General features: G+C 68.9%; 86 protein-coding genes and 3 pseudogenes. 35 read left to right on the plus strand and 54 right to left on the minus strand.

Annotated elements, in window-relative coordinates:
* Nucleotides 1-91: 91 nt before the first annotated feature.
* From D9599_RS20615 to D9599_RS20630, 3 genes and pseudogenes are all read right to left on the minus strand, one after another.
* Nucleotides 92-1,072, minus strand: coding sequence for a tripartite tricarboxylate transporter substrate binding protein (locus tag D9599_RS20615; protein ID WP_198383181.1), 981 nt, complete (start codon nucleotides 1,070-1,072; stop codon nucleotides 92-94).
* A gap of 11 nt (nucleotides 1,073-1,083) precedes the next feature.
* Nucleotides 1,084-2,055: pseudogene (locus D9599_RS31475) on the minus strand (tripartite tricarboxylate transporter substrate-binding protein).
* Nucleotides 2,056-2,170: 115 nt separating this feature from the next.
* On the minus strand, nucleotides 2,171-3,064 hold the full coding sequence (locus tag D9599_RS20630; protein WP_198383184.1) for a LysR family transcriptional regulator: 894 nt from the start codon (nucleotides 3,062-3,064) through the stop codon (nucleotides 2,171-2,173).
* A gap of 122 nt (nucleotides 3,065-3,186) precedes the next feature.
* Between D9599_RS20630 and D9599_RS20635 the strand changes: the two genes are divergently transcribed.
* From D9599_RS20635 to D9599_RS20655, 5 genes are read left to right on the plus strand one after another with little or no spacing between them, the layout of a single operon-like run.
* Nucleotides 3,187-4,119 (plus strand): amidohydrolase family protein, encoded by a 933-nt coding sequence (locus tag D9599_RS20635; RefSeq protein WP_198383185.1) that lies wholly within the window; start codon nucleotides 3,187-3,189, stop codon nucleotides 4,117-4,119.
* Nucleotides 4,120-4,175: 56 nt separating this feature from the next.
* Entirely contained in the window at nucleotides 4,176-5,270 is a 1,095-nt protein-coding gene (locus D9599_RS20640; RefSeq protein WP_198383186.1) for an isocitrate/isopropylmalate dehydrogenase family protein, read from the plus strand.
* A 33-nt stretch (nucleotides 5,271-5,303) separates the two neighbouring features.
* The gene (locus D9599_RS20645; RefSeq protein ID WP_198383187.1) at nucleotides 5,304-6,284 is read left to right on the plus strand and encodes a tripartite tricarboxylate transporter substrate binding protein; all 981 of its coding nucleotides are present in this window, start codon (nucleotides 5,304-5,306) and stop codon (nucleotides 6,282-6,284) included.
* A gap of 47 nt (nucleotides 6,285-6,331) precedes the next feature.
* Nucleotides 6,332-7,675 carry an SRPBCC family protein gene (locus D9599_RS20650; RefSeq protein ID WP_198383188.1) on the plus strand — a complete coding sequence of 448 codons (1,344 nt, stop codon included), beginning with the start codon at nucleotides 6,332-6,334 and terminating at the stop codon, nucleotides 7,673-7,675.
* Nucleotides 7,672-8,175, plus strand: a complete 504-nt coding sequence (locus tag D9599_RS20655) for an aromatic-ring-hydroxylating dioxygenase subunit beta (protein ID WP_198383189.1) — start codon at nucleotides 7,672-7,674, stop codon at nucleotides 8,173-8,175. The genes D9599_RS20650 and D9599_RS20655 overlap by 4 nt, the downstream gene beginning before the upstream one ends.
* 4 nt (nucleotides 8,176-8,179) lie before the next feature.
* On the opposite strand, the gene D9599_RS20660 is transcribed toward D9599_RS20655, so the two are convergent.
* From D9599_RS20660 to D9599_RS20675, 4 genes are all read right to left on the minus strand, one after another.
* Nucleotides 8,180-9,124: a DUF6282 family protein gene (locus D9599_RS20660; RefSeq protein ID WP_198383190.1), complete on the minus strand. Its 945-nt coding sequence runs from the start codon at nucleotides 9,122-9,124 to the stop codon at nucleotides 8,180-8,182.
* A 76-nt stretch (nucleotides 9,125-9,200) separates the two neighbouring features.
* On the minus strand, nucleotides 9,201-10,100 hold the full coding sequence (locus tag D9599_RS20665; protein WP_198383191.1) for a hypothetical protein: 900 nt from the start codon (nucleotides 10,098-10,100) through the stop codon (nucleotides 9,201-9,203).
* A 12-nt stretch (nucleotides 10,101-10,112) separates the two neighbouring features.
* Nucleotides 10,113-11,087, minus strand: coding sequence for a tripartite tricarboxylate transporter substrate binding protein (locus D9599_RS20670; RefSeq protein ID WP_198383192.1), 975 nt, complete (start codon nucleotides 11,085-11,087; stop codon nucleotides 10,113-10,115).
* A gap of 37 nt (nucleotides 11,088-11,124) precedes the next feature.
* On the minus strand, nucleotides 11,125-12,183 hold the full coding sequence (locus D9599_RS20675; RefSeq protein ID WP_309228673.1) for a dihydroorotate dehydrogenase: 1,059 nt from the start codon (nucleotides 12,181-12,183) through the stop codon (nucleotides 11,125-11,127).
* Nucleotides 12,184-12,405: 222 nt separating this feature from the next.
* Here D9599_RS20675 and D9599_RS20680 point away from each other — a divergent pair, with 222 nt between their 5' ends.
* Nucleotides 12,406-13,221, plus strand: a complete 816-nt coding sequence (locus D9599_RS20680; protein WP_198383194.1) for an IclR family transcriptional regulator — start codon at nucleotides 12,406-12,408, stop codon at nucleotides 13,219-13,221.
* A gap of 137 nt (nucleotides 13,222-13,358) precedes the next feature.
* On the opposite strand, the gene D9599_RS20685 is transcribed toward D9599_RS20680, so the two are convergent.
* The 13 genes from D9599_RS20685 to D9599_RS20745 form a co-directional block, all read right to left on the minus strand.
* Nucleotides 13,359-14,210: a fumarylacetoacetate hydrolase family protein gene (locus tag D9599_RS20685; protein WP_198383195.1), complete on the minus strand. Its 852-nt coding sequence runs from the start codon at nucleotides 14,208-14,210 to the stop codon at nucleotides 13,359-13,361.
* Between the two features lie 72 nt (nucleotides 14,211-14,282).
* Nucleotides 14,283-15,722: an amidohydrolase family protein gene (locus tag D9599_RS20690; RefSeq protein WP_198383196.1), complete on the minus strand. Its 1,440-nt coding sequence runs from the start codon at nucleotides 15,720-15,722 to the stop codon at nucleotides 14,283-14,285.
* Nucleotides 15,719-17,224 (minus strand): amidohydrolase family protein, encoded by a 1,506-nt coding sequence (locus D9599_RS20695; RefSeq protein WP_198383197.1) that lies wholly within the window; start codon nucleotides 17,222-17,224, stop codon nucleotides 15,719-15,721. Before D9599_RS20695 ends, D9599_RS20690 begins: the two co-directional genes overlap by 4 nt.
* Nucleotides 17,221-17,709, minus strand: coding sequence for a (2Fe-2S)-binding protein (locus tag D9599_RS20700; protein ID WP_198383198.1), 489 nt, complete (start codon nucleotides 17,707-17,709; stop codon nucleotides 17,221-17,223). The genes D9599_RS20695 and D9599_RS20700 overlap by 4 nt, the downstream gene beginning before the upstream one ends.
* Before the next feature lie 3 nt (nucleotides 17,710-17,712).
* Nucleotides 17,713-18,540 carry a xanthine dehydrogenase family protein subunit M gene (locus D9599_RS20705; protein WP_198383199.1) on the minus strand — a complete coding sequence of 276 codons (828 nt, stop codon included), beginning with the start codon at nucleotides 18,538-18,540 and terminating at the stop codon, nucleotides 17,713-17,715.
* Complete coding sequence (locus D9599_RS20710) at nucleotides 18,537-20,903, minus strand: xanthine dehydrogenase family protein molybdopterin-binding subunit (protein ID WP_198383200.1); 2,367 nt, start codon at nucleotides 20,901-20,903, stop codon at nucleotides 18,537-18,539. The genes D9599_RS20705 and D9599_RS20710 overlap by 4 nt, the downstream gene beginning before the upstream one ends.
* Entirely contained in the window at nucleotides 20,900-22,186 is a 1,287-nt protein-coding gene (locus D9599_RS20715) for a TRAP transporter large permease (protein ID WP_198383201.1), read from the minus strand. The genes D9599_RS20710 and D9599_RS20715 overlap by 4 nt, the downstream gene beginning before the upstream one ends.
* Entirely contained in the window at nucleotides 22,183-22,695 is a 513-nt protein-coding gene (locus D9599_RS20720; protein ID WP_198383202.1) for a TRAP transporter small permease, read from the minus strand. Before D9599_RS20720 ends, D9599_RS20715 begins: the two co-directional genes overlap by 4 nt.
* 4 nt (nucleotides 22,696-22,699) lie before the next feature.
* On the minus strand, nucleotides 22,700-23,686 hold the full coding sequence (locus D9599_RS20725) for a TRAP transporter substrate-binding protein (protein WP_198383203.1): 987 nt from the start codon (nucleotides 23,684-23,686) through the stop codon (nucleotides 22,700-22,702).
* 171 nt (nucleotides 23,687-23,857) lie between these two features.
* Nucleotides 23,858-24,838 (minus strand): MBL fold metallo-hydrolase, encoded by a 981-nt coding sequence (locus D9599_RS20730; protein ID WP_198383204.1) that lies wholly within the window; start codon nucleotides 24,836-24,838, stop codon nucleotides 23,858-23,860.
* A 51-nt stretch (nucleotides 24,839-24,889) separates the two neighbouring features.
* Nucleotides 24,890-26,167, minus strand: coding sequence for a class I SAM-dependent RNA methyltransferase (locus D9599_RS32160; protein WP_198383205.1), 1,278 nt, complete (start codon nucleotides 26,165-26,167; stop codon nucleotides 24,890-24,892).
* Between the two features lie 69 nt (nucleotides 26,168-26,236).
* Nucleotides 26,237-27,442 (minus strand): acyl-CoA dehydrogenase, encoded by a 1,206-nt coding sequence (locus D9599_RS20740; RefSeq protein WP_198383258.1) that lies wholly within the window; start codon nucleotides 27,440-27,442, stop codon nucleotides 26,237-26,239.
* A gap of 138 nt (nucleotides 27,443-27,580) precedes the next feature.
* The gene (locus tag D9599_RS20745; protein ID WP_198383259.1) at nucleotides 27,581-29,365 is read right to left on the minus strand and encodes a DEAD/DEAH box helicase; all 1,785 of its coding nucleotides are present in this window, start codon (nucleotides 29,363-29,365) and stop codon (nucleotides 27,581-27,583) included.
* Nucleotides 29,366-29,915: 550 nt separating this feature from the next.
* On the opposite strand from D9599_RS20745, the gene D9599_RS20750 reads away from it, so the two are divergent.
* The 3 genes from D9599_RS20750 to D9599_RS20760 all read left to right on the plus strand — a co-directional run bounded on the left by D9599_RS20750 (nucleotide 29,916) and on the right by D9599_RS20760 (nucleotide 32,335).
* A complete protein-coding gene (locus D9599_RS20750) occupies nucleotides 29,916-30,638 on the plus strand; it encodes an alpha/beta fold hydrolase (protein ID WP_198383206.1) in 723 nt (240 codons plus the stop codon).
* Between the two features lie 9 nt (nucleotides 30,639-30,647).
* Entirely contained in the window at nucleotides 30,648-31,007 is a 360-nt protein-coding gene (locus D9599_RS20755; protein ID WP_198383207.1) for a hypothetical protein, read from the plus strand.
* Between the two features lie 185 nt (nucleotides 31,008-31,192).
* Nucleotides 31,193-32,335, plus strand: a complete 1,143-nt coding sequence (locus tag D9599_RS20760) for a DNA topoisomerase IB (protein WP_198383208.1) — start codon at nucleotides 31,193-31,195, stop codon at nucleotides 32,333-32,335.
* Nucleotides 32,336-32,606: 271 nt separating this feature from the next.
* Here D9599_RS20760 and D9599_RS20765 read toward each other — a convergent pair whose 3' ends face one another.
* Entirely contained in the window at nucleotides 32,607-33,608 is a 1,002-nt protein-coding gene (locus D9599_RS20765; RefSeq protein WP_198383209.1) for an aldo/keto reductase, read from the minus strand.
* Nucleotides 33,609-33,706: 98 nt separating this feature from the next.
* Between D9599_RS20765 and D9599_RS20770 the strand changes: the two genes are divergently transcribed.
* The gene (locus D9599_RS20770) at nucleotides 33,707-34,597 is read left to right on the plus strand and encodes a LysR family transcriptional regulator (protein ID WP_198383210.1); all 891 of its coding nucleotides are present in this window, start codon (nucleotides 33,707-33,709) and stop codon (nucleotides 34,595-34,597) included.
* 6 nt (nucleotides 34,598-34,603) lie between these two features.
* Here D9599_RS20770 and parE read toward each other — a convergent pair whose 3' ends face one another.
* Together parE and dps are read right to left on the minus strand one after the other, a co-directional pair.
* Complete coding sequence (gene parE, locus D9599_RS20775; RefSeq protein WP_198383211.1) at nucleotides 34,604-36,574, minus strand: DNA topoisomerase IV subunit B; 1,971 nt, start codon at nucleotides 36,572-36,574, stop codon at nucleotides 34,604-34,606.
* A gap of 113 nt (nucleotides 36,575-36,687) precedes the next feature.
* Nucleotides 36,688-37,197, minus strand: a complete 510-nt coding sequence (gene dps / locus D9599_RS20780) for a DNA starvation/stationary phase protection protein Dps (protein WP_198383212.1) — start codon at nucleotides 37,195-37,197, stop codon at nucleotides 36,688-36,690.
* A 257-nt stretch (nucleotides 37,198-37,454) separates the two neighbouring features.
* Here dps and D9599_RS20785 point away from each other — a divergent pair, with 257 nt between their 5' ends.
* From D9599_RS20785 to D9599_RS20795, 3 genes are all read left to right on the plus strand, one after another.
* Complete coding sequence (locus D9599_RS20785) at nucleotides 37,455-38,264, plus strand: fumarylacetoacetate hydrolase family protein (protein WP_232480730.1); 810 nt, start codon at nucleotides 37,455-37,457, stop codon at nucleotides 38,262-38,264.
* Between the two features lie 242 nt (nucleotides 38,265-38,506).
* Complete coding sequence (locus tag D9599_RS20790; protein ID WP_198383213.1) at nucleotides 38,507-39,592, plus strand: glycosyltransferase; 1,086 nt, start codon at nucleotides 38,507-38,509, stop codon at nucleotides 39,590-39,592.
* A complete protein-coding gene (locus D9599_RS20795) occupies nucleotides 39,592-40,575 on the plus strand; it encodes a glycosyltransferase family 2 protein (protein ID WP_198383214.1) in 984 nt (327 codons plus the stop codon). Before D9599_RS20790 ends, D9599_RS20795 begins: the two co-directional genes overlap by 1 nt.
* A 105-nt stretch (nucleotides 40,576-40,680) precedes the next feature.
* Here D9599_RS20795 and D9599_RS20800 read toward each other — a convergent pair whose 3' ends face one another.
* Complete coding sequence (locus D9599_RS20800) at nucleotides 40,681-42,036, minus strand: amidase (RefSeq protein WP_198383215.1); 1,356 nt, start codon at nucleotides 42,034-42,036, stop codon at nucleotides 40,681-40,683.
* 238 nt (nucleotides 42,037-42,274) lie between these two features.
* Between D9599_RS20800 and D9599_RS20805 the strand changes: the two genes are divergently transcribed.
* A complete protein-coding gene (locus D9599_RS20805; protein ID WP_198383216.1) occupies nucleotides 42,275-42,523 on the plus strand; it encodes a hypothetical protein in 249 nt (82 codons plus the stop codon).
* Nucleotides 42,524-42,723: 200 nt separating this feature from the next.
* Nucleotides 42,724-43,194, plus strand: coding sequence for a RidA family protein (locus D9599_RS20810; protein ID WP_198383217.1), 471 nt, complete (start codon nucleotides 42,724-42,726; stop codon nucleotides 43,192-43,194).
* Between the two features lie 72 nt (nucleotides 43,195-43,266).
* Here the strand turns inward: D9599_RS20810 and D9599_RS20815 are convergent, their stop codons facing one another.
* From D9599_RS20815 to D9599_RS20830, 4 genes are read right to left on the minus strand one after another with little or no spacing between them, the layout of a single operon-like run.
* A complete protein-coding gene (locus D9599_RS20815; protein ID WP_309228674.1) occupies nucleotides 43,267-44,295 on the minus strand; it encodes an NAD(P)H-quinone oxidoreductase in 1,029 nt (342 codons plus the stop codon).
* Between the two features lie 10 nt (nucleotides 44,296-44,305).
* Nucleotides 44,306-45,286, minus strand: a complete 981-nt coding sequence (locus D9599_RS20820) for a tripartite tricarboxylate transporter substrate binding protein (protein WP_198383218.1) — start codon at nucleotides 45,284-45,286, stop codon at nucleotides 44,306-44,308.
* A 43-nt stretch (nucleotides 45,287-45,329) separates the two neighbouring features.
* On the minus strand, nucleotides 45,330-46,277 hold the full coding sequence (locus tag D9599_RS20825) for a DUF6282 family protein (RefSeq protein WP_198383219.1): 948 nt from the start codon (nucleotides 46,275-46,277) through the stop codon (nucleotides 45,330-45,332).
* A 23-nt stretch (nucleotides 46,278-46,300) separates the two neighbouring features.
* Nucleotides 46,301-47,110, minus strand: a complete 810-nt coding sequence (locus tag D9599_RS20830) for an HpcH/HpaI aldolase/citrate lyase family protein (protein WP_198383220.1) — start codon at nucleotides 47,108-47,110, stop codon at nucleotides 46,301-46,303.
* A 131-nt stretch (nucleotides 47,111-47,241) separates the two neighbouring features.
* Between D9599_RS20830 and D9599_RS20835 the strand changes: the two genes are divergently transcribed.
* From D9599_RS20835 to D9599_RS20845, 3 genes are all read left to right on the plus strand, one after another.
* Nucleotides 47,242-48,042, plus strand: a complete 801-nt coding sequence (locus tag D9599_RS20835) for an IclR family transcriptional regulator (protein ID WP_198383221.1) — start codon at nucleotides 47,242-47,244, stop codon at nucleotides 48,040-48,042.
* An 85-nt stretch (nucleotides 48,043-48,127) separates the two neighbouring features.
* Nucleotides 48,128-49,030 (plus strand): hypothetical protein, encoded by a 903-nt coding sequence (locus D9599_RS20840; RefSeq protein WP_198383222.1) that lies wholly within the window; start codon nucleotides 48,128-48,130, stop codon nucleotides 49,028-49,030.
* Nucleotides 49,031-49,139: 109 nt separating this feature from the next.
* The gene (locus D9599_RS20845; RefSeq protein ID WP_198383223.1) at nucleotides 49,140-49,913 is read left to right on the plus strand and encodes an SDR family NAD(P)-dependent oxidoreductase; all 774 of its coding nucleotides are present in this window, start codon (nucleotides 49,140-49,142) and stop codon (nucleotides 49,911-49,913) included.
* 98 nt (nucleotides 49,914-50,011) lie between these two features.
* Here D9599_RS20845 and D9599_RS20850 read toward each other — a convergent pair whose 3' ends face one another.
* The 7 genes from D9599_RS20850 to D9599_RS20880 form a co-directional block, all read right to left on the minus strand.
* Nucleotides 50,012-50,311: an antibiotic biosynthesis monooxygenase gene (locus tag D9599_RS20850; protein WP_198383224.1), complete on the minus strand. Its 300-nt coding sequence runs from the start codon at nucleotides 50,309-50,311 to the stop codon at nucleotides 50,012-50,014.
* A gap of 402 nt (nucleotides 50,312-50,713) precedes the next feature.
* On the minus strand, nucleotides 50,714-51,619 hold the full coding sequence (locus D9599_RS20855) for a cupin domain-containing protein (RefSeq protein ID WP_198383225.1): 906 nt from the start codon (nucleotides 51,617-51,619) through the stop codon (nucleotides 50,714-50,716).
* Nucleotides 51,616-52,848 (minus strand): Zn-dependent hydrolase, encoded by a 1,233-nt coding sequence (locus tag D9599_RS20860; RefSeq protein ID WP_309228675.1) that lies wholly within the window; start codon nucleotides 52,846-52,848, stop codon nucleotides 51,616-51,618. Before D9599_RS20860 ends, D9599_RS20855 begins: the two co-directional genes overlap by 4 nt.
* Nucleotides 52,845-53,726: an alpha/beta fold hydrolase gene (locus D9599_RS20865; protein ID WP_198383226.1), complete on the minus strand. Its 882-nt coding sequence runs from the start codon at nucleotides 53,724-53,726 to the stop codon at nucleotides 52,845-52,847. Before D9599_RS20865 ends, D9599_RS20860 begins: the two co-directional genes overlap by 4 nt.
* A gap of 10 nt (nucleotides 53,727-53,736) precedes the next feature.
* Complete coding sequence (locus tag D9599_RS20870; RefSeq protein ID WP_198383227.1) at nucleotides 53,737-54,882, minus strand: pyridoxal phosphate-dependent aminotransferase; 1,146 nt, start codon at nucleotides 54,880-54,882, stop codon at nucleotides 53,737-53,739.
* A gap of 1 nt (nucleotide 54,883) precedes the next feature.
* Nucleotides 54,884-55,666, minus strand: coding sequence for an SDR family oxidoreductase (locus D9599_RS20875; RefSeq protein ID WP_198383228.1), 783 nt, complete (start codon nucleotides 55,664-55,666; stop codon nucleotides 54,884-54,886).
* Nucleotides 55,667-55,719: 53 nt separating this feature from the next.
* Nucleotides 55,720-56,430: a GntR family transcriptional regulator gene (locus D9599_RS20880; protein WP_198383229.1), complete on the minus strand. Its 711-nt coding sequence runs from the start codon at nucleotides 56,428-56,430 to the stop codon at nucleotides 55,720-55,722.
* 155 nt (nucleotides 56,431-56,585) lie between these two features.
* Here D9599_RS20880 and D9599_RS20885 point away from each other — a divergent pair, with 155 nt between their 5' ends.
* The 11 genes from D9599_RS20885 (at nucleotide 56,586) to D9599_RS20930 (ending at nucleotide 68,511) form a co-directional block, all read left to right on the plus strand.
* Nucleotides 56,586-57,401 (plus strand): ABC transporter ATP-binding protein, encoded by an 816-nt coding sequence (locus D9599_RS20885; protein ID WP_232480731.1) that lies wholly within the window; start codon nucleotides 56,586-56,588, stop codon nucleotides 57,399-57,401.
* Between the two features lie 2 nt (nucleotides 57,402-57,403).
* A complete protein-coding gene (locus tag D9599_RS20890; RefSeq protein ID WP_198383264.1) occupies nucleotides 57,404-58,150 on the plus strand; it encodes a class II aldolase/adducin family protein in 747 nt (248 codons plus the stop codon).
* Between the two features lie 23 nt (nucleotides 58,151-58,173).
* Nucleotides 58,174-59,178 carry an ABC transporter substrate-binding protein gene (locus D9599_RS20895; protein WP_198383230.1) on the plus strand — a complete coding sequence of 335 codons (1,005 nt, stop codon included), beginning with the start codon at nucleotides 58,174-58,176 and terminating at the stop codon, nucleotides 59,176-59,178.
* Nucleotides 59,179-59,228: 50 nt separating this feature from the next.
* Complete coding sequence (locus tag D9599_RS31990) at nucleotides 59,229-59,816, plus strand: ABC transporter permease (RefSeq protein ID WP_198383231.1); 588 nt, start codon at nucleotides 59,229-59,231, stop codon at nucleotides 59,814-59,816.
* A gap of 42 nt (nucleotides 59,817-59,858) precedes the next feature.
* Nucleotides 59,859-59,984, plus strand: coding sequence for a hypothetical protein (locus D9599_RS31995; protein ID WP_255531625.1), 126 nt, complete (start codon nucleotides 59,859-59,861; stop codon nucleotides 59,982-59,984).
* On the plus strand, nucleotides 59,981-60,718 hold the full coding sequence (locus D9599_RS20905) for an ABC transporter permease (protein ID WP_198383232.1): 738 nt from the start codon (nucleotides 59,981-59,983) through the stop codon (nucleotides 60,716-60,718). Before D9599_RS31995 ends, D9599_RS20905 begins: the two co-directional genes overlap by 4 nt.
* Nucleotides 60,715-62,007 (plus strand): LLM class flavin-dependent oxidoreductase, encoded by a 1,293-nt coding sequence (locus D9599_RS20910; protein WP_198383233.1) that lies wholly within the window; start codon nucleotides 60,715-60,717, stop codon nucleotides 62,005-62,007. Before D9599_RS20905 ends, D9599_RS20910 begins: the two co-directional genes overlap by 4 nt.
* A gap of 206 nt (nucleotides 62,008-62,213) precedes the next feature.
* Nucleotides 62,214-64,196: a DEAD/DEAH box helicase gene (locus D9599_RS20915; protein WP_232480732.1), complete on the plus strand. Its 1,983-nt coding sequence runs from the start codon at nucleotides 62,214-62,216 to the stop codon at nucleotides 64,194-64,196.
* Nucleotides 64,197-64,576: 380 nt separating this feature from the next.
* The gene (locus tag D9599_RS20920) at nucleotides 64,577-66,001 is read left to right on the plus strand and encodes a c-type cytochrome (protein ID WP_198383234.1); all 1,425 of its coding nucleotides are present in this window, start codon (nucleotides 64,577-64,579) and stop codon (nucleotides 65,999-66,001) included.
* Between the two features lie 11 nt (nucleotides 66,002-66,012).
* Nucleotides 66,013-66,735, plus strand: coding sequence for a gluconate 2-dehydrogenase subunit 3 family protein (locus D9599_RS20925; RefSeq protein WP_198383235.1), 723 nt, complete (start codon nucleotides 66,013-66,015; stop codon nucleotides 66,733-66,735).
* 21 nt (nucleotides 66,736-66,756) lie between these two features.
* Nucleotides 66,757-68,511 (plus strand): GMC family oxidoreductase, encoded by a 1,755-nt coding sequence (locus tag D9599_RS20930; protein WP_198383266.1) that lies wholly within the window; start codon nucleotides 66,757-66,759, stop codon nucleotides 68,509-68,511.
* A 51-nt stretch (nucleotides 68,512-68,562) separates the two neighbouring features.
* Here D9599_RS20930 and D9599_RS20935 read toward each other — a convergent pair whose 3' ends face one another.
* From D9599_RS20935 to D9599_RS20955, 5 genes are all read right to left on the minus strand, one after another.
* A complete protein-coding gene (locus tag D9599_RS20935; RefSeq protein WP_198383236.1) occupies nucleotides 68,563-69,537 on the minus strand; it encodes a tripartite tricarboxylate transporter substrate binding protein in 975 nt (324 codons plus the stop codon).
* 49 nt (nucleotides 69,538-69,586) lie between these two features.
* The gene (locus D9599_RS20940) at nucleotides 69,587-70,480 is read right to left on the minus strand and encodes a dihydrodipicolinate synthase family protein (protein ID WP_232480733.1); all 894 of its coding nucleotides are present in this window, start codon (nucleotides 70,478-70,480) and stop codon (nucleotides 69,587-69,589) included.
* On the minus strand, nucleotides 70,477-71,652 hold the full coding sequence (locus D9599_RS20945; RefSeq protein WP_198383238.1) for an exo-alpha-sialidase: 1,176 nt from the start codon (nucleotides 71,650-71,652) through the stop codon (nucleotides 70,477-70,479). The genes D9599_RS20940 and D9599_RS20945 overlap by 4 nt, the downstream gene beginning before the upstream one ends.
* Nucleotides 71,653-71,672: 20 nt before the next feature.
* Nucleotides 71,673-72,803: an iron-containing alcohol dehydrogenase gene (locus D9599_RS20950; protein ID WP_198383239.1), complete on the minus strand. Its 1,131-nt coding sequence runs from the start codon at nucleotides 72,801-72,803 to the stop codon at nucleotides 71,673-71,675.
* 187 nt (nucleotides 72,804-72,990) lie between these two features.
* Nucleotides 72,991-73,842 carry an IclR family transcriptional regulator gene (locus tag D9599_RS20955; RefSeq protein ID WP_198383240.1) on the minus strand — a complete coding sequence of 284 codons (852 nt, stop codon included), beginning with the start codon at nucleotides 73,840-73,842 and terminating at the stop codon, nucleotides 72,991-72,993.
* A 143-nt stretch (nucleotides 73,843-73,985) separates the two neighbouring features.
* On the opposite strand from D9599_RS20955, the gene D9599_RS20960 reads away from it, so the two are divergent.
* Complete coding sequence (locus D9599_RS20960) at nucleotides 73,986-74,678, plus strand: SDR family NAD(P)-dependent oxidoreductase (protein ID WP_198383241.1); 693 nt, start codon at nucleotides 73,986-73,988, stop codon at nucleotides 74,676-74,678.
* 103 nt (nucleotides 74,679-74,781) lie between these two features.
* Complete coding sequence (locus D9599_RS20965) at nucleotides 74,782-75,543, plus strand: short-chain dehydrogenase/reductase (protein ID WP_198383242.1); 762 nt, start codon at nucleotides 74,782-74,784, stop codon at nucleotides 75,541-75,543.
* Between the two features lie 25 nt (nucleotides 75,544-75,568).
* Here the strand turns inward: D9599_RS20965 and D9599_RS20970 are convergent, their stop codons facing one another.
* The 13 genes from D9599_RS20970 to D9599_RS21030 all read right to left on the minus strand — a co-directional run bounded on the left by D9599_RS20970 (nucleotide 75,569) and on the right by D9599_RS21030 (nucleotide 86,207).
* A complete protein-coding gene (locus D9599_RS20970; protein WP_198383243.1) occupies nucleotides 75,569-76,957 on the minus strand; it encodes an amidase in 1,389 nt (462 codons plus the stop codon).
* Nucleotides 76,954-77,169: a hypothetical protein gene (locus D9599_RS20975; protein WP_198383244.1), complete on the minus strand. Its 216-nt coding sequence runs from the start codon at nucleotides 77,167-77,169 to the stop codon at nucleotides 76,954-76,956. Before D9599_RS20975 ends, D9599_RS20970 begins: the two co-directional genes overlap by 4 nt.
* A 123-nt stretch (nucleotides 77,170-77,292) precedes the next feature.
* The gene (locus D9599_RS20980) at nucleotides 77,293-78,081 is read right to left on the minus strand and encodes an enoyl-CoA hydratase/isomerase family protein (protein WP_198383245.1); all 789 of its coding nucleotides are present in this window, start codon (nucleotides 78,079-78,081) and stop codon (nucleotides 77,293-77,295) included.
* A gap of 25 nt (nucleotides 78,082-78,106) precedes the next feature.
* The gene (locus D9599_RS20985; protein ID WP_198383246.1) at nucleotides 78,107-78,712 is read right to left on the minus strand and encodes a carboxymuconolactone decarboxylase family protein; all 606 of its coding nucleotides are present in this window, start codon (nucleotides 78,710-78,712) and stop codon (nucleotides 78,107-78,109) included.
* Nucleotides 78,713-78,723: 11 nt separating this feature from the next.
* Nucleotides 78,724-79,962, minus strand: a complete 1,239-nt coding sequence (locus tag D9599_RS20990; protein ID WP_375373061.1) for a CaiB/BaiF CoA transferase family protein — start codon at nucleotides 79,960-79,962, stop codon at nucleotides 78,724-78,726.
* Nucleotides 79,955-80,566: a glutathione S-transferase family protein gene (locus tag D9599_RS20995; RefSeq protein WP_198383247.1), complete on the minus strand. Its 612-nt coding sequence runs from the start codon at nucleotides 80,564-80,566 to the stop codon at nucleotides 79,955-79,957. The genes D9599_RS20990 and D9599_RS20995 overlap by 8 nt, the downstream gene beginning before the upstream one ends.
* 84 nt (nucleotides 80,567-80,650) lie before the next feature.
* Nucleotides 80,651-81,391, minus strand: a complete 741-nt coding sequence (locus tag D9599_RS21000) for a GntR family transcriptional regulator (protein ID WP_198383248.1) — start codon at nucleotides 81,389-81,391, stop codon at nucleotides 80,651-80,653.
* 36 nt (nucleotides 81,392-81,427) lie between these two features.
* Nucleotides 81,428-82,342, minus strand: a complete 915-nt coding sequence (locus D9599_RS21005) for a 2-hydroxyacid dehydrogenase (RefSeq protein ID WP_198383249.1) — start codon at nucleotides 82,340-82,342, stop codon at nucleotides 81,428-81,430.
* Nucleotides 82,339-82,989: a fumarate hydratase C-terminal domain-containing protein gene (locus tag D9599_RS21010; protein ID WP_198383250.1), complete on the minus strand. Its 651-nt coding sequence runs from the start codon at nucleotides 82,987-82,989 to the stop codon at nucleotides 82,339-82,341. Before D9599_RS21010 ends, D9599_RS21005 begins: the two co-directional genes overlap by 4 nt.
* Complete coding sequence (locus D9599_RS21015) at nucleotides 82,986-83,855, minus strand: fumarate hydratase (protein ID WP_198383251.1); 870 nt, start codon at nucleotides 83,853-83,855, stop codon at nucleotides 82,986-82,988. Before D9599_RS21015 ends, D9599_RS21010 begins: the two co-directional genes overlap by 4 nt.
* A gap of 32 nt (nucleotides 83,856-83,887) precedes the next feature.
* Complete coding sequence (gene pcaG, locus D9599_RS21020; RefSeq protein ID WP_198383252.1) at nucleotides 83,888-84,493, minus strand: protocatechuate 3,4-dioxygenase subunit alpha; 606 nt, start codon at nucleotides 84,491-84,493, stop codon at nucleotides 83,888-83,890.
* On the minus strand, nucleotides 84,493-85,221 hold the full coding sequence (locus tag D9599_RS21025; protein ID WP_198383253.1) for a protocatechuate 3,4-dioxygenase subunit beta: 729 nt from the start codon (nucleotides 85,219-85,221) through the stop codon (nucleotides 84,493-84,495). Before D9599_RS21025 ends, pcaG begins: the two co-directional genes overlap by 1 nt.
* Nucleotides 85,222-85,229: 8 nt before the next feature.
* On the minus strand, nucleotides 85,230-86,207 hold the full coding sequence (locus D9599_RS21030; protein ID WP_198383254.1) for a tripartite tricarboxylate transporter substrate binding protein: 978 nt from the start codon (nucleotides 86,205-86,207) through the stop codon (nucleotides 85,230-85,232).
* A gap of 260 nt (nucleotides 86,208-86,467) precedes the next feature.
* Here D9599_RS21030 and D9599_RS21035 point away from each other — a divergent pair, with 260 nt between their 5' ends.
* The 4 genes and pseudogenes from D9599_RS21035 to D9599_RS21050 all read left to right on the plus strand — a co-directional run.
* Nucleotides 86,468-87,247: an alpha/beta fold hydrolase gene (locus D9599_RS21035; RefSeq protein WP_232480734.1), complete on the plus strand. Its 780-nt coding sequence runs from the start codon at nucleotides 86,468-86,470 to the stop codon at nucleotides 87,245-87,247.
* Nucleotides 87,244-88,215 carry a tripartite tricarboxylate transporter substrate binding protein gene (locus D9599_RS21040; protein ID WP_198383256.1) on the plus strand — a complete coding sequence of 324 codons (972 nt, stop codon included), beginning with the start codon at nucleotides 87,244-87,246 and terminating at the stop codon, nucleotides 88,213-88,215. Before D9599_RS21035 ends, D9599_RS21040 begins: the two co-directional genes overlap by 4 nt.
* A 9-nt stretch (nucleotides 88,216-88,224) precedes the next feature.
* Nucleotides 88,225-89,028, plus strand: coding sequence for an alpha/beta fold hydrolase (locus tag D9599_RS21045; protein ID WP_198383257.1), 804 nt, complete (start codon nucleotides 88,225-88,227; stop codon nucleotides 89,026-89,028).
* A 216-nt stretch (nucleotides 89,029-89,244) separates the two neighbouring features.
* Nucleotides 89,245-89,842: pseudogene (locus D9599_RS21050) on the plus strand (transposase); the annotation flags it as partial.
* A 248-nt stretch (nucleotides 89,843-90,090) separates the two neighbouring features.
* On the opposite strand, the pseudogene D9599_RS21055 reads toward D9599_RS21050, so the two are convergent.
* Nucleotides 90,091-90,289 (minus strand): annotated as a pseudogene (locus D9599_RS21055) (IS110 family transposase); the annotation flags it as partial.

Genomic DNA, 90,289 nt, shown 5'->3' on the forward strand with positions numbered 1-90,289 from the left:
AAGGCGGGTTCGCCGTCGTTCAGGCGCGTCTTGACTGGGTTCGCGAGCGGCGCCGGGGGTGGTGCGGGCATGCTGGTCCTGGGGTAAGGGGTCACTCCGGCTTGATCCCCGCGAGCTCGATCGCGCGGCGGGAGCGGGTGATCTCGTTGCGGAGGAACTCGGTGGTGCCGGCCGGGGTCTGTTGCTGCGGGCTGGCGGCCTCCGCGCCGAGGGCGGCGAGGCGCTCGGTGACGGCCGGGTCGTTGGTGGCGGCGGCGAGCGCGGCCTGGAGGCGGCCGACCACCTCCTCCGGCGTCCCGGCGGGCGCCCAGAGACCCGAGAAGGTGTAGAAGACGAAGTCCGGCAGGCCGAACTCGACGAAGGTCTGCGCTTCCGGCACGAGTGGGGCGCGGTGCGCTGAGGTGATGGCGAGGATGCGCGCCTGGCCATCCCGGTGCAGGTCGAGGACGGTGGAGAACTCGGTGAGCAGCCCGTCCACATTGCCGGCGACAAGGTCCGGCGCGGCCGCCCCGCCACCGCGATAGGGGACATGGACAAGGTTGGCGCCGGTCGCCGCCTTGAACAGCTCCAGCGGCACGTGGTTGGCGCCGCCGACGCCGGATGTGCCAACCGTGATGCCGGGCCCCTTTTTCGAGAGCTCCACCAGCTCTGCGAGATTTCTGACAGGCAGGTTAGCGCGCACGACGAGCACCATCGGCATGAGGCTCATCAGCCCGATTGAGGCAAAGTCGCGCAAGGGGTCGTAGCGCGGGTTGAGCATCAGCAGCGGGCTGTTCACCATCGGCCCGCCGGCGCCCCAGAGAAGGTTGTAGCCGTCGGGCCTGGAGCGGGCGACGACCTCCGCCCCCGCGCTGCCGCCGGCGCCCGCGCGGTTCTCCACCACCACGGGCTGGCCCAGGCGCTCGGACATGCGGGGCCCGGCGAGGCGGGCCATGAGGTCACCGTTACCGCCGGCGGCGAAGGGCACGATGATCCGGATGGGGCGGTCGGGGAAGGCTGCGAGGGCCGGCCGGGCCAGGGCGAGCGCGGGCAGGGCGGGGGCGAGGCGCAGCAGATGGCGTCTGGTCGGCATGGGCATCCCCTTCAGTCCGGCCGGATGCCGGCATCGGCCACAACCTTGCGCCATTTCGGCACCTCCTCGGCCAAGCGGGCGGCGAGCGGGCCGGGGCCGTCCAGCCGGGCCGTCGCCGCGCCCTCGGCCATGCGCGCCTGGAGGTCGGGCGCGTCGCGGATCGCCGCCATCTCCGCGTTGAGGCGGTTCAGCAGCCGCTCCGGCAGGCCCTTGGGAGCCATGAGGCAGAACCAGTTCGGCGCGGCGTAGCCCGGCACCTGCTCCGCGATGGCGGGCACCTCGGGCAGGGCGGGAACGCGCTCGGGCATGGTCACCCCGAGAATGCGCGCCTGCCCCTGGCGCACATGCTGGAGGAGTTCGAGCGTGGAACCGAAGATGAGCGACACGTCGCCGGCATAGACGGCGTTCACGGCCTGACTGACGCCGCGATAGGGCACATGGGTCATCTACACCCCCGCCAGGGCGGCGAAGAGCGCGCCGGCGAGGTGGTTGGCCGAGCCGACGCCGCCAGAGGCGTAGGTGAGGTCCCCCGGACGGGCCCGTGCATGAGCGAGTAGCGCCGCCAGGGAGGCGAAGGGCGAGGCGTTGCGGACGAGCAGCCCCGAGGGCACGTCGCACATAAGGCTGACGGGATCGAGGTCGCGGATCGGGTCGAAGTTCAGGGCGGGCTGCAGCGTGGGCACGATGGCGATTCCCGCACTAGTGGCAAGGAAGACGGATCCGTCCGCCGGCTGCTGCGCGACGTGCTGCGAGCCGATGCCGCCGCCCGCGCCGGGCCGATTGTCGATAATGAAACTGGCGCCGAGGCTGCGGCTGAGCCGGTCGCCGATGATGCGGGTGGGGATCTCGATGGGGCTGCCGGGCGCCTGCGGCACGACAAGGCGGACGACACGGACGGGCCAGGGTTCCTGAGCGCGGGCCGTGTTGATCGCCGCGCCAAGCCCACCGGCGGCGAGCGCGAGCGCGAGGCTCCTGCGACGCATTGTTCCTCCCCTTGCCCGCGCGGTGCCGCGGTGTTCGGGAAAGACTGCGCCCCCTCCCCATTACCGTCCAATAGGAAAAGGGGCGAAATCCATTGAATGAGGCAATGGGAAGGCCCTAACCGCCGTACTGCGCCGCAACGGTCGCCTTCAGTTGCTGAACAAAATGGCCCATCGCGGCCGAGCGTGGGGCGGAGCGGGCGCGCACCAGCAGGGCTGAGACCTCTATCCGTGGGCGGAGGGGGCGGGCGACCAGCCCCGGCAGGGGCATGGAGGCGAGGAGGAAGGGCTCGACCAGCGCAACGCCCACCCCGTGATACGCCATCATGATGCCGGTCAGCGAGAGGCTGACCTGCACGGCGATGCGGGGCACCACCCCGGCCTCGCTCAGCGCGCGGTCCACGGGGCCGCGCAGCAGGGTCTGGGGCAGGTAGGTGATGATGGCGTAGGGCTCGAGGTCGCGCACCTCGATCTCGGCTCGGGCGGCCAGCGGGTGATTCTCCCGCAGGACACAGGCGACGCCGGAGCGGACGAGCACCTCCGTCTCGATCTCTGGGTTCACCACGGGCTCGTAGGCGATGCCCAGTTCCACCTCGCGGCTGACCACACGGTCCACCACCTGTGGGGAGGTAAGGGATTGGAGCGCGACGCGCATTCCCGGCCGCGATTCCATGAAATCGGCGACGGCCTTGGCAAGGTAACCGTTCGCGATGGGAAAGGCCGCGGCGACGGAAAGGGTGCCGAGCCTTCCGCCCGCCAGATCCTGGGTGAGGCGCCCGATGGCGTCCAGCCGACCAAAGATAGCGGCCACGTCGGGAAAGATGGCCTCCGCCTCGGGCGTCGGGCGCAGCCGGCCGGCGACGCGCTCGAAGAGGCGGATTCTGAGGCTCGCCTCGCAGTGCTTGAGCACCGTGCTGACCGAGGGCTGGGTGACGCCGAGTAGCCGGGCCGCGGCCGTGACCGAGCCGGTGCGCATGATGGCGTAGAAGACCTCCATCTGTCTCAGGTTCATTATCCAGCTGCTCTCGCTATACGCGCCAGGACCATAGAATCCGTTTATGGGCGCTGGCGGTCAAACGACTGGACTTGGCAGGCGGCCTGACAGACCCTCCGCGCCCGCTGGAGGAACGAACCATGGATGCAGACCGGGCCTCGCCCTCGACCGGGGCCAGCCGCCAGGCGACGGTGCTCCGCGTCACCCATGCGGCGCCGGGCTTCGAGGTGCCGGCGGGTGCCTGCGACTGTCATGTCCACGTCTTCGGTCCGGCCGCGCGCTACCCCTTCGATCCCGGCCGCGCCTATACGCCCGGCGATGCCTCGGTGGAGGAGCTTCTGGCGCTGCATGACGCGTTGGGGCTGAAACGGGTGGTGATCGTCCACCCCAGCCCTTACGGCACGGACAACAGCTGCACGCTGGATGCCTCGCGCCGGTTGGGTGAGCGAGCGCGGGCGGTCGCAGTCATCGATCCAGGCTTCGGGACAGAGGAATTGCGGGAGATGCACGCGGCCGGGGTGCGCGGGGTGCGCGTGAACCTCGAGACAGCCGGGCAGCACGACCCCGCGGCCGCGGGCGCGCTGCTGGAAGCCGCTGCCCGCCAGGTGGCGCCGCTCGGCTGGCACGTGCAGACTTATACTAACATGGCGGTGATCGGGGCGCTGCACGAGACGCTGATGCGGCTGCCGGTGCCGCTGGTGGTGGATCATTTCGGCCGGGCGCGCGCCGAAGCGGGCACCGGGCAGGCGGGATTTCCCGAGCTGCTCACGCTGGTGCGGGCCGGGCGCGCCTATGTGAAGATCTCGGCGCCACATCGCATCTCCGACCGTCCGGACTGCGCCGATGCGGGGCCGCTGGCGCGCGCCCTTTTCGAGGCGAATCCGGAGCACGTGGTCTGGGGCAGCGACTGGCCGCATCCGGGCGGTGCGCGGACCGACATCGCGGCCATCGAGCCCTTCAACCCCATCGACGATGGGGCCGCGCTGAACCGGCTGGCCGAGTGGTTCCCGAACGCGGAGGCGCGCCGCCTCATCCTGGTCGAGAACCCGGCGCGGCTCTATGGCTTCAGTTGAGCGGCTGCCGACCGGAGAGCCGGCACAACATCGTATTCAGCAGCGGATGTGAACCAATGGCTCAGCGCAACGCCATGCACCTTATCGTCCTTCCCGGGGACGGGATCGGCCCCGAGATCACGGCCGCGACGGTGGAGGTGCTGGAGGCAGCGTCGGAGCGCTTCGGGCTCGGGCTGCAACTTGAGTCCGATATCGCCGGCCATGAGAGCCTACAGCAGCACGGCATCACCGTACGGCCGGAGCTGCTGGAGAAGGTGAGGGCGGCTGATGGGCTAGTACTCGGCCCGATGTCCACCTTCGACTACACGGACGAGAGCAAGGGCGGGATCAACCCATCCATGTTCTTCCGGAAGCGGCTCGATCTGTTCGCCAACATCCGGCCGGCGCGCACCTATCCGGGTGTGCAGCACCACGCGGTTTCCGAGTTCGACCTGATCGTGGTGCGAGAGAATACCGAGGGCTTCTACGCCGACCGTAATATGGAATCCGGCGGAAGTGAGATGCTGGTGACGCCCGATGTCTGCATCTCCCTTCGCCGCATCACGCGCGGTTGCTGCGAGCGGATCGCCCGCGCCGCCTTCCGCCTGGCGATGACCCGCCGCAAGCGAGTGAGCGCCGTGCACAAGGCGAATGTCTTGAAAATCGGAGACGGCATGTTCCTCGAGGAGTGCCGCAAGGTGGCGGCGGAGTTCCCTGAAGTGGCGCTGGACGAGTACATCATCGACGCCATGTGCGCCCATGTCGTCCGCGACCCCGCGAAGTTCGACGTGATCGTGACCACCAACATGTTCGGTGACATCCTCTCGGACCTGACGGCGGAGCTTTCGGGTAGCATCGGCCTCGGCGGCTCCGTCAATGCGGGCACGAGCCACGCGATGGCCCAGGCGGCGCACGGCTCGGCGCCGGACATCGCGGGGCAGGACCGGGCGAACCCGCTCTCGCTCATCCTCTCCGCCGCGCAGTTGCTCGACTGGCACGCGGACCGGCTGGGCAGCCAAGCCTTCGCCGGCGCGAGCCGCGCGATTGAGGCAGCGGTGGCGGAGGCCGTGGCGGCCGGTGAAGCCACGCAGGACGTGGGCGGAAGGCTGGGCACGGCCGCGACAGGTGCGGGTATCGCCGCGCGGCTGCGCGCTATGCCTGTACCCGCCTGACTCTGCAAAGAAGGAATGATTGGGGAGGAGTTCATGGGGCGTGTGTTAACCAGGCGGGCAGTGTCGATCGCCGGCGTAGGCGCCGCCGCCTTTGCAGCGAGTGCCATGGCGCAGGATACCGCCTTTCCGACGCGGCCCGTGCGCATCATCGTCCCCTTCGCGGCGGGTGGCCCGACGGACGTCATCGTGCGGATCATCGCGGAGGCGCTGTCTGAGCGGTGGAAGCAGCCCGTCGTCGTGGAGAACCGCGGTGGCGGCGGCACAATCGTCGGTACGAACGCGCTCGCCCAGGCGGCGGGGGATGGCTACACCATCGGCGTCGCCACCAATTCCTTCGTGATCAATCCCGCGATCCGGCCGCGCCTGCCCTATGACACGGCGCGGGCCTTCACGGCGGTCGGTATGCTCGTCACCTCGCCCTTCGTGCTGGTTGCCTGGCCGGACTTCGCGTCGAAGAACCTCGCAGAGCTGATTGCCTTCGCGAAGCGGGAGAGCAGCCCGATCGCCTATGCCTCGCCCGGACCGGGGACGGGCGGGCAGATGGCGGGTGAGTTGCTGCAGTTGAAGGCGGGCATCCGGATGGAGCACGTGCCTTACAACGGCAGCGCCCCGGCACTGACGGACGTGCTGGCCGGCCGCGTTCCGCTGATGTTCGACCTGTGGAGTTCCGTGCGGCCCTATGTGGAGGCGGGGCGGCTGAAGGTGCTGGCCGTGGCGACGGACGCGCCACTGCCCGACGCGCCGCAATACCCGACAATTGCCACCACCTTCCCCGGCTTCTCGGTGAGCGCCTTTCAGGCGATGGTGGCGCCCGCCGGCACACCGCCCGCGGCGATCAGGCGCATAGCTGCCGACCTGCGGGAGGTCGTCGCCTCTGAGCGCTTCGCGACGCAGGTCCGCCCGCTAGGCGTGGAGCCGGCGCCCTCGACGGCGGCGGAGCTGGAGACCTTCCTGCAGGGCGAGATGGCGAAGTGGCGCGAGGTCGCGCGCAGCTCGAACATCGTCCTCGAATGACCATTCAACGCAGCGGGCAGCCCTTGGCCCGATCCGGAGCGTCGATCATGACCAATCAACCGCGAGGTGCCGCCGACCTCGTCGAGGACCGCCCCGCGGAGGGCGTGTTCCGCGTGCATCGCGACGTGTTCCGCGATCCTCAGGTGTTCGAGCTGGAGATGGCGCGCATCTTCGAGGGAACATGGGTCTTCGTGGCGCTGGAAAGCCAGGTCGCGCGGCCGAACGACTTCCTCACGACCTATATCGGGCGCCAGCCGGTACTGCTGACCCGTGATTCGGAGGGGCAGCTTCACCTCTTCCTCAACAGCTGCCGCCATCGCGGCGCGGTGGTCTGCCCCCTCCGCAAGGGGCGGCAGAAGTATCATGTCTGTCGTTATCACGGCTGGGCCTACGACAGCGCCGGGCGGAACACCCTCGTGACGGACCGGGAGGACGGGCAGTACCCGGAGTCCTTCGACCGCGAGAGCCACGACCTCATCCGCGTTCCCCGCTTCGGCAACTACCGCGGGCTGCTCTTCGCCAGCCTTTCGGAAGACGTGCCGCCGCTGGAGGAGTATCTTGGCGAAGCGCGCGGCATGCTGGATCTCGTGCTCGACCAGAGCTCCACGGGCTGGGAGTTCGTGCCGGGGCCGGTGACATACACCTACGATGCCAACTGGAAGCTGCAGCTGGAGAACGGGCTGGACTTCTACCACTTCACCTCCACGCACAGCTCCTACGTGGATGTGCTGCAGCAGCGGGCAAAGCGGAACCCTCCCAGCATCAAGCCGCCGCCGGAGACGGATCCGGAGGCGCAGGGAAGCTTCAGCTTCGCCCATGGCCATTCCGTCATGTGGTCCATCCGCAATCCGCCGAGGGGCCTCCGTCCACTGGCGGTGGACACGGAGCGGCTGGAGGAGGTCCGCGGGCGCGTGGGCCAGGCGCGCGCCAAGTGGATGCTGCGCCAGCGCAACCTGACGATCTTCCCCAACCTGCAGATCATCGACATCGTCTCGCTGCAGCTACGCACCTGGCGCCCGTTGGCGGCAGACCGCACGGAAATGACCTCCCACTGCCTCGCGCCGATTGGCGAGAACGCGGAGGCGCGGCGGCTGCGCATCCGGCAGTACGAGGATTTCTTCAACCCGACGGGCCTCGCGACCTCCGACGACAATGTAATGTACGAGTACTGCCAGTCCGGCTACGCGGCCGATACGGATGGGTGGACGCAGGGCTACGCACGTGGCCTGGGCGGCGGCAGCGGCGCCAGCTCGCTCGCCTCGGAGATCGGGATCACACCGTTGGCGGAGGCTGTGGGCACGCTCGGCTTCGGCGACGAGACCTGTTTCCACGCCGCTTATCGCGAATGGCGGCGGCTGGTCTCGGGCGGCGAAGGGACGGCGGCGCGATGATGGATCCTGCTGCGGCGGTAATCTGCGCCGATCTTCTGTACCGCGAGGGGCTGCACCTCGACCGGCAGGAATGGGATGCCTGGCTGGCCCTTTATGCCGAGGACGCCGTGTTCTGGATCCCCGCCTGGCTCGACGAGCACCGCACGACGAGCGATCCGGACCGCGAGGTCTCGCTCATCTATCACGACTCGCGCTTCGGCCTTGAGGAACGGATCATGCGGATCCGGACACGGAAGTCGGTGACGGCGCTGCCGTTGCCGCGAACCGTGCACATGATCACCAACATCCTGCCCATGCAGGCCACGGCGGACATGATCGAGGTGACGTCGAGCTGGATCGTGCACGACTTCGACCCCCGCGTGTCGCGGCAGCACATGCTCTTTGGGCGATACGAGCATGGGCTGCGCCGGGGGGAAGACGGGACATGGCGGATCGCGCGCAAGAAGGTGCTGCTGACCAACGATGTGATCCCGACAGCACTGGACTTCTACAGCGTGTGACGCCTCAAGCCGGGATCGGCGCCGGGAGGTCCGCCTCGATGCCGAGCGCGCGGGCGGCGTTCTGCGAGACCATCTTACGGATCTCCTCGTCGCAGTAGCCAAGCTTGATGCAGAGCTTGATGCCCCGGCGGAAGCCCTCGATCGGGCTGAACACGCCGGTCTGCCCGAGATCGGAGCAGAGGATGGTCTGGCCTACGCCGGCCGCATCAATGTGCTTGCGCAGATCCTCCTCCTCGCAGGTCTTGAACTTGGACCCTTCGAGGAACATGCAGAGGGAGTGCTCGACGAAGGCACCCATGGCGGCGATGCCGCTCACGTCGTTCATCGAGGCGTCCACGATGTCCTCCGGATGCGTCAGGACGAGGCGGTTCACGCCGCGCCGGCGGGCTTCCTCGAAGATGAGCCATGTCTCGCTGATGTGCAGGTGGCCGCTGGCGAGGGCGATGTCGTTCCGCGCGATGATGTCGAGAACCTCCTTCACCTCGTCCCGCACGGCTTTGCTGCCGTCGAGAACCGGGATTTCCGCCGCCGGCCGGATCTTCTGGGTGGAGGCCGGGTGGACCCAGCCCGCGGTCTTCTCCCAACGCAGGTGGTTCTCGGCCGCGAGGGTCGGCATCCAGACGACCTTCCCGCCCATGGCCGCCATGTGCTCGACGGCATAGGGATTGAAGCCGCCGACCACGTTGTTGAGCACGATGCTCGAATAGACTTTCGTCTTCAGTTCGGGATGGTGTCTGGCGATGAGGGCCGCCGTCATGACGCCGCTGTAGTCGTGGTCCTTGGTGACGACTGCCGCGAAGCCCGCCTCGGATGCCTCGACCGCGAGCTGGAGATGGTCGATGGCGCGCTCGGCGATGGAGGGGCCGCTATGGACATGCGGGTCGATCGCGCCTTGCAGCAGGGCGTCCACGCGCTGCTCCACCGCGTCCTTGCTGCCTACTTCTGTCATGCTGTCCTCATGGGCTGGTCGGCTGTCGGGGCCGGGGCGGATCCCTGGGTCGGATCGGATGTCGTGGAAGGCGGCCTCACGACGGCATCGGGTAGTCGGCCGCGTTGAGCACCCAACCCGGCTTGTTCGAAAAGTCCTCGCGCGGTGGGCAGAAGAGGTCGACCATCTGCCCGGCCTCCTTCGCTTCCGAGGTGTGGATGGAGGGCGGCGGGATGACGGTGAGGGAGGGGCCGCGGCAGTACTCGTGCTCGTCGGGCCGCCAGATCGTCATGTCGGTGGTCCAGGGCCAGCGGAGATGGTGCGTGTAGGCGCCATCGAGCACGAGCGAGCCCTGCTCGAAGTCGTCGTGGTGGTGTGGGGACATCTTGCGCGGGTCGCGCGGGCCGTCGGCGGGGTCGAGCACGTTCACCATCAGCGTGGTGCAACGCCAGATGCGGCCGAAACGCTTCGGGTCCGGCGGCACGTCCAGGCTGTAGGCGCGGAAGACCAGCCCGCCCGGCGGCTCCGGCCAGGGGCGTAGCGGCGGGATGTTCGGGTCATGCGCAGCATAGGCCGCGGCGTTGGAGCATTTCGCGACGAGGTCTTCCGCCCGCGTCGTGAGGATGCGCACCACGCGGCCAGGTCGCAGCACCTCGATGCGGCTGTTTCCGGGCGGGATGAAGGCGAGGCTGTTGCCGGAGAGGCTATGGCGGGTGCCGGACACCTCGACCGCGATTTCGATGCCGGCATCGGGCAGCAGCACGGCGTACTCGTCGGGCTGGGCGTCGCGCGAGAGCACAGCCCCGGCCTCGGCTTCCGTATAGGCGACCAGGAAGTTCTGCGCCCGCGCGTACCAGTGCCGTGCGGCCGCGTCCTGCTCCACTGGCGGGGTTTCGTAGAAGCGCTCGTAATGCGCGGGGCTGAAGGTGGTCGGCACGGGCGCGGGGCCGGCGGGAGGCGCGGCGAGGGCGGCGCGCGGGTCGGTCTGGTCGTACATAATCAGTGTCCGCTACTGCTTGGGGATGTTCGCTTCCTCGACGATACGGGACCAACGCTCGCCTTCCGTGCGAATGAAGGCTCCGAAATCCTCGGGGGAGGTGAAGGCGGGGGTGACGCCGAGTTCGAGCAGCTTCTCGCGGATCTCGGGCAGGGCGAGGACACGGCCGATCTCGCTGTTCATGCGCTCCACCACGGCGCGCGGCATTCCGGCAGGGCCGGCGACGCCGTTCCAGGAGCCGACGACGTAGCCTGGAAGGTCGCGTTCCGTGGCCGTAGGAACGTCGGGCAGCAGCGGGTAGCGCTCGGCGGAGGCCATGGCGAGCGCGCGGAGCCGCCCGCCCTGGATCTGGCCGAGCACAGGAGCGAGGATCTCGCTGGCGACATGGACGTCGCCGGTGGTGGTGGCGTTGATGAGATCCGGCGTGGAGCGGTAGGGCACGACGGTCATTTCCACGCCCGCCATGCTGCGAAGCAGCTCCGCGCCGAGGTGCTGCGCGTTGCCGACGGCGATGGAGCCGAGATTGATGCTGCCAGGCTTCGCGCGGGCGGCCTCGATCACGTCCTTCAACGTGCGGTAGGGGCTGTTGGCTGCCGTCAGCAGCACGTGGTCGAAGGTGGCGACACGGGCGACGGGGGCGAAATCACGCTTCGTGTCGTAGGGAAGGCTGCGATAGGTCGCGTCCGCGGTGCTGTTCGTCGTGGTGAGCAGCAGCATCGTGTAGCCGTCGGGCGTGGCGCGGGCCACGGGCTCGGCCGCGACGATCCCCGCGGCACCGGGCCGGTTGTCGATGATGATCGGCTGCCCCAGTCCTTCCGAGATCTTCGGCGCAATCATGCGTGCCGTGAGGTCACCCACGCCGCCCGGCGCGAAGCCGAGCACGAGGCGGATCGGGCGGTTCGGCCAGGCGCGCTGTGCCAGGGCGGGCTGGGCGAGTGCCGTGCCGGCGAGAGCAGTGCCGAGCAGGGCGCGGCGGGCGATGGTCATCTGTCTTCCTCCCTGGTGACGTTTCTTTTCTGGCCGTTCAGCCCTGCTGTTCCGCCGTGACGTAGCGGCGCCAGTTCTCGTTGAGCGGTGGCATCTGCGCGAAGGTCCTGCGCGTGTCGGCGGCGCGGCCTACGAGTGTTTTTGCGGTCAGTCCCTTGGCGGCCAGGTATGCATCCAGCGACGAGACTGCGTCGCGCAGGACCCCGGCGCCGCGCAGCATGACCGGCGAGGCGATGCCGACGGCGCTCGCCCCTGCCAGCATCATGCGCGCCACGTCGCGCCCGTCCCGCGCGCCGTTGATGCCGATGAGCGCCGCCTCGGGTCCCAGCCTCGCGCGGGTGAGCGCGAGCCAGTGGCAGGTGAGCGGCAGATTCCAGTAGCCGCCGATGCCCAGACTGGTGCCGAGCATGGGCGTCATGCTGTCGAGGTCGGGCACCATGCCAAGCAGCCGTCCCGCCATCACCACGGCGTCAGCCCCGGCCTCGAAGGCGGCCTCGGCCAGTTCGGGAACGCGCTCGGACTGGCCGGTAAGCTTCACCCACAGGGGGAGCGAAACGGCGCCGCGCATGGCTGCGACGAGCTCTCCGACGCGGCTCGGCTGCAGCTCCGTCGTGACCACGCCCTTCGCGGCCTGGCTGGCATAGGGCGTGCCGATGTTGAACTCGAGCGCGCGGAGCCCGGCCTTCTCGATCTCGCGTGCCAGCTCCAACGAGGCCGAGAGATCGGCCATGACGAGGCTCGCAACGAGGAGGCAGTCGCGGTCGCGGGCGAACCGGTCCATCGCGACGTTCTGGGCAAGCCATTCCTCGAAGCCAAGCGGCGACATGCCGGAGCGGCTGGCCAGCGTCACCTCCGGCGGAGCACTGGCATTCCAGGGAACTGGGTTCCAGCCAGCATCCAGCGCCACGTATTCGGCCCGGCCGAGCTGATCCTTGCCGGCCATCGTCTCGTTCGTGGACTTCACGACGACGGCGCCGGCGCCGGCTTCGATGGCGGCGCGGATCCCCTCCGCCTCGATCAGGTGCTCGGCCGCCGCAGCGATCACGGGATTCTTAATGAGGGTTCGGCCGAAACCGGCCTGCAGGCGGGAGGTCACCGGCAGCGTGGCTCCGACGGCTGGCTGGGGAGTGCGACCGCCGGTCGCCGCGAATTGCGCGACATGTTTCTCTCCCATCGGGTTCAGGGTTCGCGCACAAAGAACGCTGTTCCAAAATTGGTAGGTGGTGGGTCGGCGATGGTCAAGCCTGTTTTGCGCGGCTGGACATTCCTAGTTGTATTCCTCATATGATGTTCTTTTCTCGCGAACAGCAGGGTGGCCATGCCAGCACCGCGAAATCTCGATCCACCCGGTGTGCGGGCTGCTGACACGGTGCTTTCCGTGCTCGAGACCGTCGCCTGGGCGGGAGAACCGATCGGCGTCACGCAGATCGCGCAGTCGCTGAATGCGACGAAGAGCGCGATCTTTCGCCATCTCCAGACGCTCGTGGACCGCGTCTACGTGATCCAGGACGCCGATACGAACCGCTACCGGCTTGGGCCGCGCGCCTTCCTGCTCGGTTATCTGGCGCCACGGTCATGGGACCTAGCGCAGACTCTGGATGGTCCGATGCGGGAGCTGCGGGACGCGGTGGGATCGGCCGTGGTCCTGAGCACGCCGACGCCGCAGGGCGCGCTCGTCGTCTCCACCCATCCGGGAACCCATCCGATCGAGATTGGCGTACGCCCGGGCAGCGAGCTCCCGCTGCACGCCTCCGCGCAGGGAAAGGTATTCCTCGCCTTTGGATCCAAGGCCGCATCGGATCGCGTGCTGCGGGGGCCGCTCGCCCCACTCACGGACCGCACGATCACGGACCCGGACAGCCTGGCGGCGGAACTCGCCCGCATCCGGGAGCAGGGCTACGCGACCGCGCCGGAGGAGACGCTGCTGGGCTGCAACGCGCTGGCGGTGCCGATCCACGATCACGAGGATCGGCTCGTGGCCTCCATCGCCCTGGTGGGCTCGATCCAGCACATCACGACGGTGCCGGGCCCGCCGCTGATCAGCGCCATTCGCCTCGTGGCGGAGAAGGCTTCACGGCTGTTGGGGCAGGGGCTCGGAACGCGCGTGCCGACGCCCGCGGAGCGCCGGCGCTGACCCTCTGCCGGTGAGGCAGTGGCTCAGGAGGCAGCACAGCTCCGCGCGCTGCAGCAGGTCCCGCGACGCCCCAAGTGTCCATTCTTGTCCAGTGATGGCCTCAAAAGGGGCATGGATGTGCGCCCGGCGACCGCTTCTCAACCCACTTGGACGGTCATGGTGCCGATTCCACCGATGGCCGCCTGCATCACGTCGCCCGGGCGGATCGGCCCCACGCCTTCCGGCGTGCCGGTGAGGATAATGTCGCCCGGCTCCAGCGTGTAGAAGCGAGAGGCGAAGACAATCAGCTCGGGGATGTCGAGGAGGAGGTCGCGCGTGTTGGCGCGCTGCCGTGCCTCTCCGTTCACGTCGAGGGAGAGGTCGAGAGCGGCGGGGTCGGCGATCTCGTCGGCCGTCACCATCCAGGGGCCGAGGACGGTGTAGCCATCGGGGGACTTGCGCATGCTCCGCTCCTCCGGGCCGCGGATGGTGATGTCGAGACCGATGGCATAGGCCGCGACGTGGCTCATCGCGGTCTCGCGCGTCGCGTTCTTGCAGGGGGTGCCGATGATGGCGGCAAGCTCCACCTCGTGGTCTGTGCGACGCTCGGGCTGGACGAGGCGGAGCGTGTCGGAAGCGCCGGCGAGGGAGGAGGTCGCCTTCAGGAAGAGGCCCGTCTCCTCGATCTTGCGGACATGGGCGGCGTGGAAGGTCGCGGGGTCCGCTTCGGCTTCCTCAAGGTGCTTGCGGTAGTTCACGGGCGCCGCGACGATCTTGCCGGGATTGGCAACGGGCGGGCGCAGCCGGACCGAGGCGACCGGCACACCGGGCATCCCGTCCACAAGTGCCAGGATGGGCGCGCGCAGTTTTGGCAGGGCGGCGACGAGCAGGTCGTGGCGTGGCAACGGGTAGCGGCCGGCGGGCAGCGCGTCGAGCACGGCGGAGACGTCGTGCACCAGCTCCCCCTGGACAAGGCCAAGCCGGTTGTCGTCGAAAATACAGAGGCGCATCGGGAGGGCTCCGGTAACAGCGGCAAGGTTTGGTAGAGGAAAGCGCCGCCCGCCGTCGATGGGGCGCCTTCCTCAGCCGCAGCGGTGCAGGCCGGCCGCGTAGAAACCCCGCAGCGCCTCCCGCAGAGGAGCCGTGGCCTCGCGCCAGTTGCGTGCGCCCTCGGCGCCGCGCCGCGCCTGGGCATCCAGTTCCGCCTGAAGGGCGGAAAGGTCGAGGCCCGTGAGGGCGCCGTCGCGCACCACTTCCCGCCCGGCCACCACCATCCGGCGCAGGGCGCCGCGCGTGGCGCGCTGGGCGACGAGGGCGGCGTCGGGGCTCTCGAGCACGAGGTCGGCGGAGAGGGCGGCGCGGTCCAGCACCATGATGTCGGCGGGGGCGCCCTCCGCCATCGGTTCCGCAGGCGCCTGGCCAGTGACTGCCTGCCGGCCTCCGGCGCAGGCGGCGCTGAACAGGGCGTCCAGCGGCAGACCTTCGTCCAGCGAGGTGCCGCGGTGGAGCAGGGCGTTCAGGCGCAGCTCCCGGAAGGCGTCGTCGTCATCATCCACGGTGAAGCCGTCGAGCCCGGTCGCGAGGGGGACGCCGCGGCGGTGCATCTCGGCCATGGGCGGGATACCGTTCCGCAGGTGCAGGTTGGAGCTCGTGTTGACCGAGACCGTCACGCCGCGCTCGGCCAGCAGCTCCATCTCCTCCGGCCGCAGCCAGGTGCAGTGCGCGAGGGAGAGGCGCGGCGAGAGGAGGCCGAGGCGGTCCAGATGGCGGACCGGCCCATCCGGGTGCTCGGCATCCAGGTACTCGCGTTGGAGACGTGATTCGAGCAGGTGCATGTGGATGTGCCGGCCGGTGGTGGCGGAGCGCTCGGCGATGGCCGAGAGAAGGGTGTCCGAGCACCATTCAAGGCCGTAGGGACCGTATTGCACCGTGACCAGCGGGTCGTCGCAGCTTTCGGCGAGGGCGTCGGCGAGACGCAGTTGCTCGGTCGGCGAGCGGGGCGGGGCGACGAGGCGCGCCTCCACCAGCGCGCGGGTTTCGGGCGGCAGGCGGGTGAGGATCGCTTCATCGGGGGCGTAGGCGAGGGCGTTGCGGTCGCGCATGGAGACCGCGATCGCCACGCGCACCCCGACGGCGCGGGCGGCGCGCACCACGTCCCGCAGCTCATCCTCCAATCGCGCCGGGTTCTGGGGGCGGGTGTAGTGGATCATGATGGCGCCGCAGCCGCCGAGAGCTTGACGGCCAAGGGCGGCGGCAACCACCAGCCAGGGGTCGCAGACCGGTGCGCCAGTCATGGTGGCGAGCCAGATTTCCAGTGGTAGGTCGAAAGCGGCCAGCGCGGTGGGGCGGATGCCGCGCGCGTGGTCGTGCGCGTTGGCGAAGGGCGGCATGAGGATGTTGGCTGCCGCCTCAGGGCCTGCGGGCTCGGTGGCGGCGACGTGGTCCGCGCGCAGGGTGAGGCGCAGGGGGGTGCAAGCCGGGCAGGCCGCCCCGAAGCGGAGCGGGCGTCCCTCGAGGATCAATGCCGTGCCCCTTGGTCGAGGAGGAGACTGTCGATTTCCAGCGGATGCCGGCGAGCGCGGGCGTCAAGGGCAAGAAGTGCGCTGACCAGCGGGGCGCGGCGGGTGCGGAGGGCGGCGTACTCGGCGGCTATTGCGACCTGCGCTTCCTCCGCCTCGGCAGCGAGCGCGGTGGGGTCGAAGCGCGTCGGGCGGCCGTCCCGGAGAAGTAGCTCGCCCTCCACGAGCACGTGGCGGAGGGAACGGGCGGGCTCGGCGTGGACGAGCTGGCGGACGGCGCTGTTGAGTGGCACCCAGGCGGGATCCGAGAGGTCGAAGAGCGCAAGGTCGGCGCGGTGGCCGGGCCGCAGCCCGCCGACGACGCCGGTGAGGCCGAGCGCGCGGGCGCCGCCGAGCGTCGCGGCGCGGAAGGCCTCGGCCGACGCTTCCTCGGGCCTAGTGGATTGGAGGGAAAGGTACAGCGCGGCGAAGCGCATCGCGGAAAGAAGGCTCTGCGCGTCGCCCGCGCTGCTGTTATCGCAGCCGAGCGCGATGCCGGTGCCGGCGCTCGCGTAGTGTCGCAGCGGGGCCGCGCCGTTCAGCAGCCGGAGGTTGGCGACGGGGTTATGCGCGAGGTGGCCGCCGGCCTCCGCAAGACGACCGATCTCCTCCGGCGTGATCCAGACGCCATGGGCGATGACCAGCCGCTCGTTCAACAGGCCGTGACGGGCGAGATGGCTGAGCAGGGAGCCGCCATCCTCGCCATAGGCAGTGCGCGCTAGGACGGCCTGGGCGCGGGTCTCATAGAGATGGGTGCAGACTGGCAGCCCGCGCTCCCGTGAGAGGTTGGCCGCCCATCGGATTAGCGTGGGTGAGCAGCGCTGGGGCGCGGAGGGGGCGAGGACGCTGCCAAGCAGGCGGCCGCTCACGGCGTCGAGCAGGGACTCGACAAGGCGCATGCTCGGCGTGGGGTCGCTCGCGCGTGGAAGGGAGGAGAGGATGTCGGGCGGCAGGACCTCGGCGGCAAAGGGCAGGGTTTCCGCCATGCCGCGATCGGCCAGCTGCCAGCCGAGCAGGGCGCGCAGGCCGATGGCTCGGTGGCCGTCGATCACCGCCTCCGCCTGGCCGCGGTCGGCGCCCTGGAGCGTCACCATGTCCTGCACCGTGGTGATGCCGTGCATGAGGCATTCTGCCGCGTGGAGGCGGGTACGGAGATGAACCTCGGCGTCCGGGCGCCGCTGCCAAGCGGAGGGGAAGGAGAGGGCGCCCCAGGCGTCCAGCGGCAACCCCTCGAAGAGGCCGCGCAGGAGCGTGTCGTGCGAGTGCGAATGCGCGTTGACGAGGCCGGGGGTGAGGAGCAGGCCCTTCGCTTCCAGTCGAGGCGCGCCGGCGCCGCGCGCGGTGGCTTCTGCACCAAGCGCGGCGATGCGTCCGTCCTCGACCAGGAGGTCGGCGGCGGGCGGGCGATGGAGGTCGTCGCTCTCGGGGTCCAGCAGCCGCGCGCCGGCGATGAGGAGGCGCGTCATGCGCGCAGCGCGGCGGCCGCGGCCTCAACGGCATCCACGATGGCGTGGTAGCCGGTGCAGCGGCAGTAGTTGCCCGACAGCGCCTCGCGGATCTCGGCGCGGGAGGGGGCGGGGTTCGCGGCCAGCAACTCGGCGGCCTGGAGGAGCATCCCCGGCGTGCAGAAGCCGCATTGCAGGGCGGCACGGTTGAAGAAGGCGTCCTGCAGGGCGCGGATGCGGCCGGTTTCGGTGGCGCCCTCGATCGTCTCGACGCGGGTGCCGTCGGCCTGCACGGCGAGCATGAGGCAACCGCGCACCACGCGCCCGTCCACCTGCACATGGCAGGCGCCGCAGACGCCGTGCTCGCAGCCGACATGGCTGCCGGTAAGGCCCTGCCCGTGGCGGAGCCAGTCCACGAGGCTCTGGCGCAGCGGCACGCGGGCGCGGGTCGGCTCCCCATTCAGGGTGAGCGCGATCTCAGCGGTGGGTTCGTCCGGGTGGTCCATGGTTCAGTTCGCGAGGGCCCGGCGCAGCAGCACGCGGGCGAGATGGAGGCGGTGAGCGGCGGTGACCTCTGCACCGGCCATGGCGTCCGGGGCGGAAAGGGCGTCGCAGGCAGCCTCTGCACCAGATGCGACCAGCACCGCCTCGGCGGCGTGCTGGCGGCGTGGGGCGGGCTCGAGGCCGCAGAGGGCAATGCGCGCATCTGCGACGCGGCCCGCTTCCCGGCGAAGGGCGAGGGCGAGGCCGGCCATGGCGTAGTCGCCATGGCGGCGTGAGACCTCGGTGAAGCCATGGGTCCAGCCGGGAGCGATGGCGGGGATTTCGATGCGGAGGAGAAGTTCGTCGGGCTTGAGGGCCGTGGCGTAGACGCCGCGGAAAAAGCCTTCCGCCGGGATGCGGCGCTCGCCGCGCGCGGAGGCGGCGATGAGGGTGGCGCCGAGGGCAACCATGCAGGCCGGCATTTCGGCCGCCGGATCGGCCAGGGAGATGCTGCCGCCGATCGTGCCGCGGTTGCGGATCGCCGGGTGGGCCACATGGTGCAGCGCCTCGGTCAGCATCGGTGCCGCCTGCCGCACGAGGGGCGAGATCAGCACATCGGCGTGGCGGGTGCGCGCGCCGATCATCAGCAACCCCGCTTCGAGCGAGATGCCATCGAGGCCGGGAATGCGGTTGATGTCGAGCAGCAGGCCCGGCCGTGCCATGCGGAGGTTGAGCATGGGGATGAGACTCTGTCCTCCCGCGAGCACCGAAGCCTCCGCCCCGTGCTCGGCGAGCGCGGCGAGGGCGGCGTCCAGCGTTTCGGGGCGGGCGTAGTCGAAGCGGGCGGGCTTCACGGCAGGGTTCCGAGGGCGCGGAGGATGACGGCGGGCGTGATGGGCATCTCCGTCACCGCCGCCCCGCGCGCGGCCAGAGCGTCGTTCACGGCGCAGAGCACGGCGGCGGGCGCGCCGCAGGTGCCGGCCTCGCCCGCGCCCTTGGCGCCGAGGGCGGAGCCGGAATAGGGCGTCTCGACATGGCCGACGGTGATGTCGGGCGCGTTGTCGGCCATGGGCAGGAGGTAGTCGGCGAGCGTGCCGGTCAGGAGCTGGCCATTCTCAGGATCGTAGCGGCAGGCCTCCAGCAGCGCCTCGCCGATGCCCTGTACGACGCCGCCGCGCACCTGCTCGTCCACGAGCAGCGGGTTGAGGCGCCGACCGCAATCGCCGACCACCCAGTGGCGCAGCGGGGTCACGAGGCCGGTGTCGGGATCGACCTCCACGAGGCTCGCCTGCAGGCCGTTGGTGGTGAGGAAGACGTCCTCCTCGCGCCGGAACTGGTGGGTGGCGGTGAATTGCGGCTGGAGGCCGCCCGGCAGCTCGTGGCCGCGGAAAAAGACGGTGGCGGCGAGGTCGGAAAGCGTCATGCGCGTAGCGCCCGTCTTGTCCACGACCTGACCATCGCGGAGGTCCAGCGCCTCGGGCGTCGTTTGAAGCAGGGAGGCGGCGGCACCCAGGATCTCGGCGCGCAGCTTGCGGCCGGCGCCCCAGGCGGCCTCGCCGCCGATGCCGGCGCCGCGCGAGGCCCAGGCGCCGCCGCCGTGCGGGGCATTGCCGGTGTCGCCGGTGTGGAGAGTGACGCGGGACGGGGAGACGCCCACAGCATCGGCCACCACCTGCACGATGCCTTGCTGGATGCCTTGGCCGATCTCGGCCACCGAGGCGCGGGCGATCACGTCGCCGCCGGGCTCGAGCTGCACCACCACCGTGTCCACCGCGGAGACGGGGATGCCGGCCGGGCCGTAGGCGCCGGGGCCCGAGGCCGTGTACTCGACCACTGCGGCGAAGCCGAGGCCGACCAGCCGGCCCTCTCCGCGCATCGCCGCGATTTCAGCGCGCAGGCTGGGCAGGTCGAGCAGGCGCTCGAACTCCGCAAGCGTGGCGGTGTGGGACAGCTCGGCCATGCGGCCGCCGGCCGGGTTGGTCCAGGGCAGCTCCGCCTCCCGAAGCAGGTTGCGGCGGCGGAACTCGAGCGGGTCCTCCCGGCGCGCGGCGGCGGCGAGATCCACCAGGCGCTCGGTGGTCGCGCAGCCGATCGGGTGGCCGACCGAGCGGTACTGGCCGGTGGGGACCTTGTTCTGCAACACCGAGCGGAGGCGCGCGCGATAGGCTTCGAAGCGATAGGGGGCACCCACCGTCCGCAAGGCGCTGATCGCCTCGACCGTGGAGGAGCGGGGATAGATGGAATAGGCGCCGAGGCCCTGGATGTCGTCCACGTCGAAGGCGAGAATGCGGCCCTCGGCGTCCACGGCCATTCGGGCGCGCATGACGTGCTCGCGCGCGTGGATGTCGGCCATCAGTGCCTCGATGCGATCCGAGACCCAGCGCACGGGGCGGCGCAGCAGGCGGGAGGCGGCGCAGATCGCGACCTCGTCGGGATAGACGTGCATCTTGATGCCGAAGCCGCCGCCGATATCACCGGCTATGACGCGCACGCGGCCCATGGGCAGGTCCAGCAGCTCCGCGAGATGCACCTGCATCTGGTGGGGAATCTGGTGGGAGAGGCGGACCTCCAGCGCCTCGGCGGCGGGGTCGTAGTTGGCCAGGACGCCGCGGGATTCGAGAGGCACGCCGGTGTGGCGGGTGAAGACCAGCCGGTCCTCCACCACCAGGGCGGCGCGCGCGAAGGCGGCCTCCACGTCGCCGTCGCCGAACTCGGTGCGCCAGGCAAGATTGGAGGGGAGACCCTGATGCACGGCGGGCGCATCGGGCTTCAGCGCGGCCACGGGATCGGTGGCGGCGGGCAACTCGTCCCAGTCGGTGCCGACCAGCTCCAGCGCGTCCTCCGCGATCGCGCGGGAGGCGGCGAGGACGAGGGCGACGGGCTCACCCTGGTAGACTGTGTGCTCCCGGGCTAGCGGACCCTGCTCGGGCGAGACGAGGCCGGGGAAGGCGAGCGACTGGGTGCGCCAGGAGCGGCAGGCGGGGGCGAGGTCCTCCGCGATGAGGACGGCGCGCACGCCGGGCAGGGCGCGGGCCGCCTCGCGGTCGGTGATGCGGAAGGCGGCGTGCGGAAAGGGGCTGCGGAGGAAGGCGGCGTGCAGCTCGCCCTTCGCCGCGTGATCATCCAGGTAGCGGCCGCGGCCCTCGACGAGGCGGCGCGTGGCCGCGCGGGGCAGGGGGCGGCCGATCCAGCCGCCGGGGGGGAGAAGTTCGTTCATGTGAGCGAATGCAGGCCCAGGGCGGCGGGGATAGCGAAGACGAGGATCGGCACGAAGGCGATCACCAGCGCCACCACCAGCATGGTGAGAAGATACGGCAGGAGATGCCGGCTGAGGTCGGGCAGCGTCGCACCGCTGATGCCGAGGATGATATAGAGGCCCACGCCCAGTGGCGGCGTGAAGAGGGCGATGCCCATCACCGTCGTCATCACCGTGCCGTAGTGCAGCAGGTCGATGCCCAGTTCCCGCGCGATGGGGACGAAAACGGGGATGAGCATGAGCATGCCCGGAATCCCGTCCAACAGCGCGAAGAGGACGAGGAAGACAAGGATGCTGAGGATCATGAAGACGGTGCGCCCGCCGCCGACCGAGGCGATGAGGCCGGCCAGCGCCTGCGGCACGCCCTCCACCGCCATCAGCCAGGCGAGGATATTGGCACCGGCGATCATCAGCATGACGGCACCCGTCGCCACGCCGCTGCGCACGAGGGCGCGAGCGAGGAAGGCGGGGGTAATCTCACGGTACAGGAAGCCACCGGCGATGGCCGCGTAGGCGACGGCGACCACTGCGGCCTCGGTGGGGGTGAAGAGGCCGCCGAGGATGCCGCCGAAGATGATCACGGGCAGCAGCAGCGCCCAGGCGGCGCCGCGCACCGCGCGCAGGCGCTCGCGCCAGGGAAGGCGCGGCTCCGGCACGATGCCGCTGCGCCGCTCCTCGATGCGGAGCTGGACCATGAGGGCACCGGCCATGACGAAGGCCGGCAGGAAGCCCGCGGCAAAGAGTGCGGCGATGGAGGTGTTGGTGACACTGCCGTAGACGACCATGGTGAGGCACGGCGGCACGAGGATGCCCATGCCGGCGGCGGCCGCAACGATGGCGCCGGCACGGGCGGGGGTGTAGCCGCGCTTCTTCATCGAGGGGATCATCACGGCCCCAACCGCGGCTGCATCGGCGTTGGTGGAGCCGGAGATACCGGAGAAGAGCATCATCGCGACCACCACGACGTTGCCCAGCCCGCCGCGAAGGTGGCCAACGAGGCCTGTCGCGACGGCGATGAGGCGGCGGGAGATGCCGCCCGTCTCCATCAACTCACCCGCCAGGATGAAGAAGGGGATGGCGAGGTAGGTAAAGCTGTCGATAGCGCCGAAGGTGCGGCTGGCGACGATGCTCATCGGCACGCCCTCCAGCAGCCAGAGGCCGATGGCGGCGGCGGCGCCCAGGGCGAAGGCGATAGGCGTGCCGATGGCAACGAAGACGAGGAAGGCTGAGAGGATCGCGGTCACCCGACGCCCTCCGGCAGCGGAGTGTCGGCGACCGGTCGCTCGCGCAGCAGGCCGGCCAGGAGGTGGAAGAGCATGAGGGCGGCGCCAACGGGGATGGCGGCGTAGGGCAGGGCCATGCCGATGGGGAGGGTGGCAGAGTCCTGCAGCGCGGCCTGGGCGGTCTCGTCCAGCCCGGTGCGGAGGAGGATGAGGAGGAAGCCCGCGCCGATGACCACCGCCACGCCGCGCGCAACGGTGCGTAGAACGGGGCTCAGGCGCTCCAGCAGTGCGTCGAGGGCGTAGTGCGCGCCCTCGCGCGTGGCGAGCGCCGCGCCGACGAGGCTGACCCAAACGAAAAGATAGCGCGCCGCCTCCTCCGACCAGATCAACGGCTCGTTGAAGGCGTAGCGCGCGACGACCTGGGCGAGGGTAACGCCCGTCATCGCCGCGACGAGCAGGCCGAGGACGAGGGCTTCCAGCGTTGCCAGCCAGCCGTCCAGCCGGCCGACAAACTGTTTCAGGATGAGCATCTGGTCAGCCGACGGTCGCGACGATGCGGTCCACGAGCTGCTTGCCGAGCCGCTCCTCGAATTGACCGTAGGTCTTGCGCCCGGCCTCGCGGAAGGGGGCAAGGTCAGGCTGGGTGATGTTCACACCGGCGGCGCGGATCGCCTCCATCGCGCCCGAATCCTTCGCGCGGCGATCCTCGGCCACGGCGCGGCGCCCCTCGAGCGAGGCCTTGCGCATCACGGCCTTCATGTCCTCGGGAAGGCGGGTCCAGTTGCGCTCGCTCATGACGAAGGTGTTCACGAGCATCATGTGATTCGTGATGGCGAGGTTGCGGGCGACCTCCAGGTGGCGGGAGGTGAGGAAGGTGACGTTGTCGTTCTCCGCGCCGTCGAGAACGCCCTGCTGGAGGGCGGTGTAGACCTCGCCGAAAGCCATCGGTGTCGGCGCGGCGCCGAGGCTGCGGAAGAGGGCAATGAAGGAGGGGTTGGGAATCACGCGGATCTTCATCCCGCGCAGGTCCGCGACGGCGGCGACGGGCTTGCTGCGCGTATAGATGTTGCGGAACGTCACCTCCCAGAAGTTAACGACGCGCAGGTTTGAGGCGGCCGCGCGGCGCACCAGCTCCTCCTCGACCACGGGGCCGTCGAGCAGGCGAAAGGCGGCGGCCTCGTCCGCGACTAGGTAGGGAAGGTCGAGCACGCCGAACTGCGGCACGAAGGTGACCATGCTGGCCGAGGCATCAATGATGCCGTCGAGCACGCCAGCCTGGACGTTCTGCCACATCTCCCGCTGCGCGCCGAGCTGGCTGGAGGGAAAGAGGCTGATCTTCAGCCGCCCACCGCTCTCGGCCTCTGCCATTTCGGCCATGCGGCGCGCACCGACAAGGATGGGGTGCTGCGGGTCAAGCGCACTGCCGATGCGGAGCGTGCGGACATCCTGCGCACCGGCTGGGCGCAGGAAGGGGGCGGCGAGCGCCGTGACGAGCAGGGAGGTGGCGGTGCGGCGCTTCATCGGTTCATTCCTCGTTCCGTGCGGCGCCTGGAGCCTGCAGGAATCGTGCCTCCACGCGCGAGCCGGAGTTGCTCTTGCGCAGGGAACAAGGGATGCCCTGGTCGATGATCTTCGCCAAGGGGGATAGGGCGTCGCGCGCTGGCTGTTCCCCGCGCGCGACGAAGCCGGAACTCAGATGACGCTTGACCACTCCGCGGGCGCGAGGCGGTAGCCGTTCCCCTCCTTCAGCACCGTGCCATTGGCCGGGAAGGACCAATGATAGGCGGTGCAGCGGATGCGGTCCGCCGAGACGCGGTCGAAGAGGCGGCGGCGCGTGGCCTCGGCCAGGTTCGGGTCCATGTCGAAGATCACGTGCCAGCCGGGATTTGTCAGGTTGAACTCGGGGCGCGTGGTGAGGTCGCCGAGGATCATCGCCTGCGCGTTGCCCTCGGAGAGGTGGTATGAGGTGTGACCAGGCGTATGGCCGGACGTGTCCATCGCTCGCAGCCCGGGCAGGATCTCGGCGCCGTCCGCGATGCGCTCCACCTTGCCCTCATAAGGGGCGAAGCGGCGGCGGACGTTGGCGAAGGCTGGGCGCATGGCCTCGGGGGCGCGGCTCGCCTGGCCTTCGTCCATCCAGAAGGCCCATTCTTTCTCCGGCACGATGATGCGGGCGCGCGGGAAGGCGGCGTTGCCGGCGCCGTCGAGCAGGCCGCCGATATGGTCGCCGTGGAAATGAGTGAAGACGACCATGTCGATCGTGGCCGTGTCGATCCCCGCCGCCGCGAGGTTGGCGCCGAGCTGGCCGACACGGCTGTCCGCCGCCGTCTGCGGCCCGTTGCCGCTGTCGAACATGACGGTGCCGCGCGGGGTGCGAAGCACGGTGATGGTGAAAGGGTTCACCAGCCGCGAGGGGTCGAGGCCCTGCGCGCGCATGGAGGCCGCGACTTCCTCCGATGAGGCGTTGCGGACGAAGCCCTGCGTGGGGTCGGGCCGCACGGCTTGGCCGTCATGCACCATGGTGACCAGCGATTGGCCCACCCGGAAGCGGTAGAAGCCGGGCGCCTGCGTGGGCGCGAGGCCAGCGGGCGCCGGTGCCGGTGACTGGGCCCAGGCGGTAGAGAGCAGGGCGGGCGCGGCGAGCCCGGTTGCGAGCAGCTTGCGTCGATCCATCGGTCCGTTCCCCTTGGGTGTGGGGAACAGTTTTGGATGCGCGCGCTGCGGTCAAGGGGCGCGTGAAAGTGTAACGACGGCTTCCACCTGCGAGGACCAGAGGAACTGGTCGATCGCGACGGCCCGCTCCACCTGCCAGCCCGGCGCACGGGCGAAGGCGGTGAGGTCGCGCGCGAGAGCGGCGGGATTGCAGGAGACGTAGATCACGCGCGGGACCATGGAGCGCGCGAGGATCGCGACCTGCTCCGCAGCCCCTGCAAAGGGCGGGTCCAGCACGAGGGCCGCGGCGCCGTTCAATTCGGGGGCGAGCAGCGGCTGGCGGGCGAGGTCGCGGCGGGCGGCCCTGATGCGGGCGCCGGCGCGGCCGGCGGCGGCGTTCAGCGCCGTGACAGCCTCCTGCGCGCCCTCGAAAGCCTCCACCCGGCCGCGTGTGGAGAGAGGGAAGGAGAGAGTGCCGTAGCCGGCATGCAACTCGACGATCCGCGGCTTGCCCGGCATGCGCCGTGGCAGGCCCTCGAGCACGGCGGCGACGATGGCGGCCTCGCCCTCCGGCGTCGCCTGGAGGAAGGCGCCGGGGGCGACGGGAATGTCCACGCCCGAGAGGCGCGCAAGGGAGGGGCCGTTCTGCGCGGCCACTTCCGGCGCCTCGCGGCCGCTCTCGCGGGACCAGGCGATGCGGGGCAGGCCGGCTTCCGTGGCCAGGGCTGCAAGGGTCGCACGGTCCTTCGTGCCCAAGGGGCCGTCCGTGCGCAGCCATAGGTCCGGGCCCGTCCCGAGCAGGTTCACCATAGCCGAGCCGACGCGATGAAGGGCGGCGAGGCGCGTCATCGTCGCGCGCAGCGGATCGAGCAGGGCAAGGATGCGCGGGTGGAGGACGTGGCACTCGCGCATGTCGAAGGGATCGGCGGCACCGCGCGCGTGGAAGCCGATGGTGATGCCCTCCGGTCCGCGGCGGATGGCGAGGTCCGCACGGCGGCGGGTGTTGGGCGGGCTCGGGACGGCCGGCGCAACCTCGATGCCGGGGAAGCCGCCGCGCGCGAGGGCCTCCGCCACGCGGGCGGATTTCCAAACGGCAACAGCATCGCCGGCCCAGTGCTGCACGACGCAGGCGCCGCAGGTGCCGAAATGGGCGCAGGGCGGCACCACGCGGTCGGAGGAGGGGCTCTCGACGGCCGAGAGGGACGCGGCGCGGCCCTCGCCGCGGGCGGGGCCGGGCTCGGCCTCCACCACTTCGCCGGGCAGGGTGAAGGGGATGAAGACGGGGCGGCGCGCCTCGTCATGCGCGATGCCGTCGCCGGCCGCGCCGATGGCCTCGATGGTCAGGCGCATGGGAAGTTCCCGAAAAGCGAAGGGGCGGCCCCGCGAGGAGCCGCACCTTCCGGCCGGATCCCTGGGGGATCAGCCGAAGGCGTTGAGGCCGGTCTGGGCGCGGCCGAGGATGAGGGCGTGCACGTCATGCGTGCCCTCGTAAGTGTTGACGGTCTCAAGGTTCATGACGTGGCGGATGACATGGTACTCGTCCACGATCCCGTTACCGCCGTGCATGTCGCGGGACACGCGGGCGATATCGAGCGCCTTGCCGCAGTTGTTGCGCTTCATCATGGAAATCATCTCCGGCGCGGCCTTGTGCTCGTCGAAGAGGCGGCCGAGGCGCAGCACGCCCTGCAGGCCGAGGGTAATCTCAGTCTGCATGTCCGCGAGCTTCTTCTGGATGAGCTGCGTCTGGGCGAGGGGCTTGCCGAACATCTTGCGGCCGAGCGTGTACTCGCGCGCCGCGTGCCAGCAGAACTCGGCGGCGCCCAGCGCACCCCAGGCAATGCCGTAGCGGGCGCGGTTGAGGCAGGAGAAGGGGCCGGCGAGCGACTTCACGCCCGGCAGCCGGTTCTCCTCCGGCACGAAGACCTCATCCATCATGATCATGCCGGTGGTCGAGGCGCGGAGGGACATCTTGCCCTCGATCTTCGGCGCGGTGAGGCCCTTCATGCCCTTCTCGAGAATGAAGCCGCGCAGCACACCCTCATCATCCTTCGCCCAGACGACGAAGACGTCGGCGATGGGGGAGTTGGTGATCCAGGTCTTGGAGCCGGAGACGAGATAGCCGCCATCAACCTTCTTCGCGCGGGTGCGCATCGAGTTCGGGTCGGAGCCGGCATCGGGCTCGGTCAGGCCGAAGCAGCCCACCCACTCGCCGGTGCGGAGCTTGGGCAGGTACTTGTCCTTCTGCGCCTCGGAGCCGAAGGCGTGGATCGGGAACATGACGAGCGAGGACTGGACGGAGAAGGCGGAGCGGTAGCCGCTGTCCACCCGCTCCACCTCACGGGAGATGAGGCCGTAGGAGACGTAGCCGACGCCGGCGCAGCCATGGCTGTCGAGCGTGGCGCCGAGGAAGCCCATCTCGCCGAACTCGTTCATGATCTCCCGGTCGAAATGCTCGTTCCGGTTGCCCATGAGGATGCGGGGCATGAGCTTGGACTGGCAGAACTCGCGCGCGGCATCGCGGATCATCCGCTCGTCCTCGGTGAGCTGCTCCTCGAGCAGGAGGGCGTCGTCCCACACGAAGGTGCCCATCTTGCTCGGGACGCGGACCTGCGGGGCCTCCGGCATGACCTGGGTGACGACGTTCATCTCTGCGTTCCTCTCTTGCCGTGCAGATCGTGCGAACTGGCTGGCGCGCATCCTGCCCCAGAAGGGGTGGATCGCGCCATGCCAAGGAGGGGAGATGAGCCCCTCCCCACGCGAAGGTCAGGCCGCTTCGGCCTCGTCCGCGTGGCGGCGCGGGCGCGGCACGGGGATGAGCATGAAGGCCGGGGTGGCGTCGCCGAAGCCGACGACGGGCGGGCCGAGGTCGTCCGAGCGGTGGCGGTAGGCCTCGCGGCGGTTGTCGCGATCGGCGCGGCGGGGGCGGTCCTCGGAGGACCAATCGCGGCCGGCGTCGCGGTTCACCTCGTCAAGCACGCGGTCGCCGGAGCGGCCCTCGCGCCGAGGGTCGCGGTCGTTGCGGGCGCGGTCCTCACGAGGCCGATCCTCGCGGCGCCCCTCGCGCGGGGCACGCTCCTCGCGAAAGCCGCCAGCCTCACGCGGGGGACGGGCCTCCCGCTCCTCGCGGGGCGGGCGGGCCTCGTCGCGACGCGGGCGGTCGCGCCCGGCGTCGCCGCCGCGCTCGCGCCGCGGCTCGCCCCGACCGCGCTCGCCACGGCCGGCATCGCGGCCCCCACGGGCGCCGCCGCGGCCCCGGCCGCGGGAGGACTTCAGCCCTTCCTGGATCTCCTCGGGGGTCACGGGCTCCAGGCCCTCGATCGTCATCGGCGGGATCGGGCGGCCGGTCAGGCTCTCGACTGCGGCGACAGCCTTCGCCTCGTCGGCGGTGGCGAGCGTGTAGGCATGGCCCTCGCGCCCCGCGCGGCCCGTGCGGCCGATGCGATGCACGTAGTCCTCGGCATGGAAGGGCACGTCGAAGTTGAAGACGTGGGAGAGCCCGCCGATGTCGATGCCGCGCGCCGCCACGTCCGAGCAGACGAGGAGCTGAAGCTCACCGGCCTTGAACTTCTCGAGCGTCTGGAAGCGCATGGACTGGGCGAGGTCGCCGTGCAGGGCGCCGACGCTGAAGCCGTGCCGCTTGAGGCTCTTGTAGAGGATGTCGACGTCGATCTTGCGGTTGCAGAAGATAAGGGCGTTCTGCACCTGCTCGCGCTTGATGAGGCGGCGCAGCGCCTCGCGCTTCTCGCGCTCCTGCACCCAGACCAGGCCGGCGGTGATGGTGGTCGCAACCGAGGCCGGGGCGGAGACGGTGATCTCGCGCGGGTTCTGCAGGAAGGCGTCCGCCAGGCGGCGGATCTCAGGCGCCATGGTCGCGGAGAAGAAGAGGGTCTGCCGCAGGCGGGGCAGGAGGGAAACGATCCGCTCGACATCCGGGATGAAGCCCATGTCGAGCATCCGGTCGGCCTCGTCGATCACGAGGACCTTGCAGTCGGCCAGGAGGATGCGGCCGCGATCGAAGAGGTCGAGCAGGCGGCCGGGGGTGGCAATGAGGACGTCCACGCCCTTCTCGAGCACCGTCCTCTGCTCATCCATGCTCTCGCCGCCGATGAGCAGCGCATGGGTGAGGGACAGGTGCTTGCCGTACTTCACGAAGTTCTCGGCCACCTGGAGCGCCAGCTCGCGCGTCGGCTCCAGGATGAGGCTCCGCGGCATGCGGGCCTTGGCGCGGCTGCCGGCGAGGATGTCCAGCATCGGCAGGGTGAAGCCGGCGGTCTTGCCCGTGCCGGTCTGGGCGCAGCCGAGCACGTCCCGGCCCATAAGCACGACGGGGATCGCCTGCTCCTGGATCGGAGTGGGGTGGACATAGCCGGCTTCGGAGACGGCCTGGAGGATCGGATCGGAGAGACCGAGATCAGCGAAGGTCACGGGCGGGGTGCCGGTGTCCTCCTCCTCGAACTCCTCGTCCTCCTCGCTGACGGACTCGACGCCCTCCTCTTCCAGATCGGCCGCCTCGGGCTCGTTGCGGCCGGCTTCGGCGGGCTCGCCCATCTCCATCGCGCGGATGTCGCCGGCGGCGAGGTCGGGGATGACCTCCTCCGGCTCGTCGCTCGTCGCGACAACGGGTTCGGCAGCCTCGAAGGCGGCCGGCTGATCCTCGAAACCGGCGGAACTGCCCTCGCCCACGGGGTCGCCGTCGGCGGCGCCGAGGACGGAGCCGGCCGCACCCGCCTCAGGCGGGGCTTCCGGCGCGCGGTCCTGCGGCGCGGCGCCGTCGGCGGGAAGGGGCTGGTCGTGGTCGGTCGCGGGGTCGGTCAAGCGTTGGTTCCTGTGCCGCCATCCGGCCGGCTGCGGCGGTTACGGCGGTAGTCTGGCGGAGGGGCCCCGGTCAGGGCCTGGGGTCGGGCGCGGGCGGCGTGCCGGAGGCGCCCGGCCGGTGGTCCGGCGTGGCGCGTCCGTTTCAGGCCGCGCGACACGCAGCCGCTCGCGCGCGATATGCGCCCGCAACGGCCGTGATGCAAGAAGAGAGGCACGGCGCAAGGGCCACTGGTGGCACGACGCCAGCGTTGCGCGGGGCCCGGACCGGTGGTTAGCACAGGCCATGCACCGCCCGCCACTGATCCTTCTTCCCGGCCTGCTCTGCGATACGCGGCTCTGGCGCGATCAGGTGGCCGGACTGGCCGATCTGGCGGAACCGGTGGTCGCGGACCTCACCCTCGATTCGAGCCTGGGGGAGATGGCGGCGCGGGTGCTGTCGCTCGTACCGGGGCGCTTCGCGCTCGCCGGGCTCTCCATGGGCGGCTACGTGGCGCTCGAGATCATGCGGCGGGCTGGGGCAAGGGTTGAACGCCTGGCCCTGTTCGACACCTCCGCCCGCGCGGACACGGAGGAGGCGGCGCGGCAGCGGCGCGGGTTGATGTCGCTGACGAGGCGGGGTGCCTTCCGGGGCGTGACGCCGCGGCTGCTGCCCCGCCTCCTGCACCCCGCGCATCTCGAGGCGCCCCTCGCGGCCGAGGTGATGGAAATGGCGGAGCGCGTGGGGCGCGACGCCTTCCTGCGGCAGCAGGAGGCGATCCTCGGCCGGCCGGATTCTCGCGGCGATCTCGCGGGCATCGCGGTGCCCACCCTCGTTGCGGCGGGTGAAGCAGACGTGCTGACGCCGCCAGAACTCGCACGGGAGATCGCGGCGGGCATTGCCGGCGCCGCGCTGCACCTGCTGCCGGGCTGCGGGCACCTGCCGAGCATGGAGGCGCCGGAGGCGGTGACGGCCTTGTTGCGGGATTGGCTCGCCGCGCCCCTTCAAGGGGCGCCGGAGGAGACCTAACTCCCTCTCATGAGCAAGGTCAGGCGCATTCTCCTCGCGGCGGCGCTGCTGGCGTCGGCGCTCCCCCTTTCGGCACCGGCGGAGGCGCGCGGCGGGGTCTTCCTCGGCTTCGGCGTTGGGGTGCCCGCCTATCCCGCCTACCCCTACCCCTATGCTTATCCGCCGCCGGCCTATTACGTGCCGCCCTATCCTGCCTATGCGGCACCCTATCCCGCCCCTTACCCAACCTACGTGGCGCCCCGTCCGGCCGGGCAGGCCTGCTATGCCGGGGCCTATGTCTGCCCGCTCGACCGTCCCATGGCGGCGGGCGACGCCTGCGGTTGCCCGGCCATGAACGGGCAGCGGGCCTGGGGCCGGGTCGGCAACTAGGTCCCCGGGCGGCAGCGCGGCGTTCGTCGGAGAGGCGATGGCCTGGGTAGGGCTTAGTCCGCACCCGTGCCTTCACATCGCCCGACGTCGGTGGAGCGCGCGCGGCGCGAAGCAGGGGGCGCCGGGTGCGGGGAAACCGCGGGGCTGTGCCGTGCCTTATTCCGGCGGAGGAAGCAGCCGCACCCATGACCAACGCCAGCCTTTCCGAAACACGGGACGACGCCGCGGAGAGCATCGTCGAGCCGCGCGAGGCGGCGCGTGCGGCGGGTTTGCGGTATGTGAGCGATACCCGGCCCGGTATCCGGCGCGAGGCGAAGGGTGACGGCTTCGTCTACTACGACGTGGCGGGCAAACCCGTTCGGGACGAGGCGACGCTGGAGCGGATCCGCTCGCTCGCCATTCCGCCCGCCTATACGGATGTCTGGATCTGCCCGCAGGCGAACGGGCATATCCAGGCCACCGGGCGTGACGCGCGCGGACGCAAGCAGTACCGCTACCATCGCCGCTGGCGCGAGACGCGGGATGCCACGAAATACGAGCACATGGCCGAGTTCGCGGCGGCGTTGCCAGCCATCCGCGCGCGTGTCTCGGCCGACCTGCGGCGCAAAGGTCTGTCGCGGGAGAAGGTTCTGGCCACCGTCGTGCGGCTGCTCGAGACGACGCTCATCCGCGTCGGCAACGACGACTATGCAAAGGAGAATGGGTCCTTCGGGCTGACCACGCTTCGCAATCGGCATGTCTCGGTGAAGGGCGAGACGATGCGTTTCGCCTTTAAGGGCAAGAGCGGGAAGACCTGGCGCCTGGGCTTGCAGGACCGCCGCGTGGCGCGGGTGGTGCGTGAGTGTCAGGACCTGCCGGGCCAGGAGCTGTTCGCCTATCCAGCCGAGGACGGCTCGCTGCACGACGTGACCTCGGGGGACGTGAACGACTACCTGCGCGAGGTCTCCGGGCGCGAGATCACCGCGAAGGACTTCCGCACCTGGGCGGGGACGGTAATGGCGGCCCTGGCCCTACGGGAGTTCGAGGCCTTCGATACGCAGGCCGCGGCGAAGCGCAACATCCGCGCCGCGATCGAGCGGGTCTCTTCGCGGCTGGGGAATACGCCCACGGTTTGCCGCAAGTGCTACGTCCATCCGGACCTCCTGGACGGCTACATGGACGGCAAGCTCGTGCTGGAGATTGCCGAGCGGGCGGAGGAGGAGCTGCGCGAGGAGATGGAGGACCTACGGCCCGAGGAGGCGGCGGTCCTGGCCCTTCTGGCGCACCTGAAGGCTGGCAAGGCAGCCGCACCGGCGAAGCGAGGCGGGGCGAAGCGTGCGCGAGCATAGCGCGAGGGTGGCGGGCACGCAGCTCTACTTGCTTCCCGGCCCGCCTTTGGCCTCAACCGATCCGGCACTTGCGCAGCGATCATCCGCGGCTCCCGCCTGCACCTTGGCGCGGGCGGCCGGGAACTGGCGGAGGTGGTGCTGGCACGCCGCCGAGGTGGGTGTAGGCAGGTAACTCTACAGATCGGGGATGTGGCGCGACTTCCGCATGGGGCTGTCGCGCAGCCTCTGACGACTGCCGGCCGGGAAGGGGACCTTCCCGGCCGTTCTCGCCTCAGCCGTGCTGCGTCTCGCTATCCATGTGGAGGAGCTGCGAGGCTGGATAGCGGGCGCCGGCCGCCGCGCCGGCGGGGATGGCAGCCTCGATGGCGGCGAGCGTCGCCTCGTCGAGCACGAGCTCGGCGGCGCCGAGCGCTTCCTCCAGCCGGTCCCGCCGACGGGCGCCGACCAGGGGCACGATGTCCTCCCCGCGCGAGGCGACCCAGGCGATGGCGAGTTGGGCGGTGGTCACGCCGCGCTCCGCCGCGATGGCGCCCAGGGCTTCGGCCAGGGAGAGGTTACGCGCGAGGTTCTCGCCCTGGAAGCGCGGGCTGATGGCGCGGAAGTCGCGGGCGCCGCTGCGATCCTTCGACCAGTGGCCGCTGATAAGCCCGCGGGAGAGCACGCCGTAGGCGGTGACGCCGATGCCCAGTTCCCGGCAGGTGGGCAGAATGTCGCTCTCGATGCCGCGGGAGAGGAGGGAGTACTCGATCTGGAGATCCGCGATCGGGTGCACGGCATGGGCGCGGCGGATTGTGGTGGCGCCTACCTCGGAAAGGCCGATGTGGCGGAGATGGCCCTTCTCGACCATCTCGGCCATGGCCCCGACGGTCTCCTCGATCGGCACGTTGGGATCGAGCCGGGCAGGGCGGTAGATGTCGATGTGGTCGGTGCCGAGGCGCTGAAGGGTATAGGCAAGGAAATTCTTCACCGCCGCTGGGCGGGAGTCGTAGCCCGCCCAGCCGGCATCGGGGTCGCGCAGGGCGCCAAACTTGACGCTGATCTGGAAACCGTCGCGAGGAAGGCTGCGCAGGGCCTCGCCGATCAGCATCTCGTTATGGCCCATGCCGTAAAAGTCGCCGGTATCGAGGAGGGTGACGCCGCGCTCCACGGCCATGGCGATCGTGGCCAGGCTCTCGGTGCGGTCGGCGGGGCCATAGAAGTCGGACATGCCCATGCAGCCGAGGCCGAGGGTGGAGACGAGGGGGCCGGTGCGGCCGAGGCGGCGCTGGTTCATCGGGAGGGGTCCTTACCGGTTGGGGTGCCGGAGATATGCCCTGCGGCGCCGGAGCGCTTAATCCCGTATGATCAGGATAATGCGTTCGGGATTCGCGAATGATGCGGGCGTCCTTGGAGGACCTGGAGCTGCTGGCAGCGGTGGCGCGCCTCGGCAGTTTCCGCGCGGCGGCGCTGGAGGCGGGGATATCACCCTCGAGCGCGACGGAGCGGATCCGGGCGCTGGAGGACCGGGTGGGGGCGCGGTTGCTGAACCGGACCACCCGCAGCGTGGCCGCGAGCGAGGCGGGCAGGGCGCTGTTGGCGCGGCTGGGGCCGGCACTCGGTGAGATCCAGGCGGCGCTGGACGAGGTCGGGCGGGCAGCGGATACGGTGTCGGGCACGCTGCGGATCAACGCGCCGCCGCCCGCCGCGCAGCTTGTCCTCGCGCCGCTGCTCGCGCCTTTCCTCGCGCGGCACCCGCGCGTGGTGGTGGAGGTCGCATCCGACAGCGGCTTCGTGGACATCGTTCGGGAGGGCTTCGACGCCGGCGTGCGCTATGGGGAGAGCCTGGCACGGGACATGATCGCGGTGCGCCTGGGCGGACCGCAGCGCTATGTGCTCGTGGCCTCGCCGGCGCTGGTCGCGCGTCTGGGCGTACCCTCCGGTCCGCGGGCGCTGCTCGGCCTGCCCTGTATCCGCACGCGGTTCAGCAGCGGCACCATGCTGCCCTGGGAGTTCGAGCGGGAGGGTGAGGTGGTGACCATCCGGCCGGAGGGGCCGGTCATCACGGGGGATGGACAGATCGGGCTGGCGGCGGCGATGGACGGGTTGGGCTTCTACGCCACCTTCGAAGGGTGGGCGCGGCCCTATCTGGACGCAGGGCGGCTAGTCTCGGTGCTGGAGGAGTGGCTGCCGCCCTTCGAAGGGCCATTCCTCTACTACCCCTCGCGCCGCCATATGCCGGCCGCGCTCAGGGCCTTCGTGGATTTCCTGCGTGGGCGGGGGTAAGGTGGATCAGACGTCCACCTCGGCCTCGTCCAGCTTCGACGCATTTTCCTGGATGAAGCGGAAGCGGAGCTCGGGCTTGCGGCCCATCAGGGCCTCGATCAGCTCGGCTGTCTCGGCCCTGGCATCCTGGGGCAGAACGACGCGGAGGAGGGTACGCTTCTTCGGATCCATCGTCGTCTCCTTGAGGGAGGCGGGCGGCATCTCGCCGAGACCCTTGAAGCGGCTGACCTCGACCTTCTGGTTCGCCTTGAACTCGCGCTTGAGGATACGCTCGCGGTCAGCGTCGTCCCGTGCGTAGACGGATTTCGCGCCGTGCTGGAGGCGGTAAAGCGGGGGCTGGGCAAGGAAGACCTTGCCCTCCCGCACCAAGGCCGGAAGCTCCTTGTAGAAGAAGGTCATCAGCAGGGCCGCGATATGCGCGCCGTCCACGTCGGCGTCCGTCATGACGATGATGCGGCCGTAGCGGAGGCGCGCGAGATCGAAGCGGTCGCCGACGCCGCAGCCGAGCGCCTCCACCAGGTCGCGAAGCTCCTGGTTGCCGCGCAGCTTCTCGGTGCTGGCGGAGGCGACGTTCAGGATCTTGCCGCGCAGCGGCAGCACGGCCTGGGTGACGCGGTCGCGCGCCTGCTTGGCGGAACCGCCGGCGCTGTCGCCCTCCACCAGGAAGAGCTCGGTCGTCTCGGCATTCTCGGAGGAGCAGTCGGCGAGCTTGCCGGGGAGACGGAGCTTGCGAGTCGCCGTCTTGCGCGGGGTGTCCTTCTGCTCCTTGCGGCGGATGCGCTCCTCGGCGCGCTCGATCGCCCAGGCGAGGAGGTTGTCGGCGTTGCGGGTATCGCCGGTCAGCCAATGGTCGAAGTGGTCGCGCAGCCCGCTTTCGACGAGGCGGGCGGCCTCGGGGGAGGTGAGCTTGTCCTTCGTCTGGCCCTGGAACTGCGGGTCGCGCACGAAGACCGAGACCATGCCGGCGAGGCCGCCGAAGAGGTCCTCCGCCGTCACCGTCGCCGCGCGCTTCTCTTTCCGCAGCTCGCCATAGGCGCGGAGGCCCTTCACCAGCGCGGCGCGGAAGCCGGCCTCATGCGTGCCGCCCTGGGGCGTGGGGATGGTGTTGGCGTAGGTGGAGAGGAAGCCCTCGCCCTGCTCGATCCAGGTGGCCGCCCATTCGGCTCGGCCGGCACCGCCGGGGAAGGTGGTCTCGCCCGCCCAGGGGGTGGGGATGACGGCCGGCTTGCCCTCGATTGCGGCGGCCAGGTAGTCGCTGAGGCCGCCCGGGAAGTGCAGGGTGGCCTGGGCGGGGGTCTCGTCCTTGATAAGGCGCGGGTCGCAGGACCAGCGGATCTCCACGCCCTTGTAGAGATATGCCTTGGAGCGGCAAAAGCGGTAGAGCCGGGCCGCCAGGAACTGCAGCTTGCCGAAGATATCGGGGTCCGGCCGGAAGCGAATGGTGGTGCCGCGGCGGTTGTGGACAGGGCCGGCGTTCTTCAGCTTGCCCAGCGGCTTTCCGCGCGAATAGGCCTGGGTGAAGAGGGTGCGGTCGCGCGCGACCTCTACCTCCATGCGCTCCGAAAGGGCGTTCACCACCGAGGAGCCGACGCCGTGCAGGCCGCCCGAGGTGTCGTAGGCCTTGCCCGAGAACTTGCCGCCGGAGTGGAGGGTGGTGAGGATCACCTCCAGCGCCGAGAGCTTCGGGAACTTCGGGTGCGGGTCTACGGGGATGCCGCGGCCGTTGTCGCGCACCGTCAGCCAGTTGTCCGGCTCGAGCGTGACCTCGATGCGGTCGGCATGGCCAGCCACCGCCTCGTCCATGGCGTTGTCGATGACCTCGGAGGCGAGGTGGTGGAGCGCGTTCTCGTCCGTGCCGCCGATATACATGCCGGGGCGGCGCCGAACCGGCTCCAGGCCCTCCAGCACCTCGATGTCGGCGGCGGAGTAGGATTGCGGGGCGAGGCCCTTGGGGCGTCCGCCGAAGAGATCGTTCATGACTTGTTCTGGTCCCCTGGCCCAAAATAGCCATGCGGGGGGCCATATGCAACCGCCGCCGCAACCCTTGCGGGCCGCGGCGGCGGGGGTGTTACTCCCGGGCCGCTAGGGGCTTAGTTCTTACCCTGAAGGTGGGCCTCGATCATCCAGAGGGACTTATCGACCACGCGGGAGACCTGGGTGAGGAGGTCAGAGGTATCGGCGTCGCCGGCCTCGTCCGTGCTGTCGATGCCCTTGCGCAGGTGCTTGGCCAGCTCGGCATAGCGGTCGGCCAGCGCCTGGCAGTGGTCCAGCCCGTCGAGCAGGTTCGCGTCGTAGGGGGTGATCCGGGTGCGGGCGCCGACGCCCTGAGTGGTGCCGTCGGGGATCCCGCCCAGCTGCACGGCGCGCTCGGCCAGCTCGTCCGACTGCTCCGCCAGCAAGCCGTAGAACTCCTCGAACATCTTGTGCAGGCCGTAGAAGTGGCTGCCCTTGACGTTCCAATGGGCCTGGCGCGTGGCGTTGGTGGCGTCGATGATGTCGGCGAGCACGGCGTTCAGGGTCGCGATGCTCTCGGCCTTGGCATTGCCGGGGGTGTCGTTGCGCGTGTCGAGCTGAACCTTGTCGGACGGGGTCTTGGCCATAAGGGACTCCTTCGCGTGATGTTTGACAGCGGGAGTGATGTGGGATGCGTCCCGCGCTCGGGAAGCCGAATGCCGAGGGACGGGGAAGGTTTCCGGCGCCGACCTGGGCTGCCGCCGCTGCATGCCGTCCAAGCGGCCGGCAGAGGAGGCTACGGGGCTGCCATGGCGGCGCTGGCCCAGTGCGGAGGGCGTGTTAGGCTCCGGGTCGAGCGGGTGGAAGTTCTGCCTTGCCGGCCGACGAAACAGGAGGAACGATCATGACGACGAACCGTCGCGAGATGCTGGGCGCCGCGCTGCCTCTCGGAGCGGTCGGGCTGGTGGCGGCATCGGGTGCGGCCCGGGCGCAGGTGGCGAGCGCGCCGCGGACCCTCTTCGAGGTGCCGCAGGTGACCGTTCCGGTGGCCGGGAGCGAGGCGCGCTTCCCGGTGCGCCGCATCTACTGCATCGGCCGCAACTACGCCGCCCATGCGCGGGAGATGGGTTCCGACCCAAACCGCGAGCCGCCCTTCTTCTTTCAGAAGCCAACCGACGCGATCCAGTTCGTGGCGCCGGGGACGGTGGGTGACCACCCCTATCCTTCGCTCACGAAGAACTACCACTACGAGGTAGAATTGGTGGCCGCGCTGAAGTCGGGCGGGCGGAACATCCCGATCAATGCGGCGCTGGACCATGTCTATGGCTACGCACTCGGCCTCGACATGACACGGCGAGACCTGCAGCGGGCGCTCGGTGACGAGAAGAAGCCCTGGGAGATCGGCAAGAGCTTCGACCGCTCGGCCCCGATCGGGCCGATCCACCCGGTGGAGACGACAGGGCACTTCAAGGAGGGGCCGATCTCGCTGGCCGTGAACGGCACGGTGAAGCAGAACTCCGACCTGAAGAACATGATCTGGAGCGTCGCCGAGCAGATCTCGAAGCTTTCGGAGGCTTTCGAGTTGAAGGCGGGCGACATCATCTATTCCGGGACGCCGGAGAATGTGGGGCCGGTGGTCGCGGGGGATACGATTCTCTGCAAGATTCAGGGCCTGCCCGATCTTTCCGTGCGGATCATCCCGCCGCTCGCGTGAGCGTCGCGCGTGGCCGTCGGGCGGAGCCTGGCGGCCGCGCCCCGTCCTTTCGCCTGTAAGAGGTAGGAGGGCTCGGGGCGAGTGGGCGGCAGCAGGCTGACCGGCGGACCACATGATTTCCTCCGGCCGGCGATAGTGCGACATGTCGTGTCGTGGTAATCCGTTGCGGGAGCCGTGACATTCGCGCGATGCCATGGCGACCAATCTTGTTGCCGGACGAACCCCCGGGCTAGGGGAGGTCCATGACCCTCCGTGTCCTCTTCGCCACCGATTATCTCCACGTGCCACAGGGCAACGGTGGAGGTGAACGGAACACGCATGAGCTGTGCCTCGCCTTTCAGGCTGCAGGCGACGTGCCGGCGGTCTCCTGCGACCTGCGGATGGACGGCTCTCTTTTAGCCTGGTCGAGCCGGCTGCGGCGGAAACTGGCACCCGGGCGCGAGTACAGCCGGGATCGAAGCCTTGGTTATCCGGTCTTCCGCGGCTGGGACCAGTCACGCATCGGGGAGGTGGTGGGGCGCTTCAGGCCCGATGTGATCGTGGTGCAGTCGACGCATCCGGAACCGCTGATACGCGCGCTCACCCCCACCGGCGTTCCGATGGTCGCGTACTTCCACGAGGTGGAGGAGGTCGAGCACCTGCGCTTCCTGCGAGGTTCTAGCATCCCGGTGCTCGCAAACTCGGCCTTCACCGCGAAGCGGCTGGCAGAGGCCTGTGGCCTCCAATCGGAGGTGATCCTGCCGCTGATCATCCCGGGCAATTACCGAACAGCGATGCGGCCGGAGCGCGTGGTCTACGTCAACACGACGGAGCGCAAGGGCGTGGAAGTGGCCTTCTCCGTAGCAGCCGAGCGGCCCGACATTCCTTTTACCTTCGTGCTGAGCTGGACGCACCGGCCCGAGGCCCTGGCGCGGCTGCGGGAGAGGGCGGCAGCCGCCGGGAACATCACGCTGCATCCGCCGACGCAGGACATGCGCCCCATCTACGCGGGGGCGAAGATTCTTCTCGCGCCATCGCAATGGGAGGAAGCCTGGGGGCGCGTCGCGACGGAGGCGCATGTGAATGGCATTCCGGTGCTGGGCAGCAACCGCGGGGGGTTGCCCGAGGCGATCGGGCCTGGTGGCGTGGTGCTTCCCGCCGACGCGCCGGCGGAGGACTGGGCGGCGGCCCTCTCGCGCCTCTGGGACGACCGGGTGGCCTATGCAGCCGCGGCGGATGCGGCTCGGGCCTATTCGCGGAGGCCGGAGATTCAGCCGGAAACGATCGCTGCGAAGCTGCGGGGCATCCTGGTCGCTGCCATGCCCTCCGCCTCGCGCCAGGCGGCCTGATGCGAGTCAGCGCTGTCTGCCCCGTGTTCAACACGCGGCCGGAGGAACTTCGGGCGGCCGTGGAATCGGCGCTGCGGCAGGAGGGCGCCGAGGTTCATGAGGTGATCCTCGCGGACGATGCCTCCACGGCACCCGGAACCCTCGCCGTGCTGGATGCCCTGGCGCGGGAGGACGGGCGGGTGATTGTGTTGCGGGCGGCGGTGAATGCGGGCCCGGCGGCGGCGCGCAACCTCGCGCTCGATCGCGCGACGGGTGACTGGATCGGCTTCCTCGATGCCGACGACCTCTGGCCCGCCGACAAACTCGCCCGCGCCGCCGCCCTGCAGGCTGAGCGGCCGGTCACGCGCTGGGTCATCGGCGACTTTGCTAATTTCAGGGGAGACCATCAGGATCCCGTGAAGCCCGCCGTGCCCTGCTTCGAGGCGGGCGAGGCCGCTGGGCCGCCGAGTTCCAGCCCTGCGCTGACGCGATGCATCATCCTCGACGGCCTGCATCTCGGCACCTGTCTCATTGAGCGATCCTTGATAGGGGAGCGCCGCTTCGACCCGGCCGTGCAGTTTGGCGAGGACCTGCTGTTCCTGGCCAAGCTCTCCCTTCTCGCCGGGGCCGACCGGGCGCCGGGCCTGTCCTATCTCTGTCGGCGCGAGCATGAGAGCATGATGTACTCGCCCGCGCGGCTGACCGACCGCTTCGCCACCGGTCCGCGCGCGGGGTACCGAGACCGGGAATTGCGACCCTTCCGGCGCGAGTATCGCTGGGCGCTCTACGATATCTACAAGGATTTGGCGGTGAACAACCTGCTCAACGGGCGGCGGGGTAGTGCGCTTGGCTTCGCGTTGCGGGCGCTCCTTCTCGACCCGCGCGAGCTGGGCGACCTCGGGCGCTTCCTCGCCCTGCTGCCGCGGGGACGCCACGACGACGCGCTGGCGAAAGGGGCGCGGCGGTACAGCAAGCGGGAGCAGGTGGTGCTTACCAGCCCTTAGCGGCGCGTGTGGCGCCGCAGATGAGGGCGGCCTCCTGGCCGGTCCTCCTGCGCTGCGCGCCGCCGTGCTCGACGCAGGTTCCCCTTGCCGGGTGAGGCTGCCACCTCATTCTTTGCAACGGCCCTCGATCCAGGAGGCGTAGGCAAAGAGCGTCGGGTCCTGATCCACGAAACCGAGGATCTGCAGGCCGAGAGGCAGCTCCTCTGCCTGGAGGACGGGCAGGGTGACCACGGGCACGCCGAGCATCGAGCCAGGCACCACGAATATAGGGTTCCCGGTGGAGCCCAACCCGACCGGCGCGACGCCGGGAGCCGTGACGCTCACCACCGCGTCGCAGCGAGCGGCCAGGGCGGCGTAGTCGGCGCGTGCGGCGGAGCGGCGGGCGAGGAGGGTGGCGTAGTCGTCGCGCGTCATCTTGCGGCCGAGTTCCGCGCGCTCGTGCACCGAGGCGCTGAGCCCTTCCGGATCGCGGTCGAGGAAGGCGCCGATGGGCCAGCGCCACTCCCAGGCATTGATCCCGAGCGTGATGTCCCGGGCTTCGGCCGTCGCAGCCTCCACCGCGGCGAGTTCTGGGCAGGTCTCGGGTTCCAGGATGTCGATATTGGCCGCGCGCAGGCGGTCGAGGGCTGCCTCCAGGGCCTGACGCGCGGAGGGTTCCAGGATGGACCAGCCGGCGGTGCGCAGCAGGGCAAGGCGCGATGGGCGCTGCGCATCGGGTGGCGAGAGCGGACCGCCCAGGCCGGCATAGCCGGGATCGCCGCCCACGCGCTCTGCCATGGCGCGGGCGAGCACCCAGGCATCCTCCAGGCTGGCGGCGATGGTTCCCGTGCAGCTCTGGCTGAGCATGTCGAGGCTGCCGCCGCGGTTTAGGCCACCGACCGTGGGCTTGAAGCCGTAGGTGCCGCAGAAGCCGGCCGGGCGGATGATGGAGCCGACCACCTGGGTGCCGAGCGCCCCCGCCACGATCCCCGCGGCCACCGCGGCGGCGGAGCCACTGCTGCTGCCGCCCGGGGTGCGGCTCAGGTCCCAGGGATTGCGCGTGCCACTAGGCTCGCTGCCGGCGAATTCCGTGGTGACGGTCTTGCCGAGGATCACGGCGCCTGAGGCACGCAGGGCCCAGGCGCCGGCGCCGCTGAAGCGGGGCTGGTAGCCGTCGTAGAGTGGGGAGCCCATCCCCGTGACCATGTCGTCCGTCTCAAGGATGTCCTTCACGCCGACGGGCATGCCGTCGATCCTGGAGAGCGGGCGGTTGTCGCGCCAGCGGATTGTCGCGGCGTCTGCCTGGCGGCGCGCGCCCTCCACGTCGACGACAGTGAAGGCGCCGATGCGAGGTTCCCAGCGCTCCAGCTCCTCCAGGCACTCCTCGAGGAAGGCGCGCGGAGTGTCGGCGCTGGCGGAGAAGCCTTTGCTGCGCGACAGGAAGGGACGCCGCCGCGGTGTCGCCGAGGGGATGCTGTCCATGCTTGCACTCCTTGAGGAAGGCAGACCGGTTCGATGCCTCCGCGATCGCGATGCACCGGGACCTCCCGCCCGTGAGGATAAGGCAAGGAGGACGGGGAGCAACCGCCGTTCCCTTGGCTTGGCGCAGCAGGCGGGCGTCGCGGCAGAACGAGCGTTTGTGGTAAAACGGACGGCGCGCATTGCAACCCAGCGGCCGAGCCACGGCGCAGACTTGTTGGGCCTCAGCGAGGACTGACTCGTGAGCCTGATCAGGCCGTCCATCTGCGGCAAGAGCTCGATCTTCAACGCGGTGGCGAACCCGCTGACCCGGAGCTACGGCGTCGTGGCGGTCGACAAGCAGGATGTGACGGGCACCATCGGCCGTGCCGGCTCCATGCCGCAGCAGCACCTGGTGCTGCCCTGGCGCACGGTGCACGACAACATCATCCTTGGGCTGGAGATCTGCGGTGCCTCCGTCGGTGAGGCCCGCGTCTATGGGCTGCCTTAGCTGAACCGCTAGGGGCTGGGCGGCTTCGAAAACACCCATCCTGCCCTTCTTTCGGGCGGTATGCGGCAGTGCCGCACTTCCGCGCACCTTGCTCTACGAGAGCAACGATCATCGTGGTTGTTGGCACAACGGTTGCACGGATTGCAGCGCCGCCACGGCGCGAAATAGCTCGCTGAGCCCTGGTGCCGGAGGATCCGACCTTGCGCCGTTCCATCATCGCTGTTGCTGCCGGCGCCCTGCTGCTGGCCACCGCCGCCGTCGCCCAGACGGCCTTCGAAAAGCGCACGATCGACAACGGGAACTGGAATAGCGGCCGCTTCGCCGACGCGGTTACAGTGCGTACCCCGGCACGCTTCATCTACCTGTCGGGACAGGGATCCGAAGACGAGAAGACGGGCGCCATCCTCTTTCCTGGAGATGTTGCAGCACAGTGCCGATACGCCTGGGAAAAGGTAGGCCGAATGCTCGCGCAACAGGGCGCCTCGGTCTCCGACATTGTGAAGGCCACGACTTACGTGACCGATGCACGCTTCCAGCAAACGATCGGCGAGTGCCGTCGCAACGCGATGAATGGTGCTCCGGCCACCCCGCACACCTTTCTGGTCGTGCAGGCACTGGCGTGGCCGGGCATGCTGATGGAAGTGGACGTGGTGGCGGCCGTTGCCCCATAGGCGGGCGGGAGATGGCACAGTTTCGGCTCGCTATCGGTGATGTGCCCGCGATGCTGTGACGGGCCGGGCCGATCAGCCGGCGGCGAATCTGCCGGAGGGCCGTGAATTGGCGAGGGCCGTATCTAGCACGAGCACCACTTTCCCGATCTGCTCGTTCGCATCGAGAAGGGCGTGGGCCTCCGCCGCGCGCTCAAGGGGCAGCGCGGCGAAGATGCGGGTGGTGATCTGGCCGTTCTCGAGCAGCGGCCAGACCTGCTCCCGCAACTCCCGTCCCAGCCGGCCCTTGTAGGCCGGTGGCCGCGGCCGGAGAGTCGAGCCTGTCAGTGTCAGGCGGCGGCGTACGACCGCGCGCAGGTCCACCACCGCCTCGGTGCCCCGATGGCTGGCGATGAGGACGAGGCGGCCGTCCGGCGCCAGCAACTCCATCTGCGGTCTGGTATAGTCGCCCGCCTGGGCGTCGAGGATGACGTCCACTCCCGCTTCCGGCGACGCGTCCCGTACAAGGGCTGGCCAGTGCGGGTCGCGGTAGTCGATTGCGGCGTCGGCGCCGGTCTCAAGGCAGACGCGGCGCTTCTCCGGCGTTCCGGCCGTCGCGATCACCCTTGCGCCGCGGAGCCGCTTCGCGATCTGGATGGCCGCCAGGCCGACGCCGCTGGTTCCGCCCTGCACAAGGAGCGTTTCGCCGTCACCGAGGCGGCCGAGCCAGATGATGTTGTTCCAGGCCGTGAAGAACACCTCGGGCAGGGAGGCCGCCTCGACGAAGCTGAGGCCGCGCGGGACGGGCAGGCATTGTGCTGCCGGCACCGCGCAGTATTCCGCGTGCGCCGCGCCGGTGACGATGGCGCAGACGGCGTCGCCGATGCGTGGCCAGGCCACGTCGGGTGCCGCACTTTCCACGATGCCGGACAGATCCAGCCCTGGGATGTCGGAGGCACCTGGTGGCGGCGGGTAGAGACCACGGCGCTGTTGCACGTCAGGGCGGTTGAGCCCGGCCGCGGCCACGCACACAAGCACTTCGCCAGGGCCAGGTACGGGGAGCGGGCGCTCGGCCAGGGCGAGCACCTCGGTTCCGCCGGCGCCGCGGTATTCAATGACCTTCACGGGAGTGATCCTAGTCGAGACGGATGCTCGCCTCCTCGACTATAGGGCGCCAGCGAGCGACTTCCTCCCGGATGGTGCGCGCGAACTCCTCGGGCGTACCACCGCGCACAGGGGCGCCGAGGCTGGCGAGAAGCGTGCTTCCCTCCTGGCTGCGGACATAGGTGTTGATGGAGGCGTTCAGGCGGTCAATGACCGGGCGCGGCATGCGGGCAGGCCCAACCAACCCGAACCAGGCCTTAGGTGTGTAGCCCGGCAGTCCCTGCTCCGTTGTCGTCCGCAGCTGTGGGGCGCTGGCCAGGCGCTCGGGGGAGGTGACGGCAATGCCGCGAAGCGCGCCACTGTCGAACTGCGCGAGGTAGGTGGGCACGAAATCAAAGGCGAGGTCCAGCGTGCCGGCCAGCAGGTCGTTGGTCAGCGGACCGGTGCCGCGATAGGGCACGTGGTTCAACCGGATGCCCTGCTGGAACATAAGCTGCACCGCGGCCATGTGACCCATTGTGCCGTTGCCCGGCGTGCCGAAGTTCAGCGCGTCGGGGTTGGCCTTCGCATAGGCGATGAGCTCGGGCAGCGTGGAGAAGGGCTGCTTCGGCGTCGCCGCGATCACGAGCGGCGTGTCGGCGATGAGGCCGATGGGCGACAGGTCCTTCTCCGGATCGTAAGGTATCTGCTTGTAGAGAAGCTTGTTCGTAGCGCCCGGGCCGCTGGTGGTCATCATCAGTGTGTAGCCGTCCGGGGCGGCATTCACGAGGCTTTGGGCGCCGATGTTCCCCGCCGCGCCAGCGCGGTTGTCCACCACGAAGGCCTGCCCGAACTCGCCTGTCAGGTGCTTGGAAAGGGCGCGTGCCACGACATCCGCGGAGCCGCCGGCTGAGAAAGGCACGATTACCGTGACGGCACGCGCGGGCCACGCGGGCTGCGCGGCCGCGCGGTGCATCGGCGCGGCGAGTGCCGCACCAGAAAGCGCGAGGAGCGCACGGCGCCTCGTGAGCATGGTCATTGATCCTGTTTCCCTGACGCCTCTTCGCCTTTGTCTTTCAGGCAACCTTGGCCTTGGCAGCGCTCTCGTTCGCGCCGATGCCGGCAAGCTGGGCGGCATTGGTTGAGACCATGCGGCGGACCTCCTCCGGCCCATATCCGAGAGAAAGGAGGAGACGAATGATCCCGCGGAAGCCCTCGACGGGCATGGGCACGTTCGTCTGCCCCATATCCGAGCCGAAGAAGGTGCGGCCCACGCCCGCTGCGTCGATCATAGCCTTGAGGAAGTCGCCCTCGTAGCACTTCAGGCGGTTGGGGATGAACATGCAAATCGAGTGCTCGAGCCACACGCCCATGGAGGCGAGTTCCTTTATGTCGGAGAGGCTGGCGCCGACGGTGTAGCTCGGGTGGTTGCAGAGCAGGCGCGTCACGCCGCGCCGCTTCGCCTCCTCGAATAGCGGCCAGCACTCGCTGATGTGCAGGTGGCCGCAGGAGAGGACGGCGTCGTGCTCCGCGATAAGGTCGAGCACCTGCTTCACGTTGTCCAGCAGGTCGCCGCGCTCGTCGACGGCGGAGAGCGCCACCTGCTTCAGCATCTTGCCCTTGGTCGGCAGGAGCGACTTGCGATGCCCCTCGCGGATGTGGTTGGCCGCCGAGACGGTGGGCATCCACACCACCTTCGCCCCGGTCTTCAGCGCGGGCTCCACCGCGAAGGGATTGATGCCGCCGACGGAGTTGTTCAGCACGATGCTGCCGATCGGCTCGGCGACGGTTGCCTTGCCCGCCTCCTTCAGCACATCCACGAAGGGGCCGGTGGGGTAGTAATGGTCCTTGAAGAGCACGGCGCGCATGCCCGCCGCGGCTGCCTGGGCAAGCGCCTCCTCGTGGTTCAGGGCGCGCGCCATCACGGAGGGGCCGCTGTGGCAGTGCAGGTCGATGGCGCCCTGCATCAGCGCGTCCACCTCGGCGGCGCCGATCGCGTCGGGGGCGATGTTCTGTACGGTCATGGCCTGGGTTCCTCTTTCCTGCCTCAGGCCGTGGCGGCCTGGGGCACGCCGAGCGCGCGGAGGTCGGAGAGGGCGCGCGCGGCAGCCTGCTTCATGAATCCCTGGTCGGAGGAGTAGACGAAGGCCGTGGCGCCGATTCCGGCGAGCCACTCCGCCTCCTTCATCCCGCTGACGAAGACGGCGACGGGCTTGCCCGCGCGGTGTGCCGCCTCCGCAATGCGATCCACCGCATCGCGGATTGCCGGCGCGTCGTTCGTGGGCGCGCCCATCGAGGCCGTCAGGTCGCCGCGCCCGATGAAGAGCGCGTCGATCCCCTCCGTGGCCGCGATGGCGTCGATCTCGTCCAGCGCCTCCGCGTCCTCGATCTGCGCGATAACGGTGGTTGTTGTATCGGCCCGGTCGATCGCCTCCCACATCTTTCCGCCGCCATAGCCGTGCGCGCGCACGGAGCCGGACCACCCGCGCCGGCCTCCGCGGTAGCGGCAGGCGGCCGCCGCCTGGCGGGCCATCGCAGCGCTGGCGACGTGCGGAACCAGCACGCCCGTTGCCCCGCAATCGAGCACAGAGAGGAGGTGGTAGGGCGCGGCGCTCGGCACGCGGACCAGCCCGGCCATGCCGGTGGCGCGGGCGGCGAAGAGGGCCGCGTCGGTGGCCTGCCGGTCGAAGGGCGAGTGCTCCTCGTCCACGACGACAAAGTCGAGCCCGACACCCCCGAGGATTTCGGCCGCGTGGAGGGTGGGGGTCTTTAGGAAGGTGCCGACGAGGCGCTCGCCCCGCAGAAGCCTTTCGCGGAAGCCGGTGCTTTGGCTGCCGACCGATGAGGGTGGGGTCATGGCGGGTTCCTGGACGATCAGGGCATGGCCTTGATGCCGTCCTGCTGTTCTGGTAAGCGGGACAAACGGCCGTTGAACAGAACGTATGATCGCCCGTCCTTGCGTGTCAAGGTAGGGTCGGAGGAGGGCCAATGCCCAGGATCGCAGGACCGACACGAGGGGAGGGGCTGCAGGCCGTGTCCATGGCCCTCGACATTCTCGAGTTCCTGGCGCGGCAGCCGGGCGGGGTTGGGGTAACGGACCTCTCCCGCGCGATGCAGACCTCCAAGAGCCGCGTGCACCGGCACCTGCGCACGCTGCTGGAGCAGGGCTATGTCACGCAACCCGCGGGATCGGAGAAGTACCTCATCGGCAGCCGCTTGGTGACGCTCGGAAGGATCGTGGCCGAGGCCTTCGATCTCGCGGCCATTGCCCGGGATGCAATGCGCGACCTCCGGGACGCGCTCGGGCAATCCGTCGTGGTGAGCCGTGCCGCGGCCGAGGGCGCACAGGTACTCGCGACGCTGCCGAGCCGGGAGGCGATCGAAATCGTGGTGAAACCCGGCTCTCAGCTCGCGTCCCACTGCACCGCGCAGGGAAAGATCACGCTGGCCTATGCCGAGCCGGAACAGCGGGAAAGGGTGCTCCTCTCGCGGTTCGAGATCCGGACCGCCCACACCATCGCGAGCCCGGCCGCGCTGCGGGCGGAACTGGAGCGGGTGCGGCGGCGCGGATGGGCCGTGTCGCCAGGCGAGAGCGTGCTCGGCGTGAACGCCCTTGCCGCGCCGATCTTTGACGGATCGGGGGCTCTGGCCGGAACGATTGCGATCGTTGGGTCCATCCAGTTCATCGAGGCTGAGCCTTCACCCGGCCAGATTCGTGCCGTGGTCGAGGCGGCCCGACGCGTCTCATCGCTGCTCGGCCTGCAGGCGTCCCCGGCTGCTGCGGATTGACATCCCCGACGGTACGGAACAATCCTCGGTCTGATGTTCGGAATGGTGTTCCGTTCATCGGGACAAACTTCGGGGAGGCCTCAGCATGTATGACCGTTCGGACCCGCGCGCCGATTTGGCGCCCAGTCAAACCACGCGCCCGGCTCCCTCTCGTTTCGTCCCCGCGGAGTACGGCCTCTTCTACGAGGTGCCGCCGCAGGAAAGCGGCGCCGATGCGCGCAGCTGGTACACGCGCGGCCAGAATTTCCTGACGGTCTATACCGAGGCGGAAGCAGGAGCCGTCCTGTCCCGGGCGGCCCAGCCGGACGAATACGTGCTGCTCCTCCCGGACGCGGGCACTTCCGTGCAGGTGGAGGCGGGCGGTGAGCAGCAGACCGTTGCTGGCCACTCCATAGCCTTCATCCCGCCGGGGGAGAGCCGGATCACGCTTCAATCCTCAGGGCGGGTGGTGCGGCTGTTCACGACCCGCTCCGCGGATCTTGTCGCGCTCTGCCCCAACGCGGGGTCCTATGCGGAGGCGCGCCCCAACATCCCGCCCCTGGAGAACTGGCCAACGCCGCCGGACGGCTTCCGCATCCGTGCCTACAGCCTTGACGTGCCAAAGCAGGCCGGCCGCTTCGGGCGGATCTGGCGCTGCACGACCTTCATGGTGAACGTCCTTGAGCCGGCGCCTGGGCCGCGTGACATCTCGAAGCTGTCACCGCATCACCACGACGACTTCGAGCAGGGATCGCTGGTGCTGAATGGCTCCTATACGCACCATATCCGCTGGCCCTGGACGACGGACATGAACGCCTGGCGGGAGGACGAGCACCGCCTCTGCAAGGCGCCATCCCTGACAGTGATCCCGCCTCCGGCCATCCACACCTCGCGGGCCGAGGAAGCGGGGCAGATGATCGATATTTTCTGCCCGCCACGCCACGACTTCTCGGCCAAGCCCGGCTGGGTGCTGAACGAGGTGGATTATCCGGCCCCCACTGCGATCTGAAGGCGCATTAGCCGGCGGCGGGGCACGCGGGTTCTCCGCGTCTCCTGCGCCGGTGGATCGTCGGTGACGGTGAGGCCCCAGCCAGGGCTGGGATAGAAAGGAGAGACAGGTGGACGGGTTGCGAGCGGGCGGGCAGGGGGAGTACCGGCTTGAGGGGCGCGTGGCCGTCGTCACAGGTGGCAGCAGCGGGATCGGGGCGGCTGCGGTGCGGCGCCTCGCGGCAGCCGGTGCGACGGTCGTCCTCGGCTTCAACGCCGGAGCGGAACGCGCCGAGGCACTGCGCGCCGAGCTTCCCGGCGAAGGTCACCTTGCCCTGCGCATTCCCATGGAAGACAGCGGCGCGATCGGCGCTGCCGCGGCCGAGGTAGAGCGCCGACTTGGGCGGGCGGATATCCTTGTGAACTCCGCCGGCGTCACCCGCGCCGTGCTGCACGCCGATCTCGACGCGCTCGATGATGCCACTTTCGACCGTATCCTGATCACCAATGTGCGCGGGCCCTTCGCCACGATCCGCGCCTTCGCGCCTCTCCTTCGGCGTGGGGGAGACGGGGTGGTCGTCAACATCTCCTCGCTGTCCGGCAGTACGGGGCTCGGCAGCAGCATTGCCTACTGCGCCTCCAAGGCGGCGCTGGACACGATGGGACTTTCGCTCGCGCGAGTGCTGGGGCCGGAGATCCGAGTCATCGGCGTCTCGCCCGCGGCGGTTGCGACCGATTTCGTGCCCGGCCGGACGCGCGAAGGGGTGGAGAAGCAGGCCGCGACCACGCCGTTGAAAACGGTTGCCGAACCGGACGACGTGGCCTTGGCCGTTATGGCTGCGGTAACCCATCTGCGCCTGACCACGGGCAGCAGCATCGTGGTGGACAGCGGGCGGCATCTCTGAGCCCCCCAATAGCGCGGCGCTGAGTCGCCGTCCGCTGTGCTCGCAAGTCTCGTAGAAGGTGACGCATGATGGACGATGATCATGCGTCACAGGCCCTCTCAGAAAGCCTTCAGTACCTGATGCGTGTGCTCCACGGCGGGCGGCGAGGCGAAGCAGTCGCCCACTAGGCGGCGCCACTCCTGAAAATCCACCGAGCCGCGGAAATCCACGGTATGGTTCTCGACTGTCTCCCAGGTGACAATCAGGCGGTAGCGCGAGGGGAACTCGACGGACCGCTGCAGCTCCATGCCGCGGCACCCCTTGGCCCGCTGGAAGAGTGGCGCGGCCTTCGCCACCCCCTCTTGGAACGTGGCCTCGCTTCCGGGCTTCACTTCGATCTGGGCGATCTCAAGGAACATGCTGCCGTTCAATCCTTCTGCTCTGTATGAGGCGGGCAGGTCTCGCCCGTCCATTGAGGATATGGATGGCGGCCGCCTGTGCGTAGGTCCAGAGGCCAGTCGTTCCTTCCGCTCCGAAGTGACCGCGGCTGTCTGTCGCGGGGAAAGCAGCCACGGATCAGCGTGGCGCCGGCCTCTGCGGCCCCGCCGCAGCGGAATTAGACCCCCTTCGCAGCGCGGGCCTGGATCGGCGCTGCCTGTTGGCCGGAATCGGCGTGGCCGCGGCCGTGATGGCGTTCCAAACCGAACCTAGACGAGATTCCAGGACAGTCAGCATGAGATAGCAGACGGCAGCGGCGCAGCAGAATTCGAGCACCTCGAACTTCTCCTACATCAGCACCCGGCTGCGGCGCATGACCTCCGCTACTCGAGAAAGGCGAAGCCCATGGTGCGGGCATGGTAGTGAAGCCCTCCATCCTGCACGATGAGGAAGCGCGCCTGCACGGCCCCACGATTGTGGTGAGAATGCGGGTCTCCCGGCGGGGTGACGAGGGTGGTGCCGGGCTGCCATGGCACGCGGCGGCCCGCGATTGCGGAATGGCACACTTCGCCCTGCAACACGAGAGTGATGGCGGCGGAGTTGTGCCGGTGAGCTCGTTGCGTGCCATGGGGCGGTAGGGTGTTAAGCGACAGAGTTAGCAGGGGCGTGATGTTCCGAGCCTCCTCCAGACCCTCTGACGAGAAGATGACGGCCATGCCCGAGGTCGCGTCGTTCTGCGTCGTGGTGCCGAGGATGGCGAGCTGCCGCTCGATCTCGGCGGCAGGATAATGGACCGGTGCGAGAAGGCTAGGAGCTGGCCGCGCGCCTTCTAGGGCCGGGAGGGGCTCGTCCGTCACGATCCAGAGGAGCGTGTCCTCGGTGGCCTTGAGGCGAGTGGGGGAACCACCGGGAAGGAGGAAGATGTCGCCGGCGCTCCAGGCGACATCCGCCGTATCACCGCAGCCGCGCAGCGCGTGGATGATGAGACCCGTGGCGGACAATTCAATTGTCAGCGCCTCCCCGGCGCGGATGCGGGCGTAGCGGGCCAGCATGAGTGGCGTGGTGGCAGGGAAGGGGCAGCCCAGCGCCGCTGACTGGTCGCAGGCGTAAAAGCCGGTCGAAGCCTCGGGGGCGCCCGCTGCGGCCAGCACCTCCGGGAAGCCGGAGGGCGGGACGGGCGGCAGCTTAATGTTGAAGGCGTTGCCGAAGTTGAAGAAGCGTGCCCGGGCGGCGGCGGCGCTCCGCGGCGCCTCCGGCCGCTGTACGGGAAGGTCGGCCATGTCGGTCATGATGCGGGCTCCAGGACAAGGCCGGCCGCGACCTCCGCCAGCACGGCGGCGCCGGCGGCGACATGGGCGGGCTCCGCCCATTCATGCTCCGCGTGGCTTACGCCGTCACGGCAGGGGATGAAGATCATAGCCGTGCGGCAGAGCGGCGCCATGTGCCGGGCGTCGTGTCCGGCGGCCGAAAGAATAGGCATGGCGGCTTCACCCAGCCCTTCGGCGGCGCGTGCGATGCGGGCGCGGAGATCGGCATCAAACCCGTTAGAGGGAGCATCGACGAGGCGCTTCACCTTGATCGTGCAGGGCGGCGCGTGCGAGGCGGCCAGCCCCTCCAGTCGCTCGCCGGCAGCGTGCAGCACGGCGTTGTCGGGGTGTCTCAGGTCGATCCGGAACGTCAGGCGCGCGGGCACGACGGAGGGGGCGTTGGGCTCCAGCCGCACCATGCCGATGGTGAACTTGATGATGGGATCGATGGTGCCGACCTCGCGGAACATGGCGTCAGCTATTCGGGCGAAGGCAGCCAGCGCGTCCTGGCGATCGGCCATGTCGAGAGTGCCGGCATGGCCCTCTTCGCCACGCACCACCATCTCCCAGGTCTTCTTGCCCTGTATGCCCGTAACGATACCGATAGGGGCGCCATGCTGTTCGAGAAGCGGACCCTGCTCGATATGAGGCTCAAGGTACCAGGCGATTGGGAAGCCGAGGCGGCGGCAGGGCAGTTCCGGGAAGGCAGCGTGCAGGGTGGAGAGCGCCTCGGCCACGCTGGTGCCATTCGCGTCCCGGGCGGCGAGGATTTCGGCGAGCGGGCGGACGGCGGCGAAGGCTTCTGAACCCATCATGCCCGGTGCGAAGCGGCTGCCCTCCTCGTTCATCCAGGCAACGACCGTGACATCCCGCGCGGGCGTGATGCCGAGGGACTGCGCGGCCTCAAGGGCGGCAAGAACGCCGAAGGCGCCGTCGAACTTCCCGCCCGTTGGCTGGGTATCGATATGACTGCCCATCAGCAAGGGCGGCAGGGCACGGTCGCGGCCGGGAAGGGTGAGGAACAGGTTGCCCGCGGGATCGGTGGAGGGTTCCATGCCCGCCTCCGCAGCCCAGCCGATGAGCAGGCGCCAGGCCTCGATCTCGCCGGGGGAGAGGGCCTGGCGGTTCACGCCGCCACCGGGGAGGGCGCCGATCTCGGCCAGCGCCATGAGGCGACCCCAGAGCCGATCCGCCTTCGTGCGGGGGGTCACGTCGTCTTCATCACCTCGCCCGGAAGCGCGCGGGGGTCGCGCAGCTTCCAGGCGCCGTGCTCCACCTGTGCGAAGAACTCGGCTAGCAGGGCGTTGAAGGCGGCGGGTTCTTCGAGGTTCAGCGTGTGGCCAGTCTTGGGGATGATCGACAGGCCGCAGGCGGGGAGGGTCCGCTTGAGGTAGAGGCCCGGCTGGAGGCAATGGTCGTCCTCATCACCGACGATGACGAGGCTCGGGACGGTCATCCTCTTCAGCTCTTCCTCAAGGTCCCAGAAGGAGGGACGGCGCGCCTGGACACCGCGCATGGTCATGGCGGCGCCGAGGCTGTCATGCGTGGCAAGGCGCTCCACAAATTCCTGCCAGCCCAACGGGTCCTTGTTCTGGAACTGCACGCGGGATGCGCCGGAGCCATAGATGGGCGCGAAGGCCGCTGAGCCGAGTTGCTCGAACTTGTCCGCCACTTCGCGGGAAACGCCGCGGAAATACTCCTCGAAATCCTTCTCGCAGCCGTAGCCCGCACCGGCGATGGTCAGCGAGAGGGCGCGCTCGGGTGTGCGAAGGCCGAAGTGAACGGCGCAGAAGCCGCCCATGGAGAGGCCGACGACATGGGCCCTATCGATCCCGAGGGCGTCGAGCACGGCCACCGCGTCGTCGGCGGCGATGGCCTGGCCATAGCGTTCCAGATCCTTCGGCACGTCGGAGGGCGGGTAGCCACGGGCGGCATAGGTGATGCAGCGATAGCGCCGGGAAAAGAAGCGGAGCTGCGGCTCCCAGCTCTCGTGGTTGCCGCCGAACTCGTGGATGAAGAGGATGGGCGTGCCATCGCCCACCTCCTCCACGTGCAGAGCGATGCCGTCCCTTGTCGTGATGCGCGGCATAATGGCCCCCTCAGAATTGCGGCGCGACGTCGTTGAGCATGCGCGCCTCCGCCACGACGGCGGGAAAGGCGTCTCGTAGGCGCTCGGCCCATTTGGTCGGGACCGAGGTGCTGACCTTGATGAAGCGGTCGCCGAAGCGCTCCGTGTGGTAGGTGCCCTGGCGGATCATGATGCCGCGCCGGCGGGCGGCCTCCACCAGCGCCTCCGGGCGCAGGCCGGCGGCGCCGGTCTCGAGCACGAGAAAGTTGCCGTGGCTGGGCCAAACGGGGCAGGTGAGGCCAGCGGCGGCCGCCGCATCCCGGATCATGGCCTTGTTGGCGCCGTCGATCCGGCGGACCTCGGCCATCCATTCCCGCTTCACTGAGAGGCCGGCGAGGGCGGCGCGCTGGGCGATGACGCTGGCGCCGAGAACGCTGGTCGCCTGGGCCGCGAACTCGCCGAAGAGGGCGCGGGGCGTGACGAGCGCGCCGATGCGCATCCCGGCTAGGCCAAGCCACTTCGAGAAGGAGAGGGAGACTACCGCGTGCTCCGGTGCCTCAAGCAGGGCGGGATGGTGGCCCTCCGCGAAGTCGCGATAGGTGCAGTCATGCACCAGCAAGGCGCCGCAACCCCGAGCGATGCGGGCGAAGGCGGCGATCTCATCGGCGGTGTAGCGGATACCCAGCGGATTGTTCGGATCGACGAGGTAGATGACGGTGGTGCGGTCGTCCACAGCGGCCGCCAATGCCTCGGGCGTCAGCTTGTAGTTCACGGCTGGATCGTAGATCGGGATTTCCACCACCTCCGCCCCAGCCTGGCGGGCGAACATCAGCGGCCATTTCCAGCTCGGGTCGGTGGTGACGAAGCGAGTGCCGGGCTTGCACCGCGCGCGGCAGACAAGGGCAAGGGCGTTCACGCCGCCCTCCGTCACCAGCGCCTCCGCCCCCTCAACGCCGAGATCGGCGAGGATAGCGGTGCGCAGGGCCTCGAATCCTAGCGGCGGGGCATAGGCGTTGAACTCACCGCGCTCAACCGCGTCGATCATCGCGGCACGCACGGCGGGATGGGCGGGAATGTGGTTCGTGTTCTGGCCCATCCAGGCCAGGTCGGGGGTGGCGGTCAGCTCGTCGAAATAGCGGTTGCGAAGCAGCGTCCGCTCCGCGGCATCGGGCTGCATGTCAGATCACCGAGCCGCGGGCCGCGATGCCGCCGTCGATCGTGACGACGGTGCCAGTGATATAGCCCGCGCGCGGGGAGGCCATGAAGGCGACGAGATCGGCGCATTCGCGCGCGGTGGCCGGGCGCTTGCCGGGATACTTGTCGAAAAGCTCCTCCCAACGCGCAGCATCGCCCAGCATGTCCACGGCTTTGGTGCGCATAATCTTCAGCATGCGGTCAGTGGCGACGGGGCCGGGATTGATGCCGATGATGCGAATGCCATCGTCCAAGCTGCGGCCGCCGATCGCCTTGGAGAAGGACATGAGGGCGGCGTTTCCGGTGGAACCGGCAAAATAGGCGGCGTCCCAGTTTTCCCCGGAGTTGCCGATGACGTTGATCACCACGCCGCCCCTCTTCGCTTTCATGCGAGGGTAATAGATGCGCGTAAGGGTGATGTAGCCGAAGACCTTCAGGTCGAAGCCTTTGCGGATCGCTTCATCCGTCACGGAGGCGAGGGTGCCAGAGGGGATATCGCCGGCATTGTTCACGAGGATGTCGATTTCGCCGACGGCCTCTGCCAGCGCTTCCATGGCCGGTGTGCTGCCGAGGTCGGCGGCGTGGACGATGACCTCCACCCCATAATCGGCCCGGAGGCGTGCCGCAGCCTCTTCCATGGCGGCGCCATTCCGGGCGGCGAGGTGAAGATGGCAACCCTCTTCCGCAAGAACCTCAGCGCAGGCGAGGCCGATGCCTTTAGAGGCGCCGGTGATAAGGGCAGTCTTGCCGGTCAGGTCGAGCTTCAAGTTCTGGATCCCGAATTAAGTATGCAACTAGGAGCAATTTGCATACCAGAGCGTCACTCGAAGGCAGCGATGAAGTCCAGGAGGTTGTCGCCGAGCAGGTTGAGATGCGCGCGCATCGCGGCGTGGGCGCGCTCCGGGTTGCGGGTGGTGATGGCCTCCATGATCTCCGCGTGCTCCCGTATCGTGTCCCGTATGCGGTCGGGCATGCGGGTGACGCGGCGGCGATAGGTGGCCACGCGGTTGCGAAGCTTACGTGTTTCTTCGGCCAGAAAGACGTTGCAGGCGGCCTCGTAGATCGCTTCGTGGAACTCCTGGTTCACGTCGTAGAAGCCGTCAGGCCCGGCCTCGGCGGCGGCCTCGAGGCGGAGATGGATGGCGGCAAGCCGTTCCAGCTGGCGGGCCGAAGCCCGCCGGGCGGCGAGGCGGGCGCACAGGCCCTCCAGCTCCCCCATTACCTGGAACATCTCCACCAGTGTATGGACGCCGATCCGACGGACCAGCGCGCCCTGCCTGCCGCGCAGCTCGACCAGCCGGTCGGAGGCAAGCAGGCGGAAGGCCTCCCGGACCGGGGTGCGCGAGATGCCGAAGCGTTGGGCGATGTCCTGCTCATCCAACCGGCTGCCCGGATCGAGGCGCCCCTCGGCGATCTCCGCCTCTAGCCGGCGGCGCAGGGCGCTGGCCAGGGTCTCGCCCTCGGCGGCCAGAAGTGGTCGCTGCTCTGTTCCTGAGGCATTTGCTTGCAGATGTGCCTCGGTTTCGCTCATTTGTGTGCAAACTCCCCGAGTTTGTATTCTAAGGGCAGGTCCCGTGCTGTACTTCTCCGGGGTGCCGTATTCCTTATCTGCCAGGAATCGGTGCTCCTGGCACGAGGGTTGCTGAGCCTCGACGATCCTGGCCGCCTTACAAGGAACCGGAACGCTTGGCTGACACCCCCAATGAGACCGCTCCGCTGCTGGAGCTGCGCGGGATCGACAAGACCTTCGGGGCGGTCCAGGCAGTGCGCGGGCTGTCGATGAGCGTGCCCGCCGGCGAGTTCGTCACCGTCGTCGGGCCGAGCGGCTGCGGTAAGAGCACCCTCTTCAACATGGTGGCCGGCCTGGACGAGCCCGACCAGGACGGCGTGCTGCGCTTCAAAGGACGTAGTTGCCACGCGCACGAGTTGCTGGGCCGGGTCTCCTTCATGCCACAGCGCGACCTGCTGCTGCCCTGGCGGAATGTGATCGACAACGCAATCATCGCCAACGAGATCGAGGGTGCCGACCGCAAGACCGCGCGCGCGAGGGCGCTGCAGATGCTGCCCGAATTTGGCCTCGCCGGCTTCGAGGCGCAGTACCCCCACCAGCTCTCCGGCGGCATGCGCCAGCGCGTGGCGCTGATGCGCACCTTCATGTTCGAACGGGAACTGATGCTTCTTGATGAGCCCTTCGGTGCACTGGACGCGCTGACGCGGAGCATGATGCAGCGGTGGCTCCTCGACGTATGGGAGCGGCACCGCCGGACGGTCCTCTTCATCACTCATGACGTGGACGAGGCCATTTTCCTCGGTGACAGGGTGCTCGTCATGACGGCGCGGCCGGGTTCCGTGAAGTTGGCCAGGCCAGTTGATCTGCCTCGGCCACGATCGGCGGAACTGGTCACCTCGCCCGAGTTCATCGCGATCAAGCGGGAGATCCTGGCGGCTATTGAGGAGGAGAGCATGAAGTCCTTCATGGCCACCGGCATGAGGGCGGCGTGAGCATGGACGAAGCGGAGCGTGAGGCCCGCGTCTCCCTGGCCGCCTGCTACCGCTTGGTGGCGCGGCTGGGACTGGACGACATGATCTACAACCACACCTCCCTGCGCGTGCCTGGGCAGGAGGATCAGTTCCTCATCAACCCCTACGGCTTTCTCTTCGAGGAGATCACCGCCTCGGACCTGGTGAAGATCGACACGCAGGGTCGCAAGATCGACAACTCGCCGCATGAGGTGAACGTCGCGGCTTTCGTCATTCACGCGGCGCTCCATCAGTCACGCGCCGATGCAGCTTGCGTCCTGCACACCCATTCGGATGCGAGCCTCGCCGTCTCCGGGCAGCAGGAGGGTCTGTTACCGCTCAGCCAGTTCGCTATGCGATTCTACGGCAGACAGTCCTTCCACGACTATGAGGGGGTGGCGATCGACCTTGATGAGCAGGAGCGCCTGGTGCGCGATCTTGGCGAGAACAAGGTAATGTTAATGCGCAACCACGGCATTCTCACGACCGGCCGCACGCCCGGCGAGGCCTTCATGCTGCTCTACTACTTCGACCGTGCCGCCCGTATTCAGCTCGATATGCAGGCCGCCGCGGCAGCCGGCGCGAAGCTGGTGAGACCGCCGCATGAGGTCTGCGAGAGGGCCGCGCGCCAGTTCTGGGATCAGCAGGGCGACATCCTCGTGCCTGGTCAGCGGGAATGGCCCGCACTGCTCCGCCAACTCGACCGTGCCGACCCATCCTACCGCGACTAAACCTAGCCACGGAGACCGTCCCTATGCAGAGGCGTACCCTTCTCGCCGCGGCTACTGCGGCGCCCGCCATCCTTCCCTTCCTTGCCCGTGCCCAGGGCACCCAGAAGGCAACCCTGCGGCTGAAATGGCTTGCGCAAACGCAGTTCGCCGGCTTCTACCTCGCGAAGGCACGCGGCTACTACGAGGCCGAGGGCATCGACCTGACCATCAACCCCGGCGGGCCTAACCTGCTGACGGAAAATCTGGTCGCCTCTGGCGCGGATACCTTCGGCCTCTCCGGCGGCACGGACAGTGTCTTCGCCGCGCGGGAGAAGAATCTCCCTGTCGTCTGCATCGGCGTCGCCCACCAGCAGACGCCCTTCGTCTTTGTCTCCCGCGCCGACGGGCCCATCCGCACGATCCAGGACTTCAAGGGTAAGACGATCACTACCTGGTTCACCGGCGCCAACTACGTGCTGCTGGGCATGCTCGCGAAGGCCGGTCTCAAGCCCGGTGACTTCACCATGCAGCCCCAGCAGGTGTCGGTTACACCCTTTGTGGACGGCCAGGTCGATGTGGTCACCGCCACTCGCTACAACGAGTTCTACACGCTGATGACCCGCATCGGACGCGACAAGCTGCGGACCTTCGTCGCTGAGGACCAGGGCATCACCTTCCCGCGCGACACGCTGATCGTGAGCGAGACGACCACACGGCAGAGGCCTGAGATGGTGCGGGGATTCCTGCGTGCATCCATTCGCGGCTGGCGGGATGCGTTGAAGGACCAGAAGGCAGGCGTGGATGCCGTCATGACTGCGGCACCATCGCTCAACCGCGACCACCAGGAATTCATGCTGGCGGAAGCCGGCAAGCTGATGACGGCCGGAGCCGCCGCGCAGCAGGGCCTCTTCTGGATCGACGAGACAGCGGTGCGCTCCGCCCACGACTTCCTGCGCCAGTACGAGGTGATCAAGGCCCCTGTCGACCTTGCGAAGGTCTATGACGGCAGCTTCCTCGCCGCAATCCCTGCTGCGGGCCGGATGGCTTGAGTGCGGCACTCGCACTGACGGCGCGACGCAGAGCGCCGGGTTGGCGCCGAGTGGCACCCGCACTTCTCTGGCTGGGCCGGCTGGTACTAGGCATCGTGATTGCCGCTGCGGTGTGGGAAGGGGCCGTGCTCGCCCTCGGCATCCGGCCTGAATACCTGCCGCGGCTGAGCGCCATCCTCTCAACCATCGTGGCGACCCCGGAAGCCTATGTCGCAGGCTTCCTGCGTACCCTTCTGGAAACCCTGATCGGCTTCGCGGCGGGAGTGGCAGTGGGCGTGCTAAACGGCATCCTCTTCCTGCGCGCGCCAGTGCTGCGGGATATGCTTTTCCCGATCTTCGTCGTCTTTCAGACCGTCCCGGTTATAGCGTTCGGCGCGCTCGTGGTCCTCTGGTTCGGCAACACCCTTCTGGCCAAGGCGGTGATCGCCTTCTACCTCACCTTCTTCCCAGTGACCGTGAACACGCTCCTTGGGCTCCGGTCGGTTGATCCTCGCCAAATCGCGCTGCTGCGCAGCTTCGGGGCCACGGGGCGGCAGTTGTTGCTGCGATTGATGCTCCCCGCCGCGCTGCCGCAGATCTTCGTCGCCCTTCGCCTCGGCGCGTCGCTCAGCTTGGTCGGGGCGATCGTGGGCGAGTAGTTCGGAGATACCACCGGACTCGGCGTCATCCTGCTGCAGGCCATGTACACCGAGCAGGTGACGGTGATGTGGGCCGCCATCCTCTGCGCAGCTTTGCTAGGCACGGGGTTCTACACGGCCATCTCGCTTGCTGAGCGCTGGCTGGTTTTCTGGGGCGCCGAGCAGTGAGCCGTGTCGCCCTCCGTGGCCTGCTTGGTGCGGTCCTTCTCGTCCTTCTATGGGAGGGAGCGGCCCGGGGCTTTGCGCTGCCCTCATACACCCTGCCAGCGGTCAGCGAGATCCTCGCAAGCATCTGGACGCAGCGCGCCAACCTGATCGCGGGCGGCGCGACCACGCTGCTCGAGGCGCTTGTTGGCTATGCCTTCGGCACAGCCATCGGCGTTGCGTTTGCTGTCGTCATCATCGTAGTGCCCTGGTCGCGGAGCGCGGTTCTGCCCGTGGTCATGGCGGTAAACTCGGTGCCTGTCGCGGCCTATTCACCGCTGGTGCTCCTCTGGTTCGGCATCGGTGTATCCTCCAAGATCGCTCTCGTGACGCTGGCGGTGGGCTTCACTGTCTTCCTCAGCGCGCTCGCGGGCTTCGACCGGGTGGACCGGCGGAGCGTTGACCTGCTGCGCAGCTTCGGTGCCGGTCAGGCTTCCGTGCTGTGGCGGCTTCGCTTGCCCGCAGCGCTGCCGCTGATCGCCGCTGGCATGCGCGTGGCGACCGTGCGCAGCCTGATCGTGGCGATCGTGACGGAGATGCTGGGTGCTCAGAGCGGCCTTGGCTGGATCATCTACCAAGCGGTGGTGGGGATCGATTTCGTCGGGGTTTGGTCTGCCATTTTCGTGGCTTCCGCCCTGAGCCTTGCCTTCTTTGGACTGATTGGCTGGATAGAAAATAAGGTGATCTTCTGGCGATGACCCGTGAGATGCATCTGGGCTTGTTCCTGCTGGGAACAGGCAGTCATGTCGCAGGCTGGCGTTACCCGGGAGCCGTCGATAGCTTTCAGGACATGGGGGCGTTGCGGAGGATCGCTGAGACCGCGGAGCGCGGTCGCTTTGACATGATCTTCATGGGCGACAACCTCTATGCCGATCCAGCCGCCCACCCGTCCTATACGCTGCGTCTTGAACCGTTGACCATGCTCTCGGCACTGGCGTCTGCGACGACGCATATTGGCCTCGGCGCGACGGTAGCGACCACCTACAGCGATCCCTTCACCGTGGCACGGGCCTTCGCTTCGCTGGATCATATCAGCGGTGGCCGCGCCGCCTGGAACGCTGTGACCGGTGCCAGCCCTGCTGCGGCACCGAACTTTGGCAAGCTTCACCCTAACCATGCCGAGCGTTACGACATCGCAAACGAATTCCTGCAGGTGGTGAAGGGGTTATGGGACTGCTGGGCGGATGATGCGATAGTTGCTGATCCCGCGTCGGGGCTTTACATCGACCCAGCCAAGGTTCGGCCGCTGAACCATGACGGACCGCACTTCCAGGTGAAGGGGCCGGTGAATATTGGCCGCTCGCCGCAGGGCCATCCGGTCGTGTTGCAGGCTGGAGGATCGGAGCCGGGCCATGCGCTGGCCGCCGCAACCGCCGACGTCGTCTTCTCTGTCGTCCAGGATATTGACGAGGCCAAGGCGCAGTACGCCTCCTTCAAGGCGCGCCTTCCAGCACTTGGCCGCAGGCCCGAGGACATGACGATCCTGCCAGGTGTAATGCCGGTCGTCGGGCGAACCAACAAGGAGGCCTTCGAGAAGCTGGCCATGCTGCAGAGCTATGTCGATGGCGGCAACGCGCGCCAGCTGCTCAGCGACCGGTTCGGCCTAGACATGAGCGGCTACGACCTGGACGGACCAGTCCCGGAGATAACGCTGCCGGATACCTACCACAGCTTCGCGACGGTCATGCTGAGCAAGGCGCGGCGCGAGGGGATGACGCTGCGTGACATCTACAACCTGACTGCGGCGGCGCGGGGGCATTGGGTGCTCTGCGGCTCGGCGGAGCATGTCGCCGATATGCTGGAGCGGTGGTTCACCGAGCGCGCGGCCGACGGGTTCAACGTGATGCCGCCCTACTTCCACGAAGGCTTTGGGGATTTTGTCGATCTCGTTGTGCCCATCCTGCAGGAGCGCGGCCTATTCAGGAGGAACTACGCAGGCACGACGTTGCGCAGCAACCTGGGCTTGCCGCGCCCCGAGCGCGTCTGAGCGGACCCGCTTCGGCGGCGCTGCGGGACTGCAAAGACGGCTGGGGGTGTCTCTGCGCTCGTGTAAACGGCAGCATCCGAAACGGTTGCGGGGTGCGGGGGGGATTTAATCACCTAAGCGGCTATTTTCCTTGAAAATCTTTTCTCGACAAGAAGTCTAAGGGGAATCAGGTTCTTAGGGCGTCTCCTTCACAAGGAATTCGGCCTTTGCCTATCCGTCCGCTTCGGAGCCATCAGCGTGAGGTCGCCGCCATTGTTGCAGCGATGGCGGCGGGCGAGGCGGGCGGGATAAGGGACATCCTCGCGGCCGTGACCCCAGGAGGAGGAAAGTCGCTCCTGCCCGTGATCGCCGCGCGTGCCCTGATCGGCGCAGGGATGTGCGAGCGGGTCTGTTGGGTCGTGCCGCGGGACAGCCTGCGCCTGCAAGCCGAGGAAGCCTTCGCTGACCCGATGTGGCGGGCAGCGCTCGGCCACGGCCTGTCCGTCCGCGCGGCGGAGAACCTGCCGGGAGATCCCTGCCGCGGCCTCGCCGGATACGTCACCACCTACCAGGGCATCGCGGCCGCGCCGGATCTGCATCTCGCGGCCTTTCGGGCGCATCGCTACCTCCTCGTCGTGGATGAGGTGCATCATCTGCCCGCTCTCGGCCAATCTGAGGCGGGCTCAGGGCACGACGTGCCAGGTGAGGCTTCGGCAGCCTGGTCCGCGGCCATCGAGCCGCTGCTTGCCCTTGCCTCCGCGCGGCTGCTGCTGTCGGGCACCTTGGAGCGGGCCGACGGGCGGCGGATCCTCTGGCTTCCCTACCGGGCAGGCTCGGGAGGGAGGCAGGAGGTGGACCTCGCGGCGCCGGATTGGGCTGTGGTGGGCTATAGCCGCGCGCGCGCTCTGGCCGAGCGCGCGGTCCTCCCGGTCGCCTTCGGTGCATTGGATGGTGAGGCCGCTTGGCTCGGCCCCGAACCCGAGGACGGTGGCGAGCGACCGCGCCTGGGGCCGCACCGACTGCGCGCGGTGGCGCCGAATGAATCCACAAGACCTGCCCTGTTCACCGCGCTCCGCACCGGCTTCGCTGCCGGCCTCCTGCGGCGAGCCTTCGAGGCGGCACGACGCCTGCGGGCGGAGCGCAGGGGGCTGCTCGGCCCCGATGCGGTGCGGGGACTGGGCAAGCTCCTCGTCGTCGCGCCGGATCAGGTGCAAGCGCGGCGCTATCTTGACATCCTCCGCGGCTGGGTGCCCGTGGCACAGGTGGGGAGCATGGCGCTTGCGGTCTCGGAGGAGCGTGGCGCGCACGAGACCCTGGCCTCCTTCCGCCTCACCGCCGACCCGGCTGTGCTCGTCACTGTCGCCATGGCCTATGAGGGATTGGACGCGCCGGAGGTCGCGGTCGTGGCAGCGCTGACACATGTTCGTTCCCGTCCCTGGCTGGAGCAGATGGTCGCGCGCGCTACGCGCGTGGATCCGAATGCCGGTCCTTACGAGAAGCAGCGCGCCCTCGTCTTCCATCCCGACGATCCGCTCTTCGCCCGCTTCCGTTGGCGGATGGAGCGAGAGCAGGGGACGCGCGCGAAGCCACCTCTCCCGCCGCGCCAAGCAAGGCTGGCGCTGCCCGGCTGGTTGGAAGAGGAAATGGCGGAGGCACGCGAGCGGCATGGGATCGTGCCGCTGGAGAGCAACGCGCTGGCCCTTCGCCTGAGCACCCTCCGGCCCGGGCCTGATCTCGCTGCGGGGCTTGCCGCCGCACGTGAGCCGGACGCGCAGGGCGAGTTGCTCGAGCCACCCTCTGCCGCGGAACGGCGTCTGCGGCAGCGGCTCGCCGAGCTTGTCGCCGCGCAGGCCGTGGAGGACGGGCAGGGAGGCGGCCCCGATGCTTCCGTTTCGCCCGCTCTCGTGGCGCCTCGCGGGACAGGCTTATTCCACGCCTACAACGCCGTGCTGAAGCGCGCGCTCGGCGGAAAGCCGCGTGCGGAGATGGAACTTGCAGAGTTGGAGGCGGCGCTCGAATGGCTGGGGCGCAATCGGCTGCGTGACCACCTGCACTTGTTGGAGGGCGACCACCGCTACGGTTGGGCAGCGAGGCGGCGCGGCGAGTGGCGGCCGCCTGTCGGCCGCCCTGCGACGCTCTGGGGCGGCGGCAGGAAGGTTGCCGACCATCGAGGCGCGACGAAGAGGCGCGCTGGACCGACAGGCCTCTGACGCTAATCGCCCACACTTCACATGAGGACGAGAGCGACATGTTGGAGTCAAAATTAGTCGCCCCTGCTCGGCAGTAAACAACATGGATTAGAGTCACCCAGTGCTTAACGGTGAAGAATGTCGCCGGACGTCACGCCCGGAGTTCTGCGTGTAGCCGGAACTGCTGGTTCACCGGGTGCGGGACTGTGCGCCGCGCATGGGTCTCTCAGCATACGATTTTGAAGCTCTGCTGCATTACATGGATGACATTTGAATTCTTCCGCTCGGAACAGCCACCGCAACAAACCCCTGTGCTGACGACACGTTTTCGAGCCACGCGTGCATGACGGGCGTGCGGCCATACAGCCGCTCCTGATCCTGAACGACACCGGAGTGGATGCATGAGGCGTGCAGCAATCAGTGGGGGCAAGGGTCTTGCCCTTGCCGCGATCGGCTTGTTCGCGGCAGTGGAGGCGAGAGCTGCCGATGCACCCGCCGGTGCCGCCTGTCTTTCGGATGCCTCACGCGCGGCGGCCGCTCGGGAGCGCGCGCCTGAGGATCAACGTGGTCACCTCGACGAGCTGATCGCGAGCGCCGAACGGGCCGCTCGCGACAAGGACGGAGAGGGATGCCGACGCGCGGCTGACGACGCGCTGCGCACGGCCGGCCTACCACCGCTCGCACCCATCCTTCTCTCTACCAGCATGGCCGGTGAGCGTCGCGGTGCAGAGGCAGCGGTCCCGCCGCCGCCGGCTCCTGGATCACCAGCCGGCAGTGCGCCGGGCAACACCACGCCTGCGGGAGAGGCCGCGGCGCCTCAGCAAGGGCAGCAACAGGCAGCCGCCCCGCCACAGCAGGGCGCGCAGCAGCAGGCCGCCGCTCCGGCGCCAGCACCGGCACCAGCAACCCAGCAGCCCGCACCAGCCGCTGCTCCGCCGCCCGCTCAGGTATCGGCTGCCGCACCTGCTGGAGACGCCGCTCCCTGGCTGATCACCGGGCGAGAGCTGCTCGGCAAGCGGGTCGTGGCGATGAGTAACTACGGCACCGAACTCGGAACCGTCGAGGATCTTGTTATCTCCGGCGCAACAGAAGGGCGGGTCACCTACCTCATCATTCGTCCCGCGGGAGCGCGCGGCGGTGCGGTGGCCTCGTTGTTCGGAACGGCGGCCGACGTGATCGTGCCCTTGCAGGCGATGCGCTTCAGCGGACAGACCGACGCGGTACGCCTCGACGCTACCATCGAGAAGCTACGTGATGCACCGCGGTTTCGGGCGGAGGACATTCGCCGCCTCCAGGACGATCCGACGCTAGGTCGCGCGCTGGCGGTTTATTATGGCGTGGAGCAGGCGCCGGCCGAGCAGGCTCCGGCGCCTGCCCCGACGCAGCAAGCTGCGGCGACCCCTCCCTCGGCGGCAGCGCCGACGGCTGCACCGGCACCGGCCGGGACGGCGAATCAGACGGCAGCCGCGCCAGCCCCGGCGGGAGGCGCCAGCCAGCCCAGCCCACCTGCCCAGCAGGCTGATGCGGGGCACGGCAAGACGGTCGCCGGCCGCGTCTGCACGGCATGCCACAGCCTTGAGCGGGGCGGACCCGTGCGCGTTGGGCCACCGCTCTGGGGGGTGGAGGGACGGCAGGTCGCGTCTGTGTCCGGCTTCAGCTACTCGGGCGGGCTGCGCAACCGCGGCGGCACCTGGGACGACGCCTCGCTAGACGCCTTCCTCAAGAACCCGCGCGGCTACGCACCGGGCACGCGGATGGCCTATCCGGGCATTCAGAACAACCGCGACCGCGCCGACGTCGTCGCGTTCCTCAACACCCTTCGGTAGGGAACCGGACGATGGCAGCGCCACCCAGTCACTGCTTCAACCGCCGTGGCTTTCTCGTGTCCACGGCGGCAACACCTCTGGCGGGCCTAGTCGGCCAAGCCGAGGCACAAACGCCACCCGCTGCTCCAGCGGCCGCGCCGGCAGGCCCCGAGCACGCGCCGCCCGCCGCGGAGCAGGGCGCCCGCATTTTCCTCAACAACCCGGAATCGGACATGCTGACCGCGCTGGTCGACCGGCTGATCCCGCCCGGCGAGGGCGGACCGGGCGGCGTCGAATCTGGTGTTGTCACCTTCATCGATCATCAGCTGTCCGGTACATTCGGTGCCGCAAGCAACTGGTACATGCGTGGCCCCTTCGCGGAAGGAAAGCCGAGCCAGGGTTGGCAATACGCGCTGACTCCGGCCGCCATGTACCGCCATTCCCTGGAAGCGCTGGACCGCGTCGTGCGGGCGGAGAGCGGCAAGGGTGTCGCTGAGCTGGATGAGGTGCAGCGCGATGCGCTGCTGACACGCATGGAGAAGCAGCCCTTCGATCTCAATGGGCTCCCCTCCTCCGTGTTCTTCGAACTTCTGTTGAACAATACCATCGAGGGCTACTTCGCGGACCCGCTCTACGGCGGCAATCGCGGTGCCGCCACCTGGAAGCAGATTGGCTATCCCGGCGCCAACCCCGTGCGTGGCGATCTGGTTACGGACAAGACCCCTTACGACGGCGATCCCGTCTCGATCGGATAGAGGAAGAACGCCGTGAAGGAGATGCCGAAGGCGGACGTCGTGATCGTCGGGATGGGCTGGACAGGTTCCATCGCCGCCCGCGAACTGGCGGCCGAAGGATTGCGCGTCGTCGGGCTGGAACGCGGCGGCTTCCGCGACACAGCCAGCGACTTCCCTGCACCGAACGTGCTCGATGAACTGAAATACTCCCTGCGCGGGGCCCTGTTCCAAGACCTTTCGCGGGACGCGCTGACCTTCCGGAACAGCCCGAACGAAGCAGCGCTGCCGATGAGGCGGTTGGGCGCCTTCCTGTTGGGTGAGGGGCTGGGCGGGGCGGGCGTTCACTGGAACGGGCAGCATTTCCGCTTCCTTCCGGCCGACTTCCAGATGCTGAGCCACAACAAGCAGCGCTACGGCGACGGCGCCATCACCGACGACATGACGATCCAGGATTGGGGCGTCACCTACGAGGACATGGAGCCGCATTACGACCGCTTTGAATACCTCTGTGGCACCTCCGGCAAAGCGGGCAACCTGCGCGGAGAGATCCAGGAGGGCGGGAACCCCTTCGAAGGCGCGCGGGCCCGCGAGTATCCCACCCCGCCGATGGAGATGGGTTTGGTGCAGCAGCGCTTCATGGAGGGCGCGCGCAAGCTTGGGCTGAAGCCTTACCCGCAGCCCTCATCTAACCTGTCTCAGGACTACACCAATCCGGACGGCGCGCAGATGCAGGCCTGCACCTACTGCGGCCATTGCGAGCGCTTCGGCTGCTACAACTGGTCGAAGGCGAGCCCGCTCACGACCGTGCTGCCGGTTGCGCTGCGTAACCCGAACTTTGAGCTGCGGCTGGGCTCCCGCGTAACGAGGGTGGAGTTGACGCCGGACAAGAAGCACGCGACGGGCGTGGTTTACGTCGATGCGCTGGGACGCGAGACGCGGCAGCCTGCTGATATGGTCCTGCTCTGCGCCTTCCAGATCCACAACGTACGCCTGATGCTGCTCAGCGGCATTGGCACGCCCTATGACCCCGCTACAGGTCAGGGGCAAGTCGGGCGCAACTTCAGCTACCAGACGGTGGCAACGGCCCGCGCCTTCTTTGAGAAGGAGCGCTTCAACCAGTTTGCCGGCGCCGGTGCGCTGGGTGCCATCGTGGATGAATTCAACGGCGACAACTTCGACCACGGCCCGCATGGCTTCATCGGCGGGGGCTACATCATCGGCCAGAACACGGGATTGAGGCCGATCGAGCAGCGTGTGCTGCCCGCGGATTCACCGCGCTGGGGCATGGCGTGGAAGCAGGCGAACAACAAATGGTACGATCACAACGTCAATGTCGGGGTCCATGCGGGCAGTACATCCCGTCGGCAGAACTACATCTCGCTCGATCCGACCTATACGGACGATCTCGGCCTGCCGCTCGCACGCATGACGTTCGACTTCTCTCCGAACGACCTGCGGATGCGAAGCTTCATGCTTGCTCGCGCAGAGGAAATCGCACGGGCCATGAACCCGGACATCGTGAACACCAGCGCGCCGCCCGTGCCGGCAAGTGTCGTACCCTATCAGACGACCCATATCTGCGGCGGCGCCATCATGGGCACTGACCCGTCGAACTCCGCCGTGAACAAGCGGCTGCAGAGTTGGGATGTGCCGAATGTCTTCTCGATCGGCGCGAGCGCCTTTCCGCAGAACGCTGGGTACAACCCGACGAACACCGTGGGGGCGCTTACCTACCTGTCACTGCAAGGGATCAAGGAGGGATACCTCAAGAACCCTGGTCGGTTGATCGACATGTGAGCAGCTTGGGGCGCCACTCCGCAGCGCGGCGGAGATGGCGCCCTTGTTGCTCTACTCCGGCTGGTAGTTGACGCTGCGAAGCAGTTCCCGCGCCCGTGTGATCTCTGCACCGATGAAGCGCTTGGTCTCTTCGATGCTCTCGGTCACGGGCTCCAGCACCTGCGTCGTGAGGCGCTGCACCATGGCCGGTTCGCGCATCGTCTCCTGCATCAACGCATTCACGCGGCTGCAGATCTCGGCCGGCGTGCCCTTCGGCGCCCAGACACCGTACCAGGACTGGAACTCGTAACCCGGCAGGCCGGCCTCGCCCATGGTCGGGACGTCCGGGGCAAGGCTCGAGCGCTCAGCGGCGGCTATGCCCAGCGCACGGACCTTGCCGTCGCCGGCTGCGGGTAGCAGGTTGAAGCTTGGATCGATAAGCAGCTGTGTGCTCCCGGACATGAGGTCGGTCAGCGCGGGCTGTGTGCCGCGGTAATTGACCATATTCAGGTCGAGACCGGTGCGCCGGTTGAACTCGATGGTCGCCAGGTGGCCGGCAGAACCGAGCGAGGAGATGGCAATGTTCCACTCCCGCGGGCGGGCCTTCACAGAGGCGATCACCTCCGCGAGGGTCTTTTCCGGCCTCGTTCCGCTGACCACCATCACCAGCGGCGCGCGCGCCGTGCGGGCCATGACCTCCAGGTCGGTCTGCGGGTCGAAGTTCGCGCCGCGGAGGACCAGCGGCATGACCGCCGTGTTGAAGGCGGAGGCGAGAAGCGTGTAGCCGTCAGCGGGCGCTTGCAACACCGCGTTGGTCCCGACTAGGCCGGCACCGCCCGTGCGGTTCTCCACAACGGCGGTAGCCCCGAGCTTCTCCTGCAACCGGGCGCCGAGGAGCCGTGCCAAGGTGTCGTTGGCCGCGCCGGGAGGCCAGGGGCAGATCACGCGGATGGGTTTCCCAGTAGGCCAAACGCCCTGGGCGTGCACCGGCGGGCCGGCGAGCAGGCCGACCGCACCGGCAGCCCTGATCAGGTCGCGTCTGAACATCCTCTTCCTCCTTGTAGAGCCGGCTTCTTCGGGCCGGCGCGATCGTGGTTCAGCCGGCGAGAAGCGCTGTCGCTTCGTCAGGCGGCAGCGGCAGCATCGGCGGGCGCATGCGGGTCCAGCCCTCGTCGTTCAGCCGGGCGGCGAGAAGCGTCTTCAGCGAAGCCATTTGCGCAAAACGGGACGCTTGGTTCCGAGCCGCCACGATGCGGGCCTGCGCAGCCTCGACCTCGGCCGCGCGGCTCTCATCGGTGAAATGCCGGAAAACAAATGCTAGGTCGGATGCGACGAGGTTGGAAGTAGCGGTAATGCAGCCCGCTCCCCCACGCCGCAGGAGAGGCAGCATCAGTGGATCGGCGCCCGCGAGCACAGCGAGGCCCGGGAAGCGTTCCACCAGGGCCTCCATGTGAGAGATCTCGCCGGCGGAGTCCTTGATGCCGGTGAAGGTGCCCGGGAAGCGATCCCGCAGCCGCTCGATGACTGGGAAGGTGATGGGCACCGCGGAAAACTGCGGGATGTGGTAGAGGACGACGCGCAGTCGCGGGTCGGCCACGCGCTCGATCACCTCGGCATAACTCGCGAATACGCCGTCGTCGGACACGCCCTTGTAGTAGAAGGGCGGCAGCATCACGACGGTGGTAACGTCTAGCGAAAGGGCGTGGCGCGTGAGAGCGACTGTCTCCGTCAGCGCGGCGACTCCCGTGCCGGGAAGCAGGCGGTCGGGCGCGATGCCAGCCGCGACAGTGGCCTCCAGAAGCCCCTGTCGTTCAGCGGTGGAGAAGGAGTTCGCCTCACCTGTGGTGCCGAGAAGGGCGATGCCGTCGCAGCCTTCCTGAAGAAGGCGCTGGCAATGGGCCGTGAAGCGATCATGGTCGGGCGAGAGGTCGGCCGTAACGGGGGTCAGCGCTGCGCAGAAGACGCCGCGCGGATGAAGGGCGGTGCTCAACGGACCTCTCCCCGAACCCATGCCGCGGTCACCCGGACATATTTTATCGCCTGCCGCCAGTAGGTGTAGCTGATATGCAGCGCCCCATTGGCCGTCTCACAGATCGACGGGTAGGAGAACTCGCGGTTCAGGCGGTCCTTCGAATTGTTCGTCATGCAGTACCCGTCTCCGGTCTCAAGGTTCCGGCGATGCGGCCAGGTCCGGCCCTCGTCGTCGGAGATAGCGACGGTCATCGGCGCGCGCGGGGCGCCCCAGAAGGCGCTTCGCTCGGTGATCGGCGCCACCTCGTCGCCGCCGATATCGTCGTAGAGGGACAGGCGGCGGCCCGTCGCATCGGCCGCGCTGGACTCGTTGAAGACGATGGCGATGCCGCCGTCCGCGAGGCGCGTGGCCTGGATCGAGGAATTGTTGTTCGGCAACTGGGTCGGCGTGGGGATAGTCCATCTGCGGCCGCCATCCTCCGATCGGCTGGCATAGATCCAGTCGGCCCAACGGCTGCGGAAGAAGGAGACGAACCGGTCGCCACCAAGGTCCACGAGGCTCATATGCACGAGGCCGGTGCTATCCGGCACAGGGTGCTCCACCCAGCTCGCGCCACCATCCGAGGAGATCATGACGGAGCTGGTGTCGAGGTCACCCGTCCAGGCACCCACGGGCGGCTTCGTGCATCGCCAGATCGGCAGGAGCCAATCGCCGCGACCGGTGACGAGGATTGGGTTGCGGATGAAGGTGCCGAAGCCCGGCTGCTCCGGGAACAGCGTCTCCACCGGGCCCCAGCTGTGGCCGTTATCGGTCGAGATCCGGCGGCGCACCATCGCGGTGTCCTGGTTGCCGGCGATTTGCGCCGTCCAGAGCAGCCAGAGGCAGCCGTCGGGCGCGGGGAAGAGCAGGGGGTTCTGCTCCGAGCGCGCGGGATCGTCCGACAGGCGCTCGGCGGGCGACCAGTGCGCGGCGCCGGGTGCAAGGCGGGAGAAGTGCACGGAGATGTCTGGCACCCCCTCCTGCGTGCCGCCGAACCAGACGCATCCGAGATCCCCATTGCGTAGGGGCATGAGGAAGGAGGCGTGGTTCTGCACGCAGGGCGTGGGGATGAAGGCTTCCACCCTTCCGGGCTCGCCGGGGACGGGGGAGAGAGTCTCGGGCCGCTCGATCAGCCCTACGGTGTCCGGCATGGCGTTCCTCCTGGCGATGTTCAGTAGGCGGCACGGTACATGGCGAGGATTTCCTCGCGGCTGAGATCGCGCGGGTTGTTGTCGAGCAGGCGGCGTATCGCGTGCGCCTCCTCGGCCATGGCCGGGAGATCACCCTCGGGAACGCCGAGGGCCGAGAGATGCATCTTGATGCCGAGCGCGGCGCAGTAGCCGTAGGCGGCCACCTTCACGGCACCCGGATCGCTCAGCGCGGGCGCGCCAAGCGCCTGCAGGATCATCGCGGTCTTCTCGGGCACAGCGGGTGCGTTGTGCGCGAGGGTGTGCGGGAAGATCACCGCGCAGGCGAGGCCGTGGGCAATGTGGTGGCGCGTGCCGAGCGGATAGGCAACGGCATGGCCCGCCGTGGTGTTCACCGGTCCGAGGCAGAACCCGCCGTAGAGGGAAGCGAGGGAGAGACCCGCCCGCGCCTCGCGATCCTGCCCGTCCGCGACGGCGCGCGCGAGATAGCGGCCGACGAGGCGAATGCCCTCCAGCGCGTAGAGGTCGATCAGCGGATGGGCGCGCCGGCTGGTGAAGGCTTCGGCACAGTGGGCGAGCGCGTCCACGCCGGTTGCGGCGGTCACGTCGGGCGGCACCGTGATGGTGAGGTCCGGGTCCACCACGGCAAGGTCGGCCATCATATGCCGGCTCTGCACCGCGAGCTTGTTGCGCGTCACGGGATCAGTGACGAGGGCGCGCGTGCCGGCCTCGCTGCCCGTGCCGGATGTGGTCGGCACCTGCACGAGGGACACCCTGCGGCCAAGCACCTTCTCCGGCCCGACCACGTCGTGGATGGATTGGCCGCTGCCCGGCAGGACCGCGACGAGCTTCGCCAGGTCCATGGCGCTGCCGCCACCGAAGCCGACGACGAGTTCCGGCTCCACCCGCTCGGCAACGGCGATGGCCGCCTCAAGGTTCGGGATGTCCGGCTCGGGCCGGACTTCGCCAAAGACTGTGACCTCGCCCGGCAGGTGCAGCTGCGCGACGCGGGCGGCGATCGGCGGGGTCGCGATGACGAGGCTGCGCTTGATGCCGCGCGCCGACGCCCACTCGCCCACCCGGCCGGCAAGGCCCGCGCCGAACTCGAGGCTCGCTGGCCGCTGGATTTCGATGGGGCTGGGAAGACTGTTCATGCGGCTGCCTTATGGGAAGCGAGTTGCTCGGTGTGCCCGGAAGCGTCGATCAGGCCGGGCGCGCCGGTGATGCACTTGCCCCAGGTATCCAAGGTCGTGCGGCAATCGATGGGATTGCCCGTGACTGCCGTTCGCGACTTGGCTGCTGTACCGGCAGGGCCGAAGAGCGGGGTTCTCCAATCGCCGATCATCGTGAACCCTGTGCAACGGCAATGGCGCCGAGTGATAGGCGCAGTCCCTCCGCTAGCTCGGCGGCCGTGCGCAGCGCCTCGGGGGCGGCGCGGGCGATGAAATCGGGAGTGGCGACCTGGCCGGGTCCGACGGTCAGGCTGACCCCTGCGACGGGCGTGCCCGCCGCGCTCAGCACCGGGGCGGCGACGGTGCGCAGCCCATAGGCGTTTTCGCCGTCCGAAACCGCGTAGCCGCGCGCGCGAACCTCGGCGAGACGTTCGAGCAGGGCATCAAGATGCGTCAGCGTGCGCTCGGAAAGCTTCACGCGCTCCACGCCCTCGAGCCGCGCGATCTGCTCCTCCTGCGGCAGCCAGGCCAGGATGGCCTGGCCGAGCGCGGTGGCATAGGCGCCGATGCGGGTGCCGGGTCGCCGGACTAGGCCATTGCGGTCCATGCCGGTTTCAACGCGCGCGAGGTAGACGACCTGCCCGCCGTCGAGGATGCCCAGGGACGCGGCCTCCGCGATCCCCGGCACGAGTTCCCGCAGCAGGGGCGTCGCGTGGCCGGCAAGGTCGCCGGAGGAGAGCGCCGCGAACCCGAGCTCAAGACATTTCAGCGTCAGGCGGAAGCGTCGCCGATCGGGCGTCGCACGCAGGTATCCGAGACTGATCAGCGTGTGGACGAGCCGGAAGGAGGTGCCGCGGTCGAGGCCCGAGCGGAGTGCCACTTCCGCAACCGTCAGTTCTGGCAGGTCGCTCCCGAAGGCCTTGAGCACGGCGAAGGCCTTGGCGACCGACTGCACCTGGTTTTTGGGGTTCTCCGAAATTCGGTCCCGCGATCCGTTCAGGCCGGGAGCGTGCTCGCCCAAGCCGTCCTCCCTTTTCACTGCCGCACCCACTCCATGAGCCAGTTGATCGGAATGCGTGCATTTGTTCGAATTCTTCTGCCGGTCTAAAGGGGGCGCGAAGCCGGTGTCAACAAGAGACCGGCCACCCCTGAGGAGCGGTGACCATGACGGCTGAGGAAACCGGGAAGCGTCACGCGGTGGTGACAGGTACGAGTTCCGGCATCGGCGCCGCCATCGCCGAACGGCTGCTGCGCGAAGGATGGCGGGTCACCGGGCTCAGCCGCACCGACCCGGGCGATCGCCCGGCCGCCTTCACGCACCGCGCGGTGGACCTGCTGGATGTCGAGGCCCTGCGCAGTGCGGTGGCGGGCCTTCGCCCGGCCGCGCTGGTCCACGCCGCTGGGTTGATGAGGACTGCGCCACTCGGCTCCCTCGACCCGGCCGCTGGAGTAGGAATGTGGCGGCTGCACGTGGACGTGGCTTCGCGCCTCGCGGACGCAATCGTGCCAGGAATGGAGGATGGCGGGCGCGTGGTGCTGATCGGCAGCCGGACTGCGGCCGGAGCTGCCGGCCGCAGCCAGTATGCCGCCACTAAGGCTGCGCTGGTCGGAATGGCCAGGTCCTGGGCGGCGGAACTTGCCCCGCGCGGCATCACCGTGAACGTGGTCGCCCCGGCGGCGACCGATACGCCCATGCTTCGCGACCCCGGCCGGGCCGGCGTGGCGCCGCGGCTGCCGCCGATCGGCCGGCTCATCGACCCGGCAGAGGTGGCGGCCCTCACCGCCTTCCTCCTCGGCCCGGAGGCGGGCGCCATCACTGGGCAGCAGATCGTGATCTGCGGTGGAAGTTCCCTCTGAGATCAGTGCCCTCTTTCACTCGGCGGAGGCTGTCGGCCATGCTGCCGCTCCGCCCACGTTCCCGGTTCGGGGGCTGAAAGCGTCGGAAGGAAGGAACGTCCCGATGGAACTGCAGCTCTCCGGCAAATGCGCCCTCGTGACAGGGGCGTCGAAGGGCATCGGCAAGGCAATCGCGCTTGGTCTTGCTGCGGAGGGTTGCGCACTCACCCTCGTCTCCCGCGACGAGGCGGCCCTGCGCTGCGCGGCGGAAGAGATCGTGGAACAGGGCGGCCCCATCCCGCGCGTGATCCCGGCGGACCTCTCCCACCAAGCGGAGGTGGAAAGGGTGGCGTCGGAGGCCGGCGACCTCGACATCCTCGTGAACAATGCCGGCGCCATCCCGGCGGGCAACCTGCTGGACGTGGACGACGCCACCTGGCGGGCGGCCTGGGACCTAAAGGTCTTCGGCACCATTGGTCTCAGCCGTGCCTTCTATCCCGTGCTGAAGGCGAGCCGCGGCGTGATCATCAACATCATCGGCGCGGCGGGGGAGCGGATGAACCCAGACTACATAGCCGGCAGCAGCGGCAACGCAGCACTCATGGCCTTCACGCGCAGCCTGGCGATCGGCGCCGCGAAGGACGGGATCCGCGTGATGGGCATCAATCCCGGGCCTGTCGCCACCGAACGGAACGAAGTGCTCCTCCGCGCCCGCGCGACGAAGGAGCTGGGCGACGCGGAGCGCTGGCGCGAGTTCCAGACCACCATGCCCTTCGGTCGCGCGGCCACGGTCGAGGAGATCGCGGCCGCCGCGACCTTCCTCGCCTCCTCCCGCTCCGGCTACACGAGCGGCAGTATCCTGACGATCAACGGGGCGCCGCCCTGAGGGCGCACACCGGTCGCAACGGTGCTCAGTCCTCCTCCAGCATTCGGCAGCTCGGCAGCTCCGCGACCCGCTCGAAGGCTGCGGCGACGTCGAGCAGCCGGGCCTCCTGGAAGTAGCCCGCGACGAACTGCACCGAGAGCGGAAGGCCGCCGTTCGAGAGACCTGCCATCATCGCCAGGGCCGGATGGCCCGTGACGTTGAAGGGCGTGCGCGCCTGCCGAGGATAAGTGCGAGCCACCTCCGCCGCGTCCTCGATCCGTGCCGGAGGATCCATGGAGCTGGCGGTCAGCAGCACGTCCACTTCGCCAAGCGCCCGCTCCACCCGCTCGATCATCCAGCCGCGTGCCCGCTGCGCCTGGATGTAGTCGTCGGCTGTCAGGAACGCGCCGGTGAGCAGGGAGGAGCGGGTGAGCTGCGCGTAGTCACCTGGGCGGTCACGCAGCCAGGGGGCGTGGATTGCATAGGCCTCGGCGTGAAGGATTGCCCGGTTCACCGCCGCGAAGTCGTTGAGCGAGGGCAGCGTAACGTCCCGCACGATTGCGCCTTCCGCGGACAGGAGGGCGGCCGCCTGCTCCAGCGCGCTGGCGACCTCGGAGTCGGCCGGCATGTCGGTCTCGTGGAAATGGCGTACGAAACCGACGCGGAGCCCCGCAATGCCGGCGCTGGTCGCACGCGGCGGCGGAGCCGGCACGCTGCCCGGGTCCAGCGCGTCGTGGCCCGCGATGGCCTGCAGGAGCAGCGCCGCGTCCTGCGCGCGGCGGGCCATTGGGCCGACATGGTCAAGCGTGAAGGCGAGGGGGAAGACGCCGCGGCGCGACACGAGGCCATAGGTCGGCTTGAGTCCGACGATGCCGCACTGGCTGGCCGGGTTCCGCACCGAGCCACCGGTGTCCGTTCCGAGCGCGAGCGGAAAAAGCCCCGCCGCGAGCCCCGCGCCCGAGCCAGAGGAGGAGCCGCCGGGATGGTGATCTGTGTTCCAGGGGTTACGCGCGGGCGGGAAGGGAAGGTCGAAAGCGGGGCCACCGAGCGCGAACTCGTGCGTGGAGAGCTTGCCGATGATGATCGCGCCGGCTGCCCGCAGCCGCGCGACAACAGCGGCATCCGCCGCCGCTACATTGCCGAGCAGGATGCGCGAATGGCAGGTCGTCGGTAGCCCCGCGACATCGATGATGTCCTTGATGCCCACGGGGATTCCATGCAGTGGGCCCCGCGCGCGACCGCGCGCGAACTCGGCCCCCGCCGCCTCGGCTGCCAGCATGGCGGCCTCGGCATCCACTTGGATGAAGGCGTGCACGCGCGGATTCAGGCGCTCGATCCGGTCCAGTAGATGACGCAGCAGGCGTGGCGGCGTGATCGTGCCATCTCGATAGGCGGCGCCGATCTCGGCGACCCCGAGGCTGTGAAGGGGCTTCAACGGCGCGGGCCCGGACACATCGGCGGGAAGGGTTCGGCCGCGGGGTCGCGAAGCTGCGGCAGGTTGGCGCGAATGGTTTCGGCACGGCTGGCGGCCGCAAGGACGTCGTCGCGATGGGCTGCGAGCGCCTTCTCCAGTCCGAGCGACCGCGCTAGAGCCTCGGTCAGGGATGTTTCCATGCGGGTGGCCTCGTGCAGGGTGGGCGATTGCATCGTGCCAGCCATCGCGGCGCGAGGGTAGCGCCCTGCAGCCTCGCTCGATTGAGCCGCAGGGCTCTACCTTGCCGTCGCTGCGTCGGCGATGCGCGGGGTGCCGCCAGCGCGGCACGCACGGTCCTATCGGCCCTGGAAAACTGCCTTCCGCTTCTCCGCAAAGGCGCGCTGCGCCTCGCGCGTGTCCTCGGTGCGGGCGAGCGCCACGGTCTGGCTCTGCTCGTAGCGGTAGCCATCGCGCAGCGGCATTTCCTCCGTCATGCTGAAGGAGCGCTTGGCGGCTTGGACGGCGAGCGGCGCCTTGGAGGCAATCTGCCGCGCGATGGCCATCGCCTCCTCCAGCAGCCGCTCGCGCGGGACGCAGAGGGAGGCCGCGTTCATGCGCAGGAGCTCGGGCCCCGTGATGCGCTTCGCGGTCAGGATCATCAGCCGCGCGTCCGACTGCCCGAAGAAGCGCATGACGTGCCGCACGCCGCCAGCCAGGCCGACATCCACCTCCGTCATGGAAAGAAAGCTCTCCTCTGCCACCACCAGGATGTCGCAGCACAGCGCGAGTACGCAGCCGGCGCCGATGGCCGCCCCGTTCACGGCAGCCACGACGGGTTTGCTGCATTCCATCACGGCATCGAAGGAGGCGCGGACGAGGCGGTTGTGGCGGGGATAGGCGCCGGGTTCCTCCGCGAGGTTCGGACGTTCCCTCAGGTCCGCGCCGGCGGAAAAGGCACGGCCTTCACCGGTGAGGACGACCGCGCGCACCTCTGCCGTGTCGTGCAGCACGTCGAAGACGCGGACGATCTCCTCCCTGAAGCGCCGGTCCTGCGCGTTTACCGGCGGCGCGGTGATGGTGACGGTGGCGACGTGCTCCTCCAGCTCGACGCGGAAGCGTTCCAACCCTTCTAGCCCGGGGATCATGGCGTCTCCTCCCTGTTCCTGCCGCCTAGCGTGCGGTGGCGGCAAGCTGGGCGGGCGGCAGCGGGGCAAGCCCTTCCGCCGGCGCCTGCAGCGGCGGCGCGATACCGTCCGGAAGCGGGATCTCATGGGCGTTCAGCGTCATCGAAACCATGGTGTAGTAGCCGATGACGGCGGTCAGCTCGACGACGCCGCGCGCGCCCCAGCGCTGCTGCGCCTCCTCATAGACGGGCAGCGGCACCTGGCCGGAGAGCTGGAGATGCCTTGCAAACTCGTAGACCAGCGCCTCCTCTGCGTCATCAAAGCTGGGCGGTTCACCCGCTCGGATGGCATCGATTGCCTCGGGCGCGATGCCGGCCTCCGCCGCCGCGCGCGCGTGCACCCACCACTCCACCTGGCTCGACCAGCGCCTGCCCGTCACGATGATGGCAAGCTCGTTCAGCCGCCGCGGCAGCGAGGTGCCGAAGCGCAGGATCTCGCCGAGCCGCGACCAGCGGTCAGCGAGGTCGGCGTTGTGGATCACCGCGCGCAGCGGGCCGATGACCTGCCCGCGCGGGCCGGCGACCACGGCATCAAAAACGCGCCGCTGTTCGGGCGACAGTTCCTCGCCGGAGGGGAGGGGAATGCGGGCCATGCGTCGGTTCCTCAGATCACGCCCTGCGCGGCAAGGCCCGCGACGGCTTCCTCGTCCATTCCCAGCTCCGCCAGCACCTCCGCCGTGTGCTGCCCGAGGGTGGGCGGCGCGCGGTCGAAGCGCAACGCGGCCTCGGCGAAGCGAAGCGGGCTGACCACCTGGGGCACGGTGCCCGCGACGGGGTGCGGCAGGTGCCGAAGCATCTCCCGGTGGCGCAGCTGCGGGTCCTCAAAGACCTCGGGGACCGAATTGATGGGCGCGCAGGGCACGCCCGCGGCATCCAGCGCAGCCATTAGCGGTGCGCGCTCGAACTCGCGGAAGCGCTCCGAGAGAAGCGGCGTGAGCACAGGGTTGTTGCGCACGCGTGCGGCATTGGTAGCGAAGCGCTCGTCCTCTGCCCAATCAGGCCGGCCGAGCGCGCCGCAAAGCTTCCGGAACTGCCCGTCATTGCCAACCGCGAGCACAAGTTGCCCGTCAGAACATGGAAACACGTCCTGCGGCTGAATATTGGGATGCCGATTGCCGCCCCGCTTCGGGGCACGGCCGGAGAGAAGCCAGTTCATCGACTGGTTCGCGAGGAACGCCGCGGACACGTCGAGCATCGCGAGGTCGATCGTATCGCCCGTCCCTGTCTGATCGCGGCGCGCGATCGCGGCGAGAACGGCCACGGCGGCGTACATGCCGGTCATCAGGTCCACAATCGGCACGCCTACCTTCTGCGGGCCGCCACCGGGCGCATCGTCGCGCTCGCCCGTGATGCTCATCAGGCCGCCCATGGCTTGGATGGCGAAGTCGTAGGCCGCCTGATCGGCGCGCGGCCCGTCCTGTCCGAAGCCAGTCACGGAGCAGTAGACGAGGCGCGGGTTGAGCGCCCGAAGCGAGGCCGCGTCGAGGCCGTAGCGGGCGAGGGCACCCGCTTTGAAATTCTCGATCACGATGTCCGCGCCCTCTGCAAGGCGTCGGATCACGGCCTGTCCCTCCGGCTTGGCCATGTCCACCGTCACCGAGCGCTTGCCACGGTTGACGGCGAGGAAATACCCGGCATCGCGCGTCGCCTGGCCGGCAGCATCGGCAAGGAAGGGCGGACCCCAGCTGCGCGTATCGTCGCCAGCGCCGGGACGCTCCACCTTGATCACGTCGGCCCCAAGATCTGCAAGGACCTGCGTCGCCCAGGGCGCCGCCATGATGCGGCTGAGGTCGAGCACGCGGATATGGGATAGGGGGCCCTGGCGGGCGGGCATGTCAGTCATCGACGGCCTCCGTCGCGCGCGCCGAGGGGCGTGCTGAGAAGCCCGCGTGCCATCCGGCAAGGACTGGATGCCTGTCGCGCCAGGGCAGGTCGGGGAAGCGGAAGTCGAGATAGGAGAGGGCGCAACCAATGGCGATCTGGCCAATGCAGAGGGGTGTTTCCGCGAGCGAAGGCGCGTCACGCTCCAGATGGTCGAGCGTCGCGGCCGTCTTCGCGGCGAAGCTGTCGAGCCATTCTTGTGTGCGTGTCCCGGGCGGCTTGTCGCGCTCGTTCCGCCAAAGGATCAGGAGGTCCAGCAGGCCGTTGCCCAGCGCATGGCGTGTCATCGCCGTCCAGCGCGCGTCTCCCGCGGGCACCAGGCGACCGCCGCCCGCGAGGTCGTCTAGGTACTCGATGATCGTCAGGCTATCGAAGAGCACGCGTCCGTCGTCGAGCACGAGCGTCGGGATCTTGCTAAGTGGATTCTCCGGCGCGAGATCTGCGTTCAGCGTACCCATGCGGACAACCGTACGAACAGTCCGGATGCGGTCCGCAAGGCCGAGCTCATGGGCGGCCACCATCACCTTGCGCACGAAGGGTGAGCGCGGGGACCAGTGAAGCCTCATGGATCGCTCCTCAATGACACGTTAGGCCAGTTCTATGGCCTTTATGAAGCGGCCCTCTCGCCGCGTCCACCCGCAAACGGCCTGTTACTTCAACTTGATGTCGATGCGGACCACGTCGCCACGATAGATGCCATCCGCCACAAGCACGAGCGTGCCGTGCTGGTCCATCGCAGCGCGATGGACATGCGCGACAGGGGCGTTCAGTGGAAGGTGAAGGGCTTTCGCGCTCTCCACATCGGCCACGCCGATCGTCAGGGTCTGCCGCGCATCGGCAATCTGCACGCCCTTCAGCCCGGCCACGAGCCGCAGCGCCGTTTTGCTGCCGAGGTCCTCCGCACTGACGAGCTCGGAGAGGCGGGCGTCGAGATAGACGTCCGCCAGGAGGAAGGGCTGTCCATCGCGCCAGTGCCGGCGACGGATGTGCCGGTAGAGCGGTGCGGCCTCGCCGATGCTGTCCGGGATCGCGCCGCCGGGAATGTCTGCGGTGTCGGAGAGAATTTCGATCTCCGCGCCCTCCCTTGAACGCAGCAGCCCGTTCCAGTCAGCCTCCACATCGCACCAGAGGCGTTCCACCGGTGCCTTGCGCACGAAGGTGCCCTTGGCCCGGAACCGCTCGATCAGGCCGTCCCGCTCCAGTTCGTCCAGGGCCTGCCGGATGGTGGCGCGGGCAACGCTGCACTCCGCCGCCAACTCGTCCACCGTTGGAATTTGTTGACCCAGCTTCCACGATCCCTGCTCGACGCGGCGGCGGAACAGTGTCGCGAGCTGGATGTAGCGCGGCACGGCACTCCGGCTGAAGTCCACCTTACCCTGCGGTGCACTCACGGCGCTTCCTCCCGGATGCGGGTGGTGACCACGGATTCAGGCAGCAGCATCGAAGAAGGCCTCGCCCCGCCGGAAAGCATCAATGTCGCGCAGCATGCGCGCAATGATCGCCGCCCGTGTTTCGTCGGTCAGGGAGGCGTAGTGCGGCGCGAGCACCGCGTTTTCGAGCGCGACGAACCGCGGGTCCAGCGCGGGTTCGCTCGCGAAGACGTCCAGACCGGCGCCCGCGATCGTGCGGTCCTCCAGCGCGGCCAGCAGCGCGGCTTCGTCCACCACGGAACCGCGCGCGATGTTAACGAGGATGCCGCGCGGGCCGAGCGCCGCCAGGACCGCGGCGTCAACCATGTGCCGCGTCTCCTCGCCGCCCGGGCTCGCCAGGATCAGCACGTCCGAGCGCGCGGCCAGGGAGACAATATCGGCAACATAGGCCCAGGGCGCCTCCGGCTTCGGCCGCGGGCCGGTCCATGCCACGTCCATGCCGATACCGTCGGCGCGGCGCGCGATCGCGGTGCCAATCCGCCCGAGCGCGACGATCCCCGCAGCCTTGCCATGCAGTCCGATGCTCGGCGACATACGGCCACGAGACCAGCGACCGGCTCGCACGAAGCGATCGGCCTCGGCAATGCGACGCGACGCGGCGTACATGAGGCCGATAGCAAAATCGGCCACATCCTCCGTCAGCTCGTCCGGCGTGTGGCAGACAGCGATTCCCTTGCTGCGTGCAGCAGCGAGATCGATCTTGTCCAGGCCCACACCCATGGACGCGATAAGACGCAGCGAAGGAAAGGCCGACATCGTCGTGGCATCGGCACCGCTCATGCCGGAGGTGACCGCGATGCGAGCGCTGGCCGCCGCATCGCTGTCTCGCTCGACGAGAGAGTATTTCTCAGCCAGGGCGTCGCGTAGATCCTTAGGGATCGCCGTGAGCAGGAGCAGGGGTTCCAGGTTCATCGCGTATGCTCCGCTTCGCCGCGTGCCCGGCCGAGTTCCGCCATGATCGCGGGCATGCGATCGGCCGCGGCCTGGCTGAGATCGCCATAGAGGCTGTTGCCATGGGCGTCGATCCCCACGGTAACCGGACCCAGGGCCTCCACGCGCAGCGTAACGAGGCGGTAGTGGGAGACGAGGTCGTTCCAATGCACGGAGACGACCTCCCGGATAGCGTCCGAGAGCAGTGGCGCGCCGCCGCCGACGAAAGAGAAGTAGACACAGCCGACCTCCCGCATCGCTTCCACGCAGGCAGCGTCTAAGCCGCCCTTGCCGCCGACGGCAGTGAGGCCGAAGCCGCGTATGAGGCCGGGCATCAGCGCGTTGAAGCGCGTGCTCGTCGTAGGGTTCATGTAAAGCACCTCGAAGCCTTCCCCAGGTGCCTCGCGTGAGTAGCTACCGAGATGAAACAGGCCAACACCGTCCAGCGCGCGCGGCAGCTGGCGCCGCCCCTCCACGCATTCGGCCAGGCGCTGGCAAGTCGGCAGGCCCGCCGTGATGACGAGCTCGCCGTCCAACAGCACCATGTCACCCGCGCGCAGCGAGAGCGCGTCCTCGCGCGAGAGCGGCATCGGCAGCCGGCGGATGTCCTCCATGGCGGGCGCGCTCACTCGATGCGCTCCAGCCGCCCATCCTCGTAGAGCCTGGCGCGGGTGCGGCGGTTGATCCAGCAGTTGAAGGCAACCGCGACGGGCGTGAAGCCGTGGCCGGCACAGTACTCGATGTGCACGCCGAGCGCCGTCGTATCGCCGCCCGTGCCCATCGGCCCGAAGCCAGTGGCGTTCACGGCCTTCAGCAGGCGCTCCTCCATGGCGGCGAGGATCGGTTCCGGGTTGACAGTACCGTAGGGCCGCAGCGTCGCTTTCGCCGCCATCTTCGCGCAATGGTCGAAGGACCCGCCGATGCCGACGCCGATATTCACGGGCGGGCAGTGCTGCGATCCGGCCTTGAGAACGCACTCCATCACGTACCGCTCGATCTGCTCTAGCGAGGGGAAGGTGAAGATTTCGAGCGCCGCCCAGCGGCCGGAGCCGAGCGCCTTAGGCTGGCAGATGATGTCCACATGGTCCGCGCCGTCCACGATATCCCAGGTCACCAGCGGCATGTCCTTGCCCTGATAGCCGCGCTCGTTGGTTAGCGGGTTGGTCACGTGCTTCAGCAGCGGCGGATTGGTCGTGGCGACCAGATCCTCGAACCCGTCCACGATCGCACGGCGGATGTCGCCTTCGAGCCGTACCCCGGTGCCCACGGCAATGGTATAGGTGGGAACCCCCGAATCCGAGCAGACGAGCCGGTCCTGCGTCTCCGCCATCTCGGCGCTGCGCAGGAGGATGCCGAGCGTGCGCTGCGCCACGACGTTCGTCTCGGCCTCGCGCGCGCGGCGCAGCGCCTCGAGCGTGTCGTCCGGCACCTTGCGGAGCGACCACTCGTAGAGCTGCGCCGTGCTCCGTTTCATCATGTCATAGGTGATGGGCAAGTCGGTGCTTCCGGAAAGAGGCCAGCCCCTCTTCAATCGTCGAAGAAGGGCGTTTCCTCCGCTGGGTCGCCGCGGAGGCGGATATCGAAACGGAACACGCGCAACCCTCCCTCGTGGCCGGCCGGCTTCGCGACGAGATGCGCGCGGCGGCTTCGCGGTACGAGGTTCAGCACGGGGTCGGTCGAGTTCTCGCTGGGGAAGTCAGGAAAGAACAGCGTGGCCAGCACACGGCGCATCAGCCCGGCGCCCATGACAGTCAGGTTGACGTGCGGCGCGCGGCTACCGGCAGGATCGTCGTAGCCTCCCGGCAGCAGCGTGCGGAACTCGAAGGCACCCGCCTCATCCGTCCAGGCACGGCCCCAGCCGAGGAAGTCGGGATCAGCGAAGTGCCGCTCCGGGTCCAGCGGATGGTTGAAGCGGCCTCCTGCGTCCGCCTGCCAAGCCTCAAGGATGGCGTTCACGCAGGGCGCGCCGCCCTCCCGCGTCACCTGCCCGCGCAGGAGGATCGTCTCGCCGCGCGTGCTCGGCGGCGCCTCCGCGTTCACGCGGGTGAGGTCGTTGTCGCCCTCGTTGAAGAAGGTGCGGGGAAAGAAGGGCCCGATCGTGTGCTGCGAACTGGGCAGCAGGGTTTCGGTCATCACGGCGCCTCCGGCGTCGCATGGCGCCCGCGCAGGACAATATCGTGTGTGAAAGCGATCCAGCCGTCTCCGACCTCCGCCGGGTGCGTTTGGCGCGCGATCAGCCGGCCGCGCGCGGCGGGGTCGGGAAGGGAGTTGAGGATACGATCCCACTCGTTCATCGGATCGCCCGGGAAGTACATCTGGGTCACCAAGCGCGACAGCGAGGAGGGACCGAGCACGGAGAAGTGCACGTGCGGCGGCCGCCACCAGGTGTCCTTCACCGGCACCGGATAGGCCCCGGGCTTGATCGTGAAGAAGGCGTAGCGCCCCTCCTCGTCGGTCCGTACGCGGCCGTTGCCGATGAAGTTCGGGTCCAGCGGGGCGTCGCGCTGGTCGATGGGGTGGAAGTAGCGGCCCGCGGCGTTCGCCTGCCAGAGTTCCACCACCCCCCCACGCACGGGCCTTCCGTCCTCGTCGAGGATGCGGCCGGACATGTGCGTGAGCTGACCCATGGCGATCCGACCGGGCGCGAGAACGGCCAGGTTGCTCTCGTCGCAAGGCAGCTTGCGCCACAGATCCATTGGGCCGGTCGCTTCTGTCCGCGTCACCGGGCGGCGCAGCAAGGGCTGGGCCGGGGTATGCGTCCAGGTATTTGGATAGCCCGGCACCGGCACCTCTGGCTCGATCCCCGGCGGGAAGGGATCGAAGCGGTTCGGCGGCAGGTCCACCGGAAGGTTGGTGTCCATGCCGTGCCTCAATCGTCCGGGCGGAAACCGGAGGCGGCCACGATCGGACCCCAGACCTCGATCTCGCGCGCGATGCGTTCCCGGAAGGCGGCCGGCTCCATCACCTGCGGCATGATGTCGATGCGCGTCAGCGCATCCTTGATCTCGGACGTGGCGGCGGCGGTGACGATCGCCTCGTGCAGCGCCGAGATGGTGGCGGGCGAGGCGCCCGCGGGAAGCACGGCTCCGTACCACTCCTCATGCGTCAGGTCAGGAAAGCCGGACTCCGCGAAGGTGGGAACGTCGTCCAGTCGCGGCAGGCGCTGGGGCGAGGAGATGGCGAGGAGCCGCGCCTCGCCGGCGCGATGGAACGCGGTCAACTCACCGAGCGGCAGGATCACCGCCTGCACCGTTCCCGCTAGCAGGTCCGCCGCGGCCGGGGCGGAGCCACGATAAGGAATGTGGTTCATCGAAAGCCCGGCCATCCGGCCAAGCTCCGTGCCGATGAAATGCGGCATGGAACCGGGTACGGGCGAAGCCCAGTCCACGGTGGGCCGCGTCTTGCCCCAGGCCACGAACTCGGCGACGCTCTTGGCCGGGTGCCGCGCCGCGACCGCGAGGCCGAAGGGAAAGATGCAGAGCGGCGAAACCGGGCTGAAATCCTTTAGCGGATCGTAGCGCAGCCGCCGCGCATAGAGGTGCGGGTAGATGGTCAGCATGGAGGCGGGTGTCACGACGAAGGCCGAGCCATCAGCCGGTAGCGGCTTCAGCACGTCGAGTGCGAGGCGGCCGCCGGCACCGGGGCGGTTGTCCACCACCATCTGCCCGCCACCGGTGGCGCGCAGCCGCTCCACGTAGAGGCGCGTGACGCTGTCGGCGGTGCCGCCCGGCGGGAAGCCGACGATGGCGCGACCTGTCCGGGCGTTCTGGGCCAGCACCGGGCGCGTGGCCAGTGCCACCCCGCCGAGGGCGGCGAGCGCCGCGCGCCGTCCGATCTCTCCGTGCATCGCCTTGTTCTTCCCCCCGTTCGACGCTGTTAAGCCCGTTGGTGACCTGGGCCTGCCTCTGCGGCTTCTGACCCTATCATTCCCACGATAGGCTGGCAGTTGGAGGAGCTAAGTGTCAATAGGATGACCTTTTGACAGTAGGTATTCCGTCTGGCACGGTTTGCCGCGATCAGGTGGGGGAGCGATCTATGCGGCGCCGCGCCGCCTTGCAGCTTGCCGCCGGGCTCCCGGCGTTGTTTTCCCTGGGAGAGGCGGAAGCGATGACAGCTCACACTAGGCTGGACCTCCCCGCGGGCGTGCTGGAGGTGCTGGACGAAGGGCAGGGAGCCGCAATCGTTCTGTTGCCATCCCTCGGCCGAGGCGCTGAGGATTTTGATGTCCTTGCGCCAATGCTTACCGAGGCCGGGTTCCGCGTGCTTCGGCCGGAGCCGCGAGGGATTGGCGGTTCGGCGCCGCTTCGCACGGGCGCGACGCTGCACGACATGGCGGCCGACATTGCCGAGGCCATCGAGGCACTCGGCGCGGCGCCCGCGCTCGTCGTCGGCCACGCGGCCGGCAACTGGGTTGCGCGCGTGCTGGCGCATGATCGGCCGGAACTCGTGCGTGGCGTGGGGATGCTGGCGGCCGTTACCGGCACGGAGATCGATCCGGAGATCCGCCGCTCCATCACTGCGAGCTTCACGCTTTCGCTCTCCGACGAGGAGCGGCTCGGCCACCTTCAACGTGCGTACTTCGCACGAAGCAACGACGCCCGCGTCTGGCTGCCGGGCTGGCATCCCGAGGTGTCCATGGCACAGCGCGCTGCCAGCGCCGCTACCACGGACAAGGCCTGGCTCCGCGCGGCCGAGCGCCACCGGCTACTCTACGTCGCGGCGGCGGATGACGCCATCGCCGCCCCGCCTTCCGAGGCCGAGCTGCGGGACGTACTGGGCCCACGTGTCACGCGCGTGGTGGTGGAGCGCGCGGGGCACGCCCTGGTGCCCGAGCAGCCGCGCGCCGTCGCCGATGCTCTCATCGCCTTCGCCCGGAGCCTGCCATGAACCGCCGCACCCTTCTCGGCGCCACATTCGCCGCCGCGCCGCTGCTCCGCGCCGCGTCCGCCTGGGCCGAGTTCCCGGGGCGCGCGCCGCGGCTCATCGTGCCCTATCCGCCCGGCGGCATCACCGACCTTGTCGCCCGCAAGATCGCGGACGGGCTCGGCGCTCTTTGGGAACGCGGCGTGGTCGTGGACAATCGCCCCGGCGCCGGCGGCAACATGGCAGCGGCCATGGTGGCGCGCGCGGCACCCGACGGGAACACGCTGTATATCGGCTTTGCCGGCACTCACGCGATGAATGTCAGCCTCTACCGGAAGCTGGACTACGATCCGGTGGCGGATTTTGCGCCGATCTCGCTGCTGATTGAATCTCCACTGGCGCTGACGCTGCATCCCTCCGTGCCCGCGACGAACCTTGCAGAGCTGACCGCCTATGCCCGCGCCAATCCGGGTAAGCTTGCCTTCGGCTCCTCGGGTAACGGCGGCGCCTCGCACCGGGCTCTGGAGATCTACAAGTCACTCGCGGGGGTGGACATCCTCCACGTGCCCTATCGCGGCGCGGCGCAGTCGAACACGGATCTTCTCGGCGGTAAGATCCAGGGGATGTTTGATACGCTGATTACGGCCACCCCGAACATTCGTGCGGGCGGGGTACGGGCCCTTGCTGTCACCGGTCGCAATCGCGCCGCGCTGCTGCCCGAACTGCCAACGATGGAGGAGGCAGGGCTGCCGGGCTGCGTCTTCCTCACCTGGCTTGGCCTACTGTCCCCTGCCGGGCTGACGCCCGACCTGCGAAACCGCTTGAACCGAGACACCCGCGCGGTGCTGGCGGGGGAGGGAATGCGCCGGTGGTGCGCGGAGAACGGGCTGGAGCCAGCTCCGTCCTCGCCGGAAGAGTTCGCGGTCTACATGGCCGAGGAGACCCGCCGCTTCGCCGCCTTCGTGCGCGAGACCGGCATGAGTGTGGAATAAGGACGCCGCATGGATCAGATCTCGCTCACCGCCAACGGCCTCCGTTTCCGCTGTCAGCTGGATGGACCAGAGGGCGCGCCCTGGCTCGTCTTCAGCAACTCGCTCCTTACCGACCTCTCTCTCTGGGACGCGCAGGTCGAGGCCCTCTCCGGACGGTTCCGCATACTTCGATACGACCAGCGCGGTCATGGCAGTACCGAAGTGCCGGAGGGGCCCGCGAACTTCGACCAGCTGGCTTCCGACGCGGAGGCCCTGATGGCGCAGGTCGGCGCCGAGCGCGCGACCTTCATCGGCGTGTCGATGGGGGCCGCGACCGGCCTGCTGCTCGCCTCCCGCGCGCCCGGCCGGGTGGCGGCGCTGATCGCCTCCGACGGGCAGGTCGGCACCGCGCCGGGCGGCGCCGAGGCTTGGCAGGAACGGATCGACACGGTGGAGAAGGAGGGAATGGAGGCAATCGTGGAGCCGACGTTGCGGCGCTGGTTCTCGCCATCTTCCCTCGACGCCGGAAACCGCGCGATCCCGCGGGTGAGAGGAATGATCAGCGGAACGCCGCAGGGCGGTTTCGTCGCCTGCGCGCGCGCACTCCAATCCTACGACCTGAGGGCCGTGCTGCCGCAACTCGCACAGCCGGTCCTCCTGGTGGCGGGCGCCACGGACGGCGTCATGCCCCAGACCATGCGGCGCATGGCGGAGGAGATCCCAAAAGCCCGCTTTGTAGAAATTCCCGATGCTGGGCACCTGCCTTGTATCGAGCAGCCCGTGGCCTTCAACGAGGCAATCTTCGGCTTCCTCGTCGAGCAGGCCGGCGGCTGAGAGCAGGGGCGGAGGTCAAGCCCGCACGTCCTCTCCCCAGCGCTCGGGGCCGCCAACGGCGATATCGACCGCGGGCGGTGCTTACTGATCGGTAGCGGGCAGGAGTACGGTCGCGCCGTTGATCAGCAGGGTGTGGTATACTCCGGGCAGAGAGGAGGTGGCTGCATGCCGCTTAAGAGCACCTAACAAGATGGGCTGCTGAGCGTTCTGAGGTGCATGGCGAAGCCGCTGGTTCCGGATGATCTCTGGGCGTCGATCGAGCCGCTGCTGCCGCCCGAGCGGCCCAAGCCGCAGGGGGGGCGGCCGCGGCCTGCGGACCGGGCAGCCCTGGCAGGCAGCCTTCGGCGTCCGAGGCAGTGCCTCGAACCCTGTTCGTGCTGAGGTCCGGCCTGCCGTGGGAGATGCTGCCTGCGGAGATGGGCTGCGGCTTAGGGATGAGTTGCTGGCGACGGCTGCGGGACAGCATCGCGGCCAAAAGGGGGGCGAGGCGGTCGGGCCCAGCCCGACGGATCGCGGCAGACCGGGCACGAAGCGCCACCTCGTCACCGATGCCCGCGGCACGCCGCTCGGCCTGACGCTCGGTGGGGCTAGCCGCCACGACAGCCGCATGCTGGCTCCTACCCTGGACGCCGTGTCGCCGACCAGGACTGGCCATCGCGGCCGCCCACGACAAAGGCCGGGCAAGCTCCACGCTGATAAGGCCTATGACCATCGCCGCTGCCGCCGGGAGTGCCGCGCCCGCGCCATCACCCCGCGCATCGCCCGGCGTGGGATCGAGAGCAGCACCCACCTCGGTCGTCACAGGTGGGTTGTTGTTTGATCGCGACTGGGTTGGTCAATCCTTTTCTGCTGCCGCTGCATCGCCGCCGGATCGTGGTTGTTTCCGCGGTCGGCCCTGCTGGCCGCCGCACCATGCGCCTCGAGACGAGACCCCTCCATGTGGAACGCGCGGTCCGGTTGCCCGGCCGCAAGACCCACCGCGGGATGGCCTGCGTCGCGTCCCGGCGGGGACGCCTGCGTCCGCCTGGCCGGCGGAACTGGAGAACCGGCTTTCCGAGGTGATCAGGACCTGGCAGGGGCAGCCGGAAGGCCGGGCCAAGCCTGGAAAGGCGCGTTGGCCTTCCACATGGCGTGCAGCACGACGCTGATCTTGCGCGCAGCCGCGACGGCCGCTCGCTTGAACCCGAGGCGTTGAACCAGGGCCAGTCCCCATGCCTTCAACGCCGATGCGCGCTGGGCCCGGACCAATAGGCAGGCCGCG

The organism is Roseomonas sp. KE2513, from assembly GCF_016107305.1.
In the GTDB taxonomy this organism is placed as follows: domain Bacteria; phylum Pseudomonadota; class Alphaproteobacteria; order Acetobacterales; family Acetobacteraceae; genus Roseomonas.

What these genes read in the sequence shown, in the direction of transcription:
- D9599_RS20680 (WP_198383194.1), top strand. Translation starts at nt 12,406, where the DNA reads ATGCCAGCACCGCGAAATCTCGATCCACCCGGTGTGCGGGCTGCTGAC.
- D9599_RS20685 (WP_198383195.1), bottom strand. Translation starts at nt 14,210, where the DNA reads ATGCGCCTCTGTATTTTCGACGACAACCGGCTTGGCCTTGTCCAGGGG.
- D9599_RS20930 (WP_198383266.1), top strand. Translation starts at nt 66,757, where the DNA reads ATGCCGAAGGCGGACGTCGTGATCGTCGGGATGGGCTGGACAGGTTCC.
- D9599_RS20660 (WP_198383190.1), bottom strand. Translation starts at nt 9,124, where the DNA reads ATGACAGAAGTAGGCAGCAAGGACGCGGTGGAGCAGCGCGTGGACGCC.
- pcaG (WP_198383252.1), bottom strand. Translation starts at nt 84,493, where the DNA reads ATGACCGAAACCCTGCTGCCCAGTTCGCAGCACACGATCGGGCCCTTC.
- D9599_RS20730 (WP_198383204.1), bottom strand. Translation starts at nt 24,838, where the DNA reads ATGGATCGACGCAAGCTGCTCGCAACCGGGCTCGCCGCGCCCGCCCTG.
- D9599_RS21005 (WP_198383249.1), bottom strand. Translation starts at nt 82,342, where the DNA reads ATGAACCTGGAACCCCTGCTCCTGCTCACGGCGATCCCTAAGGATCTA.
- D9599_RS21025 (WP_198383253.1), bottom strand. Translation starts at nt 85,221, where the DNA reads ATGGACACCAACCTTCCGGTGGACCTGCCGCCGAACCGCTTCGATCCC.
- D9599_RS20760 (WP_198383208.1), top strand. Translation starts at nt 31,193, where the DNA reads ATGACCAACGCCAGCCTTTCCGAAACACGGGACGACGCCGCGGAGAGC.
- D9599_RS21040 (WP_198383256.1), top strand. Translation starts at nt 87,244, where the DNA reads ATGAACCGCCGCACCCTTCTCGGCGCCACATTCGCCGCCGCGCCGCTG.
- D9599_RS20950 (WP_198383239.1), bottom strand. Translation starts at nt 72,803, where the DNA reads ATGAACAGTCTTCCCAGCCCCATCGAAATCCAGCGGCCAGCGAGCCTC.
- D9599_RS20650 (WP_198383188.1), top strand. Translation starts at nt 6,332, where the DNA reads ATGACCAATCAACCGCGAGGTGCCGCCGACCTCGTCGAGGACCGCCCC.
- D9599_RS20710 (WP_198383200.1), bottom strand. Translation starts at nt 20,903, where the DNA reads ATGAACGAACTTCTCCCCCCCGGCGGCTGGATCGGCCGCCCCCTGCCC.
- D9599_RS20655 (WP_198383189.1), top strand. Translation starts at nt 7,672, where the DNA reads ATGATGGATCCTGCTGCGGCGGTAATCTGCGCCGATCTTCTGTACCGC.
- D9599_RS20880 (WP_198383229.1), bottom strand. Translation starts at nt 56,430, where the DNA reads ATGAGCGAAACCGAGGCACATCTGCAAGCAAATGCCTCAGGAACAGAG.
- D9599_RS20630 (WP_198383184.1), bottom strand. Translation starts at nt 3,064, where the DNA reads ATGAACCTGAGACAGATGGAGGTCTTCTACGCCATCATGCGCACCGGC.
- D9599_RS20960 (WP_198383241.1), top strand. Translation starts at nt 73,986, where the DNA reads ATGACGGCTGAGGAAACCGGGAAGCGTCACGCGGTGGTGACAGGTACG.
- D9599_RS20725 (WP_198383203.1), bottom strand. Translation starts at nt 23,686, where the DNA reads ATGAAGCGCCGCACCGCCACCTCCCTGCTCGTCACGGCGCTCGCCGCC.
- D9599_RS20825 (WP_198383219.1), bottom strand. Translation starts at nt 46,277, where the DNA reads ATGACCGTACAGAACATCGCCCCCGACGCGATCGGCGCCGCCGAGGTG.
- D9599_RS20965 (WP_198383242.1), top strand. Translation starts at nt 74,782, where the DNA reads ATGGAACTGCAGCTCTCCGGCAAATGCGCCCTCGTGACAGGGGCGTCG.
- D9599_RS20925 (WP_198383235.1), top strand. Translation starts at nt 66,013, where the DNA reads ATGGCAGCGCCACCCAGTCACTGCTTCAACCGCCGTGGCTTTCTCGTG.
- D9599_RS20910 (WP_198383233.1), top strand. Translation starts at nt 60,715, where the DNA reads ATGACCCGTGAGATGCATCTGGGCTTGTTCCTGCTGGGAACAGGCAGT.
- D9599_RS20740 (WP_198383258.1), bottom strand. Translation starts at nt 27,442, where the DNA reads ATGCCGGAGGCCCCGCAGGTCCGCGTCCCGAGCAAGATGGGCACCTTC.
- D9599_RS20985 (WP_198383246.1), bottom strand. Translation starts at nt 78,712, where the DNA reads ATGGCCCGCATTCCCCTCCCCTCCGGCGAGGAACTGTCGCCCGAACAG.
- D9599_RS20835 (WP_198383221.1), top strand. Translation starts at nt 47,242, where the DNA reads ATGCCCAGGATCGCAGGACCGACACGAGGGGAGGGGCTGCAGGCCGTG.
- D9599_RS20785 (WP_232480730.1), top strand. Translation starts at nt 37,455, where the DNA reads ATGACGACGAACCGTCGCGAGATGCTGGGCGCCGCGCTGCCTCTCGGA.
- D9599_RS20990 (WP_375373061.1), bottom strand. Translation starts at nt 79,962, where the DNA reads ATGACTGACATGCCCGCCCGCCAGGGCCCCCTATCCCATATCCGCGTG.
- D9599_RS20795 (WP_198383214.1), top strand. Translation starts at nt 39,592, where the DNA reads ATGCGAGTCAGCGCTGTCTGCCCCGTGTTCAACACGCGGCCGGAGGAA.
- D9599_RS20790 (WP_198383213.1), top strand. Translation starts at nt 38,507, where the DNA reads ATGACCCTCCGTGTCCTCTTCGCCACCGATTATCTCCACGTGCCACAG.
- D9599_RS20840 (WP_198383222.1), top strand. Translation starts at nt 48,128, where the DNA reads ATGTATGACCGTTCGGACCCGCGCGCCGATTTGGCGCCCAGTCAAACC.
- D9599_RS20635 (WP_198383185.1), top strand. Translation starts at nt 3,187, where the DNA reads ATGGATGCAGACCGGGCCTCGCCCTCGACCGGGGCCAGCCGCCAGGCG.
- parE (WP_198383211.1), bottom strand. Translation starts at nt 36,574, where the DNA reads ATGAACGATCTCTTCGGCGGACGCCCCAAGGGCCTCGCCCCGCAATCC.
- D9599_RS20890 (WP_198383264.1), top strand. Translation starts at nt 57,404, where the DNA reads ATGGACGAAGCGGAGCGTGAGGCCCGCGTCTCCCTGGCCGCCTGCTAC.
- D9599_RS20770 (WP_198383210.1), top strand. Translation starts at nt 33,707, where the DNA reads ATGATGCGGGCGTCCTTGGAGGACCTGGAGCTGCTGGCAGCGGTGGCG.
- D9599_RS20750 (WP_198383206.1), top strand. Translation starts at nt 29,916, where the DNA reads ATGCACCGCCCGCCACTGATCCTTCTTCCCGGCCTGCTCTGCGATACG.
- D9599_RS20895 (WP_198383230.1), top strand. Translation starts at nt 58,174, where the DNA reads ATGCAGAGGCGTACCCTTCTCGCCGCGGCTACTGCGGCGCCCGCCATC.
- D9599_RS21035 (WP_232480734.1), top strand. Translation starts at nt 86,468, where the DNA reads ATGACAGCTCACACTAGGCTGGACCTCCCCGCGGGCGTGCTGGAGGTG.
- D9599_RS20700 (WP_198383198.1), bottom strand. Translation starts at nt 17,709, where the DNA reads ATGGACCACCCGGACGAACCCACCGCTGAGATCGCGCTCACCCTGAAT.
- D9599_RS32160 (WP_198383205.1), bottom strand. Translation starts at nt 26,167, where the DNA reads ATGCGCCTGACCATCGAGGCCATCGGCGCGGCCGGCGACGGCATCGCG.
- D9599_RS20830 (WP_198383220.1), bottom strand. Translation starts at nt 47,110, where the DNA reads ATGACCCCACCCTCATCGGTCGGCAGCCAAAGCACCGGCTTCCGCGAA.
- D9599_RS20945 (WP_198383238.1), bottom strand. Translation starts at nt 71,652, where the DNA reads ATGCCGGACACCGTAGGGCTGATCGAGCGGCCCGAGACTCTCTCCCCC.
- D9599_RS20755 (WP_198383207.1), top strand. Translation starts at nt 30,648, where the DNA reads ATGAGCAAGGTCAGGCGCATTCTCCTCGCGGCGGCGCTGCTGGCGTCG.
- D9599_RS20745 (WP_198383259.1), bottom strand. Translation starts at nt 29,365, where the DNA reads ATGGGCGAGCCCGCCGAAGCCGGCCGCAACGAGCCCGAGGCGGCCGAT.
- D9599_RS20665 (WP_198383191.1), bottom strand. Translation starts at nt 10,100, where the DNA reads ATGTACGACCAGACCGACCCGCGCGCCGCCCTCGCCGCGCCTCCCGCC.
- D9599_RS20995 (WP_198383247.1), bottom strand. Translation starts at nt 80,566, where the DNA reads ATGAGGCTTCACTGGTCCCCGCGCTCACCCTTCGTGCGCAAGGTGATG.
- D9599_RS20695 (WP_198383197.1), bottom strand. Translation starts at nt 17,224, where the DNA reads ATGACGCGCCTCCTCATCGCCGGCGCGCGGCTGCTGGACCCCGAGAGC.
- D9599_RS20850 (WP_198383224.1), bottom strand. Translation starts at nt 50,311, where the DNA reads ATGTTCCTTGAGATCGCCCAGATCGAAGTGAAGCCCGGAAGCGAGGCC.
- D9599_RS20870 (WP_198383227.1), bottom strand. Translation starts at nt 54,882, where the DNA reads ATGCAGCCCGATGCCGCGGAGCGGACGCTGCTTCGCAACCGCTATTTC.
- D9599_RS20820 (WP_198383218.1), bottom strand. Translation starts at nt 45,286, where the DNA reads ATGCTCACGAGGCGCCGTGCGCTCCTCGCGCTTTCTGGTGCGGCACTC.
- D9599_RS20645 (WP_198383187.1), top strand. Translation starts at nt 5,304, where the DNA reads ATGGGGCGTGTGTTAACCAGGCGGGCAGTGTCGATCGCCGGCGTAGGC.
- D9599_RS21030 (WP_198383254.1), bottom strand. Translation starts at nt 86,207, where the DNA reads ATGCACGGAGAGATCGGACGGCGCGCGGCGCTCGCCGCCCTCGGCGGG.
- D9599_RS20935 (WP_198383236.1), bottom strand. Translation starts at nt 69,537, where the DNA reads ATGTTCAGACGCGACCTGATCAGGGCTGCCGGTGCGGTCGGCCTGCTC.
- D9599_RS20865 (WP_198383226.1), bottom strand. Translation starts at nt 53,726, where the DNA reads ATGCCGCGCATCACGACAAGGGACGGCATCGCTCTGCACGTGGAGGAG.
- D9599_RS20615 (WP_198383181.1), bottom strand. Translation starts at nt 1,072, where the DNA reads ATGCCGACCAGACGCCATCTGCTGCGCCTCGCCCCCGCCCTGCCCGCG.
- D9599_RS20980 (WP_198383245.1), bottom strand. Translation starts at nt 78,081, where the DNA reads ATGATCCCCGGGCTAGAAGGGTTGGAACGCTTCCGCGTCGAGCTGGAG.
- D9599_RS20765 (WP_198383209.1), bottom strand. Translation starts at nt 33,608, where the DNA reads ATGAACCAGCGCCGCCTCGGCCGCACCGGCCCCCTCGTCTCCACCCTC.
- D9599_RS31995 (WP_255531625.1), top strand. Translation starts at nt 59,859, where the DNA reads ATGTACACCGAGCAGGTGACGGTGATGTGGGCCGCCATCCTCTGCGCA.
- D9599_RS20920 (WP_198383234.1), top strand. Translation starts at nt 64,577, where the DNA reads ATGAGGCGTGCAGCAATCAGTGGGGGCAAGGGTCTTGCCCTTGCCGCG.
- D9599_RS21045 (WP_198383257.1), top strand. Translation starts at nt 88,225, where the DNA reads ATGGATCAGATCTCGCTCACCGCCAACGGCCTCCGTTTCCGCTGTCAG.
- dps (WP_198383212.1), bottom strand. Translation starts at nt 37,197, where the DNA reads ATGGCCAAGACCCCGTCCGACAAGGTTCAGCTCGACACGCGCAACGAC.
- D9599_RS20975 (WP_198383244.1), bottom strand. Translation starts at nt 77,169, where the DNA reads ATGCAATCGCCCACCCTGCACGAGGCCACCCGCATGGAAACATCCCTG.
- D9599_RS20640 (WP_198383186.1), top strand. Translation starts at nt 4,176, where the DNA reads ATGGCTCAGCGCAACGCCATGCACCTTATCGTCCTTCCCGGGGACGGG.
- D9599_RS20800 (WP_198383215.1), bottom strand. Translation starts at nt 42,036, where the DNA reads ATGGACAGCATCCCCTCGGCGACACCGCGGCGGCGTCCCTTCCTGTCG.
- D9599_RS20670 (WP_198383192.1), bottom strand. Translation starts at nt 11,087, where the DNA reads ATGACCATCGCCCGCCGCGCCCTGCTCGGCACTGCTCTCGCCGGCACG.
- D9599_RS20720 (WP_198383202.1), bottom strand. Translation starts at nt 22,695, where the DNA reads ATGCTCATCCTGAAACAGTTTGTCGGCCGGCTGGACGGCTGGCTGGCA.
- D9599_RS20855 (WP_198383225.1), bottom strand. Translation starts at nt 51,619, where the DNA reads ATGACCGACATGGCCGACCTTCCCGTACAGCGGCCGGAGGCGCCGCGG.